The sequence below is a fragment of the Leclercia sp. CFBP8987 genome, assembly GCF_034044995.2.
Lineage (GTDB): Bacteria > Pseudomonadota > Gammaproteobacteria > Enterobacterales > Enterobacteriaceae > Enterobacter > Enterobacter tamurae.
Window position 1 is genome coordinate 4,182,744 of record NZ_CM188255.1, and the last position, 113,320, is coordinate 4,296,063.

A 113,320-nucleotide genomic window follows, 5' to 3' on the forward strand; every position below is an offset into this window, starting at 1 on the left:
CCTGCCAGCTGGTTGATAATCGCCCAGCCGCTGTTCGACGCCTGTTTGTTTTGCGCCGACAGATCCTTGAAATGGATGTCACCGGTGCGCGTTTTATCCTTGAAACGCTGTAAATCATCATAATTTTTCATGGTATTACTCTTGATTCACAAGTCAGTATTTTTGTTTCCTGCATGACTTTGCCAGGGACAACAGTTTGTGGGGTTACGAGCATGTAAAGGGAGTGAAGGGTTAACAACCACCATTGCCCCCGCCATTGCTGGCGCTAATATTTGTTTACCGAATATTCTAATGCATATTACGTAGAGGTAATACTCTCTACAAGCTTATCGACAGATAACGCAATTTCTCCACTTTTCGCCATTAACAACCTACAACTTAAACATAAAATTTTGTTTTGTGTTACTTAAGTGAAACATTTGACCGAAAAAATGATGTAATTGCGGTTAAATACCGGAGAGTAACTATAAGCAGGGTTTATGAAAAAACATTATCCGCCTCGGGTGGGAGCGGACGTTTTAAGGGACACTAAGAAGATCGGGTGATGGGTTGGTAACCGCAAGGAGTGAAAATGATCCCGGCACGCTGGCCGGGATCGGAGGTCATTACAGGGCAGTCTGTCCGTATTTTGGCGAACGAGGCCCGTATAACAAACCACCAGGGCCCGCGCTGAACAGACGAGCGCTGGTCACCTGAGCAACATCATACGCTTTATCCGTGGCCGAATGCGCAATCTGGGTCACCGCCGCGTTTATCAACATCCCCACTATGCCACCGCCATTATTACTCTGGCCCTCATTGCTTGAGGCCGTGGCAACGCCTTTCCACAGCTCTTTCCCGGTGCGTAGATCCACTAAACGCGCCGCTGCGCTCACGCGCGTGTCGCTGCTGATCACCTGGTATGAGGTGCCATAATCGGTGAGGGTGATGTACATCACCGCATCAGCGCCAAAGATATCGTGCAGTTTTTTCAGCGGCACCGCGCTGATATCGTCCGGGTTAGTTACGCCGTTTTGTTTAAACGTCTCTTCCACGACCGCAACCGGGAACACGTAGTAACCGGATTCAGCAAGAGGCAGAGTGACGCTGCTCAGAAAGCCGTGACTGGCGTTCACGTCCGGCGACGTATTTTTCGGCGGCAGCACCAGGATGCTGCGCGGTTTGCTTTCCCGGAAGGCAGAATAATCAGCGGGCGGTGTTTTATTAGTGGTGCAACCCGTAACGATAAGCGTCAATGCCAGAGTCAGGAGGGCTGAAATTCCTTTCATGTTACGTCCCTTTATTTTTTCGTGGTCAGGAAATTAATATATGAAGCCGACTCCGGGTACTGCGTTTTTTCGGCATTAAATTCAGCCATCGCCAGCTCTCTGTTACCCGTATTGCTGTAGAGCATCCCAAGTTGGGCATGCACGCCAGGAGGAACAGGCTTGCTGCTTGCCCGTGACGTTTCAATCAATTTCTGTAGAGAGGCAATTTGCTCCTGCGGGCTGGTTTTATTGGTGTAGTAGTCATAGACCGACTCCTGATAATCCCCCCACGTGTAGATCTTTTGCGGCGTGTTGGTTGCACACCCTGCCAGCAGTAATAGTGCTGCGCCAGTTACGAGCTTATTTACAGTTGCCATCATCAATTCCTTTTAATGTGTATTTGACGGGTTCCAGCCACCGTTCTCAGTCCCGGCCACCAGGTTATTGACCGCTTCGCGAATGGCGAGATCCAGCACTTTGCCATTCAGCGTGGCGTCGTAGCTGGCCGTGCCGCCAAAGCCGAGCACTTCACGATTAGAGAGCGTATATTCACCCGCGCCCTGCGAGGAGTAGACCACTTCAGAGGTGCGGACATTGACCACATTCAGGGCAACTTTCGCATAAGCCACTTGCGATTTTCCGCGTCCCAGAATGCCAAACAGCGCCCTGTCGCCGGTCTCTTTACGACCAAACTCCGTCACGTCGCCGGTGATGACGTAGGTTGCGCCTTTCAGCTGCTGGCGCTGACCACTGATGCCGGACTCGGTTTTGATCTCTTCCATGTTCGCGCGATCCAGCACGTTGAAGCGGCCGGTTTGCTGCAGGTGGGTGATCAAAATGGTCTTGGACTGGTTCCCCAGATGGTCGACGCCATCGGAGAATATTCCATTCATATAGCTGGAGCGGTTATCAAATTTGCCGACCGATATCAGGCTGCGCTGGCCCTGCCAGGCGGTGTTATAGGTAGCGACTTTCGCGACTTCGACGGAACGGGAGGATTCCGTTGCACAACCTGTCAGCAATAACGCGCTAAAGCAGAGCGAACTGACGATTTGTTTATTGACCATGGTATCTGAATTTCCTTATAAAAATAGACGAGACGATGGGTAATTTGATTACCTTTTCTCTCAAGTATTATTATGGAGAGAGCGGCATCCATTATGACAGGAAGTCATTCAATTACTTCATATTTATCGTGTTTTTTGGATTTTCTTTAGATTTGTGGGGATTTTATGCAGCGGTGCGGTGTTTTTACTTTAACGACCTGAACGTGGGCACATGCGGATGCCAGGTACATTCAATCCTGGTCAGGTTAATAACGCATTTTTAACGGGATCGGCTACGCAAAACAATTATGCGCTCCATGAAAATGATGTGATGAGACAAGTCTAAACAACAGACTAATTAATCCCTTTTCAGAAGAAAATGACTTATACAGGTAACGATATGAATTTAGGCAACGGCTTAGACGTATCCAAAAGAGTTTGATAAAAGCGAAAAGCGTTAAAAAGATGAACTACAGATATTATTTGAAGCCACAGGGATCCTTTCACAAGAAGTAAAAGAACACGGCAATTCAGTGTTGAAGCACCGTCCATTTTCTCCAGAGCTTTTAAAGAGCCTGTACTTGCATGACCGTCTGGTATTCCATCAGCCCAACCTGCACATTTTTACGGTAAATGGCTGGAAGAAGCGGAATTCAACACCGACGCGCTGGTTGCGGTCAGCATGGAACAGGGACCACTGGTGATCCAGCCGGTTAAGAACTGACGGGTAAAAAGAAGATGCCGGCGCTAAGGCCGGGATCTATTGCAGTTAATAAAAATCTGGCTCTACCAGACCCTCAGCTTTCACGATTTCAAGGAAGCGTTTATAGGCATCTTCATCTCGTTCTAATATATCATCCAGCAACTTTTCTTTAATCAGTGCCCAATGATGAATGCTCTTAGCATTATTTTCAAAATACATTGCCTTAAAATGTATTTCTGATTCAATTACAGTCACTTGACTCGCTCTATATGCAGTCAAGCCTCCATAGTTTTTGGGAAGCCCATAAAAATATGTTTCTTCACCAAACCAATAAATTGAAAACACATTTATAACTGTTCCATCTTTCTCTCTGACTTTCATTAACTAGCCCTTTAATATTTTCGATGACATCTGCCGGATTAGAGCTAACCCTTTGTGGAGTATAAATTTTAATATCGTAAGCTTTACCAGTAGTAGAGTTGTACTGATAATGAATAGTTATTGATTCTCCTTTGGCATTTTTCTGGACTACCTGCACTTGTTTCCATACAATTTGTTCATTCAAATCCCTGGGCGCTGTAAATTGCTTACCCGGTTTCGCCGTCGATATTTTCTCTGCGGCACTGATCAGAATTTTGTTATCGATGATATCGTCAGGTCGCGCCCGATATCTGCCACCACGTTACCCCGTAGATACGCTACCGCCCTGCCGTGACGTCCCTGTCTGCACAGTGCATTTTAGCAACGCTTTCTCCACTGTCATTAGCGGTTCTCTTTACGATGCTGGCGAGGTAGGAATGGGTAATTCAGCCGGAACCGGACGTTAAGAAGAAGCTGAAAATCTCTTAAGATCTCCGCTCAAAATCAGAGTCAATGCAATGATTTTATTATAATTATCAAAAAAAAAGCCACTTCTAGAAAAATGGATATGTCAAGTTATAGATAAAAAAACCCAACCACCAAGGTTGGGTTTTTTATTCAGGCATCATATTATTTTTAATAACTTCATATCGTAAAGAAGATCTTTACGCTCTTCTTCACCCAACTCTTTCAACAGTTCCTCAAGAGGATGAGCTGATAAGATCTGATTAATTTCTTTTTGGTGATACGCTTCAACATGTTCAGGGCCACGCGCCGCCATTAGTATTAAATTAATAACAGCTAACATTAATTGTTCAATAGGGAGCTGATAGGCACCTTCATATTGATAAGATGCATAACCTCTTCCATCTGCACCCTCTGGCCACTGAGAGTTTCCGCTGGCAATATCATCCAATTTCACGCGACAACCTTCATAACAACACTCTAAAAAATCTCTTTTAATTTCATAATAATCAATACGTTCATCATTCATTATTTCTTCCTCGGGGTTAGTAGCACACCATTGTTATCGAGGACATTGACCCGAATGCCAGGATACTTTTGCTGGAACTGATCAACTACACCTAAGCAACTGCCACATGCCGAACGTTCCGTGAAAATTGTAACTGTGCCTCTTGCTGATGTGTTATTGCCTAGCTGATCGGCCAAGTTATCAAGAATTTTATATTCAGAATCCGTATTTCTTGGAATCAAAGCGCCTTCTTTATTTGGCAACGTTTGGGATTGGAAATTCTGACTTCCTTTACCTACTAACCCTTTGCCTGCTTCATTAAAACTACTATGCGCCGCCATCTGCACTGGCATACCTGGGATATCCACATCGGCAACAGCAACATTACCCGAACGCTTAGAAGCTGCCTCCCGCCGCCACGCTGTTCTGCTTCGACTTATAATCGTTGCTGTCCTACTGACTGCGCATCAGGAGGTCGCGTCCGATATCCGCCACGATGGCGTTACCGCTCACCTGCGCGCCGTCGAGGATGGCATCGCGTCCGCTGGTCATTGAGACCGTGCCGCCGCTGTCGAGGGTGGTCTCCGTCCAGGCAGTACCGCTCCCCTTCTCGTGGCCCTTAGCCGCATTGACGTTGGCAAAGACGCCGATACCGTAGCCGCTGGTACCGCCGCCGATGCTGACCCCGCGCCCGATACGCGGTTTTATGACCCGCGTTCCATTTTTCCCAAAGCTGTTCAAGAGCCTGTATCTGCATGACCATCTGATATTCATTCAGCCCCTGCCTGCGACTGAACAGTAACTGGCTGGCAGACGCGGGATTAAGCACCGAAACGCCGGTCACGGTCATCGTGGAGCAGGGACGACTGGTGATCGAGCCGGTTAAGGGCTGATGGGTAAAAAGAAAATCCCAGAGCAGTGGCCGGGATCTTTTGCGGTTAATAAAAATCTGGACCTATCCGGCCTTCTGCTTTCAGGATTTCAATAAAACGCTTATAAGTTTCAGGATCCCCTTCAACCAGATCATCCAATATTCTTTCTGCTATGAGGGGTTTAAAAAAAACACCATCTTCAAAAAAAATAAAGTCACCTGATATTGTAGGGTCAATTATTTCTACTTTATCCGCGTTGAATACAGACAAGCCATATCCTTTGATTAGACCATAAAAATAAGTTTTCCCCTTCATCCAGTAAATAGCGTAGATTTCTATTAGTGTTCCGTCATTTTCTTTTATTTTCATTTAACAACATCCTTAATAAAATCAATCACCTTAGCCGGATCACTAACATGTCGCTGGGGTGTAGTAATTTTCATATCATAAGCCTTACCAGTATATGAATTATATTGATAATGCACTGTTATTGTTGAGCCATCAGATAGTTTTTGCTTGGCTTCCATTTTCTGGAATCCCGCAGATGTTGGGAAACGAAGATCCTTATTCATTCCCTTAAGCGGCTCTCCAGCAGAAGCCGGATTACTCCGTACTTGATTCCAAACGATTTTCTCATTCAGATCGCGTGGGAAGGGATTCTGTATCCCTTTAGCCGTCGTGATAGTTTCAGCACTTCTGATTAACTGTTGCTGTTCCCTTGTCAGATTCGATATAGGATTATTTGCAGCCGGCTTCTCAACCGTTAATCCAAATATCACCCCCGCCAGTACCGCTTTATTCAGATTATTTTTATGCAGCTCCGTGTTATTCGCCACTGGCTCCAGTTCTGAAATCGAATAAGCAACCAGTCCCTGACATTGGGCATTACACTCCGGCGAGGCTTGTAGAACCTTCATTTTCTCCAGCTCTGCCTTTTGCTCATTAACTGGAATACCTGTCGCCAGCTCGCCCGTGGCCGCGCCTGCGGCACCTGCTGCCGCGCTGTTACCCTGGATGGCCGCCACCGCGCCGCCCAGAATGGCATGGGCAATAGTGTTAACCGCCGTATTACCCTCGGTTGATTTCAGCATATGCGCCAGCTCCGGGGCCGACGCCCCCGCCAGCGCACCGGCGATATCCCCGCCTGCCAGCCCCGACAGCGCGGCCGTGGCCGCCTGGATACCCCGCTGGATCGGGCGATATCCATGGCCTGGCTGCCAATCTCGCTGATAAGGCTCACGGCCTGGAGCCGCTTCTGCTCCTTCTCCTTGTCGAATATCGGGCTGAGGCTGTCGTTCGCATGCGCCGTATCCCGGCTCAGGTCCGCCACGTCCTGCTGCTGGTTCGCTGTGTCACGCACGGTAATAGTGCCGTTTGCGACCGCCGCCTGAGTGGTGCCCTCTGCATGGCCGCTGCTGCCACCCGCGGAGACCATTCCGCCCGGCATATTGCCGGTGAACGTATCTTTGCCGAAGCTGCCGCCCCCGCTCATGCTGACACCGCTGTGGCTGACCTTATAATCGGCTTCGTTATGGATATCGCTGAAGCCCAGGGTGCCCGTATCCAGACGGTTTTTATCCGCCTGTACCGTGGAGGCTATCACCGCCCCGTCCAGCTGCGTGTGGCGGCCCACCGTGATATCGAAGCCACCGTCACCGGCATACAGCCCGCTCTGCTCCTGCACCGAATCAAAGGTGCTGTTCATTTTGTCCTGGCTGGCGCTGACGTAGCCCGAGCCGGTCATACTGCCGAAGGTGACCCCACGCCCGATACGCGGTTTTATGCCCGGCGTTCCATTTTTCCCAAAGCTGTTAAAGAGCCTGTATCTGCATGACCATCTGGTATTCATTCAGCCCCTGCCTGCGACTGAACGGTAACTGGCTGGCAGAAGCGGGATTCAGCACCGACACGCCGGTCATGGTCAGCGTTGAGCAGGGAAAACCGGTGATCGAGCCGGTTAAGGGCTGACGGGTAAAAGATCCCGGCGCAGGGGCCGGAATCTTCTCAAGCCATCATTTTGTCTAAAATATGGCTTACATCATTAAGTAAGGCACAGACATCTTCTTTAGAAGCCCCTATCCTGGTTTCAAATTCAGGAACAGAGATGCCATTACAAATTTCATTCAAAGCTGAGTTCAGGATCAATAACTCATTTTCATCAATGGTTAATTGAGCTTGTTTTCCAGCAACAGATATTACATCCATTCATCACCTCAAATTATCGAAGTATGCCCTACCGTTTACAGGCCTAAAGCTGTTCCACCATCTGCTGCTTTAGGATTGCGGATTACAACATTACCAGTAGATTGATCCCAATAAGCTGAACGACCATTGCTCAACTCTTTAGTAGAGGTCGATTATCACCCCAACCAGGGCAGACCCAACCCGCTACCCCAGCTCACCATCAAGGGCCGCTGGCTGGAAGAACTGTGATTCCGGACCGGGCAGCCGGTGATTGTGACGGCTGAGAAGGGACGGCTGACTATTGAGCTTGAGTTTAAGTTCTGACGGCTAAAAAGAAGATCCCGGCGCAGGGGCCGGGATCTTCTGCAGTTAGTAAAAATCTGGATCTATCCGGCCTTCTGCTTTCAGGATTTCAAGGAAGCGTTTATAGGCTGCTTCATCATTTTCAAGTAAATCATCAAGTAATCTTTCTTTAATAAGTGACGAATGATAAATACCTCTACAGTTATTTTCGAAGTACGTAAAATTCCCCGATAAGTCAGGGTCTATGAGTTCTACATCTTGGGCTTTATATGCTATCAGACCACCATGTTTTCTTGGCATGCCCAAAAATAAAGTTTCTTTCCCCACCCAATATATTGCATAAACATCAATAACATAGGCCGATTTGTTAGGTCTTATTTTCATTATTTATCCTTTAATGATGGGCCTGGCTGCAATGGATTCCGCTGTGGTGTAGTTATCTTCATATCATAAGCCTTACCAGTAAAAGAGTTATATTGGTAATGGATTGTAATGTTAGAACCATCAGGTAACTCATGATTCACCTGCATTTTTTGGAACCCAGCAGTTTTTGGAAAGCGCGAGTCTTTATTCATATTGTCTAATATCTGCCCCTGTGAAGGGCTTTTCTTAACCTGATTCCATAATACTTTCTCATTCAGATCTCGTGGGAAGGGATTCTGTATCCCTTTAGCCGTCGTGATAGTCTCAGCACTCCAGATTAATTGCTGCTGCTCCCTTGTCAGATGCGATATAGGATTATTTGCAGCCGGCTTCTCAACCGTTAATCCAAATATCACACCCGCCAGTACCGCCTTACTCAGATTATTTTTGTGCAGCTCAGTATTATTCGCCACTGGCTCCAGTTCTGAAATCGAATAAGCAACCAGTCCCTGACATTGGGCATTACACTCCGGCGAGGCTTGTAGAACCTTCAGTTTCTCCAGCTCTGCCTTTTGCTCATTAACTGGAATACCTGTCGCCAGCGCCTTCGCCTGTTGCGCTACATCTTGTTTTTTCAGGTCAGACAGAAGCTGCTCTCTCTCGACATCCGTCTTCGCATTTGCGTACTGTTCGGTGAAGGTCGTGATGTCCTTATCACCCAAAAAGTTATTCTCAGCCGCATTCTTCCCGGCCTGTCCCCCCGCAACCGCAGACTCCGTGCTGTCCCCCGCAAGCCCTCCGACCATCCCCGCCGAAATCGTTGCCAGGGCGCTGACCGTCTGCTTCTGCTCTTCCGTCAGCTTCGACAGGTCGGTCACGCCAGGATACAGCACACCCGCTATCGCCTTCGCCGCCAGCTCGCCCGTGGCCGCGCCTGCGGCACCTGCTGCCGCGCTGTTACCCTGGATGGCCGCCACCGCGCCGCCCAGAATGGCATGGGCAATAGTGTTAACCGCCGTATTACCCTCGGTGGCTTTCAGCATATGCGCCAGCTCCGGTGCCGACGCCCCCGCCAGCGCACCGGCGATATCCCCGCCTGCCAGCCCCGACAGCGCCGCCGTCGCCGCCTGGATACCCCGCTGGATGGTGCTGCCCGTGCCGTACTTCTCCATGGCCGTCTTGTATTCGGACGTCTCGCGCAGCGCCTTCTGATACTCAGCTTTGGTATCTTTACTGGCATCCGGCCCCGGCTCATGCTTCCCGTCTTTCGCCAGCTTAGCCCGCGCCGCATTCAGGCCTTCTATCTCGCCCTGGGTGCGGGCAATGTCTGCCGCCTGCGAGCCAATCTCACCAATCAGCTGCACTTCCTGCAGACGTCGCTGCTCCTTCTCCTTGTCAAATATCGGGCTGATGCTGCCGTTCGCATGCTCCGTATCCCGGCTCAGGTCCGCCACATCCTGCTGCTGGTTCGCCGTATCACGGACAGTCAGCGTCCCTTCGCTCACCGCCGCCCGGGTGGTGCCCTCTGCATCACCGCTGTTACCGCCCCCGGCCAGCAGGCCGTTCGCCATGTTCCCGGCAAACTGGCTGCCAATGCTGCCCCCGGAGCTGATCCCCGCCCCCTGATGTTCGGTCTCAAACTCTGCCCGGTTGTGGATATCGCTGAAGCCCAGCGTGCCGGTGTCGAGGCTGTTCCTGTCCGCATCCGCCGTCGAGGCGATCACCCCGCCGTCGAGCTGAGTGTGGTTGCCCACGGTCACGTCAAAGCCGCCCTTCCCGGCAAAAATCCCGCTCTGCTCCTGGACCGAGTCGTAGTCGCTGGACATTTTGTCCCGGCTGGCGCTGATGCTGCCGGAGAAGCCGCCCGCCCCGAAGGTGTAACCCAGGCCGCCGCTGACGCTGTGCTGCCTGCTGTCGTAGTGGTCGCTGTCCTGCAGGCTGGTTATCGTCAGGTTGCGACCGATATCCGCCACCACGGTTTCGCCACTCACCTGGGCGCCGGCCAGCGTGGTATCACGCCCGCTGTTAATCGTGAGCTGATTACCCGCATCCACCGTGGTCTCGTTCTGCCAGACCCCGTTGCCCTTCTCGTGCCCTTTGCTGCTGTTGGCGTTCGCGGAGATACTGAGCCCCGCCCCACCGGAACCCACCCCCAGCCCGACGCCGATGCTGCCCCCGCTGCTGCTGTTTTTACCCGACGTCTGCTGCGTGTCCTGCGAGGCCAGCAGGTTCACGTCCCGGGCCGCATCAAGCGTCACGTTCTGACCGGCCTTGATCTGGCTGCCCGCCACGGTGATGTCGCTCCCGGTGGCCCTGAGGGTGACGTTGCTGCCCGCGTTGAGGGTGCTGCCCGTGGTGGTCTCACTCTGCATATGCGATGAGGATTTAGACGACTGCGAACCCAGCGACGCGCTGATACCTACGGTGTTGGTGTTACCGCTGTCAGAGGTCCCCCTCCCCTGGTCCAGCGCCACCGCCTGCCCGGCCTGCACGCCGGAGAGCGCCGCCTGTGTCCCCTTCAGGGCGGCCAGACGCGAATCGCTGCTCTGCTTCGCGCTTTGCGCCGTCGTGACCGCGCTATTCAGCGCGCTCCCCGCCGTGCCCGACAGCGCCACCGTCAGGCCGCTGCTCTTCTGCTCATACTTCTCATCGCGGGTGCGTTTATCGTGGCCCGGCTCGATCACCACGCTGTCACCGCGAACCGCAATATCCTTCTGCGCGATGATATCCGCCCCACCGATGTGGGCCTGCTTACCTGCCGTGATGCTGACGTCGCCGCCCGTCGACCCGACGGTGCTGAAGCTCCCGCTCTGGGTGGTGCCCTGCTCGCGAAGGCTCTGGGTGGACCTGCTGCTGCCGAGGGTGAAGCCAATCCCGCCGGTGCCCATCAGGCCGGACTTTTTGGTCTCCTTAAAGCGCCAGGAGGTGTCGGTGTTGGTGGCCGCCACGATGTCGACGTTGTTACCTGCGGATAACGCCACGTCGCCGTCACCGGCCACTGCCGAGCCTTTCACCAGCAGGTTGTTTCCGGCCTGCACCGTCACGTTATCGCCGCTCAGCAGGGAGCCTTTCTCCCGCGTGGCGCTGTCCTCATTGATGGTGTGGGTGGTCTTTTTACTCAGGAACCCGCTGCTGGTTTTGGTTTTCTCCCGGTAGCGATAGTCGCTCTCGGTGGCGGTGGTGAGATTGACATCCCGACCCGCCGCCACGCCGATATCGCCCTGCGCCGTCACCTCTGCGGCCTGCGCGTTCATATCGCGCCCGGCGATGAGGGTCGCGTTGCCGCCGCTGGCGATCTCCGTCCCCTGCTGACGCACGGACTCATCGATGGCGGTTTTCTTCTTCGCTTTGCTGCTGGCGCTTTCAGAGGTGGCCTCTGCCAGCAGGTTCAGATCGCGACCGGCCTGGATGCCGACATCCCCTTCGGCGGCAATGGCTGCGGCGCGGGCATTGAGATCGTTCCCCGCCAGCAGGGTGAGATCGTCCCCCGCCGACAGGGTGCTGCGCTGCTGCGTAACGGAAGCCGTCTCTGTTGTTGCGCTGTTGCGCGGCGAACGGTGCTCACTCTGTGTAATCTCGTTGGCGGTGATATTGATATCGTTACCTGCCGCCATGCCGAGGCTACCGCCCGCCGCCACGTTCGCCCCGGTAATGTTGATATCCTGCCCGGCGCGCATCGCCAGCCCGTCCGTTGCGGTGATGGACGAGGTGACGCCCACATCCGTACCGCTTAAGCGCACGCGGCCCGCGTCCACATCCCACGTCTGCGTTTGGGTGACGTTGTTAATGCTGCCCGTAACGCTCTCCAGCCCCACGGTTTTACCGCTGATGGTGGAGCCGATATTGTTGATATCACCCAGCGAGCTCAGATTGAGTCCGCCGCCTGCGCTGAGCAGTCCGGCGTTCAGGTTGCTGATGCTGTTGCTGCTGTCGACAGACAGGCCCTTCTGCGCCAGCAGCGTGCTTCCGCTGTTGGTGACGTTACCGCCCACCAGCTGTACGTTACTCCCGCTAATCACGCTGCCGCTCTGCACGGTGGCGTCTTTCGGAGAGAGGTACACCTTCGGCACCATCACGGTCTGGCCGTTAACGGTGGCGGTCTCCCACCACAGGATACTGTGGTCGAGGGCGGCTATCTGGTCTGCCGTCAGCGCCACCCCGAGCTTCAGCCCCAGCGAGGTCTCTGCGCCAGCGGCACTGTCCATCAGGTAGCGCATCTGGTCGAGGTCGGAGCCCAGACCGTTGATATAGCGTGTTCCGGTCTGGTTCAGCACGTAGTTGCTGACGTACCGCGTATCAAATGCGGCATCGCCGAGGAAGCGGTAATCGCGATCCGGCTTCAGCCCAAGGCGATCGAGCATGTACGATGAGCCCAGGAACTGACTGGTGTCCGTGTATTGAGTGGCCGTTTCACGCGGGGCAGCGCCTGGATTGATACCGAGCAGTTTCCATAGATCGCCAAACAGAGAGGGATCGAGCTGCCCCAGCCCGTCGAGTTTCGGGTTTACGGTGATGAGGTACGGGCTGTCAGGATCGGTAGAAGTGACAAAGTAGCCGTTTTTGCCGGAAGGCAGAGGATAGGTGCCGTCGATGCCGCCAGGTACGAGAGTTGTGCCGTCGGCGATGGTCTGACCTTGAGCGGCGTTCTGCCAGTCTGGCGCGGTGATTGCCATCGTGTCAGCATCACCCAGCGTCTGCTGATTCGCGCCACCCGCGATGCTTTGTGCTGATGGGGTATTCAGGTCCGGCGCAACAAGGGTATTGCTGATGCGCCCGGCATTTGACGTGGTGTTGGTGTTGCTGATGTCTTTGTCGAACCAGGCGGTGACAATACCGCCAGCCTGGATAACAGAACGATAAAGTGAAGAAGGTTCCGTTTCCTTAACTTCTTTTAGTTCTGCCTGGAGTTTATAAACAAAGTTATAATATTGCGCCTCGCTGTTATTGTACTTCGCCATATTTTTTATATCGCGATCGCTCAACCCTGTCGTGATTTCACGATTGCATTGTGAAGTACAGTCGTACTGATAAAGCGCATATTTGGAGGTTCTCGATGTTTCAGCAGAATAGTTATTTAGCAAATCACCATAAAGGCTGATGTTTCCGGATGCCATTATATTGCTGGCCCTGTTATCAAGGATCCCAGCATCAATCTGTAAATCTCGCCCAGAAGCTATGCGGGAAGCGCCTCCGTTAGCAGTTGCGATGGTTGATGATTCTGAAACCAGAACATCTTTTTTATCCGAACCCGGTAAGACTAAATGATAGACTGTGCGGCAATTTCCGCCCTGGCTTCCCTGACACTCTATTGTTGTGTAATAACCAAGGTACTCACGAGGTACATCAAGGATATTAATTTTGAGCGTACTCTCCAGTTCGGCCGAGTTATCAACCAGCTTATCAATAACAGTAAGTCCATCTCGCTCATTCAATAAATGAGCAGTCTTAATCGTGATATTCCCTCTCTGCGTCTCAATATTTCCTGACGTATTCACCACTTCACTATTAACAGCACCCATGGCATCTTTCTGCATGATCAGGTCTTCGCCCGCCAGCATATCGCCCCGCAGGTTCGCAATACGATCCGCAAACAGCGACAGATTATTTCCGGCATACAGCAGCGCGGTATTGATCACCGACCCGGCGGCGGTGAGCGCCATATTGCCCGCGGTGCCGGTAAAGCCATCGAGGGTGATATCCCCCTGGCTGGAGAGGCTGACATCGCCCCCGGCTTGCAGCGAGCCGCTGCTGTTCATGGCAATCTCACTGCCGGAGAGCGAGGTCGTGCCGCCTCCTGCAGTAATCAGGCCATTATTGGTCACCTTGCCCGCGGCGTTCAGCGTGATGCCGTTGCCCTGCAGGGTACTCTGGTTGCTGATGTCGCCCTGGCTGGTAATGGTCAACTGGTCGTTGGCCGCCACCACGCCCTGCGCCGTCCAGCTGTTCGCCAGCTTCAGCGTCAGGTTGCCGAGGGCCACAATCTGGCCGATACCGCTGAGGGACGTCGCTTCGGTCAGCAGGTCGCCCCCGCTGAACAGGTTGCCATTATCGTTGTTGATACTGTCACTGGTCAGCGTCAGGCTGCTGTTCCCCAGCAGGGTGCCGCTGTTGGTCAGCGTCTGCGCGTTCACGGTCAACTGTGTCGCCTGCAGGGTCCCGGCGTTGGTCAGGCTGTTGCCGGTAAAGGTGGCCTCGCGGGCCGCTATCATGGTGCCGCTGTTAGCGAGTTTTGCCGCATTCATTAGCAGGTTCGTCGCCTGCAGCCAGCCTGCCCCGCTGTAGTCCGCGGTGGTCAGCTTCAGCTCATCACCGGAGAGGATGTTGCCGTTATTTTGCACCTGCGTGGCGCCACTGAGCGTGGAGGGACCATTCCCCTGAATCGTGCCGTTATTGTTCAGCACCGGGGCGGTCACAGCGAGTGCATTCTGGCTGAGAATGATGCCGTTGGTCTGGTTGGTCAGGGCCTCCAGCAGCGTGAGCGTCAGGCCGCTGTCGCCCTGCAGACGTCCATCGTTGGTCAGCGTCCGGGCATCAAGCTGGGTGTTATCCCCCTGCATCTGGCCGCTGTTGCTGATGTCTCCCGCCCGGACGGTCAGCCCTGCCCCACTCAGCATTTTCCCCTGTTGCTTCAGGTTGCCCGTCAGGTGCAGGTTAAGTCCGTTGACGCCGCTGATCTCCCCGCCGTTGCTGAGCGAGTCGCCGTCGATAGTGAGGTTTTTCGCGCTCAGCAGCCCCTGGTTGTCGAGGTTTTTCCCGCTAAGTCGGGCATGGCCCAGGGCGGTAATTTTACTGCCGGTGACGGTCGCCAGGTCACCGCTTAACGTCAGGGCCAGATCCAGCGCACTCTGGATGGCGCCGCTGTTGGTCAAATTTTTGCCTGTCAGGGCGATGTTCTGCCCCTGCAGCCGACCGCTGTTGGTGATCTCCCGGGCGTTAACCGTCAGGGTCTGCTGACTCAGCAGGTCGCCCCGGTTGTTCAGGGTGCCGGTCAGGAGCATGTCACCCGCCGCGAGCAGATTACCGTTGTTGGTGAGCTGCGGTACGCTGAAGGTCAGCTTGCCCTGACTCATCAGGTCGCCGTCGTTCCACAGGGAGCCGGTTGCGCGGGCGTCAAAATCGCCCGTAGCAAGCGCAGAGCCAGAATGCCGCCAGTCGCCTGCATCAACGCTGAGATGTTGCCCCTGGATGGTGCCTGCGGTGGTGAGCTGCCCGGCGGTGATATCCAGCTTACCGGCGGTCAGCCAGCGCCCCGCCGCCCCCTGGGCCAGCGTATCGCCGCTAAGGGTCAGCCCGTCGGTGCCCTGCAACAGCCCCGCACCGTTGAGGGTGTTGGCCGCAACCACCAGCGATCCGTCGCTGATAATCCGACCGCTGTTGCCAATCGTCGGAATGGAGAGAGTCAGCCTTGCTGCGCTGTAGAGCGTCCCGTTTTGCTGGTTGTCCAGCTCCCGGGTATCCAGCCGCAGGGACGAATCCCCCTGCAACAGCCCGCTGTTAGTGAGCGTCTGTGACTGCGTATTAAGTGCCGACGCGATCGCCACGCCGCTGTTGTCCAGCTGCGGTGCGCTGAGGGTCATCGTGTTCGCGCTGCTTTTGCCGCTGTGCGCCAGGGTCTCACTGGCGTTGACCATCAGAGCCTCTTTCGCCGCCTGGGTTCCTTTCAGATCTGCCTGTCTGGCGCTTATGCTCAGGTTACGGCCCTGAATCTGCGCGGCCCCGGTGGTGGTAACCTGCTGTCCTGCCACGCTGAGATCGCCGGTCGCATTTATCGCGCCGTTAAGCGTCTGACGGGCAGCATTAAGCGACAGCCCATTTCCTGCCACCAGCTGGCCGTTATGCGTCAGGGCATCGGCGGCCACCGCCAGGTTTTGCCCGGCCGTCATGCGTCCATCGAGCGTGGCGCCGTCCCGGGCATTCACACTGATATGCTGTGCGGCATCCGTTTGGCTGCCAGCATCCTGGGAGATCTGTTGCGCCGTAAGGGAGACATCCCGCCCGGCGGTCAGTTTGGCCTTGCTGTGCGAGAGCGTGCCGCTGGCATTCAACACCAGGTCACGGTCGCTGTTCAGCGAACCCTCCTGCAGCGCCAGATCGCTCTGGCTGTTCAGGGTGATGTTGCCCCCGGCTTTGTGATCCCCGCTCAGGGCCAGGCTTTCACCCTTCGCGGTAATGGCACCGCTGGCCAGGCTGTTTTTCAGCGTCAGTTTTCCGTTGGCATCCAGCGAAATATCCCCGTCGCGGGCATTGAGATTGCCCAGATTGACGCCCACCCCTTTCTCGCTGGAGACCAGGTGAATACGGTTGGCGTACATCCCGCCCAGCGCTCCGGTATCCACCGCCACTTTTGGGGCGTCGCCTTCACCGGGGATCGGGCTGACACTGCCGTCGGCCGCCACCCGGTTGGCCCCCGCCACCACCGTCAGTGATTTGGCATGCAGTTGGGCATTCACGTCGGTGGCGCGGGCGATGATCGACACCGCATCGCTCTGGCTTCCGTCCAGGCCCTGGCCTTCAATCAGGATGCTGCCTTTGCTGACGTCCAGCGACTGTAACCGGCCACTGGCGTCGAGCACCGGCTTGCCGGTGGTCAGCGTCGCGTTGGGGGTATTGATAAACCCGCAGCCGTTACAGGTGATGCCGTAAGGGTTGGCGACGATGACGTTGGCGGCTTTCCCCGCCACTTCGGTATAGCCCTGCAGCTGAGAGCGGTTAGTGCCGGTGACTTCGTTGATAATCCCCGCCGCCTCCCTGCCCGCCGTCAGGTTGGGGTTGTTATGAATAAGCCCGCCGAGCTGGGTCTGATTAGCCTGGCCGGTGGCATTGTTGAGGATCAGCCCCTCTTTGCCGACGTTGTAATCCTGATATTTATTGTGCGAAATGCCCGCGGCATTCGGCGGGGCGATATTAACCACCGGCACGCCGTTGGCGGCTTTATCCAGTTGGGTAGTGCCGGTCGGCGTAAGGGTTTCCGCCACGGCAGGAAGCAGCGGCTGCGTCGCGAGCAGCACGCTCAGTAAGGTGCTCAGTACGCGCCGGGATAAACTTACCTGTTCCTTTTTCATCGTCCCTGTCCCTTAAAATGCCACCGACACGCGGTAATAAATATTCAGATGATCCGGCCCCAGCCAGTCCGGGTAGTCCAGCGGCGTTCCGACGGTGAACTGGCTGGAGAACAGCCGGTTAACGCTGGTCAGCCCGACGGCCGCCCCCCACAGGGTGCCAGAGGCGTAACGGTCGAAACCGTCTTTTTTCAGCCAGCCGCCGTCCAGTGCCGCCAGGGCACCGATCTGCCCGATCCACGGCAAGGTGATGAGCGATGCGTTGATTTCGTTACGCCAGTAGCCGCCGTTATCGCCGGAGAGGTACTGCTCTTTGAAGCCGCGCACCGAAGTTTCGCCCCCAAGGGTTAAGCGTTCGCTGCCGTACAGACGATCGGGTGACCACTGGAAATAGACGCTGGAGAGCCACCACAGCCTGTCGGTAAGCGGTTGCTGATAGCTGCCGTTGACGCTCCACTTGCGAAACTCCGCTTTCGGCACATCGCCGTGCTTGTCGTTATCATCCTCGGCCCCCAGCCACGGCACGCCCTGGGTGAAGGCCGGGTTGAAGGTCGCCACACCGCTCGCGATTTTTTGCGTGTGGTTAATGCCCAGCGAAAAACTGGAGAGCTTCCGGCTGCTGGTGGCGAGCAGGACATCGTCGAGATAGTTATGGTTGATGCGGTGGGTCAGGCCCACCGCGGCGCTGGTCTTGATATCGCCGTTGCGGAACAGCACCCAGGAGCCGTTCAGCCGGTGGGTTTCGTTGTCGCCGGTCGAGCGCCAGTGATAGCCGTTGTTATCGATGGTGCTGAGATAGTTGCTCCAGCTGTAGCTGTAATCGAACAGGCCATAGCCATAAGGCACGCTGACGCCCGCGGCGAAGTTCTGCGCATCCTTGCTGCTGGAAAAATCACTGCTGCGCCCGCCGCTGATAAACCATTTATCGGCGATCCCCAGCAGGTTATTGCCGATCAGAACCCCGCTGAGCTGGCCCGTGCCGGTGCTCTTTTGCCCGCTGTTATCAAAGCTGACGGAGCCGGTCAGCGGGAATTCCGGGGCGGCGGTGAGGTTAACGATGGAGTATCCCTGGCGGTCGCCGGGCAGGATCTCAATCTGAACCGGGGTCTGACGAACCCGGTTCAGCTGCTCCATCCCTTGTTCGATGTCGCGCAGGTTGAGGATCTTGCCCACCCGTCCTGGAAAAGCCATCTTCAGCGTGCGTTCCGGCACCCCCTCCAGCTGAATTTGCTGGAGCTTACCTTCCAGCACCGCGATATGCAGCGTGCCGTGGGTCAGATCCTGCTCGGTCAGAAAGGCGCGGCTGGTAATATACCCCCGGCTGATATACCAGTCGGAGACCGCGTGGGTCAGGTCGTTGAGGGCGGCCATATCGAGGCACTGGTTGCGCCAGGGGGCGGTCAGACGGCTTTGGGCAACATCCGGCATGGCGGTGGCACCCTCAAGCACAATCCGGGAGATCACAAAACAGGGGCCGTCAGAGGCAGAAAGTGCAGGAGAGGAAGGCATCCGGGGAAGAACCGTGCTGCGCTCCAGCTCGTCGCGCTGGCGCTGGTTTTGATCCAGCAGCAGCTGTTGCTGTTGCTGGACGGCACTACGGTCGGCGGGCGACAGGAGCGCTGCGTGGGCACTGCCGATCGGCCATAAAATAATACCGACGAAAAGCCCGATTAACCTGGTCATCCTTACCTTCACAGCATCCCCCTGCCTTTTGTCCGTTTTCGGACCGGCGTACAAAAAAGGGGCAAATTATGTCAAAAAGTAAACTCTGTAAATATGAGTAAACGCCCATCCATGCACTTTTCGGACTTTTCCACTGTTCCAGGAATTTATTGAAATCCCGCAGTCGGATTACCTGGCGCAAAATTAACGCATTCCCCCGTCGCGCCATTCATCAGACATGTGTATTATTCCCTGTTGTTTTCCTGACAACTATCCTTAACTCAAATACTTAAGCGCCAAAGCGAAAAGCATCATGAGCACACCGATCAAACGGCTGGAAATCATTAAAAATGCCATCGAACTGGAAGATGACGACATCATCGAGAACCAGCTGGCACGGTTAAAAAACGAAGCCTTTGACGAGGAGCTGCTGGCGATCGTCGTGGCGCTTGAGCAGAAAAACTACACCGGGGCGATGGCGGCCATTACCCACTGGCTGCAAAGCCAGCGTGCCGTCACCACGTGGCGCGATCCGCAGCTGGCCGCCAGCAAGCTGGAGCTGAAAGCGCTGGAAGAGCGCCTGCGCGATCTCATCGACAGGCGTAACGCCCGCGTGCAGCAGCTGGATGAATTTAACGATATCTACCTCACCCGCCTCGGCCCGCTGATGAGCCAGATCCTCGCCCTGCGCAAAACCCTGGCGGAGCTCAACCTGCGCCGCCAGCAGGCAGAGACGCGCCGTCGGGAGGCGGACTATCGCCGCTGCCAGCAGTATGTTGCCCAGGCGGTGGAGGTGCTGACCACCCTGACCCAGCACTGGCGCGATCTGCCCGCCGACTCGGTGCAGGCCGCCGCGGCGCGTAAGCATCTGCAGCAGCAAAGCAACCTCATCGCCAATCTGCTGGCCGAAGCCCAGGAGCTGGAAACGGGCCTGACCCGCGAAGAGGAGCCCGCTCGCCAGGCGCGGGACGAGGCCAATGAAGAATATAAAAAATACCGCGAGCAGCAGCATGAAGCGGAAATCCGCCTGCGCAAGGGCCAGGACCTCTCCGAAGAGGATCAGAACGAGTTAAAACGGCTCTGGCGTCAGGCAAGCAAGCTCTGTCACCCGGATCTGGTGGCGGACGATCTGAAGGAAGAGGCCAACGCCATGATGGTGCAGCTGAACCAGGCGAAGCAGCGCGGCGACGTGAAGGCGATCCGCTCCCTGGTGGCCCGTCTGCATCAGGGGCTGGAGCCGCTGATGGCCAGCGACAGGCTCAATGACCTGACCCGTATCCGCAAAAAGATGGCCCAGGTCCGGGAGCAGATCGACACCCTGGTGAGCGAGCTGGCGGAGCTGGAGAAAGAGGAGTCCTGGCTGCTGGTCTCCTCGCTGAGCAATATGGAAGCGTACTTTGCCCAGCAGGAGAGAGCCCTGCACGAGGTGCGCGCCTCCCTCGAACATCAGGTCAGCGAAGCGCAGCTCGACGACGTGGCCTGATTATTTGGCGTGCCAGTACGCGCTGGCACGCACCAGCTTCTGATCGATAGCGTCGGTTTCAAACAGGCGACTCAGGTTTTTCACCACCTTCCCTTCCCCGGTCAGCCAGATGAAGTAATCCTCTGCCGGCACGCTGAGCGTCGCCAGACGATCCGCCACCGCCTGCTCGTTATGCCCCACCACCCAGTGGATGTTGAACTCGCTTAAGTGGGCCAGATAGTCCTGACAGGCGGCATCAGCCACGGTGACCACGGCGTGAACCTCCGGGCGCACCGGCAGCGCACGCAGAGCTTCCAGACGGCGACGCAGGGCGGGCATGCCCGACTCATCGCAGACGTACAGCTGCCAGGCGTAATCTTCCGGCACCACCAGCGAACCGCGCGGGCCGCCGATGGAGAGGGTGTCCCCCGGCTTAGCGTCCACCGCCCAGCTGCTTGCCACCCCACCGTCGTGGATAAAGAAATCGAGCGCTAGCTCATGACGGGCCGCGTCATACAGCGGGGTGTAATCCCGCGCCTGCGGACGTACGCCGTCACCCCAGTCCACGCCCTCGTCCGTCACCACCGGCGGCACAAAGGTGGTGCCCTTTTCCGGGAAAAAGACTTTGGCATGGTCGTCGAAGCCGCGGGAGCTGAAGCCCTCCAGCGCCTCGCCGCCTAACACGATGCGCTGAAAACCGGCGCTGACGCGCTCCACGCGGAGCACGTTCAGCTCGCGAAAGCGCAGGTCGTTACGGACACGTTGGGGGTAGCGGGTTGTGGTCATAATTTGCCTTCGTGAAAGTGAAATCGATATATCGAAATTGAAAGTTAAATGATAATGATTGCTAATAAGAAAAAATGCAAGATGTTTTAGATTGCATCTAAAACTGCTTTAGATATAAATTAGATATATCAAATTAAAGGAAAATCCTATGCGACAGGCACACGAAGGCGGCGGACGCCGTCAGCGCTTTTTTGGTCACGGTGAGTTAAGGCTGGTGATTCTGGACCTCCTGACCCGCAATGCCAGCCACGGTTATGAGCTGATTAAAGAGATCGAAAGCATGACCCAGGGAAACTACACGCCGAGCCCCGGAGTGATCTATCCGACGCTGGATTTTTTGCAGGATCAGGCATTTATCACCATCACCGAAGAAGAGAGCGGGCGCAAACAGATTGCCATCACCGTAGCCGGGCAGCGCTGGCTGGATGAGAACCTGGAGCAGCTTGAGAACATTCAGGCGCGCATCAAAGCACGCTGCGTAGGTTTCCAGCTGCGTAAAAACCCGCAGATGAAGCGGGCTATCGACAATTTTAAAGCGGTGCTGGATTTGAAGGTCAATCAGGAAGGATTGAGCGACGCGCAGCTGAAACAGATTATTGCGGTTATTGACCGCGCGTCGCTGGAGATCAATCAGCTGGATTAAGCAGTAACTTCCCCGCGCACGCGGAACACTTTCACCAGATCTTTCAGGTTCAGCGCCTGCTCGTTCAGGGATGAGGCCGCCGCAACAGACTCCTCCACCAGAGCGGAGTTCTGTTGAGTGGTGGAGTCAATCAGGCCAATCGCGCTGTTGATCTGCGAGATCCCCTCCGTCTGCTCATGGCTGGCCTGGCGGATCTCGCGCAGGATCACATCCATCTCCTCGACGTTACCCACCATGCCGTTAATCAGCCCGCTGGCTTTTTCCACCAGCGCCATCCCGTCCTGGGTCTGGCTGGTTGAGCTTTCAATCAGCTGGCGAATTTCACTGGCCGAGGTGGCGCTTTTCTGCGCCAGCTGGCGAACTTCACCGGCCACTACCGCAAAGCCGCGGCCGTGTTCACCCGCGCGTGCCGCCTCTACCGCCGCGTTCAGCGCCAGAATATTGGTCTGGAAGGCGATGGAGTCGATCAGGTTGATGATGTCGGACATCCGGTTGGAGGTCTCGTTAATCAGGCGCATTTTGCTGGTGACCTGCTTCATCATCTCGCCGTTGTTTTTCACCACTTTGGCCGCATCCGCGGAGAGACTGGTGGCTTCACCGGTATGTGACGCGGTGTTTTTTACCGTCGCGGTGATCTGCTCCATCGATGCCGCCGTTTGTTCCACCGAGCTGGCCTGCTCTTCGGTTCGCGCCGCCAGGTCCTGGTTGCCCGCCACAATCTGCGCCGCCGCGGTGGAGATATTTTCCGAACCGAACTGCACCTGCTGCACAATCTCCAGCAGACGGTTTTTCATCTCCATCAGCGCAGTAAGCAGCTGACCGGTTTCGTCTTTACCGTGGGAGGCGATGCTCCCGGTGAGATCGCCATCGGCAATCGACTGAGCAAAATCGACCGCCTGGCCCAGCGGACGGGTAATTGAGCGCACGATAAACCATCCCATCAGGCTGCCCACCACCACGCTGAACAGGGTGATCAGGATCAGCAGCAGACGGTTGCTTCTGAAGTCGCCGTCCACCTCCACGCCTGCGCGTTGCATCTGCTTATTCTGAATGGTAATCAGCTCCTGCACTTTTGCCTTATAGGCCTGCTGCAGGCTGAGGGTGTTGGTCATCATCTCCTGAATCGCACCCGCCCGATCGTTGCTCTGCACCGCCTGCAGGATCCGATAGCGGGAGTCGAGATATTGCTGGCGCACGCCGCGAATATCGGTCAGCACCTGCTGGGACGCCTTGTCCTGCAGGGCGTTGTTCAGATCGCCGAGGATCAGGGTAATGCGCTCGCTGATGGTCTTCAGCTTCTGCTCTGACTGCTCCCGGTATTGGCCCTGGTCATCCAGCAACATCAGCTGCTGGGTGCTAATAAATTCCTGGAAGTTTTCGATTAACTGATTCGCTTTTACCGTTGTCGGATAATCGTTGCTGATAATGGATTGCATCCCGTTATTCGCCCGGTTAAGGCTCAACAGAGATAAACTCGCACTTATCCCCATCAGGACAATAAAGAACCCAAACGCCAGAAATAATTTTGTGCCGATCTTTACATCATGTAAGAACATATTTACTCCATCATTGTGATCATTTATCAGACGATCAGCGTTATCGGTAACTTTCACGCTAACTTTATGAGTTTGATCGCTTTTTTATTAAAGAAATCAGGCAATGGATAGGCGCAGACTATTAATTACGTCTCATCGATCGTTACGTAACCACCGGAGAGGTGTTTGTGACAGAGCATCGGGGAAAACTGACTTAGGCAGGGATAATTAACTGAGGCGGTTTATTTAGTTATTTAATATTACATTAACAGTAACCGATAAAAATAATCACAAATAAAGCCGTTCACCCTGTCAGGAGCAAACGGCCTTTTCGGAACCTTACTGACTCAATGGAGCACGGTAACGGCATCTTCCAGACGTTTAGCCCGGTGCTTCACCATCGCCGAGACCTGGGCGCTGGTTTCGACCAGCGCCGCGTTTTTCTGGGTAATGGAATCCAGTTCGGCTACCGCGCGGGTCAGCTCCGACAGGCCGGAGGCCTGCTCGGACGTAGACTGGCTGATCTCGGCGATCAGCCGGGTAACGTTCTGCACCTTCTCCACAATGTCATCCATCGTGCGTCCGGCGGCATGCACCTGCTCGGAACCGGACATCACCTTGCTGGCGCTGGCGTCGATCAGCTTGCGGATATCGTTGGCGGCACTGGCGCTGCGGCTGGCCAGATGGCGCACTTCCCCGGCCACCACCGCAAAGCCTTTCCCCTGCTCGCCCGCCCTTGCCGCTTCCACTGCCGCGTTCAGCGCCAGGATGTTGGTCTGGAAGGCGATATCGTTAATCAGCTTGGTGATCGAGCCGATACGCTGGGTGCTGTCGGCAATTTCGTCCATGGTGTTGACCACGGTCTGCATCGCGTGTCCGCCCTGCGTGGCGGCGTCGCTGGCGGCGATGGAGAGCTTATCGGCGTCCACGGCGGTGCGGGTGTTGTTCTGCACCGTCATCGCCAGCTGGTTCATGGTCTCCACGGTCTGCTTCACGTTCGACACCGTCTGATGGGTGCGATCGTTGAGGTCGTCATTCCCCTTCGCCAGCTGGTCGCTGCCGTCGCGCACGTTGATGACCTGGCTGGAGACATCATTGATCAGCCAGCGGCACATCAGGCCGAGCTGCCCGACCGCGCGCAGGGTCAGCCCCAGTTCGTCGCTGCGGTTAAGATGCTCAACGCTGTTGCGTTCGCCTGTCGCTACCTTCAGCGCCTGACGGGCCACGTTCTCGACCGGGCGCACAATCTGCTGCTCAAACAGCAGGGTTCCCAGCAGCATCACCAGCGCGCTGACTCCCATTGCTGCCCAGCTCGCCCCGGTGGCGAACAGCGCACCCGCCAGCACCAGGAACAGCGCGGCCATCACGCTGCGTACCCGCCAGCGCAGCGGCATCGCGGGCAGTTTGCCGGTCCAGCCTTTCGCCACCACCAGCCCTTTGTGCACCCGCTTTTTACTGCGGCCTTCGTTGAGTGCTTTATATAAAGGCTCGACGGCGGCAATCTCCTCCGGCGTGGCTTTCACGCGGATGGACATGTACCCGGTGGTCTGGCCGTTGCGCACCATCGGCACGGCGTTAGCGCGTACCCAGTAGTGATCGCCATTTTTACGCAGGTTTTTCACGATGCCGCTCCAGGGCTCACCCTGCTGCAGGGTGTACCACATGTCGGCAAAGGCGGCTTTTGGCATATCAGGGTGGCGAACGAGATTGTGCGGCTGACCCACCAGCTCGCCCAGGGAGTAACCACTCACCTGGACAAAGGTGTCATTGGCCTGGGTAATGTAGCTGTGCAGATCGGTGGTGGACATCAGGGTGGTGTCATCTTTCAGTGGGTATTCACACTGTGTGACACATTGTTGAGGCGACATAGGCATCCCTTGCAGGTTACTTGAATGTTATTTTTTGGGCGTAACGTTTTTTCGGCGTTAACGAATTTATCTTTAGTTGTTAAACATGCTCGAGATCGCAAAACGGGACTAAACCGCATTTTTTGTGTGTTTTTATAATCTATTGATATTAAATGGTTTCGCACCGAAACTACCCCCAAAGGAGGATCGCTCCCTCCGCCCGCCCGGCAACCGATCGCACTAAAACAGGGCGAATGCACTGCAAACGCGCATTCTGCTGTGGGAAAATCCCGATGCGTTGCCGCCGGAATTGCGTTTCGCATGATTAAATATTGTGTAACATTATTTTAACCTGGCGTTTATCCCGATTTTTGCCCCCTCACCGGAAGTGGCGCAAAGCCTGCAATACTTAATCCAGTATCATGTGATACGCCATTCCCGGGAGCACATCTTGAACAGGTTACCCTCCAGCGCATCGGCTCTTGCCTGTACCGCGCACGCACTGAATCTCATTGAGAAGCGAACGCTTGATCATGAGGAGATGAAACAACTTAACCGCGAGGTGATTGATTACTTCAAAGAGCATGTGAATCCCGGGTTTTTGGAATACAGAAAATCGGTAACAGCAGGCGGGGATTACGGAGCCGTAGAGTGGCAGGCGGGAAGTCTTAATACGCTTGTCGACACCCAGGGACAGGAGTTTGTAGATTGCCTGGGTGGATTTGGTATTTTCAACGTGGGGCACCGTAATCCAGTTGTGGTTTCCGCCGTACAAAATCAGCTTGCAAAACAACCCCTTCATAGCCAGGAACTGCTGGATCCCCTGCGGGCGATGCTGGCAAAAACGCTGGCGGCACTGACGCCGGGTAAACTCAAATACAGCTTCTTCTGTAACAGCGGCACGGAATCGGTCGAAGCGGCGATCAAACTCGCCAAAGCGTACCAGTCGCCGCGCGGGAAATTCACCTTTATTGCCACCAGCGGCGCCTTCCACGGCAAGTCGTTAGGTGCCCTCTCTGCCACGGCGAAATCAGCCTTCCGTAAGCCGTTTATGCCGCTGCTGCCGGGCTTCCGCCACGTGCCGTTCGGCGACATCAACGCCATGCGCTCCGCGCTGTCCGAATGCCGTAAAACCGGCGACGACGTGGCGGCGGTGATCCTTGAGCCTATCCAGGGCGAAGGCGGGGTGATCCTGCCGCCAGTGGGCTATCTGCCTGCGGTACGTAAGCTGTGCGATGAGTTTGGCGCACTGCTGATCCTGGATGAAGTGCAGACCGGGATGGGGCGTACCGGCAAGATGTTTGCCTGCGAGCACGAGAACGTGCAGCCGGACATCCTGTGCCTGGCCAAAGCGCTGGGCGGCGGCGTGATGCCGATTGGTGCCACCGTCGCCACCGAGGAGGTGTTCTCGGTGCTGTTCGACAATCCTTTCCTGCATACCACTACCTTTGGGGGTAACCCCCTGGCCTGTGCCGCCGCGCTGGCCACCATCAACGTGCTGCTGGAGCAGAACCTGCCCGCCCAGGCGGAGCAGAAAGGCGACATGCTGCTGGATGGCTTCCGCCAGCTCGGGCGTGAATACCCGGACCTGGTACAGGATGCGCGCGGCAAAGGGATGCTGATGGCGATTGAGTTTGTCGATAACGAAACCGGCTACAGCTTCGCGAGCGAGATGTTCCGCCAGCGGGTGCTGGTAGCGGGAACGCTCAACAACTCGAAGACCATCCGCATTGAACCGCCGCTGACGCTGACCATCGAGCAGTGTGAGCTGGTGCTGAAAGCAGCCCGGATGGCGCTGGCGGCACTGCGGGTGAGTGTGACCGAAGCGTAAAACACGCCGGGCGGCGCGATGCTTGCCCGGCATCTCACATGTTACCGGTGAAACTCCGCCACCGTCATGGTGAACCGCAGCATACTCTCCCCATGGTTTGCATAGCTGTGCGCGGCTTCGGTTTTCGCCACCGCCGATGCCCCGGCCACCACCTGCGTGATGCTCTCATCTACCTTCAGGGTCAACACCCCCGCTTCCACGTGGAGCAGCTCAAAGGTACCTGCCGGATGGCCGGGCGAGCTGAAGCTTTCTCCCGGCTGCATCTCCCAGCGCCAGAGCTCGATCATATCCGGGCCCGCGGTGCCCGCCAGTAGCCGGGCGCTGCCGCCCTTCTCGCCGTGCCACAGCACCGGGATCGCCGCTTCCTCGATAACATGCACCAGCGGCTCGCTGGCGACGTTGACGATGTCCGCCACCGACACACCCAGTGCTGCCGCCAGCTTGCAGAGGATCGCAATGCTGGGATTCGCGGCCCCTTTTTCGATCTCCACCAGCATCCCTTTGCTGACGCTGGCCCGGCGCGACAGCTCATCCAGGGACAACTTTTTCTCTTTCCGCCAGTTGCGGATACGGTTCGCGACCGCCAGGCTTACCTGGGCCACGTCTGCGCCCTGCGCAGTCATTATATTGACTTTATCGGTCACTGGTCATTACCATGGTCTAAAACAGTCGATACAGGATTATTTATGTCCCTCCTCACGCCGTCAATAGATCCGCGCCTGGCCGGGATCGCCCCGGGTTTCCGCGCACTGAGCATAGTGGTCGACGCTGCGCCCATTACCGCTCCCGAAGTGGCCCCTGCTGCGTTAGCCCAAGCCTGCCAGCAGATGTTAAACGATGATTTTGCTTGGGCCGAGGCCCACCTCGCCGCCTGGGATGAGGCGTTTAAAGCCTTCGGCGCTAAACCGAAACGTACCCCCTGCTCCGCCAGCGCCCTGCGCAAGCGGGTGCTGAAAGACGGCACGCTGCCGCCGCTCGATCCGGTGGTGGATATCTACAATGCGATCAGCATCCGCTACGCCATTCCGGTGGGCGGAGAAAACCTCGCCGCCTACACCGGGGCACCGCGGCTGACGCTGGCCGACGGCAGCGAGCCTTTTGATACCTTTAAAGAGGGTCAACCCAGCGTGGAGTATCCCGATGCGGGCGAGGTTATCTGGCGGGATGACGTGGGAGTGACCTGCCGACGCTGGAACTGGCGACAGGGAGTGCGCACCCGGCTGGACAGTCAGGCGCAGACCATGTGGTTTATTCTCGAAAGCCTGCCCGCCATGCCGTTATCGGCGCTGGAAGCGGCCGGGGAGGAGCTGGTCAACAACCTGCAGCGGTTGATGCCGGGGGCCACGGCGCGGGTTCAGCTGCTGGCGCTGGCCTGAAAAACGCCGGGCGGCGCTGCGCTTGCCCGGCCTACAAAACCCAATTCCGCTATATATGCTACGCCGGCATCAACCCGACAAAACAGCGTTTTTTACGCGGCTCCGACATCAGGTCCTCAAGCTTCTCGACGCACGCCAGATAGTGCGGGGTCTGCTTGTGGGCCTGCACCGCCTCCTCATCCTTGTACGCCTCATAGATAAAGAACCGGGTTTTCACCCGCGGGTCCTGCAGCACGTCGAACCGCAGGTTGCCTGGCTCCTGGATCGCCCCTTCGTGGTGTAGTGTACTACCAGCAGGTCAAGAAACTGAGTATCCGTGAAACGGCAGATGCGACAGGGTACAGCCCCTCCCAGATATGCCGCATTCAGGCACTACACCGGCAATCAGAAACGGGTAATTTTGGTTAAGTTGTGATTGTTGTATGATGCCAGTGAGGATAACCGCTTATATATTGAGGGATTAATGATGGCAAGAGCACTGGCCTGTCTTGGTGATAAAACGAGTTACGGAGAAATCATTTCAGCGACTGCGTCCTGGTTTGAAGGAAGTAAAGCAATAGCCCGGACCGGCGACAAGGCATCATGCTGCAAATGCAACGGGTATTTTGAAATCCTTGCCTCCGCACATGACTGGGCAGAAGAAGGCAAAGCGTATGTTGCCACAGGTGACAGGGTGCTGTGCCGTTGCCCCGATCACTATGTTTACGGTTCAGCCACGCAGTCTACCAGCACAGGTACTGGCTCTCTGACCTCCCGCAATACCAGTCAGTCGCCTGTACTGGCGCAGCAGGCACAGGATTCCGGTGCCCGGAACTGTATTCGCTTTCAGTGCGCCGGTGACGATGGCCAGCTAATGGCTGGTTGCCGCTACACTCTGATGTTCCCGGACGGACGTTCTGAAGCTGGTGTTACCGATGAACAAGGGGTTACCGGATGGCATTATGCTGAATCGGCAAACGATATCAGCCTGCATATTCTTACGGACTGAGGAAAGCATGTATGTCTGACAACAGATGGAGCGGTGTACACGGTAAATACTCCGGACTTGATGGCGATAAAACGTCAACAGGAGCAGTCTGCTATGCAGGAAGTCAGGGCTGGTCAGTGAACGGAAGGCGAAAGCTTTACGTGGGTGATAAAACGTCACCCTGCCCGAAATGCGGGCAGCCTGGCGTGATTGCTTCAGGCGATCTCCGGCAGACCAACCCACAGGGGCGGGCCGTTGCCGTCGATGGTTCACCAGTACGCTGCGGGTGTGCGACCGGAACGAACTTCGTTATTGCGGCGGGAAATCCGTCAACGGCCAAAATTGTCAGTGCACAGAGCCAGTCCGGGCAACAACCTTCTTCACGCAACACCCTTCGTTTTCAGTGTGCTGATGATGATGGCCAGCTGATGGTGGATTGCCGGTATGTTCTGATGTTCCCGGACGGGCATACGGAAACGGGGAATACGGATAACCAGGGGATGACAGCGTGGCATTATGCTGAATCCGCTGAAAATATTAACCTGCATATATTAATGGATTAATTATGGCTGTTTACCATCTCAGTACCCGTATTAACTCTAATGTACCGGCTGATTCTTTGCTGTATGACCTGTGTATTTATCGCATGGATTCCAGCAGGAATAAATCCCCCTTGGTGAATGTGAAGCAACAGCCGTTTCTGGGGAATTATGAAACACAGAGTCACATGACCGGAAATATAAATGAGTCACTCTCGATAATTTATATTATGGAAATGAAGCTTTACCGAAAAACCATGTTGCATACGCACTGTGTAACGCCTGTTCCGTTCACTAAAATGTACACGCTGGAAGAACTTGCATCAGGTAAAGCCTGGTCTCCGGTGAAGCGGGAGAACCCCTGCTATTTTGAATCAAGAGGGACAATGAAGCCTGAGAGTCAGGGTGGCGAAACAAAACAAATTAAAATCACCATCCCGGAACGACCATTTATTGCGAAAGAATACCCCATTGGTAACCCCAGAGACCCTTTTGATAAAAATTTAATAGAACGTCAAATAGATGAAAGATTTAACGGATTTGATTTCCCTAATCAAATAGCAGCAAGTGTATGTGGACCTGCTGCATTTTATTACTGTCTGCAAAAGGATCGCCCTGATGTGTATGCGCAAGCTGCCCGTGAACTTTGGAGGTACGGGAAAACTAAAATAGGTGACTTAATCATCTCACCTGGTGAAGGTTGCCGACACCCAACAGGTACATTTTACTTTGATGACGGCAGGCCAAAGATAGCCGGTACTGACTGGATGACGCTGGCCGGGCTAAGGGATTCAAAAAATACTGTGCTGAGCTTTGATGCTCTTGATTCTCCAGTGGCGGGGATCACAATGTGGCAAACACTGACGGAATGGTTTGAAAAGGCCGGTTATGAAATAGTTTTTAGTAATGTAGGGATCACTCAGGCAGGTGTTCAGGGAATCAGAGATTTAAATAAGTATGTAGAGCAAGGTTATAAAGTCGTGACATTAATAAATGATGGACTTCTTGAAGGTAGTACAAATCCCACAACATTACCTACGCACTGGGTTGTATGGGATGGTTCTGTAACGCAAGGTGATAATGGATATGTTAGTTTGAAATTATTTTCTTGGGGGAAAACAAGAAACTGGATAAAGCCTAAAAGAGATCTGCAATTTTTCATTAACAGATTTTTTGGAGGAATGGTATTTAAACCATTGAAATAAAAATGAGAAGAACATTTTTTATTTTATCTTTGCTTTTATTATCCGCCTGTTCGTTACAGGCAGAATTTACTCCAGAAGGAGAAACTCTTCATGACGCAACTGTTGGGGCACCCTATTATAACCAAATAAATATATTTGGTGGAATAGTTCTTTCTTATGATATTTATGGTAAGCAAGTCATTGCAGGAGATATTTATCCAGATAATTTAGGTCTCCACCTACAGTATTGTGATGATAATGAATTCAATAATTGCATTCAGATTAGGGGGACACCAACAAAAGCAGGTATAGCTAAAGTACGAATACATGGCGGCTTAGGTGGCGGAATGCTTTCAAAATCAGGAGATTTCGACAAAACCTATACTATCACGATCAAAGATTAAGAAGGATCTTCTTAAGATCGTTTTAGAGAAGATCTTAGCATCGCTCATCAAGGTACGAGAATCCGCTCAGAGAGCGGTTTTCTCGCACCTGAGTGGTTAAGACGTACAATAATCTTCGATATCCAAACTGACCCCGAATTTTGCGGCCTGGTGCCCGGTGGCGCCACCAGACCGCACCATCCCTACGCCGGCATCAACCCAACAAAACAGCGTTTTTTACGCGGCTCCGACATCAGGTCCTCAAGCTTCTCGACGCACGCCAGATAGTGCGGGGTCTGCTTGTGGGCCTGCACCGCCTCCTCATCCTTGTACGCCTCATAGATAAAGAACCGGGTTTTTACCCGCGGGTCCTGCAGCACGTCGAACCGCAGGTTGCCTGGCTCCTGGATCGCCCCTTCGTGATTGGCGCGAAACACCTCCAGAAACTCGTCCACCCGGTCCGGCTTAATGTTGATCTCCACTAAGGTCACGTTCATTGCACTTCTCCTTGTTTTTCCTCCTGCCAGAACTGGTACGCCTCGCGGGCGCTCATCTTCTCGTGCACCACCTTCTTCACAGCCTTCAGCATCGCCAGCGGCGCGCTGGACTGGAAGATGTTCCGTCCCATATCGACACCCGACGCGCCCTGGTCGATGGCGCGGAAACACATCTCCAGAGCCTCGTGTTCCGGCAGCTTTTTGCCCCCGGCGATAACAATCGGCACCGGGCAGCTGGCGGTCACTTTCTCGAATCCCTCTTCGACAAAATAGGTTTTGACGAACTGGGCCCCCATCTCGGCGGCGATGCGGCTGGCAAGCGAGAAGTAGCGCGCATCCCGGGCCATCTCCTTGCCGACCCCGGTCACCGCCAGGGTCGGGATGCCGTAACGATTGCCCGCATCCACCAGCTTGATGATGTTATTGATCGACTGGTGTTCATACTCGCTGCCGATATAGACCTGCGCCGCCACCGCGCAGACGTTCAGGCGCAGGGCATCTTCCATCGCCACCGCCACGCACTCGTTGGAGAGCTCCCCGAGCATCGAATTCCCCCCGGAGGCGCGTAGCACCACCGGCTTGTTGGTGGCGGGCGGTACGGTGCTGCGCAGAATACCGCGGGTACACATCAGCACGTCGGTTTCAGCGAACAGCGGCGCAATGGAGAGATCGATGCGCTCCAGCCCGGTGGTCGGCCCCTGGAAATAACCATGATCGAAGGCCAGCATCACCGTGCGGTTGCTGGCGGGGTTGAAGATCCGCGCCAGCCGCGACTGCATTCCCCAGTCCAGCGCCCCGCACCCCTTCAGAGTAAAAGGCACGTTCTGCTGCGGTCGGTCGATGCCAAAGTTCTTACCTTCTTTGATGTCGTCTAAATCAGCCATGTTCCCCCCTGTCAGAAGTCGTAGTTGTTGATGTTCTCTTTGGTGAACACCACCCGCTCCGGCAGCAGCACGATGCCATTGCCTTTCGCTTCATACTGATAGCCCTGGACGCTGTTCGGCTCGACCTTCAGCGTGCCGATATCCTTCACTTCCACGCTGTCGCCGACGTTAAGATCGCCTTTTTTCAGCAAACGATCGGCGACATTGACCGCAATTTTGCCCTGTTGCACTACATCCCACAGACCAAAGGCTTTCACCGTGCCGCGCTCCACGTACGGACGCATCACGTTCGGGGTGCTGAAGCCGACGATCGCCACCCCTTCACGCTTCAGGTTTTCTGCCGCCTGGGCCGCCGCAGGCAGGGCGTTGGCGTCCGGGGCGATGATCGCATCCAGATCCGGGTACGCTTTTAAGATCCCTTCGGCGGTCTGCAGGGATTTGGTGGCATCGTTATAGCCAAACTGGGTGGTGACGATCTGCCACTCGGGGTGCTCTTTGGCGATTTTGGCTTTCGCCGCGTTCACCCACTGGTTCTGATCGGTTACGGTGGGGCTGGAGTAGAAGAAGGCCACTTTGGCAGCCGGTTTGGTGACCTGCTTCGAGGCCATATCCACCAGCAGGCCGCCGAGCTGTTCCGGGGTGCCCTGGTTGATGTAGATGCTGCGGCACTCCGGTTTGGTGTCGGAATCCCAGGTCAGGACTTTCACCCCGCGCTGCATGGCGCGCTTCAACGCCGGACAGAGCCCATCCGGCGACACCGCCGAGACGATAATGGCGTTATAGCCCTGGTTGACGAAGTTATTGATCAGCTGCACCTGCCCGGAGACGCTCGGCTCGGTCGGGCCGTCGTAGGTGACCTCCGCCCCCAGCGCTTTACCCGCCTCTTTCGCGCCGTTGCCGCCGCTGGTAAAGAAGCCGACCCCTACCAGTTTCGGGATAAACGCGATGCGATCCGCCGCCTGCGCCGTCGCCACGCTTAACGCCACGGCCAGCACCATCAGTTTTATTTTCATCATACGCTCCGGGTATTTTTTGTGAGAAGAGACCGCACCCATTCACGATGCAGACTCAGCGAACGCCCCATCACCACCACAACCAGCAGCGCCCCTGACAGCGCGCTCGACACCTGATTGGGGATGCCAACCATCTGTAACCCCTGCTGCAGATACCCCACCAGCAATGCCGCCAGCGCCGTACCCAATACCGAACCTGAACCGCCGTAGATATTCGCCCCGCCGAGCACCGCCGCGGTGAGCGCAGGCATCAGCAGGTCACGCCCTAAATCGGAACGCGCCGAACCGAAATAGGAGACCATCACCAGAGCGGCAATCGCCGAGGCGACGCCCACCAGGCCATACAGCGCATAGGGCATGCCGTTCACCGACAGGGCCGCATAGCGTGCCGCGCGCGGGTTCTGCCCAATCAGAAACAGGTGGCGGCCAAAGCGCCCGCGGTGGACGATCAGCCAGAAGAAGAAAGTAATACATGCGAACAGCACCAGCGGGATCGGCAGGCCGAGAACCGTGAGGTTGGCAAAGGCGGTGAAGCTCTCCGGGAAGCCGCCAATGCCTTCGTAGCCGGTCGCCCCGGCCATCCCCGACAGCAGCAGCGCTCCGCCGCCGTACAGGTAGAGCGTGCCGAGGGTGATCACCAGCGGACTGATGCCGGTGTAGTGGATCAGTGCCGCGTTAAACAGGCCGCACAGCAGCCCGAGCAGCAGGGTTAGCGGGACCGCCGCCACCATCGGCACACCGGACTGCATCATCACCCCCAGGGCGATGGCGCACAGGCCGATGGTCGAGCCCAGCGAGATGTCGATCCCGCCGCTGATAATCACCAGAGTCAGCGGCAGGGCCACGATGCCGATGCAGATAAAATCGCTGGTGCTGAACAGCAGCATGTTGATGTCGAGCATCCGCGGATTGAGGGTGCCAAACAGCAGGATCTCCAGCACCAGTAACAGCAGCAGCGCCCACTCCCAGTTAAGCTTCATCTACGCCACCTCTTTGTTGCGTTTGCGAAACGGGGTGACGTGCTTCCCCCCTTTGTTGCCCGGCTGGAAACGGCTGTACTTCAGCGCCCGCTGATGACGCGCCAGCGCCTGGCGCAGCCGTCCATCGAGCACCAGCACCCCCAGCAGCACGAGGCCAGCGATAAAGTCGTTCCACCAGGCCGGGAGACGGAACAGCACCAGCACGGTGTCGATCTGAGTCAGGAAGAAGGCCCCCAGCAGCGCGCCGATTAAGGTCCCGGTGCCGCCGAGCAGGGAGATGCCCCCCAGCACGCAGGCGGCGATGGCTTTCATCTCCAGCCCGCTGCCGGTCTGGTTCGGCACGAAGCCGATCTGCGCGGCGAAGACGATCCCGGCGCAGGCCGCCAGCACGCCGTTAAGGGTGAAGGCCGCCATCCGGGTGCGGTTGACCGCCACGCCCAGCTGACGGGCGGCGGCGAGGTTATCCCCGACGGCGTAAAAATCCCGGCCAAAGGCGGTGCGCGACAGGATCCACGCCCCGAGAGCGGCGATCGCCAGCACCACCATCCCCAGCGGCGAGATGCCGAGCGCCACCGGCTCCGACAGCGCTTTCAGGCTCACCGGCAGGCCCTCGATCCACTTCCCGCCGGTCCAGAGCAGCATCACCCCGCGCCACAGCCCCAGCGTGCCGAGGGTGGCGACAATCGCCGGAATGCGCAGCCCCACCACCAGCAGGCCGTTGAAGGCCCCCGCCAGTGCACCGATCGCCAGCGCAAACAGGATCGCCACCGGCAGGCCGTAGCCGTTGTTCAGCGCTACCCCCACGGCGATGGCGCACAGCCCGACAATCGAGCCGACCGAGACGTCGATATTGCGGGTCAGCATCACCAGCCCGGCGCCGAGCGCCAGCAGGATCAGGATCTGCGAACTGGCAAAGATCATCCCCAGGGTCTGCAGGCTAAGGTAGGCCGGGTTAAGCGCCACCAGCACCACAAACAGGGCCAGGATCGCCAGCAGCGCGCTGAGCTCGCGGTTTTTCAGGAGTGTTTTCATGCCTGTCCTCCAAAGGCCAGGGCCATCATGCGGTCAAGGCTGACGGCGTGGCGCGGCAGTTCCCCGCTGAGCACCCCCTGATGCATCACCAGCACCCGATCCGCCAGACCCGGGAACTCATCCATGTCGCTGGAGATCATCAGCACCGCCACGTTTTGCGCCGCCACGCTTTTGATCAGCTGATAGATATCGGCCCGGGCCGAGACGTCCACCCCGCGGGTCGGCTCATCGACGATCAGCAGCAGCGGATTGGCCTCCAGGCAGCGAGCCAGTAGCACCTTCTGCTGATTGCCCCCCGACAGGGTGCGCACGGTCTGATCCGGACCGTTGAGTTTGATCCCCAGCGCCCGGTGATAACGCTCCACCACCGCCGCCTCGCGTTTGCGCTGCTGCCAGAGCGAGGGTTCATTCAGGGCCACCGTGTTCCAGCGGACCGGCGCATCAAGAAACAGGCCGGATACCTGCCTGTCCTCCGGGAGATAGACCAGCCCCTTCTCCAGCCGGGCACTGACCGGATCGCTGTCGATCTGCTGGTTTTCGAGCCAGATCTTGCCCCCACGTGGCGGGCGCAGGCCGTACAGGGTTTCGGCAAACTCGGTGCGCCCGGAACCCACCAGCCCGGCCAGGCCGACGATCTCCCCGGCGTAGATCTCAAGATCCAGATCGATAAAGCCCTCCCCGGTGAGGCTCTCCACCCGCAGGACCGGGAAATCCTGGGCCTGGGTGCGGCGATTACCCGGCAGCGCCAGCCACAGCTTTTGCGTGTCGCTCAGCCCCTGTTCGCGGCTGACCGGGGTCATGGCGGCGATCAGCGCGTTATCATCAAACTGCGCGGTTTCACCGCTCAGGACGATCGCTCCGTCGCGCATCACCGAGACGTGGCTGGCGAGCTGGCGGATTTCGGGCAGCTTGTGGGAGATAAAGACGATGCCAACCCCCGCGGCCTGTAAGGCGCGGATCTGGCGGAACAGGCGTTCGGTTTCACCCGGCGTCAGCGAGGCGGTGGGCTCATCGAGGATCAGGATCTTCGCCTCGCGCATCAGCCCGCGCAGGATCTCCACCATCTGCTGATCCGCCACTTCAAGCGTGCTGGCGGCAGCCTCTAAATTGAGTTGGCACTGGAGCTGCTCCAGCTTATCGGCCAGCCGTCGGGCGATATCCTGCCCGCGCGGCAGACGGAAGAGAATGTTTTCCCGCACGCTGAGGTTCGGGAACAGCATCGGCTCCTGGGGCACCAGATAGATACCAAGCTGGTGCGCCTGGCCCGGTTTCAGGCGAGCAAAAGGCTGCCCGGCGATAGAAAGTTCACCGCGATCAGGCGTTTCAACTCCGGCGACGATCTTCATCAGGGTCGATTTTCCCGCGCCGTTGCCGCCCATCAGGGCGTGTACCTGTCCCGCAAGCAGAGTGAAATCAATGTTTTTCAGTACAGGAACGCCGGAAAACTGCTTCTGGATCCCGCGCGCCTCGATAAGTGCTGTCATTATCGCTCCGCTATTGAACAAATGATTTTTGAAATTAATAATGTTCAAAAGCGTAGACGGTGAACTATATTTACAACCGTGCAGGGATCACAGTTTGATGGATATGATCCCGATAATGCAGAAACATTCCGGAATATCCGTTTTGCCGTGTGGCTCACACATTCAACCTGCGGCAGAGCGAACATATGATCTAAATTTTTATAAGAGTTCAAATATGGCTGAGAAACGCGTTGCCGAAGAGGGACGATTTGCCGGACTGGCACTAACGGAAGAGGAACTGGTGGCGCGCGTGGCGTGGTGCTACTACCACGACGGCCTGACGCAGAACGATATCGGCGAGCGGCTGGGATTGCCGCGGCTCAAGATTTCGCGGCTGCTGGAGAAGGGTCGGCAGTCCGGGGTGATCCGGGTGCAGATCAACTCCCGCTACGAGGGCTGTCTGGCGCTGGAGACCGCACTCCAGCAGCGCTTCGGCCTGCGGCTGGCCCGCGTGCTGCCAGCCCTGAACACCCCGCCGATGAGCGTGCGTTTAGGCATTGGTGCCGCGCAGTCGTTGATGGGGGTGCTGGAACCCGGCCAACTGCTGGCGGTGGGATTTGGTGAAACCACCATGAGCTGCATTCAGCACTTAAGCGGCTTTATCAGCTCCCAGCAGGTGCGGCTGGTGACGCTTTCCGGCGGTGTCGGGCCCTATATGACCGGCATCGGCCAGCTGGATGCCGCCTGCAGCATCAGCATGATCCCTGCCCCGCTGCGGGTTTCATCTGCGGAAGTGGCCGGGATCTTAAAGCGGGAAACCAGCGTGCGGGATGTGATCCTCGCCGCCACCGCCGCCGATGTGGCAGTGGTCGGGATTGGCTCGGTGAATCAGCGCCGGGACGCCACTATCCTGCGCTCCGGCTATATCAGCGAAGGCGAGCAGCTGATGTTTGCCCGTAAAGGGGCGGTGGGGGATATCCTCGGTTATTTCCTTAACGCCAACGGCGAACGGGTAGAGGAGCTGGAGATCCACCGGGAATTACTTGGCGTCACCCTCGATGAACTGGCGCAGTTGCCGGTCATCGTCGGCGTCGCCGGAGGGGAAGAGAAAGCCGATGCGATTTATGCCGCACTGAACGGTCGCCGTATCAATGGCCTGGTGACGGAAGAGACGACAGCCCGCGCGGTGCTGGCTCTGGCAAAATAAGAGCCTGTCTGCCCTGCGCTTACGATGAGGCAAGCTCATGAGTTACCTTTTAGCGTTAGATGCAGGGACGGGAAGCGTTCGCGCCGTTATTTTCGATTTGCTGGGCAACCAGGTCGCCGTCGGCCAGGCGGAGTGGAAACACCTGAGCGTGGAGAACGTCCCCGGCTCGATGGAGTTTGACCTCGACACCAACTGGCGGCTGGCCTGCCAGTGTATTCACCAGGCGCTGGAGCGGGCGCAGCTGAGCCCGGCGGCTATCCAGTCCGTCGCCTGCTGCTCGATGCGGGAAGGGATCGTCCTCTACGACCGCAACGGCGACGCCATCTGGGCCTGCGCCAACGTTGATGCCCGTGCCAGCCGCGAAGTGGCCGAGCTGAAAGAGATCCACGACTTCCGCTTTGAATCCGAAGTGTATGACGTCTCCGGCCAGACCCTGGCCCTGAGCGCCATGCCGCGCCTGCTGTGGCTGGCGCACCATCGCCCGGATATCTACCGCAACGCGGCCACCATCACCATGATCAGCGACTGGCTGGCGGCGAAGCTCTCCGGCGAGCTGGCGGTGGATCCGTCCAACGCGGGCACCACCGGCATGTTAGATCTCTTCTCCCGCGACTGGCGTCCGGCGCTGCTGGACATGGCCGGACTGCGCGCCGATATTCTCTCCCCGGTAAAAGAGACCGGCACCCTGCTCGGGGCAGTGACCCGGGAGGCGGCGCAGCAGAGCGGCCTGCGGGAAGGCACCCCGGTGGTGATGGGCGGTGGCGACGTGCAGTTGGGCTGCCTGGGGCTGGGGGTGGTGCGCGCCGGGCAGACCGCGGTGCTGGGGGGGACCTTCTGGCAGCAGGTGGTCAACCTGCCGCAGGTGCGCACCGATCCGCAGATGAACATCCGTGTAAACCCGCACGTGATCCCCGGCATGGCCCAGGCGGAGTCGATCAGCTTCTTCACCGGACTGACCATGCGCTGGTTCCGCGACGCCTTCTGCGCGGAAGAAAAACTGATTGCCGGGCGGATGGGGATGGACACCTACGCCCTGATGGAGGAGATGGCCAGCCGGGTGCCGGCGGGCTCCCACGGGGTGATGCCGATCTTCTCCGACGCGATGCACTTTAAGCAGTGGTATCACGCCGCGCCGTCGTTTATTAACCTCTCCATCGACCCGGAAAAATGCAATAAAGCTACCCTGTTCCGGGCACTTGAGGAGAACGCAGCGATCGTCTCCGCCTGTAACCTGGCGCAGATATCGCAATTTTCCGGGGTGAATTTTGACGGTCTGGTGTTTGCCGGCGGCGGCGCGAAAGGGGCGCTGTGGAGCCAGATATTAAGCGACGTCACCGGCCTGCCGGTACGGGTGCCGGAGGTGAAAGAGGCCACCGCCCTGGGCTGCGCCATTGCCGCGGGAACCGGTGCCGGACTGTATAGCGACATGGCCGCGACGGGCGAGAAACTGGTGAAGTGGAGTCGGGAGTTTACGCCGAACCCGGCGCACCGGGAGCTGTACGACGGCATGATGCAGAAGTGGCAGGCGGTGTATGCCGATCAGCTGGGGCTGGTGGACAGCGGGCTGACCACCTCGATGTGGCAGGCTCCGGGGCTGGTGCGGTCATCCCCCTCACCCCGGCCCTCTCCCCAAAGGGGCGAGGGAGAAACCCCGATGGAGCCAATCCTGTAAGACCGCACCTGACTGTTCCCTCTCCCCTATGGGGAGAGGGTTAGGGTGAGGGGTGCCTTTTCTTGAGATCTATCACAATCATTCAATCCCGCTTTTACCTTTCTCCCGCCGCTGGCTAAATTAGTAACTCATCCGACCACATAACAATAATTTTACACTGGAAGCGTTTATGAGCCACTACCCGTCGCTGTTCGCCCCCCTTGATCTGGGGTTCACCACGCTCAAAAACCGTGTGTTAATGGGCTCGATGCATACCGGTCTTGAAGAGCGTCCGGACGGTGCCGAGCGGCTGGCCGCGTTCTACGCCGAACGCGCCCGTCACGGGGTGGCGCTGATTGTCACCGGCGGCGTGGCCCCTGCCCTTTCTGGCGTCGGGATGGAGGGCGGCGCGGTGCTGAACGATGTGGCACAACTGCCCCATCACCGGATCGTGACTGATGCGGTACACAACGAGGGCGGCAAAATTGCCCTGCAGATTCTGCATACCGGGCGCTACAGCTATCAGCCGAACCTCGTGGCACCGTCGGCGATCCAGGCGCCGATCAACCGCTTTACGCCCCACGCCCTCACCCACGATGAAATCCTCACGCTGATTGACGACTTCGCCCGCTGCGCCGCCCTGGCGCGGGAAGCGGGCTACGACGGCGTGGAGGTGATGGGCTCCGAAGGCTATCTGATCAACGAATTCCTCGCCGCGCGCACCAACCAGCGCGAGGACGAATGGGGCGGGGATTATGCCCGCCGGATGCGTTTTGCGGTTGAAGTGGTGCGCGCGGTGCGCGAGCGCGTCGGGAGCGATTTTATCATCGTCTATCGCCTGTCGATGCTCGACCTGGTGGAGGGCGGCGGCACCTTCGAGGAGACCGTCCAGCTGGCGCAGGCCATTGAAGCGGCGGGGGCAACCATCATCAACACCGGGATCGGCTGGCACGAGGCGCGGATCCCAACTATCGCCACCCCGGTGCCGCGCGCGGCGTTCAGCTGGGTGACGCGCCGGCTGAAAGGCAAGGTGTCGATCCCGCTGGTGACCACCAACCGCATTAACGATCCCCAGGTGGCGGACGATCTGCTGGCCAACGGCGACGCGGATATGGTGTCGATGGCGCGGCCATTCCTCGCCGATGCGGAGATCCTCTCCAAAGCGCAAAGCGGACGTGCGGATGAGATCAACACCTGCATCGGCTGTAACCAGGCCTGTCTGGATCAGATCTTCGTCGGCAAAGTGACCTCCTGCCTGGTCAATCCGCGCGCCTGCCATGAAACCAGAATGCCGGTGGTGCCAGCGGTAACGAAAAAACGGCTGGCGGTGGTGGGCGCAGGCCCGGCGGGGCTGGCGTTTGCGGTGAATGCCGCGTCGCGCGGGCACAGCGTGACGCTGTTTGATGCGCTGCCTGAGATCGGCGGGCAGTTTAATATCGCCAAACAGATCCCGGGCAAGGAGGAGTTTTACGAGACGCTGCGCTATTACGCGCGGATGATCGACCTCACCGGGGTCGATCTGCGCCTTAACCAGTGGGTCTCCGCGCAGGATCTGATCGACTTTGACGAGACGATCCTTGCCAGCGGGATCGCCCCGCGCACGCCTGCGATCGACGGCATCGATCATCCGAAGGTAATGAGTTATCTCGAGGTGCTGCGCGACAAAAAACCGGTGGGCGATCGGGTGGCGATTATCGGCTGCGGCGGGATCGGGTTTGATACCGCCATGTACCTGAGCCAGTCGGGGGAACCCACCAGCCAGAACATTACGGAATTCTGCGAGGAGTGGGGCATCGACACCAGCCTGAATCAGGTCGGCGGTTTGCGTCCGGAGGGGCCGCAACTGCCAAAAAGCCCGCGCCAGATCGTGATGCTCCAGCGTAAGGCCAGCAAACCGGGGGAAGGACTGGGGAAAACCACCGGCTGGATCCACCGCGCCACCCTGCTCTCGCGCGGCGTGAAGATGATCCCGGGGGTGAGTTATCAGAAGATCGATGACGAGGGGTTACACGTATTGATCAATGGCGAGCCGCAGCTGCTGCGCGTCGATCATGTGATTTTATGTGCCGGGCAGGAGCCGAAGCGCGATCTGGCGGAGCCACTGCGCGACGCGGGCAAAACGGTGCATCTGATTGGCGGGTGCGACGTGGCGATGGAGCTGGATGCCCGGCGGGCGATTGCCCAGGGGACGAAATTAGCGTTGGAAATTTAACGGCATTGCCGGGCGGCGAGGTAAAAGCAAAACGGCAACCGGGTTGCCGTTTTTGGTGTTTGCACCCTCTCCCCGTGGGAGAGGGCCGGGGTGAGGGCATCAGGCCGCACCTGTTTAAATCTTAACGACGGCGACCCGTCTTAACCGCTTTCAACACCACGAACTTGTTGTTGGTGGCCACCGTGGCACAGTTGCCGAAAATCTTCTTCAGCTTGTGGAAGTAGTCCAGGTGGCGGTTGGCCACGATGTACAGCTCACCGTTGATTTTCAGGCAGCGACGCGCGTGGTGGAACATCTCCCAGGCGACGTTATCGGTCAGGGCATGTTTCTGGTGGAACGGCGGGTTGCACAGCACCGCGTTAAAGCGGAACGGCTCCACGCCCGACAGCGCGTTGTTGATCATAAACTCGCAGCGATCCAGCGCTTCCGGCATGTTGGTTTCCACGTTCAGACGGCTGGACGCCACGGCCATCGGCGACTCATCGCTGAAGATCACGCTGGCCTCCGGGTTCTTCGCCAGCAGCGTCAGACCGATTACCCCGTTACCGCAGCCGAGATCGACGATCTCCCCTTCCAGATTATCCGGCAGATGTTCAAGGAAGAAGCGCGCGCCGATATCCAGCCCGGTGCGGGAAAACACGTTCGCGTGGTTGTGGATGGTCCAGTCGGTGCCTTCCAGCTTCCAGCTCAGGGTCTCTGGCGCGTCAGCCAGGGCTGGCTCGCTGAAGGTACAGTTGATCAAGCGCGCTTTTTTCCACGCCAGGGTGGTGGTGGTTGGCCCCAACACTTTCTCGAACAGTTCAATGGTCGAGGTGTGGATATCACGCGCTTTTGCGCCCGCGATAATGCGCGTCTCGGGTGTGACGACCTTACGCAGCGCACGCAGCTGCTGTTCCAGCAGCGCCATGGTTTTCGGGATCTTAATCAGCACCACGCCCGGCGCCTGCGGATACTCCGCGGTGCTGTCGAGGAACTTCACGCTGCCTTCATCGAGCTCGTTGTGGCGCAGGTTCTCGCGCGTCGCCAGCTCGCTTAAATAGGAGTCACCGATGCTGTAAGGTGTATGTTCGACCAGCGCACAACCCAATGCGCCGAAAGCATCATTCAGGATCAGAACCGGGCCGCTAATTTCTGTCTCATCCAACTGTTGCAGCAGATATTCATCCGCCGCTTCCCACGCCTGAAGCGGGTTAACGTCGTCCGTTTCCGGGAAACGTTTTAAGTCGAGTGAACGGAAACCGTTGTCTAAGTGGCTCATCGGCCCTCCTGAATGGTAAAATTTCGGCGTTATCCCTGAAAAGGGTGCGTGAGTATACCCGTTTTCAAATTATTTTGGGGTTTTGATGAACCAGCTGACTTATCTCCAGGGCTACCCGGAGCATTTGCTTTCTCAGGTCCGCACGTTAATTGCCGAGCAAAAGCTGGGGGCGGTGCTGGAAAAACGCTACCCGGGGACCCACGATTTCGCCACCGATAAAGCCCTCTGGCAGTATACGCAGGATCTGAAAAACCGATATCTGAAGAGCGCCCCGCCAATCAATAAGGTGATGTACGACAACAAGATCCACGTGCTGAAGAATGCCCTGGGTCTGCATACCGCCATCTCCCGCGTGCAGGGCGGCAAGCTGAAAGCCAAAGCCGAGATTCGCGTGGCGACCGTGTTCCGCAACGCGCCGGAGGCCTTCCTGCGGATGATCGTGGTGCACGAGCTGGCGCACCTGAAAGAGAAAGAGCACGACAAGGCCTTCTACTCTCTGTGCTGTCATATGGAGCCGCAGTACCACCAGCTGGAGTTTGATACTCGCCTGTGGCTGACGCATTTATCGTTATAGCGCACAAGATTTGTCATCATCACGTGCTACAGTGGCAACAGGTTCCCAGCTACGGAGTTCGTGAACGTTTATGATACGTTTCGCAGTCATTGGGACGAACTGGATCACGCGCCAGTTCGTCGATGCCGCCCATGAGACCGGCAAATATAAGCTCACCGCAGTCTATTCCCGCAGCCTTGAACAGGCTCAGGCCTTTGCTAACGACTATCTTGTCGAGCATCTGTTTACCTCTCTGGAGGCGATGGCACAAAGTGATGCCATTGATGCGGTCTATATTGCCAGCCCGAATTCACTGCATTTCCCGCAGACGACGCTGTTCCTCAGCCACAAAAAGCATGTGATTTGCGAGAAGCCGCTGGCCTCCAATATTGATGAAGTCGAGGCGGCTATTGCGCTTGCGAGGGAAAACCAGGTGGTGCTGTTCGAAGCGTTCAAAACCGCCAGCCTGCCGAATTTCCTGTTGCTGCAGCAGTCCTTGCCGAAAATCGGCAAAGTGCGCAAAGCCTTTATTAACTACTGCCAGTATTCGTCGCGCTATCAGCGCTATCTCGACGGCGAGAACCCGAACACCTTTAATCCGGCGTTTTCTAACGGCTCGATTATGGATATCGGCTTCTACTGCCTGGCCTCGGCGGTAGCGCTGTGGGGCGAGCCGCACCGGGTGCAGGCCACCGCCAGCTTGCTGGAGAGCGGAGTCGATGCTCACGGTCTGGTGGTACTGGACTACGGTGATTTCAGCGTGACCCTGCAGCACTCCAAGGTGAGTGATTCGGTGCTGCCGAGTGAAATCCAGGGCGAGAACGGCTCGCTGGTTGTCGAGAAGATCTCCGAGTGCCAGAAGCTGAGCCTGGTGCCGCGCGGCGGCAAGGCCCAGGAGCTGACGCAGCCTCAGCATATCAACACTATGCTGTATGAGGCAGAGGTGTTTGCGCGTCTGGTCGAAACCCAGGAAGTGAACCATCCGGGCCTGGCGGTAAGCCGTACCACGGCGAAGCTGCAGACCGAGATCCGTCGTCAGACGGGGGTGGTGTTCCCGGCGGATGGCCTGAACGCAGAAGTTACCGCGTAAAGCTGTGTAATGAATTAGTGCAGGTCATTGACGAAATCAATGACCTGACATATTTTGTTACCTGCAAAGGGGAGTAACTTCCTTGCCGGTGGATCGTCATTACGATGCGTATAAAACCGCATCCGGTCGCCGGGCAACGAAAAAGGAATGCGATTAGCGTATTCCTTTCTTGTTGTAAGTGAGACCTTGCCGGAAGGCGAGGTCTATGCATAAAAAACGCAACGGCTATCGTCTTCTGACCATAGCCGTTTTTGTTTTTTACGCGTAAGGAAAATTGTATGAATACTGTCGGTACTCCGCTGATGTGGGGCGGATTCGCAGTCGTGGTCCTGATCATGCTGGCGATCGATCTCTTTTTACAGGGGCGTCGCGGCGCACATGGTATGACCATGAAACAGGCGGCCGCCTGGTCGCTGGTGTGGGTCACCCTCTCCCTGCTCTTCTGTGCTGCCTTCTGGTGGTATCTCTCTATCACTCAGGGCCGCGCGGTGGCCGATCCTCAGGCGCTGGCGTTCCTGACGGGCTATCTGATTGAAAAAGCTCTGGCAGTGGATAACGTCTTCGTCTGGCTGATGCTGTTTAGCTACTTTGCCGTACCGGCTGCATTGCAGCGTCGGGTGCTGGTGTATGGCGTGCTGGGCGCGATCGTCCTGCGTACCATTATGATCTTCGCCGGTAGCTGGCTGATTACGCAGTTCGAATGGCTGCTGTACGTCTTCGGTGCCTTCCTGCTGTTTACCGGTGTGAAAATGGCGCTGGCAAAAGAGGACGAAACCGGTATTGGCGAGAAGCCGCTGGTGCGCTGGATCCGCGGCCACCTGCGTATGACCGACACCATCGAGAACGAGCACTTCTTCGTGCGCAAGAACGGGCTGCTGTTCGCTACCCCGCTGCTGCTGGTGCTGATCATGGTTGAGCTGAGCGACGTGATTTTCGCGGTGGACAGTATTCCGGCGATCTTTGCGGTAACCACTGACCCGTTCATCGTCCTGACGTCAAACCTGTTTGCGATCCTCGGCCTGCGTGCCATGTACTTCCTGCTGGCGGGCGTGGCGGAGCGCTTCTCAATGCTGAAGTACGGCCTGTCGGTGATCCTGGTGTTTATCGGTATCAAGATGATGATTGTCGATTTCTATCACATCCCGATCGCCATCTCGCTGGGCGTGGTGTTTGGTATTCTGGTTCTGACCCTGGCGATCAACGCCTGGGTGAATCACCAGAACGATAAGAAACAGAAGCGATCTGGCGCACTCTGATGCGCTCACCCTGGCCCTCTCCCACCGGGAGAGGGTACAGACATTAAAAACGGCAACTCAGGTTGCCGTTTTGCTTTTACCTTTGTCACCCGACAAAAAATGTAAATATACAGTTAAAAAATATGACGCAGCACGTAAAACCCAGCATTTTACGCTTCCCAGCATCCGCACTTTCAATATACTCAACCTTGCATAACACACACCTCTAACCGGGATGATAAGTGCCTCAGAGCACCTCCGGGACGGAACGCAATTTCACTGAAGGAATTTTCCATGACCACACAATCTACTGGTCTGCTCGCGCGTCTGACGCAGGGCAGCCTCGTCAAACAAATACTGATAGGCCTGGTGCTGGGTATTTTACTGGCACTGGTTTCTAAACCGGCCGCTATTGCCACTGGCTTACTCGGCACCCTGTTCGTTGGCGCGTTAAAAGCTGTCGCACCGGTGCTGGTCCTGATGCTGGTGATGGCCTCCATTGCCAACCACCAGCATGGCCAGAAAACCAACATCCGTCCGATTTTGTTCCTCTATCTGCTGGGTACTTTCTCTGCTGCCCTGACGGCGGTGGTGTTTAGCTTCCTGTTCCCGTCCACGCTGCAACTTACCTCTGCCGCGGGTGATATTACCCCGCCATCCGGCATTGTCGAGGTGCTTCGCGGCCTGCTGATGAGCATGGTCTCTAACCCGATTGATGCCCTGTTGAATGCTAACTACATCGGCATTCTGGTGTGGGCCATCGGCCTGGGCTTTGCCCTGCGTCACGGTAACGACACCACCAAAAATCTGGTTAACGACATGTCCAACGCGGTGACCTTTATGGTGAAGGTGGTGATCCGCTTTGCGCCAATCGGGATCTTCGGCCTGGTCTCCTCCACCCTGGCCACCACCGGGTTCGAAACCTTGTGGGGCTACGCTCAGCTGCTGCTGGTACTGATCGGCTGCATGCTGCTGGTGGCGCTGGTGATTAACCCGCTGCTGGTGTTCTGGCAGATCCGCCGCAACCCTTATCCACTGGTGCTGATGTGTCTGCGTGAGAGCGGCGTGTACGCCTTCTTCACCCGCAGCTCTGCGGCGAACATTCCGGTGAACATGGCGCTGGCCGAGAAGCTGAATCTGGATCGTGATACCTACTCCGTCTCCATCCCGCTGGGTGCGACCGTCAATATGGCGGGTGCGGCGATCACCATCACCGTGCTGACCTTAGCGGCTGTGCATACTCTGGGTATTCCGGTGGATCTGCCAACCGCGTTGCTGCTGAGCGTTGTGGCGTCGCTGTGCGCCTGTGGCGCATCGGGTGTGGCGGGTGGTTCGCTGCTGCTGATCCCGCTGGCATGTAATATGTTCGGTATCCCGAATGAAGTGGCCATGCAGGTTGTAGCGGTCGGCTTTATCATCGGCGTGCTGCAGGACTCCTGCGAAACCGCACTGAACTCTTCCACTGACGTGCTGTTTACCGCAGCGGCCTGCCAGGCGGAAGATGCGCGTCTGGCGAAAAACGCGCTTCGAGGTTAACAGCAAAACGGCAACCAGAGGTTGCCGTTTTTAGTGTTTGTACCCTCTCCCGGTGGGAGAGGGTCAGGGTGAGGGCATCAGGCCGCACGGTACTACAGCGTTACACCACTCTTAAAGATCGCCAGCTCGCGGAAGTCGTTCTTCTCATTGCAGGTCTGCTTGCCGTTGGCAAATTCCACGATAGTGTCCACAAACTCCGTCAGCAGCTGCGGCATCGCTTTGCCGTGGATCAGTTGACCGGCGTCGAAATCAATCCAGTGCTTTTTCTTCGCTGCCAGCTCGCTGTTGGTGGCGATTTTTACCGTCGGGACAAAACCGCCGTACGGCGTGCCGCGCCCGGTGCTGAACAGCACCATATGGCAGCCCGCACCCGCCAGGGCGCTGGTAGCCACAGCATCGTTACCCGGGGCGCTTAACAGGTTCAGACCGTGGGTTTGCAGCCGCTCGCCGTAACGCAGGACATCCACCACCTGGCTGGCACCCGCTTTCTGGGTACAGCCGAGGGATTTCTCCTCAAGCGTAGTGATCCCGCCCGCCTTGTTGCCCGGGGATGGATTCTCGTAAATCGGCTGGTTATGGGCGATAAAGTACTGTTTGAAGTCGTTGACCATGGTGACGGTCTTTTCAAAGGTCTCTTCATCGCGGCAGTGACTCATCAGAATGCGTTCAGCGCCAAACATCTCCGGCACTTCGGTCAGCACGGTGGTGCCGCCATTGCTGATGACGTAATCAGAGAACTGACCCAGCATCGGGTTGGCGGTAATGCCGGACAGCCCATCAGAGCCGCCGCACTCCAGACCAAACTTCAGCTCGCTCAGCTTGCCCGCTTCACGCTGGTCGTGGCGCATCGCTTCGTACAATTGATGCAGATGCTCCAGCCCGGCTTCCACTTCGTCGTCCTGATGCTGACAGACCATGAAGTGCACGCGGGTCGGATCAAAATCACCCAGCGTTTCGCGGAAGGCATCGACCTGGTTGTTCTCACAGCCAAGGCCGATCACCAGCACCGCCCCGGCGTTCGGGTGGCGGACCATGTTTTGCAGCATGGTGCGGGTATTGATGTGATCGTCGCCCAGCTGGGAGCAGCCATAGGTGTGGCTGAACAGGTGGACGCCGTCAGTGCCTTCTGCGTCGTTCGTCTCTTTCAGGAACCGGGTCTGGATCTGACGGGCGATGCCGTTGACGCAGCCGACGGTCGGCAGGATCCACAGTTCATTGCGGATCCCCACCTCCCCACTGGCACGGCGGTAGATCTGAACCTCACGATCTGCCGCCTGGCTGCCCTCAGCCTGTAACTCAGGTTGATAGCTGTACTCATCCAGATCGCTCAGATTGGTACGCGTATTGTGGGAGTGAATGAACTCCCCCGCCGCGATATCCGCCAGCGCATGGCCGATAGGCAGACCGTATTTGACGACGTTCTCCCCTTTGGCAATGGCCTGCAGGGCAAATTTATGCCCGCGCGCAACGTCCTGGCGCAGCGTGACGGTCTGGTTATCAAACGTCACGTCCAGACCTTCGCTCAGGTCGGCCAGTGCGACCGCTACGTTATCCAGCGAATGGATCTTGATGTATTGCATATCAACCCTCAGAAGGCCTTAGTTCAGTTCAATAGCGAAGTAGTCGCGTGCGTTGTTAAAGCAGATGTTTCTCACCATTTCGCCCAGCAGCTGGATGTCGGCCGGGGCTTCGCCCGCTGCCACCCAGCGGCCAATCATCTGGCACAGAATGCGGCGGAAATATTCATGGCGAGTATAAGAAAGGAAGCTGCGGCTGTCGGTCAGCATACCCACGAAGCGGCTCAGCAGACCGAGCTGCGCCAGCTGCGTCATCTGACGCTCCATGCCATCTTTCTGATCGTTGAACCACCAGCCGGAACCGAACTGCATCTTGCCCGGCATCCCTTCACCCTGGAAGTTGCCGATCATGGTGCCCAGCACTTCGTTATCGCGTGGGTTCAGGCAGTAGAGGATGGTTTTTGGCAGCAGGTTCTCTTCGTTCTGTTTGCTCAGCAGCTTCGACAGCTCTTCCGCCAGCGGACGGTCGTTGATGGAGTCGAAACCGACGTCGGCACCCAGCAGTTTGAACTGGCGCAGGTTGTTATTGCGCAGCGCGCCGATGTGGTACTGCTGCACCCAGCCACGACGGGCATATTCAGCCGCCAGCCAGACCAGTACCGCGGTTTTGAACTGCGCCACTTCGTGTTCGTTGAGGCTTTCACCCGCCAGACGACGCGCCAGAATGCTGTCCAGCTCGGCTTCGTTGGCGTCAGCAAACAGCACCACGTCCAGGGCATGGTCAGAGACTTTACAGCCGTGAGCGGCAAAGTGATCCAGACGTTTCGCCAGCGCAGTCTGCAGATCGCCGAAACGGCGGATCTCGGTATCAGAGACTTCACTCAGCTTCGCCATGTAGTCGGCAAAGGTCGCCTGCTCAATGTTGAAGGCTTTGTCCGGGCGCCAGCTTGGCAGCACTTTGACGTCAAATGAACTGTCTTTGGCGACAACGGCGTGATGCTCCAGGGAGTCGATCGGATCGTCGGTGGTGCCGACCATTTTGACGTTCATCTGCTTCATGATGCCGCGGGCAGAGAATTTGTCCTGGGCCAGCAGCTCGTTACATTCGTTCCAGATCTCATCGGCGGTGGCCGGAGAGAGCAACTTGCCGGTGATGCCAAACGGACGGCGCAGCTCCAGGTGGGTCCAGTGGTACAGCGGGTTACCGATGGTGTGCGGCACGGTCGCCGCCCAGGCGTCGAATTTTTCACGATCGGAAGCATCGCCGGTACAGAGGCGTTCCGCCACCCCGTTGGTGCGCATGGCACGCCACTTGTAGTGGTCGCCTTTCAGCCAGATGTCATACAGGTTTTTGAAACGGTAATCCTCGGCAACCTGCTGCGGCGGAAGGTGGCAGTGGTAGTCAAAAATCGGCTGGTCTTTAGCGTAATCGTGGTACAGGCGGCGGGCGAATTCGGTATCTAACAGAAAATCTTCAGTCATAAACGGGGTCATTATCGTCTTCCTCTTACGAGCTTACGAGTGCGTCAGAAAAGTGATGTTCAGATGCTGCAAAGTTATCACACCAATTTCCAGAGGCCGATGATTTTTTCGTGAGTTAGATCAATAAACGTCGACAAATAATCTACGCCCAAAGTGGTAAATATCGCTTAACACCGCGCCAGCTCTGGCCTGACGGCGCACAGACATTGTCCTTACAAAGATTGACACTTTTGTGATGTCACTCACCTTTTAAAGTTGTATGACAAGTTATCTTCTCGCCGTCGCAAATTATAAGCCGACGGAATGCGTTACCGGTGCCACAGGCATCGGACTCAGCGGTAAGGATACCGACTTATGCACGTTTACTTATGGCAAGGTTCGGGCCGTTCCGGGAGCAATCCCGGTAACGCCCTCCCGTTGATAAACATCTCACGCCTGGCGTAGAGATGCCCGTACTCCGGTGCGGCAATAACATAACGATGAGGTTTTACATGCGTAAAATTAAAGGGTTACGTTGGTACATGATCGCACTGGTGACGCTCGGCACCGTGCTGGGCTACCTGACACGTAACACCATAGCGGCGGCGGCGCCGACGCTGATGGAAGAGCTGCACATCTCCACGCAACAATATTCTTATATTATCGCGGCCTACTCCGCGGCTTATACCATCATGCAGCCGGTAGCCGGCTATGTGCTGGATATCCTGGGAACGAAAGTCGGCTACGCGGTCTTTGCCGTCACATGGGCTATCTTCTGCGGCGCAACCGCGCTGGCAGGCAGCTGGGGCGGCCTGGCGCTGGCCCGTGGCGCAGTCGGTGCGGCAGAAGCGGCGATGATCCCTGCGGGTCTGAAAGCGGCCTCCGAGTGGTTCCCGGCGAAAGAACGTTCTATCGCAGTGGGCTACTTCAACGTCGGTTCGTCTATTGGCGCGATGATCGCACCGCCGCTGGTGGTGTGGGCTATCGTAATGCACAGCTGGCAGCTGGCGTTCATCATCTCTGGCGTGCTGAGCTTTGCCTGGGCAATGGCCTGGCTGATCTTCTACAAACATCCGCGCGATCAGAAGAAACTGTCTGATGAAGAGCGTGACTACATCATCGGTGGCCAGGAGTCTCAGCATCAGACCAACAACGGCAAGAAGATGTCTGTCCTGCAGATCCTCGGCACCCGTCAGTTCTGGGGTATCGCCCTGCCACGTTTCCTGGCAGAACCGGCATGGGGTACATTCAACGCCTGGATCCCGCTGTTCATGTTTAAAGTCTACGGCTTTAACCTGAAAGAGATCGCCATGTTCGCCTGGATGCCAATGCTGTTTGCTGACCTGGGCTGTATCGTCGGCGGCTATCTGCCACCGCTGTTCCAGCGCTGGTTTGGTGTGAACCTGATTGTCTCCCGTAAAATGGTGGTGACCATGGGCGCACTGCTGATGATTGGCCCAGGGATGATCGGCCTGTTCACCAGCCCGTACGTGGCTATCGGCCTGCTGTGTATCGGTGGTTTTGCTCACCAGTCACTGTCCGGTGCGCTGATTACCCTCTCTTCTGACGTCTTTGGGCGTAACGAAGTGGCGACCGCTAACGGCCTGACCGGGATGGCTGCCTGGACTGCCAGCACCATGTTTGCTCTGGTGGTCGGTGCGCTGGCTGACACCATCGGCTTCAGCCCGCTGTTCGCAGTCCTGGCTATCTTCGACCTGATGGGTGCGGTGCTTATCTGGACGGTGCTGAAAAGCAAGTCCGCAGAGGAGCTGCTGCAAGAGTCGGTGGGCAAGCCGGCAACGCAGAGTTAGCGTAATGCCGGGTGGCGCTGCGCTTACCCGGCCTGGAGAACCCGGAGGCCCGCGCCGCCGGGCATAGAAAGGCCGCTCACGAGCGGCTTTTTTACGGGTGGAATCTGGAGACAAACGGGTAAAAGTGGTATAACAAATCATTAGCCATACCCTGCCTGGAGCGCATATGGAAATCAACGAACCCCGTCGCCTTTATCAGCAACTTGCTGCTGAGCTGAAAGCTCGCATCGAGCAAGGCGTTTATCTGGTGGGAGACAAATTACCTGCCGAGCGTTTTATCGCTGATGAAAAGAGCGTAAGCCGCACCGTGGTTCGTGAAGCCATCATCATGCTGGAAGTGGAAGGCTATGTTGAAGTGCGTAAAGGGTCGGGCATTCATGTCATCTCCAGCCAGGCAAAACACTCCCCGGTACCGGACGAGAATCTCGAATTTGCCAACTACGGTCCCTTTGAGCTGCTCCAGGCTCGTCAGCTTATCGAAAGCAATATTGCAGAGTTCGCCGCGACCCAGGTGACCAAGCAGGACATCATGAAGCTGATGGAGATCCAGGATAACGCGCGTAAAGAAAAATGTTTCCGCGACTCCGAGTGGGACCTGCAGTTTCACGTCCAGGTTGCCCTCGCCACGCAAAATACCGCTCTGGCAGCAATCGTGGAAAAAATGTGGACTCAGCGCGTTCATAACCCGTACTGGAAAAAACTGCACGATCACATCGACTCCCGTTCCGTGGATAACTGGTGCGACGACCATGACCAGATCCTCAAAGCCCTGATTCGTAAAGATCCAAACGCGGCGAAACTGGCGATGTGGCAGCACCTTGAGAACACCAAACAGATGCTGTTCAATGAAACCAGTGACGACTTCGAATTCAACGCCGACCGCTATCTTTTTGCAGAAAACCCGGTGGTTCACCTCGATACCGCCGTCAGTCAGGCAAAATAGTTTCCTTTTTCCATGAGCAGGCGCTTCGCTGCGCCTTCCCGCTGAGGTGGGTAAGCAAACCTTTAGAGTGTCAGCGTTTGTAAAAGACCTCGCGTCCCCTGCCTGGGTTAAGCCAAAATCAATCCTGGAATGATGCAAATACTGTGACGGATCCCTTCAGGCTTTGTTACAATTAGATGCATTTAGCCGTTTAGCTTGTTAGTTAGTGCTTGCTTACTTTGCCACTTAACAGGGAACAGTTCTGGCCACACATTGTGTCCGCGAGCGACCATAATGAAATTATAAAAAATGTCGCCGTGCTGTTTGACCCGGTTGACAGGTGTGCCGTTAACCGATTTTCAGGAACACTGAATGGAACTTTTGACCCAACTACTGAATGCCTTATGGGCTCAGGATTTCGAAACGCTGGCCAATCCTTCCATGATTGGCATGCTCTATTTTGTCCTGTTTATGATCCTGTTTCTTGAAAACGGTCTGCTGCCTGCCGCTTTCCTGCCCGGCGATAGCCTGCTGGTGCTGGTGGGCGTGCTCTGCGCAAAAGGGGCAATGCAATTCCCACAAACCGTACTGCTGTTGACCATTGCCGCCAGTCTCGGCTGCTGGCTGAGCTATATCCAGGGACGATGGCTCGGCAACACGCGCATTGTGCAGAACTGGCTTTCCCATCTTCCGGCACACTATCATCAGCGAGCGCATCACCTGTTCCATAAGCACGGGCTTTCCGCGCTGCTGGTCGGGCGCTTCATCGCTTTTGTTCGTACCCTGTTGCCAACGATTGCCGGGCTCTCCGGCCTCAGCAGCGCGCGTTTTCAGTTCTTTAACTGGATGAGCGGCCTGCTGTGGGTACTTATCCTGACCACCCTCGGCTACCTGCTTGGCAAGACCCCGGTATTCCTGAAGTACGAAGACCAGCTGATGTCCTGCCTGATGCTGTTGCCTGTGGTATTACTGGTGTTCGGCCTGGTGGGCTCGCTGGTAGTGCTGTGGAAGAAAAAACATGGAAGTCAGGGCTAAGGTGATGAGCAATTCAACCCCGTCACTGCGCCGTCTCTCTTACGCCATCGTTGCGCTGATGATGTTCAGCGCCTTGCTGCTGGCCTGGGCGGCGCTGCAAAAGCAGGAATCGACGCTGGCTATCCGCTCTGTCAATCAGGGCGTCAGTATGCCCGATGGCTTCTCCGTCTGGCATCATCTGGATGCGAACGGCATTCAGTTTAAAAGCATTACGCCGCAGAACGACGTGCTGCTGATTACCTTCGACTCCAGCGTGCAGAGCGCCGCAGCGAAGAAGGTGCTCGACCGCAGCCTGCCGCACGGATATATCATTGCGCAACAGGATGATAATAATCAGGCGGTGGTCTGGCTGACGCGTCTGCGTGATACCTCGCGTCTGCTGGGCTAAATTTCCACTATTCTGAATCTTTTCACTCACTTTGGTGATATCACCGTTTACTTACTATGCTTAAGTACGCGGAGCACCTCCCACTCGTACTCCGCTCAACTCTGGAAACCGACATTCCGGTAGGTTATGTCGACAAACAATGGAAGGTTTTCATAATGAATTACCGCATCGCCCTGGGCCTCGCCCTTTTTTCTTTAAGTGCAGCATCGTTCGCGTCTTCCCTGTGTCAGGAGAAGGAAAAGGACATTCAACGCGAGATCAGCTACGCTGAAAAGCATAACAATCAGAATCGAATCAACGGGCTGCAGAAGGCCCTTAGCGAAGTTAAAGCTAACTGTTCAGACAGCAAGCTGCGTGCCGATCATCAGCGCAAGATTGCCGATCAGAAAGAGGAGATTGCTGAGCGCCGCCAGGATCTGGTGGAGGCTAAAGAGAAAGGCGATGCGGATAAGATTGCTAAACGTGAGCATAAACTGCTGGAAGCGGAGAACGAGCTGAAAGCGCTGGAGTCTCGCGATTACTGATTTAATGGACATCTTAACAGGAGAGAATCATGTCAAAAGATACTACGTCAGACCATTTACGCGCTGAACTGAAGTCCCTGGCGGATACCCTGGAAGAGGTGCTGAGCTCCTCGAGCAGTAAGTCGAAAGAAGAGCTGAGTAAACTGCGCAATAAAGCGGAGCAGGCCCTGCATGAGAGCCGCTACCGTCTGGGCGAAACCAGCGATGTGCTGGCGAAACAGACCCGTGAAGCCGCTGCGCGCGCCGATGAGTACGTACGCGAAAATCCGTGGGCCGGGGTAGGTATCGGTGCTGCGGTTGGCGTCGTCATCGGCATGCTCCTGACGCGACGTTAATTATGGAAGATTCACGTCAACCACAAGGGCCCGCAAAAAACGTCCTCGGTATCGGACAGCGGATTTTAACCACTCTCGTCGGCATCGCAGAGACGCGCATCCGACTGGCAGTGGTTGAACTGGAAGAAGAGAAAGCGAACCTCTTCCAGCTGCTACTGATGTTGGGGTTGACCATGCTCTTCGCCGCCTTTGGCCTGATGAGCCTTATGGTATTGATTATCTGGGCAGTCGATCCGCAGTACCGCCTGAATGTCATGATTGGCACAACCGTGGTACTGCTGCTTGCCGCCCTGATAGGAGGGATCTGGACGATGCGCAAAGTGCGTCATTCGACCCTGCTACATCATACCCGTAAGGAACTGGCCAACGATCGGTCATTGCTGGAGGATGAGAAAAAGTGAGCAGAAGCGCTGCAGAACGTGAGCGAGAAAAGGCTTTTTTGCTGAGCCAGATCCAGCAACAACGGCTGGATCTGTCAGCGAGCAGCCGTGACTGGCTGGAGGTGACTCACGCTTACGATCGTGGCTGGAATGCCCTTCTCAACCTCCGCGCCTGGGCGCTGGTGGGGAGCAGCATTCTGGCGGTGCGGGCAGTCCGCCATCCGAACAGGCTGGTCCGCTGGGCACGCCGCGGTTTCGGTATCTGGAGCGCCTGGAGGCTGGTGAAATCGACAATTAATCAGCAGCAGCTGCGCAAATACGACGCACGCTGACGTTACTCTCTGCCTCACCCGGTAAAGCGCCTTCTGGCGCTTTACTTTTTTGTGCCGCCTCGCCTTACTCAATATCTTTGAAGAAGATTGACAGTTTTCCTTGCTAACAATCGCCATTCACCCCGTTTATGATTCTCTCCATCGACAGCGAGACCGCGGCATCCGCCCGATTTCGCAAACAAAATAGTGTTTACAGCCTGAATGGCTCCCTGGAGAGTAAGATGAAAAAATTAGAAGATGTTGGTGTACTGGTTGCGCGTATCCTGATGCCAATCCTGTTTATTACCGCAGGTTGGGGCAAAATCGGTGGTTACGCCGGTACGCAGCAGTACATGGAAGCGATGGGCGTCCCGGGGTTCCTGCTGCCGCTGACCATTCTGCTTGAGTTTGGCGGTGGCCTGGCGATCCTGTTCGGTTTCCTGACCCGCACCACGGCGCTGTTCACCGCAGGCTTCACCCTGCTGACCGCGTTCCTGTTCCACAGCAACTTTGCGGAAGGCGTGAACTCGCTGATGTTCATGAAAAACCTGACCATCGCAGGCGGCTTCCTGCTGCTGGCCATCACCGGCCCGGGTGCATACAGCATCGACCGCGTTCTGAATAAGAAGTGGTAAGCAGACTATACTGAATCAAAAAGCGAGGAGATATCTCCTCGCTTTTGCTATCTAAGGAGGAAAAGATGGGACAACTCGTAGACGGCGTCTGGCAGGATACCTGGTATGACACCAAATCCACTGGCGGACGCTTTAAGCGCTCCGTGTCAGCCTTCCGTAACTGGCTCACCGCCGACGGCGCGCCTGGCCCGAGCGGCGAAGGTGGCTTCGCGGCAGAGAAAGATCGTTACCACCTTTATGTCTCGCTTGCCTGCCCATGGGCGCACCGCACGCTGATCGTCCGCGCGCTGAAGGGGCTGGATTCGCTGATCCCCGTCTCGGTGGTGCATCCGTTGATGCTGGAGAACGGCTGGACTTTCGGCAGCGATTTCCCGGCGGCCACCGGCGATTCACTCTATCACCATGATTTTCTCTACCAGCTCTACCTGCGCGCCGATCCGCACTACACCGGCCGGGTCACCGTTCCGGTCCTGTGGGACAAAAAAAATCAGACCATTGTCAGCAATGAATCGGCGGAAATTATCCGCATGTTTAATACCGCGTTTGATGCTCACGGCGCCCGGGCGGGCGACTACTATCCGCCGGCGCTGCGGGATAAAATTGATGACCTGAATAGCTGGATCTACGACAACGTCAATAACGGTGTCTATAAGGCCGGGTTTGCCACCAGCCAGGAAGCCTATGACGAAGCCGTGAACAACGTCTTTGCGTCGCTGGAACGTCTGGAGCAAATTCTCGGTCAGCACCGCTATTTGACCGGCAACCAGCTGACCGAAGCCGATATCCGACTGTGGACCACCCTGGTTCGCTTTGACCCGGTTTATGTGACCCACTTTAAGTGCGACAAACGCCGGATCAGCGATTACCTCAATCTGTACGGTTTCCTGCGCGACATCTATCAGATGCCAGGGATTGCGGAGACGGTGGACTTTGACCACATCCGTAACCACTATTACCGCAGCCATAAAACCATCAATCCGACGGGCATTATCTCCGTTGGCCCGTGGCAGGATCTGACTGAACCGCACGGCCGCGACGCTCGCTTCGACTAAGACTCAGGGGGCGCCTCGCTGGCGCCCTTTACCCCTCTTTTATTCCCGTCTATGCTTTATTTGATCCCTTAGAAAACAAGCGATTAATTGCTACTGAGGCGTAAAAAATGGACTGGTATCTCAAAGTACTGCGAAATTATATTGGCTTTAAAGGGCGCGCCCGGCGCAAAGAATACTGGATGTTTATTCTGGTGAACTTCATTTTGATCTGCGTCCTGGGACTCATAGACAAAATGCTGGGCTGGGAGCGGGCTGGCGGGGAAGGCATTCTCACTACGGTATATGGCCTGCTGGTGTTTCTGCCGGGGTGGGCGGTACTGTTTCGCCGACTGCACGATACCGACAGGTCGGCATGGTGGCTGCTGCTGGTGCTGATCCCGGTGATCGGCTGGATAATTATTCTGATCTTCAACTGCCAGCGCGGCACGGTCGGTGAAAACCGGTTTGGGCCGGATCCACTGCTGAACGGTTAAAACGTTGCCCGGCGGCGTTACGCTTGCCGGGCCAACAGATTACTTCTGGGCAAACAGCTTCTGGATCTCGCGCAGACACCAGGATTTGGCTTCGCCCATGCTGTCACGACGCCATGCCATAATGATATCCACTTCACTGGTGTACTCCGGGCTCACTACCCGCAGCCGCCCTTCGGCAATATCTTTTTCCACAAACGGATACGGCATGGTCGCCACGCCCAGCCCGGCCAGCAGCGCCTGACGTTTATCTTCCAGCGTACTGACGGTGAGACGCGGCTGCTTATCCAGCAGCTGGACGGTTAACACCGGGCGCTCGCGGGCGGTATCCGCCACCGCCACGCCGCGATATTTTACGCGGGTCACTTCCGACAGCGGTTCCGGCTCCTGATGGATCGGATGATCCGGAGCGGCAACGTAGACATTCAACACTTTATACAGCTTGCGGGAGTTGATTTCGGACGAGGAGCGGAAGTGCATGTCCGGGGCGATCACAATATCAGCCCGGCCCTGCTCCAGACGCTCCCACGCGCCGGCGAGCACCTCGGTGATGATCGACAGCTGGGTGTTGGCTTTCTCCGCAAGGCGATCCACCAGCGGATAGAGCGCAGTAGTAGGCACCAGGGCCTCGGTGACCAGCGTCAGGTGTGTTTCCCACCCGCGGGCCAGCGCTTCGGCGTCGGTGGTCAGTTTATCTGCCGCTTCCAGCAGCACGCGGCCGCGCTCCAGCAGCATCCGCCCAACGTTAGTGAATTTTGTTCGATGACCGGAGCGGTCAAACAGCACCACATCCAGCTCTTCTTCCAGCTTCTGCATGGTGTAGCTCAGGGCTGATGGCACGCGCCCCAGTTCATCTGCTGCGGCGGCGAAGCTACCGCGTCGATCGATCGCGTCCATCACCCGCAGTGCTTCAAGGGTCAATGCTCTCTCTTTAGCCATGGCGTTCTCATTCAGGAAATTTGAACATACCGGGCAGAATATCTGGCTAACAATGCAGCGTCCATACCTTTACCATTGTTTTAGTGTAAAGAGAGGTCAAGTTTATGATTACGACAAGAACAGCCAAACAGTGCGGACAAGCCGATTTCGGTTGGCTGCAGGCTCGCTACACCTTTTCCTTTGGACACTACTTTGACCCGAAACTGCTGGGCTATGCCTCTTTGCGTGTACTGAATCAGGAAGTACTCGCCCCCGGGGCCTCGTTCCAGCCGCGTACCTATCCGAAAGTGGATATCCTGAATCTGATTCTTGAAGGCGAAGCAGAGTATCGCGACAGCGAGGGCAACCATGTCCAGGCGAAAGCCGGGGAAGCATTGCTGATAGCCACCCAGCCAGGCATTAGCTATAGCGAGCATAATCTCAGCAAAGATAAGACGCTGACGCGGATCCAGCTGTGGCTGGATGCCTGCCCTGAGCGGGAAAACCCGCCGCTGCAGAAGATCGATCTGCAGGAGGGTAAACAGCAGCTGCTGGCCTCGCCGGACGGCAGCACAGGCAGTCTGCAGTTACGTCAGCAGGTGTGGCTGCACCATATCGAGCTGGATAAAGGGGAGCGCCTGAGTTTTCAGCTCCACGGTCCGCGCGCCTATCTGCAGTCCATTCATGGTACGGTGCATGCGTTAACCCCGGCTGAAGAGCGGGAAGCACTGACCTGCGGGGACGGGGCGTTTATCCGCGATGAGGTGAATATCACCCTGGTGGCTGATACGCCGCTGCGGGCGCTGCTGATCGATTTGCCGGTCTGAGTCGGTATTGCCGGGTTGGCCTACGCCTCCCCGGCAAACCATTAATGACTTACTCGCTCATGGCCTGAGCGATTTGCGAGCGGACCTCGGCACGCTGCTCCGGCGTCAGAACCTGGCTCACATCGAAGTAATATTTCACGCGATAGTAACGCGCCTGCTCTTCAATACGGCTGAACGCCGCCAGCTGCTCTTTGACCGCTTTTTCATCCCACTTGCCTGACTGGATCACGTTAATCAATGTGCCATTTTTCACGTTGTCCGTCGGGATTTTATAGACGTTATCTTCCAGCTGCTGGTGCAGAGCCTTGATCTTCGCGGTCTGCTCGCTGCTGAGTTTCAGCTGTTGAACGATCGGATCCTCGCCTGGTGCGGGTGCGGTGGTCACCTCTGCTGCCTGCGCCACGCCCATAAAGCCCGTCAGGGCGGCCGTCATCAGCGCGATACGGAAAATCTTTTTCATCTCACGATCCTTAATTATCTGTCAGGGAAGCACCCCTGAAGTATTTTTCAATTACGGATGTCGATCTGTGATGAAGTATATAAACACGTGTGCAGGTAAGAGCTGACGGGGGATGCAAAAAGCAAAAACCCCGCCGAAGCGGGGTTGTTGTTTAAAGAAGGTGAAGCTGACCGATAAGCCGGGTTCTGTCGTTGAACAGTCATTCATCTAGGCCAGCAATCGCTCACTGGCTCAAGCAGCCTACCCGGGTTCAGTACGGGCCGTACCATGCGAACCCCTATTTGGCCTTGCTCCGGGTGGAGTTTACCGTGCCACGGACTGTTACCAGCCGCGCGGTGCGCTCTTACCGCACCCTTTCACCCTTACCTGATCCCACTTGCGTGGGCCATCGGCGGTTTGCTCTCTGTTGCACTGGTCGTGGGTTTCCCCCCCAGGCGTTACCTGGCACCCTGCCCTATGGAGCCCGGACTTTCCTCCCCTCCGCCCGTCTCCCCCGAAAGGGACGACGACGAAGCGGCGACTGTCTGGTCAGCTTCGGCGCGCAGTATAGAGGGTTTGCGCCCCGCTGTCACCCTTCGGTGAGCATCCCGACCCGCAGGGTGGCAGCAATATTGCGCGAGGCGCGATAAATATTGTCAAACGCGCCGCGGAACGCCTCTTCAAGAGTGCTGATGCTGGTCAGGACGCTGAACACCGCGTCGATACCGTACTGGTGCACAATGCCGACATCATTAGTCAGGCTGCCGGCAATACCGATCACCGGTTTATGATACTTGCTGGCCACGCGCGCCACGCCCACTGGCACCTTGCCGTGAATACTTTGACTGTCCAGACGCCCTTCACCCGTCACCACCCAGGTGCAGTCGTGAATATGCTCTTCGAGATTCAGCGCCTGGGTGACAATTTCGATGCCGCTTTTCAGCTCCGCACCGAGGAACGCCATCAGCGCAGCACCCATGCCGCCTGCCGCGCCTGCACCGGGCACGCTTTTGACATCAATACGCAGCGCGGTATTAATCACATCTGCATAGTGGGAAAGATTATTGTCGAGTTCGACGATGTTGGCTTCGGTGGCCCCTTTCTGCGGCCCGAAGATGCGGGATGCACCCTGGTCGCCGATCAGTGGATTGCTCACGTCACAGGCCACCCGGATCGCGCAGCTTTTAAGGCGCGGATCGAGGGTCGAAATATCAATATTGTTCAGTGCCATCAGGCTGCCACCGCCGTGGCCAATCTCGGTGCCGTTGGCGTCGGTCAGTTTTGCGCCCAGCGCCTGCACCATGCCCGCGCCGCCGTCGTTGGTGGCGCTGCCGCCAATCCCGATAATGATATTGCGCGCGCCTTTATCGAGTGCGGCGAGGATCAGCTCGCCCGTGCCGCGGGAGGTAGTAATCAACGGGTTGCGCTGGGCCGGAGGCACCAGCACCAGTCCGCTTGCTGCGGCCATCTCAATAAATGCCGTCACGCCATCGCCGGAGATCCCCCAGCAGGCGTTAACGCTTTCGCCCAGTGGCCCTGTCACCACCGCGTGCTGCATCGTGCCGTTGGTGGCGGCAATCATCGCTTCAACCGTTCCTTCCCCGCCATCCGCTACGGGAACCGAAACATACTCTGCATCGGGAAAGATCTCCCGAAAGCCTTTTTCTATCGCCCGCGCTACCTCGGTGGCAGACAGGCTTTCTTTGTAAGAGTCAGGGGCGATTACGATTTTCATAGTTATAGCCTGTTACCGCTTAAGGCAAAAATAGCGGGCGCGTTCCCGCGCCCGTCTTTGTTAGCGAGAGACTTCCACTTTCGCCAGTTTTTCGTAATAGCAGGCAATGGCGCTGTGGTCGTCGTTACCATGACCATCGGCACGCAGCGCCTGCATCATCTCCATTACCGCCGCGGTCAGCGGCAGCTGGGCACCCACGCCATGGGAGGTATCGAGGGCGTTGGCCAGATCTTTGATGTGCAGATCGATGCGGAAGCCCGGCTTGAAGTTACGATCCATTACCATCGGCGCTTTAGCATCCAGCACGGTGCTGCCCGCCAGGCCGCCACGAATTGCCTGATAGACCAGATCCGGGTTAACGCCTGCTTTGGTCGCCAGGGTCAGGGCTTCGGACATCGCGGCGATGTTGAGGGCCACAATCACCTGGTTTGCCAGCTTGGTGACGTTACCCGCACCGATTTCACCGGTGTGCACCACGGAGCCGGCCATCGCTTTCAGCAGGTCGTAATATTTGTCGAAAATCGCCTTGTCGCCGCCCACCATCACAGAGAGGGTGCCGTCGATGGCTTTCGGCTCGCCGCCGCTGACCGGCGCATCCAGCATCTCCACGCCTTTCGCTTTTAACGCTTCGCTAATTTCGCGGCTCGCCAGTGGGGCGATGGAGCTCATGTCGATCAGCACGGTGCCTGGTTTGGCGCCTTCAATAATGCCGCCTTCACCCAGCGCCACCTCTTTCACGTGCGGGGAGTTTGGCAGCATGGTGATGATCACATCGCACTGCTCGGCAATCGCCTTTGCCGTGGCGGCGGTTTCTGCGCCTGCGGCAATCACTTCGGCAATGGCTTCCAGGTTACGGTCTGCAACCACCAGTGAGTAACCTGCTTTGATGAGGTTTTTACTCATTGGTTTACCCATGATACCCAGGCCAATAAAACCAACTTTCAGTGTCATAACGTTTCTCTCTCTCAGGGGTGGTTATTTCTTAAAGGAATCGGCTAATTTCTGCGTTGCGGAACGGAACACGCCGAGGTCGCTGCCGACGGCAACAAAGGTCGCGCCCCACTCCAGGTAACGGCGGGCATCAGCCTCAACAGGAGCCAGGATGCCGCACGGCTTACCATGGACTTTGGCGCGAGCAAAGATATGCTGAATAGCGCGCTGCACTTCCGGGTGATTCGCGTTGCCGAGGTGGCCGAAGGCCGCCGCCAGGTCGCTCGGGCCGACGAAGATGCCGTCCACGCCGTCAGTGGCGGCGATGGCATCGACGTTATCCACGCCCTGCTGGCTCTCGATCTGCACCAGGATGGTGATGTTCTTGTTCGACTGGACGAGGTAGTCCGGTACGGTGCCAAACATGTTGGCGCGATGGGAGACCGACACGCCGCGGATGCCTTCAGGCGGATAGCGGGTGGAGGCCACCGCCTGCACCGCCTCTTCGACGTTTTCCACAAACGGGATCAGGAAGTTGTAGAAGCCAATATCCAGCAGACGCTTAATGATCACCGGCTCATTGGTCGGGGCTCGCACCACTGCCGCGCTGGAACTACCTTTCAGCGCCATCAGCTGCGGGATAAACGTGGTGACGTCGTTCGGAGCATGTTCACCGTCCAGTACCAGCCAGTCAAAACCTGCTAACCCCAGCACCTCGGTACTGATTGGGCTTGCCAGCGCGGACCAGCAGCCGATCTGAATCTGATGTGCCGCGAGGGCCGCTTTAAATTTGTTCGGGAAAATATCGTTACTCATCGCTTATACCTTTGCTTATTTCTGCAATTCCATACGTTTGATGTCACCCACTACGAACAGGTAGCAGAACATCGCCATCAGCGCGGAACAGCCTACAAATACCAGTGCCGCGTTGAACGAATGCAGTTCACTGACCAGATAGCCAATCACCAGCGGAGTGACGATTGACGCTACGTTGCCAAAGACGTTAAACACACCCCCGCACAGACCGACAATCTCTTTCGGTGCGGTATCGGAAATCACTGGCCAGCCCAGGGCACCAAATCCTTTACCGAAGAAGGCCAGCGCCATCAGGGCCACCACCAGCGCGGTGTTGTTGGTGTAGTTGCACAGAATAATGGTGGAGGCCAGCAGCATACCCAACACAATCGGCAGCTTACGCGCCAGGGTAATCGACTTCCCTTTCTTAATCAGATGATCCGAGAACACCCCGCCCAGCACGCCACCGGCAAAACCGCACAGTGCCGGAATCGACGCCACCAGTCCCACCTTCAGAATCGACATCCCCTTCTCCTGCACCAGATAAATCGGGAACCAGGTGAGGAAGAACCAGGTGATGGTGTTGATAAAGTATTGCCCGAAAAACACGCCCAGCATCATGCGGTTGGACAATAACTGTTTGATGTAATGCAGCTTCGGACCGCTGGCCGCTTTGTCGCCCGGCTTTTTATGGTCCATGTCGACTACCGCCCCGCCGTCCTTAATGAACTGCAGCTCGTCGGCAGACATGCGTGGATGGTCGGTTGGGTTATGAATCAGCTTTACCCACAGGCCGGTCAATACAAAGCCGATGACACCCATCACGGTAAAGACATGTTCCCAGCCCCAGGCGAAGGTCAGCCAGCCGAGCAGCGGGGAGAACAGCGCCAGCGAGAAATATTGTGCCGAGTTAAAAATGGCCGAGGCCGTACCGCGCTCTTTGGTCGGGAACCAGGCCGCCACGATTCGGGCGTTGGCCGGGAAGGACGGCGCTTCGGAGAAGCCGAGCATAAAGCGCATAAAGAACATCGAGATGCCAGCCCACGCCAGCGGGAAGAGATCGACAAAGCCCTGCAGGAAGGTGAACAGCGACCAGAAGAACAGGCTGTACGTATAAACTTTTTTCGAGCCGAACTTGTCCAGCAGCCAGCCGCCGGGGATCTGCATCAACAGGTAGGCCCAGCCGAAGGCGGAGAAGATGTAGCCCATCGACACGGCGCTTAACTGCAGCTCTTTAGCAACTTCCGTTCCGGCAATAGAGAGCGTGGCGCGGTCAGCGTAATTGACCGCGGTAACAATAAATATAATGAGCAATATTAAATAGCGGGTAGGAGCACCCTTTTTTGTTTCAACAGTAGTATCCAGCAACATTTTTATTTCCTCTGGTACATCAGCGAAATTATTTTTATTATTTAAGAAAGAGGCATTCCTGATTATTTCAGTAATGGCAGGTCAATACGGATAATTAATCCGATACCATGAAATCGTTAATGAGTATAATCAACCATCCCGGTATCGCGCATTGTTGCATTGCTTAATAGTTGAAGGTTTTTTGAATATTATTTTGAGCATATGCACAACCCCCTGGGCGCTGATGCACAGATTTGGCGATTGCCTCCCTTATGCGCAGGCTAACGTCAAAAATGAGTGATCGCCATCACGTTTTTAATTGTCCGCGCCTGACATTCTTTATTCCACTGAGCAGAGTCTTTATTTCCGATAACAAGAAAATACACGTACTCTTTGACCAATTAATTATCCCCCACTCGCTGGAGAATACTGGACAATGGCCGACATCGAAATTCGACAAACGTCGCCGGGCGCGTTTTATATTAAGGTGCACGACACCGATAACGTGGCGATTATTGTTAACGATCAGGGATTAAAAGCCGGAACGCGTTTCCCGGACGGGCTCGAACTGATCGAGCATATTCCTCAGGGTCATAAAGTGGCGCTGGTCGATATCCCGGCGCAGGGCGAAATTGTGCGTTACGGCGAAGTCATCGGCTATGCCGTACGGGCGATCCCGCAGGGTAGCTGGATTGATGAATCGCTGGTGGCTCTGCCAGAAGCGCCGCCGCTGAACACCCTGCCGCTGGCGACCCGCGTACCGGAGCCAATGCCAGCTCTTGAAGGCTATACCTTCGAAGGCTTCCGCAATCCGGACGGCAGCGTCGGCACCAAAAACCTGCTTGGCATCAGCACCAGCGTCCACTGCGTGGCGGGGGTGGTCGATTACGTGGTGAAAATCATTGAGCGCGACCTGCTGCCAAAATACCCGAACGTCGACGGCGTGGTGGGTCTGAACCACCTGTACGGCTGCGGCGTGGCGATCAACGCCCCGGCGGCGATTGTGCCGATCCGTACCATCCACAATATTGCGCTGAACCCGAACTTCGGCGGTGAAGTGATGGTCGTTGGCCTCGGTTGCGAAAAACTGGTGCCAGAAAAACTGCTGCAGGGCACCGAAGATACCCAGGCCATTCCGGTGGACAGCGCCAGCATCGTGCGTCTGCAGGATGAACAGCACGTCGGTTTCCGTTCCATGGTGGATGATATTCTGCAGGTCGCCGAACGCCATCTGGTGAAGCTGAACCAGCGCAAGCGTGAAACCTGCCCGGCCTCTGAGCTGGTAGTAGGGATGCAGTGCGGCGGCAGCGACGCCTTCTCCGGTGTGACCGCCAACCCGGCGGTAGGCTATGCCTCGGATCTGCTGGTGCGCTGCGGCGCCACGGTGATGTTCTCCGAAGTCACCGAAGTCCGTGATGCGATCCACCTGCTCACGCCGCGCGCCATCAACGAAGAGGTGGGCAAACGCCTGCTGGAAGAGATGGCCTGGTACGATAACTATCTCGACATGGGCAAAACCGACCGCAGCGCCAACCCGTCTCCGGGCAACAAGAAAGGCGGCCTGGCGAACGTGGTGGAAAAAGCCCTCGGCTCTATCGCCAAATCGGGCCAGAGCGCCATCGTCGAGGTACTCTCTCCGGGCCAGCGTCCAACCAAACGCGGCCTGATCTATGCCGCCACGCCAGCCAGCGATTTCGTCTGCGGCACCCAGCAGGTGGCCTCCGGGATCACCGTCCAGGTGTTCACTACCGGGCGCGGCACCCCGTACGGTCTGATGGCGGTACCCGTCATTAAAATGGCGACCCGCACCGAGCTGGCGAACCGTTGGTTTGACCTGATGGATATCAACGCGGGCACTATCGCCACCGGCGAAGAGAGCATTGAGGACGTGGGCTGGAAGCTGTTCCACTTCATTCTCGACGTGGCAAGCGGCCGGAAGAAAACTTTCTCCGATCAATGGGGATTACATAACCAGCTGGCGGTGTTTAACCCGGCACCAGTGACCTGAGTTTGCAGTAAACCTCTTTTAGCATGGCTCCGGCCATGCTTTTTTTTTGCCTTTCGTTCTTTCGCAACCTTCCTTTCACTTTCGCTTCTTTCGTTTTTACGAGTTCAATCACAAAAAAGCATTCCGAAACACTATATCTTCTTTCGAAGAAAACAAACGAAAGGTTTCGGAGGAAGGATGTACATCATTTCGACCAAAGCGATGCTCAGCAAGGCCCAGCGGGAAAGTTACGCGGTTCCGGCATTCAATATTCATAATCTCGAAACGCTGCAGGTGGTCGTCGAGACATCCGCCGAGCTGCGCTCGCCGCTGATCGTCGCCGGGACGCCAGGCACCTTCAGCTATGCCGGGCTCGGCAACATCGTAGCTATCGCGGGCGATCTGGCAAAAACGTACAACCAGCCGCTGGCGATCCATCTCGATCATCACGAAACGTTCGAGGATATCGCGCAGAAAGTGCAGGCGGGGGTGCGCTCGGCGATGATAGATGGCTCGCACCTGCCGTTTGCCGACAACGTGGCGCTGGTGAAAAAGGTTACCGACTACTGCCACCGCTATGACGTCAGCGTCGAGGCAGAACTGGGGCGACTCGGCGGTCAGGAAGATGACCTGGTGGTCGACAGCAACGACGCCCTTTATACCCATCCGCAGCAGGCCCGTGAGTTCGTGGCGCTGACCGGGATCGACTCCCTTGCCGTCGCCATCGGCACCGCCCACGGCCTCTATACCGCCACGCCAGAGCTCGATTTTGAGCGTCTGGCGGAGATCCGCCAGCAGGTCGAGGTGCCGCTGGTGCTGCACGGTGCGTCGGGTCTTTCTGCCGCCGACATTCGCCGGGCGATCGAGCTGGGCATCTGCAAGGTGAATGTCGCTACCGAGCTGAAAATGGCGTTCTCCGACGCCCTGAAGAGCTATCTGGCGGAGCATCCTGACGCCAGCGATCCCCGTCACTACATGATCCCCGCCAAAGCCGCCATGAAAGAGGTGGTCCGCAAAGTCATTCATGACTGCGGCTGCGAAGGCAAACTCTGACCCACAAGACCCGGAGGAAACGGTGAAAAATATTATTGCCCGCCATAAAGCGGGAGAGCATCTCGGTATCTGTTCCGTCTGTTCAGCGCACCCGCTGGTGATTGAAGCCGCCCTGCGCTTTGACCTGACGAGCGGCAACAGCGTACTGATCGAAGCCACGTCCAATCAGGTGAATCAATATGGTGGTTACACCGGCATGAAGCCGGAGGACTTCCGCAATTTTGTACTGAACATCGCCGAAAGGGTCGGCTTCCCGCAGGAACGACTGATCCTCGGCGGCGATCATCTGGGGCCCAACTGCTGGCAGAACGAGCCCGCAGAGACGGCAATGGAGAAAGCCGTCGCCCTGATTCAGGCTTACGTGGCCGCAGGCTTCAGCAAGATCCATCTTGATGCATCGATGTCCTGCGCCGACGATCCCGTGCCCCTGGATCCAGTGGTAGTCGCTCAGCGGGCGGCGCGGCTGTGCCAGGCGGCAGAAGAGACCGCCACCGACGCGCAGAAGGCGGCGCTGACCTATGTGATTGGCACCGAAGTGCCGGTACCGGGCGGCGAGGCCAGCAGCATCGACAGCGTGCATGTCACCCGGGTGGAGGATGCCGCCCGCACCCTTGACACACATCAGGCGGCATTCCACGCACTGGGACTGGATGCGGCGATGAGCCGGGTGATTGCCATCGTGGTGCAGCCCGGCGTGGAGTTCGACCACACCCAGATCATCCACTATCAGCCGCAGGCCGCCGAAGCGCTGTCGGGCTGGATCCGTCAGACGCCGATGGTCTATGAAGCCCACTCCACCGATTACCAGTCCAGACAGGCGTACCGGGCGCTGGTGCGGGATCACTTTGCAATCCTGAAGGTTGGCCCGGCCCTCACCTTCGCCCTGCGCGAGGCGATTTTCGCCCTGGCGCAGATGGAAGCGGCGCTGATCGCCCCCGAAAACCGCAGCCGCGTGCTGGAGGTGATCGACGAGGTGATGCTCAACGAGCCGGATTACTGGAAAAAGTACTATCGCCCGACCTGGAGCCAGGCGATGGTGGATATTCACTTTAGCCTGTCAGACCGCATCCGCTACTACTGGCCGCACCCGCGGATCCGTCAGAGCGTGGACAAGCTGCTCGCCAACCTGGACACCCTGACCCTGCCGCTGGGGCTGATCAGCCAGTACCTGCCGGTGCAATTTGAACGCGTTACCGCCCAGGCCCTCGCCCCAATACCGCAGGCGCTGGTCATCGACAAAATAGAGGACGTGTTACGCGCGTACCGCTACGGCTGCGCCCCTGACGCCGCCTGAACCCCGGAGGAACCATGAGCAAACTGTTTGTCCGTACCGGCATTGATTTTGCCACCTGCCAGCAGGCGCTGGCTCATATCGGCGAGGAGATGCTGGCGAAGGGGGTGGTCCATGCCACTTACCCTGCCGCACTACTGGAAAGGGAGGCGGTGTTCCCCACCGGTATCGCCCTGGAAAAACATGCCGTGGCGATCCCGCACTGTGAGGCGGTCCACGCCAAAGAACCGGCACTTTACCTGATTCGCCCGGACAGACCGGTGCATTTTCAACAGGCGGATGACGATACGGAGATTGCCGTGTCGCTGATTATCGCCCTGATCGTGGAAAACCCTGCGGCGCAGCTCAACCTGCTGCGCCGGTTATTTAGTGAGCTGCAAAACCCGACCCTGCTGGAGGCGCTGCTGACCGCGCCGGACCACCAGCTAAAGGCCCTGTTTGAGGAGGCCATCCTGATGGCCGAACCCTGCAAACGCGCCTCATAACAGACTGATAATAAGAAGGAGTACCCTATGAAACGCAAAGTTATCGTTGCCTGTGGCGGCGCCGTTGCTACCTCCACCATGGCCGCCGAAGAGATCAAAGAGCTGTGTGATGCCCACAACATCACCCTGGATCTGGTCCAGTGTCGGGTGACTGAAATTGAAACCTATATGGATGGCGCAGACCTGATCTGCACCACCGCGAAGGTCGACCGCACCTTTGGCGACATCCCGGTGGTTCACGGCATGCCATTTGTGTCGGGCGTCGGCATTGAAGCCCTGCAGCAAAAAATCCTGACCATCCTCAAGGGGTAAGATCATGTTTACCGAAATCATGCGGTATATCCTCGATCTGGGGCCGACGGTCATGCTGCCCATCGTCATCATCATCTTCTCGAAGCTGCTGGGGATGAAGCTGGGCGACTGCTTTAAATCCGGTCTGCATATCGGGATTGGCTTTGTCGGAATTGGGCTGGTGATCGGCCTGATGCTCGACTCCATCGGCCCGGCGGCCAAAGCGATGGCGGAACAGTTCCAGATTAACCTCCACGTGGTGGACGTCGGCTGGCCGGGCTCATCGCCCATGACCTGGGCCTCACAGATTGCGCTAGTGGCGATCCCGGTGGCGATTGGCGTCAACGTGCTGATGCTGGTCACTCGCATGACCCGCGTGGTTAATGTCGATATCTGGAACATCTGGCACATGACCTTTACCGGCGCGATGCTGCACCTGGCGACCGGCTCGTACTGGCTCGGGATCCTCGGCGTGGTGCTCCACGCGGCCTTTGTCTACAAGCTGGGGGACTGGTTTGCCAGAGACACGCGTGAGTTCTTCGGCCTCGAAGGGATTGCTATCCCGCACGGCTCCTCCGCCTACCTTGGCCCGATTGCGGTGCTGGTCGACACGCTCATTGAGAAGGTCCCGGGACTAAAGCGCATCCACTTCAGCGCCGACGACGTGCAGAAACGCTTTGGTCCGTTTGGCGAACCCGTCACCGTCGGTTTCGTGATGGGGCTGGTCATCGGTCTGCTGGCCGGTTATGACGCCAAAAATGTCCTGCAACTGGCGGTGAAAACCGCCGCGGTGATGCTGCTGATGCCGCGCGTCATCAAGCCGATCATGGATGGCCTGACCCCGATTGCCAAACATGCGCGTAAGCGTCTGCAGGCGAAGTTTGGCGGGCAGGAGTTCTTAATCGGCCTCGATCCAGCGCTGCTGCTGGGCCACACCTCGGTGGTCTCCGCCAGCCTGATCTTTATCCCGCTGACCATCCTGATTGCGGTGCTGGTGCCTGGTAACCAGGTCCTGCCGTTTGGCGACCTCGCCACCATCGGCTTCTTCGTCGCCATGGCGGTGGCGGTGCATCAGGGCAACCTGTTCCGCACCCTGATCTCTGGCGTCATTATCATGGGCATCACCCTGTGGATCGCCACCCAGACCATCGGCCTGCACACCCGGCTGGCTGAGAATGCCGGCGCGCTGAAAGCGGGCGGGATGGTGGCGTCGATGGACCAGGGCGGATCGCCCGTCACCTGGCTGCTGATCCAGCTCTTTACCTGGCAAAACGTGGTGGGATTCGTGGTGATTGGTGCCATCTATATCACCGGCGTGCTGCTCACCTGGCGTCGTGCCCGGGCCTTTAGCGCAGCAGAAAAACGCGCTGAGGCTCCACAGAGCCAGACGGTTTCTTAATATCCGGGGAGCGCTGCTCCCCTCTTTTTTCTGGAGTGAATCATGAAATCAGTGGTAATTCATGCTGAGGGCCAGGTGCGTGTTGAAGAGCGCCCTGTTCCGGACATTCAGGCTGCGGATGAGGTGCGTGTGCGCGTGGTCTGCTCGGGATTATGCGGTTCGGATATCCCGCGTATTTTCGCCAACGGAGCCCACTACTACCCCATCACCCTGGGGCACGAATTCAGCGGCTACGTTGATGCCTGCGGCTCTGGCATCGACGACCTGAAGGCGGGCGATGCGGTGGCCTGCGTGCCGCTGCTGCCCTGCTTCTCCTGCCCCGAGTGTGAAAAAGGTTACTTCTCACTGTGTAAGCAGTACCAGTTCGTTGGTTCCCGCAGCGAAGGGGGTAACGCGGAGTATATCGTAGTGAAGCGCGCCAACCTGTTCCGCCTGCCTGCAGCGATGTCCATTGAAGACGGGGCCTTTATCGAGCCGATTACCGTGGGGCTGCACGCGTTCCATCTTGCCCGGGGCTGTGAGGGCAAAAATGTGATCATCGTGGGGGCGGGCACCATCGGTCTGCTGGCCATGCAGTGCGCGCTGGCGCTGGGTGCGGCCAGCGTCACCGCCATTGATATCAATGACGATAAGCTGGCGCTGGCGACCTCGCTGGGAGCAACCCGGGTATTCAACAGCAAAACGCTGAGCGCAGAGGCGATGCTGGCCGCCCTGCACGAAACACGTTTCGATCAGCTGGTACTGGAGACGGCTGGCACGCCGCAAACTGTCGCCCTCGCCATCGACATCGCCGGGCCCCGCGCCCAGCTGGCGCTGGTGGGGACCCTGCATCACGACCTGAATTTGTCCGCCGCGACCTTTGGCAAGATCCTGCGTAAAGAGCTGACCCTGCTGGGCAGCTGGATGAACTACTCTGCGCCCTGGCCAGGCGAAGAGTGGGAGACCGCCGCCCGGCTTCTCAAAGAGAAAAAATTGCAGCTGGCGCCGCTGATCGCTCATACCTGCGACTGCGAGAGTTTCGCCCGTGCCATTCAGGCACTCAATGGCTCACCGATGCAGGGCAAAATCCTGCTGCGTCTGGACTAAGCAAAGGAGCCAGCAACCGGAGCTGGCTCACAGTTACTTTCGAACGTTAGCGTTCACCTTTCGCATCCCTTCGATTAAACTGGAGTAAGTTAATTATCAGGCAAAACAAAATGAACTCATTTGAGCGAAGGAACAAAATCGTCGATCTGGTGAATGCCAACGGCAGCGTGTTAGTGCTCGACCTTTCGAATTCTTTTGGCATCTCCGAAGTGACCATTCGCGCCGATCTGCGGCTACTGGAAGAGAAAGGGCTGGTAACCCGTTTTCACGGCGGGGCCGCCAGGCCGGGCAGCAATCTGAGCGAAAACGAAAGCCAGGAAGTGCTGCTGGAAGATCGCTACAGCCTCGCCAGCGATCCGAAAAAACGCATCGCCCTGGCGGCGGTGGCGATGATCGAGGAAGGGATGACGGTGATTCTGGACAGCGGCAGCACCACCATGCTGATCGCTGAAGCGCTGGCAAAGAAAGCCAATATCACGGTGATTACCAACAGCCTGCCTGCGGCGTTCGCCTTGTCGGACAACAAAGACATCACCCTGGTGGTCTGCGGCGGTACGGTGCGCCATAAGACCCACTCCATGCATGGCACCATCGCCGAGCGCTCGCTGGCGGGTATCAGCGCGGATTTAATGTTTGTCGGGGCCGACGGGATCGACACCACCAATGGCATCACCACCTTCAACGAAGGCTACTCCATCAGCAGCGTGATGGCGGCGGCAGCGCATAAGGTGATTGCCGTGCTGGACGCGAGCAAGTTCAACCGTCGTGGGTTCAACCAGGTGCTGCCGATGGCGGAGATTGACTGTGTGATTACTGACCAGGGGATCAGCCGACAGGATAAAGATTCGCTCAGCAAATGCGACGTAGAAGTGATTACCGTCTGATACAACCTGGGCAGGTTATCTCAAGACTTGCCCGGTATTTTTTTCCGACATTTTTCCGACATTTCTTCCGACACATTGCATGTAATCAGCATTTTTTCAGTCAGTTATGTAGGCCGGGTAAGCGCAGCGCCACCCGGCAGAAGCCCAGGTCTTACTCCCCCTGCTGCTCCAGGGCATACTTATACAGCGCGTTCTTTTTCACGCCGTGGATCTCCGCCGCCAGTGCGGCCGCTTTCTTCAGCGGCAGTTCGGCCTGCAGCAGGGCGAGGGTACGCAGCGCTTCCGCAGGCAGCGCGTCCTCTTCCGCTTTGTGCCCTTCGACAATCAGCACCATCTCACCCTTGCGGCGGTTTTCGTCCTCTTTCACCCATGCCAGCAGCTCGCCAACCGGCAGGCCGTGAATGGTCTCCCAGGTTTTGGTCAGCTCGCGCGCCAGCACCACGTAACGGGCTTCGCCCCAGACGGTCACCATATCCTCCAGACTCTCCAGCAGACGGTGGGTGGATTCGTAGAAGATCAGGGTGCGGGGTTCGGCTTCCAGCGCCTTCAGCACGTCGCGACGGCCTTTGGATTTGGCGGGCAGGAAACCCTCATAGCAGAAACGATCTGACGGCAGGCCCGCCGCGCTCAGCGCGGCAATAGCAGCGCACGGCCCCGGCAGCGGTACCACGCGAATACCCGCCTCGCGGCAGGTACGGACCAGGTGATAGCCCGGGTCGTTGATCAGCGGCGTACCGGCATCGGACACCAGGGCAATGTTCTGCCCCTCTTTCAGTTTGGCCACCAGCATGGCCGCTTTTTGCTGCTCGTTATGATCGTGCAGGGCAAACAGGCGGGCATTAATCGCAAAATGCTGCAGCAGCAGGCCGGTGTGGCGGGTATCTTCAGCCGCAATAAGATCAACGCTTTGCAACACGGTGAGCGCACGTTGGGTAATATCAGATAAATTCCCGATAGGAGTAGGTACAATATAAAGCTGACCCTGAGAATTATCTGCCGTTTCGTGTTGTTTCATTGTTTCATCCGTATTGCCGATTTAATATTGAGCATTGCGTAAAAAATATCACTGGATACAGTATGGTACCCTTAACGTTTCTTCATAATAAAGTCACGCGCAGCCTTCCGCTGGTGCTGGCAGCCCTGATCTTTGCTGGCTGTGGCACACAGGCGCCCGATCAAAGTGCGGCCCATATGGAGGGTACAGCCCAGGCTGACTCCGGCTTCTATCTGCACCAGATGGAGCAGAGCTCCGATGATACCCGGATCAACTGGCAATTACTCGCCATTCGTGCACTGCTGAAAGAGGGTAAAACCCAGCGTGCCGCCGAACTGTTTAAGCAACTTCCGCAAACCTTAAGTGACAGCCAGCGCTATGAGCAGTTCCTGCTGGCCGCTGAACTGAAAATTGCACAGAACGACGTTGCCGGGGCGAAGAAGATCCTCGGGAATATCGACATCAGCGTGCTGGATAAAAACCAGCAGGCCCGTTTCTGGCAGGCCGCTATTGCCGCTGAGCAGGGTCGCCCTTCGCTGACGCTGCTGCGGGCGCTGATTGCCCAGGAGCCGTTGCTCCCTGCCGCTGGAAAACAGAAAAATATCGATGCCACCTGGCAAACGCTCTCCGCCATGAACCCGGATCAAGCCAATGCACTGGTGATTAACGCCGACGAAAATGTCCTGCAGGGCTGGCTAGATCTGCAGCGTGTCTGGTTCGATAACCGCAACGATCCGGATATGCTGAAAGCCGGGATTAAAGACTGGCAAACCCGCTACCCGAACAACCCGGGGGCAACCATGCTGCCAACGCAGCTGGTTAATGTGCAGAACTTCAAGCCTGCCTCCACCAGCAAAATCGCCCTGCTGCTGCCGCTGGGTGGCCAGGCCGCGGTGTTTGGTCGCACGATCCAGCAGGGTTTTGACGCGGCGAGAAATGGCACCGCTGCCGTCGCGGGTAACGCCGTTCCTGCCCAGGTCGCCCAGGCGGCCAATGCCGGTGATGTGGTGAGCCCGTCCAGTGCCGAAACCAATGACCTGACCACGGCCCAACCTGTCGTCGTGCAGGAAGGGTCGATGCAGGACCCGGTCCAGGCCCCTGAGACTACCCAACCCGCCACCGCGCCGGATAACAGCGTGCAGGACCCGATGCAGGCGCCTGCCACCGCACAAGCCCCTCAGGCCACGGCTATCGCCAACCCGGCCGCCGAGGTGAAGGTGTATGACACCAGCACCCAGCCGCTCGACCAGATACTGAATCAGGTCCAGCAGGATGGTGCCAGCATCGTGGTCGGCCCGCTGCTGAAAAACAACGTCGAAGAGCTGATGAAGAGCAACACCCCGCTGAACGTGCTGGCCCTTAACCAGCCGGAGCAGGTGCAGAATCGCCCGAACGTCTGCTATTTCGCTCTGTCGCCAGAAGACGAAGCCCGTGATGCCGCGCGTCATATCCACGAACAAGGTAAGCAGGCTCCCCTGCTGCTGATCCCGCGCAGCCAGCTGGGTGACCGCGTCGCCACCGCCTTTGCCCAGGAGTGGCAACAGCTCGGCGGCGGCATTGTTCTGCAGCAGAAGTTTGGCTCAAGCTCCGAACTGCGCGCGGGCGTTAACGGCGGCTCAGGCATTGCTCTGACCGGCAGCCCGGTCACCTCCAGCCTGCCGCAGCAGCAGGGCGTGACCATTGGCGGCCTGACTATCCCGGCCCCGCCTACGGACGCGCAGATTAGCGGCGGCGGCAGCGTCGATGCGGCTTACATCGTCGCCACCCCGGAAGAGATCGCCTTTATCAAGCCGATGATCGCCATGCGTAACGGCAGCCAGGCTGGCGTGTCGCTGTATGCCAGCTCGCGCAGCGCGCAGGGCACCGCTGGCCCGGACTTCCGTCTCGAGATGGATGGCCTGCAGTACAGCGAGATCCCGATGCTGGCAGGCAGCAACCCGGCGCTGATGCAGCAGGCGCTGAGCAGCGTACGCAACGACTACTCCCTGGCGCGTCTGTATGCCATGGGTGTGGACGCCTGGACGCTGGCAAACCATTTCACCCAGATGCGCCAGGTGCCAGGCTTTGAAATTAGCGGCAATACCGGCGATCTCACCGCCACTCAGGACTGCGTGATTAACAGGAAGTTATCATGGCTCAAATACCAGCAAGGACAGATCGTTCCGGCCAGCTAACCCGCAAACAGACCGGCGACGCGCGCGAGCTTCAGGCGCGTCGCTGGCTTGAGCGCAACGGACTGCGCTTTATCGCCGCCAACGTTCGCGCACGCGGCGGTGAAATTGACCTTATCATGCAGGACGGCCCGACCATTGTGTTCGTCGAGGTGCGCTACCGCCAGTCATCCCGCTATGGCGGGGCCGCCGCCAGCGTGACCCGGGCCAAGCAACAAAAATTATTACTCACCGCCCAGTTGTGGCTTGTCCGGCATAATGGCAGCTTTGATACTGTGGATTGCCGGTTCGATGTGGTAGCCTTCACCGGAAACGCCATCGAATGGTTCAAAAACGCCTTCGGCGCAGACGCGTAAATCAGATCGTTAAGGGATACCGTGCTCGAAAGAATTAAGGTGTGCTTCACCGAAAGCATTCAGACTCAGATCGCAGCGGCAGAAGCGCTGCCGGACGCCATCTCCCGCGCGGCGATGACGCTGGTACAGTCCCTGCTCAACGGCAACAAAATCCTCTGTTGTGGCAACGGCACATCGGCCGCCAACGCACAGCATTTTGCTGCCAGTATGATTAATCGTTTTGAGACAGAGCGCCCCAGCTTACCTGCCATTGCACTTAATACCGATAACGTGGTCTTAACGGCGATTGCTAACGATCGTCTTCATGATGAGATCTACGCCAAACAGGTGCGTGCGTTAGGGCATGCCGGTGATGTGCTGCTGGCTATCTCTACGCGCGGCAACAGCCGCGACATCGTCAAAGCCGTTGAAGCTGCCGTCACACGCGACATGACCATCGTCGCGCTGACCGGCTACGATGGCGGCGAGCTGGCGGGGCTGTTAGGTCCTCATGATGTTGAGATCCGTATTCCTTCCCACCGCAGCGCGCGCATTCAGGAGATGCACATGCTGACGGTGAACTGTTTATGCGATCTGATTGATAACACGCTTTTCCCTCACCAGGATGATTAAGGAGTTTACATGAAGGCACTTTCGCCCCTTGCAGTCCTTATTTCTGCGCTGCTGCTTCAGGGATGTGTCGCTGCAGCGGTAGTGGGTACCGCGGCAGTGAGCACCAAAGCCGCAACTGACCCGCGTTCCGTGGGCACACAGGTGGATGACAGCACTCTGGAGCTGCGCGTGAACAGCGCCCTGTCCAAAGACCAACAGATTAAGAAAGAAGCGCGCATCAACGTGACGGCATACCAGGGCAAAGTTCTGCTGGCAGGCCAGGCACCCAATACCGAACTCGCCGCCCGCGCCAAGCAGATCGCTATGGGTGTAGAAGGCACCACCGAAGTGTTTAACGAAGTGCGCCAGGGTCAGCCGATTGGCCTGGGCGACGCCTCCAACGACACCTGGATCACCACCAAAGTGCGCTCCCAGCTGTTGGGCAGCGATCAGGTGAAATCTTCTAACGTGAAGGTGACCACCGAGAACGGCGAAGTGTTCCTGCTCGGCCTGGTGACTGACCGTGAAGGCAAAGCGGCGGCGGATATCGCCAGCCGGGTGAGCGGCGTGAAGCACGTCACCACCGCCTTTACCTACATCAAGTAACCTTCCCTGCCCTCTGCCATCGGCAGAGGGCCATTAGCCCTCCCCCTGCGCCATCTCCCTGATCTTCGCTGACGGAATGATATTGACGCCCGTCGTGGACGCGCTCAGCGCCTCCTGCAGCATCACCTGCGCTACATCGCGCGCGTCTATCGACTTGAGATTGCCAGGCAACAGGCTAAATAGCGGTGCAAACAGTGATTCGCTGAAGCGGTGTTTTTCCCGATCGCCCAGCAGCATTGACGGTCGCACGATGGTCAGCCGCTCCCACTTCTGGGCAATCAGTGCCTCTTCCATTTTGCCTTTCACCTTGTTGTAGAAGAACGGCGAGTGCGCGTTGGCCCCCATCGAACTGACCACCAGCAGATGCTTCGCCCCGAGCCGTTTGCCGGTCAGGGCCGTATCCACCACCAGGGTGTAGTCGGCATGGATAAAGGCCTCTTTGCTACCCGCCTCACGCCGCGTGGTACCCAGACAGCAAAAGACGGTGTCCACCGGATCCTGAACCTGCGCCAGCGCGTCGGTCAGCTGCGGATCGTGCGGGTTAAACACGCCCTCGATATCGCCCAGCGGGCGACGTGTTGGGGCGGCAATATAGTTGACCTTCCGCTCCTGAATCAGCATACGCAGCAGATGCCCACCCACAAGGCCGGTCGCGCCGGTAATTAAAACCTGACTCATTATTCCTCCTTTGCAGATTAGTCCGTATGCGATTTCATGCTCCTCAACCACACTTAGTAGTCTCATTGCTAAGTATTTACCACAAGCGAAGAAAAAGCTGTCTGAAGCCAAAACAACGGAGGAAGCATGAGCAAGAAAATTGCAGTCTTGATCACCGACGAGTTTGAAGATTCAGAATTTACCTCGCCTGCTGAGGCGTTTCGCAAAGCGGGACATGAGGTGATTACAATCGAAAAACAGGCGGGAAAAACGGTGAAAGGCCATAAGGGTGAAGCCAGCGTTTCCATTGATAAGGCTATCGACGAGGTGCGGCCTGCGGACTTTGATGCCCTGCTGCTGCCCGGCGGCCACTCCCCGGACTCACTGCGCAGCGACTCGCGCTTCGTGACCTTTACCCGTGATTTTGTCGCCGCCGGTAAACCGGTGTTTGCCATCTGCCACGGCCCGCAGCTGCTGATCAGCGCTGAAGTGGTGCGTGGCCGCAAACTGACAGGCGTGAAATCGATCGCCATCGATCTGAAAAACGCCGGAGCGGATTTTTACGATCAAGAGGTGGTCGTCGATAAAGATCAGCTGGTCACCAGCCGGACACCAGAGGATCTGATCGCCTTTAACCGTGAGGCGCTACGCTTACTCGGCGCGTAGCCAGTGATGTTTTTTGCCAAAGCCTAACGTGTTGTCAGTGAACTTGAGTTCATCCACGCGGATCTCCCACACGGGAGCTGGCATGGCGGCGGCAACCGGAAAGCGACGAAGATAGTGCTTACGCATCGCGTCGCTTTCCTCCCCCTCCAGACGTCGAATTTCCCCTTTAAACTGCACCCCGCGGATCAACGCCACCGTTTTCGGCTGCCCGTTGACGGTGCCCGCCACGTTGGCCTGCCTGCCACTCATTTGCGCATGACGGGTTTTATCTTCGCTTAACACGTAGAACGCCACGCGCTGCGGGTCGTAATAATAAAAGGCATTTGCGCACCACAGCTCATCATCATGATGAACGCACCAGGTGACGACATGCTGCTTTGCCAGCCAGCGGTTGATGGCGGCCAGAGTTTCCATTTCGCTTCTCTCTCGTGCTAAGGTGCGTTCACCTTAACATACTGAATCTGTCGCCGTGTGCTGGTTTCTCTATCTTGTTCGAACCGCTGATAATGCGCTCTATACGGGCATTACTACCGATGTGCCGCGCCGCTTCCTGCAACATCAGACGGGAAAAGGGGCGAAGGCATTACGCGGCAAAGGGGAGCTGACGCTGGCGTTTTCCGCCGTCGTAGGGGATCGTTCGCTGGCGCTGCGACTGGAGTACCGGATCAAACAGCTGACGAAGCGCCAGAAAGAGCGCCTCGTCAGTGGCGATGGGTCGTTTGAGGCGCTACGCGAGAGCCTGCAAACGCCGCTGATTAAAAGCGATTGAAGTGGTCGTGGTATTCCACCAGGCCGCTGACGCCGTTAAGCGCATCATCCGCCAGCGGGTGCAGCTGGAAAGCCGACTCGGTGCCCGGCCAGCGGCAACGCAGATCGTAATGGGCCGCTTTCTCGAAGCCTAAACGGCTGTAGAACGCCGGATCGCCCAGCGTAACCACCGCGGCATAGCCAAACTCATTGAGCGAATCCAGCCCCTCGTAGACCAGCTGACGCGCCAGACCTTGTCCACGGTAGTTTTCATCTACCGCCAGCGGCGCCATGCCGACCCACTGCAGCTCTTCGCCCTGCACGGTGATCGGGCTAAAGGCGACGTAGCCGACAACCTGCCCCTCATCGTCGGTAGCCACCAGGCCCAGCGTAATCAGGCCATCCTCACGAAGGTCCTGAACCAGTTGCGCTTCACCGTCCCCTTCAAAGGTCCGGCGTAATAAGGCATCGATACCCGGGGCATCGATACCAATCTCTACTCGAATCAACATGGCTCACCTACAGAAGTGTGTTTACTTTCCGGCGGCGTTTTCAAACCCGCCTCGACAAAATCGGCCAGTTGCAGCAGCGCCACGCGCAGCGGCTTTGGCATCTGTTCCAGTTCAATGGCATCCATCAGGTTTTTGACATACAGACCTAACTCGGTATCGCCTTCAATCACCAGACGGCGCTGGAAAAAGAGCGTATCAGGATCCTGTTTACGCGCCGCGATCATCAGCAGATCGCTGGCATCAGCGCTGAAGCTGACATCCGCTTCTGCGGATTCGCGGACCACCAGCTGTTCATTCTCAACGGAGGTGTACCAGCGCAGGCCGATATCCCGCACTTCGATACTTAACCAGCGCCCTTGCAGAAACTCCAACTCGCCCTCCGCCAGCGCCTGACGGAACTGCCAGCTGATTACCTGTTGCAGCACCTGGCGCTTCAGCGCAAAGGGTGCCAGCTTCACCGGCACGCTCAGCAGCGATGGACCAAATTGTACGAGACGTGAACGCAGTTTATCCAGCACGAGCAATACTCCCTGATATCTATAGTCCTGATATTTTGCCATATCCAGTCGTTGGTATAGCGGCGTAAATCAACAAACTGACGTCCGGCGTAATCCATTATTGGTGCCATCAATACGCCATTAGCTGCCTTAAATCAAAATTTGTCGCCTGATGGTTAATTAAAATCGCTGTTCGATAACAATTTTGCATCCCTCTGGGGCTGCGAACGTCAGGATAAATTATGGAGCTGCTCTGCCCTGCTGGAAATCTACCGGCGCTTAAGGCGGCCATCGAAAACGGCGCCGATGCGGTTTATATCGGGCTGAAGGACGATACCAATGCCCGTCACTTCGCTGGTCTCAATTTTACCGAGAAAAAGCTGCAGGAAGCGGTGAGCTTCGTGCACCAGCATCGCCGCAAGCTGCATATCGCCATTAATACCTTTGCCCACCCCGACGGTTATAACCGCTGGCAGCGCGCGGTGGATATGGCGGCGCAACTGGGGGCCGACGCGCTGATCCTTGCCGACCTCGCCATGCTGGAGTATGCCGCCGAACGCTACCCTCATATTGAGCGCCATGTCTCGGTTCAGGCATCGGCCACCAACGAAGAGGCCATTCGCTTTTACCATCGTCACTTCGACGTGGCGCGCGTGGTGCTGCCGCGAGTGCTGTCTATTCATCAGGTTAAGCAACTGGCACGCGTCACGCCAGTGCCGCTGGAAGTTTTTGCCTTTGGCAGTCTGTGCATTATGGCTGAAGGGCGCTGCTATCTCTCCTCCTACCTGACCGGTGAATCCCCTAACACCGTGGGCGCCTGCTCGCCGGCCCGCTTTGTGCGCTGGCAGCAGACTCCGCAGGGGCTGGAGTCGCGTCTGAACGAGGTGCTGATCGACCGCTATCAGGACGATGAAAACGCCGGTTATCCAACGCTGTGCAAAGGCCGCTATCTGGTGGATGGCGAACGCTATCATGCCCTGGAAGAGCCCACCAGCCTCAATACCCTGGAGCTGCTGCCGGAGCTGCTGGCGGCCAATATCGCATCGGTGAAAATCGAAGGCCGTCAGCGCAGCCCGGCGTACGTCAGCCAGGTGGCAAAAGTGTGGCGTCAGGCGATCGATCGCTGCATGGCGGATCCAAAGCAATATGCCCCGCAGCCCGCATGGATGGAGACCCTCGGCGCCATGTCCGAAGGTACCCAGACCACGCTGGGCGCGTATCACCGTAAATGGCAGTGAGATAACGCATGAAATATTCATTAGGACCGGTGCTCTACTACTGGTCAAAAGAGACGCTGGAAGATTTTTATCAGCAGGCGGCAACCAGCCAGGCCGATGTGATTTATCTCGGTGAGGCGGTGTGCAGCAAGCGTCGCGCCACCAAAGTCGGCGACTGGCTGGAGATGGCGAAAAGTCTGGCCGACAGCGGCAAGCAGGTGGTGCTCTCCACCCTGGCGCTGGTGCAGGCCTCGTCGGAACTGAACGAACTGAAACGCTACGTGGATAACGGCGACTTTCTGCTGGAAGCAAGCGATCTTGGCGTGGTGAACCTGTGTGCCGAGCGCAAGCTGCCGTTTGTCGCCGGGCATGCGCTGAACTGCTATAACGCCGTCACCCTGCGTCTGCTGCTTAAACAGGGCATGACCCGCTGGTGTATGCCGGTGGAGCTTTCCCGCGACTGGCTGGTGAACCTGCTGACCCAGTGCGACGATCTGGGGATCCGCGATCAGTTTGAAGTGGAAGTGTTGAGTTACGGCCATCTGCCGCTGGCCTATTCCGCCCGCTGCTTTACCGCGCGCTCAGAGAACCTGCCGAAAGACGAATGCGAAACCTGCTGCATCAAGTACCCGAACGGGCGCAGCGTGCTGTCGCAGGAGAATCAGCAGGTGTTTGTCCTGAACGGTATTCAGACCATGAGCGGCTACGTGTACAACCTCGGCAACGAGCTGGCCTCGATGCACGGCCTGGTGGATATGGTGCGTCTGTCGCCATTAGGCCCGGACACCTTCGCCATGATTGACGCCTTCCGCGCCAACGAGAATGGCGCGGCCCCGCTGTCGTTGACCGCCAACAGCGAGTGCAACGGCTACTGGCGACGTCTGGCCGGGCTGGAGCTGCAGGCCTAAAAAAGGCTCACTTTGTTAACAATGATGAGTAAACTTTAATGCAATATTGAAGATTCACCGTCGACAAAGTGAGCTGTTATGATTGATAAATCCATTCCGTTTTCGGTGCTGGACCTGGCGCCGATCCCTGAAGGCTCCTCAGCAAGAGAAGCCTTTACCCACTCTCTGGATCTCGCCCGCCTGGCTGAACAGCGCGGTTATCGTCGCTACTGGCTGGCGGAGCACCACAATATGGTCGGGATCGCCAGTGCGGCCACCTCGGTGCTGCTCGGCTATCTGGCGGCCAATACCACTACCCTGCATTTAGGCTCGGGCGGCGTGATGCTGCCGAACCACGCCCCGCTGGTGATTGCCGAACAGTTTGGCACGTTGAATACCCTCTACCCTGGCCGCATCGATCTGGGGCTGGGCCGTGCGCCGGGCAGCGATCAGCCAACCATGCGCGCGCTGCGCCGTCATATGAGTGGCGATATCGACAACTTCCCGCGCGACGTGGCGGAGCTGGTGGACTGGTTCGACGCGCAGGACCCGAACCCGCATGTCCGCCCGGTGCCGGGCTACGGCGAGCAGATCCCGGTCTGGCTGCTGGGTTCGAGCCTGTACAGCGCCCAACTGGCTGCCCAGCTGGGCCTGCCGTTTGCCTTCGCCTCACACTTTGCGCCGGATATGCTGCACCAGGCGCTGCATCTCTATCGCACGAACTTTAAACCCTCGGCGCGACTGGAAAAACCGTACGCGATGGTCTGTATCAACATCATTGCCGCCGACAGTAACCGCGATGCAGAATTCCTGTTTACCTCTATGCAGCAGGCGTTTATGAAGCTGCGCCGCGGCGAAACAGGCCAACTCCCGCCGCCGGTAGAAAATATGCATCAGCTGTGGTCGGCGTCAGAACAGTATGGTGTGCAGCAGGCGTTGAGCATGTCGCTGGTGGGTGATAAAGCGAAAGTGCGCCACGGGCTGGAAGCGGTGCTGCGCGAAACCCAGGCCGACGAGATCATGGTGAACGGGCAGATTTTCGATCACCAGGCGCGGCTGCATTCGTTCGATCTGGCGATGCAGGTGAAAGAAGAGTTGGTGGGGTAGTTTGTTGCCTTTGCCCGGTGGCGCTTCGCTTACCGGGCCTACGGTTTTCTCCCTCTCCCTTTGGGTGTACGGTCCGGGGACATCATGAACACTTGTTCGGGGACATGGTAGACACTTACAACTGAGGCATAAGAACCCGTTTATGGAGTCGCTTATGCCCTGGGATGCGAGAGATACCATGTCATTACGTACCGAGTTTGTATTGTTCGCCTCGCAGGACGGGGCGAACATCCGCGCACTGTGCCGTCACTACGGCATCTCACCTGCCACCGGCTACAAGTGGCTTCATCGCTGGACTGAGGACGGTTTATCCGGCCTTCAGGATCGTCCCCGTACGCCCCGTCATTCCCCCAACCGTTCATCAGACGACATCGCTGACCTGCTGCGGATGGCCCATGCCCGTCATGAACGCTGGGGCGCCCGCAAGATCAAGCGCTGGCTGGAAGACCAGGGCCACCGCATGCCCGCCTTCAGCACCGTCCATAACCTGATGGCCCGCCACGGCCTGCTGCCGGGTGTGGCACCGGGCGTTCCGGCCACAGGCCGGTTCGAACATGAGGCCCCGAACCGGCTCTGGCAGATGGATTTCAAGGGCCACTTTCCCTTCGGCGGCGGGCGCTGCCATCCGCTCACCCTGCTGGACGACCACTCCCGTTTTTCCCTGTGCCTGATGCACTGCCCCGATGAACGGCGTGAGACCGTGCAGCAGCAACTGGTCGGGGTGTTTGAACGCTACGGCCTGCCGGACCGGATGACGATGGACAACGGCGCACCCTGGGGCGACACCACCGGCACCTGGACGGCGCTTGAGCTGTGGCTGATGCGCCAGGGGATACGGGTGGGCCACTCCCGGCCCTACCATCCGCAGACCCAGGGCAAGCTGGAGCGTTTTCACCGCAGCCTGAAGGCGGAAGTCCTGCAGGGTAAGTGGTTCGCGGACAGCAGCGAGCTGCAGCGCGCCTTCGACCACTGGCGGACGGTGTATAACCTCGAACGGCCCCATGAGGGGCTGGATATGGCGGTTCCGGCCTCACGCTACCAGCCGTCCGTGCGGCAGTACCGCAGCCACACCACACCGCCGGAATACGACGGGGGCGTGATGGTCAGGAAGGTGGATATCAGCGGGAAGCTGAGCGTGAAGGGTGTCAGTCTGAGCGCGGGCAAGGCGTTCAGGGGCGAGCAGGTGGGGCTGAGGGAGACACAGGAGGACGGTTGTTACGAGGTGTGGTGGTACAGCACGAAAGTGGGGGTGATCGACCTGAAGAAAAAGTCGATCACCATGGGTAAAGGATGTTAAAAAGTGTTCACCATGTCCCCGAACACCTGTCTACCATGTCCCCGGACCGTACATGGGAGAGGGCCGGGGTGAGGGGCTAAGGCCGCACGATTTACTGATACACCGGCAGCAGATTAAAACTCGACAGCAGGTGCACCAGCGCGTTGCCAACCCCGAACACCAGAATCAGCGCAATCATCGGCTTGCCGCCCCAGACGCGGAATTTTGGGCTACCGAAGCGTTTACGTGATTTGCGCGCCAGCAGCGCCGGCACAATCGCTGCCCAGATGGTTGCCGCCAGCCCGGCATAGCCAATGGCATACAGGAAACCGTTCGGCCACAGCAGGCCACCGATCACCGGCGGCAGGAAGGTCAGCAGCGCGGTTTTCAGACGGCCCATCGCCGAATCATCAAAGCCACAAAGATCGGCCAGATAGTCAAACAGGCCCAGGGTCACGCCGAGGAACGAACTTGCCACGGCAAAGTTAGAGAAAATCACCAGCAGCAGATCCAGGCTGCGGCTGTTCAACACCCCGCTCAACGCCTGCACCAGCACATCAATGTTACCGCCCTTCTGCGCGATGCCGATAAATTCCGGACGCGGGATATTACCCATCGTCCCCAGCAACCAGATGGCATATAACCCCAGCGCCAGCAGCGTGCCGTAGACCAGACAGCGGGTGATGGTACGCGGATCTTTACCGTAATACTTCATCAGGCTCGGGACGTTGCCGTGATAGCCAAACGATGCCAGACAGAACGGCAGGGTCATCAGCAGATACGGCGAGTACGAGGTATTGCTCTCGGCCACATTAAACAACGTGGCCGGGGTGACGTGCCCCAGCAGGCTGCCGAAGGTCAGGAAAAAGGTGATGACCTTTGCGCCCAGCACAATGGCCGTCATCCGACTTACCGCTTTGGTGCTCATCCAGACGATAAATGCCACAGCCAGAGCAAAGCAGAGACCCGCCAGCCGCGCCGGAACATCCAGCGACATCTCCGAGAAGGTGTGGTGCAGAATCGAACCACTCGCCGAGATATAGGCGTAAGTCAGGATATAGAGCACAAAGGCAATGGAGATGCCGTTGACGATATTCCAGCGTTTGCCGAGCAGGTCGCGGGTGATGGTGTCGAAGCTCGATCCAATGCGGTAGTTCAGGTTAGCTTCGAGGATCATCAGGCCGGAGTGCAACATACAGAACCAGGTGAAGACCAGTGCTGCCAGCGACCAGAAGAACCACGCCCCGGACATCACCACCGGCAGAGAGAACATCCCTGCGCCAATGATGGTACCGCCGATGATCACCACACCGCCGAGCAGTGAGGGTGACGTTTGGGTGGTGGTTAGTGTCGCCATACAGCCTATTCTCCAGTCAAAAATTTGGGACCTGCATCTTAATGTGCTGCACTGTACCAGTACAATAGTACAAAGGGAATAAAAAAAGCCCCGATATCGCTATCGGGGCTGTATATATTACTTTACGACTGAAGCGTAAGGCTTACGCGTCACGACGACGGGTAGGTGCACCGCCATCTTCACGACGTGGGCCGCGGTTTTCACGACGCTCACCGCTGAAACGACCTGCACCAGCTGGTGCAGCGCCTTCACGACGAGGACCACGACCGCCTTCACGACGCTCACCGCCACCGAAGCCACGGCCAGCAGGACGATCGCCTTCACGACGCGGACCACGGTCCGGACGCGGCTGGGCATCACCCATCAGCTGCATGTTCATCGGCTTGTTCAGAATGCGGGTACGAGTGAAGTGCTGCAGCACGTCGCCCGGCATACCTTTTGGCAGCTCGATGGTGGAGTGGGTACCGAACAGCTTGATGTTACCGATGTAACGGCTGCTGATGTCGCCTTCGTTAGCGATCGCGCCAACGATATGACGAACTTCAACGCCATCATCACGGCCTACTTCAATGCGGTACAGTTCCATCTCACCAGCGTCACGACGTTCGCGACGTGGACGGTCTTCACCACCACGCTCTGGACGGTCGCCACGTGGGCCACGATCGTTGCGGTCATTACGGTCGCCACGACGTTCGAAACGCTCGTCACGGTCACGGAATTCACGCTTAGGACGCATCGGCGCATCTGGTGGCACGATCAGGGAACGTTCACCCTGCGCCATCTTCAGCAGAGCGGCAGCCAGCGTTTCCATATCCAGCTCTTCGCCTTCAGCGGTTGGCTGGATCTGCGCCAGCAGCGCACGGTACTGATCCAGATCGCTGCTTTCCAGCTGCTGCTGTACTTTCGCGGCGAATTTTTCCAGGCGGCGTTTGCCCAGCAGATCTGCGTTAGGCAGGTCAGCTTCTGGAATGGTCAGCTTCATGGTGCGTTCGATGTTACGCAGCAGACGACGCTCGCGGTTCTCAACGAACAGCAGCGCACGGCCCGCACGACCTGCACGACCGGTACGGCCGATACGGTGAACGTAAGACTCGGAGTCCATCGGGATGTCATAGTTAACAACCAGACTGATACGCTCAACGTCCAGACCACGTGCTGCCACGTCGGTTGCAATCAGGATATCCAGACGACCGTCTTTCAGACGCTCCAGAGTCTGCTCACGCAGGGCCTGGTTCATGTCGCCGTTCAGCGCGGCGCTGTTGTAGCCGCTACGCTCCAGGGCTTCAGCCACTTCCAGGGTCGCATTTTTGGTACGAACGAAGATGATCGCCGCATCAAAATCTTCTGCTTCCAGGAAACGCACCAGCGCTTCGTTTTTACGCATACCGTATACAGACCAGTAGCTCTGGCTGATGTCCGGGCGAGTGGTGACGCTGGACTGGATACGCACTTCCTGCGGATCCTTCATGAAGCGACGGGTAATGCGACGGATCGCTTCCGGCATAGTTGCAGAGAACAGAGCGGTCTGATGACCTTCCGGGATCTGCGCCATGATAGTTTCTACGTCTTCGATGAAGCCCATGCGGAGCATTTCGTCAGCTTCATCCAGTACCAGACCGCTCAGTTTAGAGAGATCCAGCGTACCGCGTTTCAGGTGATCCAGCAGACGACCCGGGGTACCGACGACGATCTGTGGACCCTGACGCAGGGCGCGTAACTGCACGTCATAACGCTGGCCGCCGTACAGGGCAACCACGTTTACGCCGCGCATATGTTTAGAGAATTCAGTCATCGCTTCCGCTACCTGAACAGCCAGTTCACGGGTCGGAGCGAGCACGAGGATCTGCGGTGCACGCAGGTCCGGATCGATGTTGTTCAGCAGCGGCAGCGAGAACGCTGCGGTTTTACCGCTACCAGTCTGGGCCATGCCCAGCACGTCACGACCGGCGAGTAAATGCGGGATGCATTCTGCCTGGATCGGAGATGGTTTTTCGTAACCCAGATCGTTAAGGGATTCAAGGATAGGAGCCTTCAGGCCCAGATCTGCAAAAGTGGTTTCGAATTCAGCCATGTAGTACAAGTGCCTCGATATTAATGGCGGCCAGTCTACATAACTCATCGTGAAAATTTTCGGTAATTTTCATTGAAAGTGTGAACCGGCTCAAAGTAGGTGTATTGACGAACAACAACGCCCTCACCCGTTAAGATGATGACAATCAAAAAATGATTATGGGCTGATGTGTTGACGTCAGCTATTGCTGGTCCGATTCTGCCAGGTCGTCGTGCTCCTGGCCCAAGAGCGATAATTCCAACAATGCATAACGGTGCTCAACATAGTTGTGTACGTTGTTAGCAACCGCTAATTTGAACAGTGCCGTGGCGCTGTCCATATCCCCCAGACTTAGGTAGTACTTACCTAAATAGAAGTTGGTTTCACTGAGATGCTCAGCGAGCGAGGTGTTATCCGTTGCGTCTGCCTTGAGCTTTTCCATCAGCGTTGCTTCGCTGATGTTGCCCAGGTAGAACTCGACAATATTCCATCCCCACTGTTCCTTGTCCGATTTTTCGAAGCGTTGGTTTAACGCGTCTTTGGCCTGCTTTGCATCGAGCTTCTGCTCAACAATGTAAAGCCACAGGCTACGGAAAGGGTCGTTAGGATCGTCTTGATAAAACGCTAGCAGATCATCTTGCGCTAACTTGTCACGACCGCCGTAATACAGGGCGATCCCGCGATTCAAGTGCGCGTAGTTGTAAGTTGGATCAAGCTCAAGTACAGAATCAAACGCTTCATAGGCAGCATCAAAATTGCCTGCCTGCGTTAAATAAATGCCTAAGTAATTGAATACTTCAGGCATATCCGGTCGGATCGCCAACGCTTGTGAAAAATCATTTCGCGCTAGTGCCCTCAGACCGAGACTATCATACAACACTCCGCGCTCATATAAAAGCTGTGCGCGTTCGTCATCGGTTAAAGCCCGACTGGCAAGAATTTGTTCCATGCGTGCCAGAATCACTTCCTGCTGCAAAGTCGGTTGCAGTGGCACTGCGAGGACTTCACTTTTACGCCAGGCAGAGTTGCTGCATCCTGCCAGCGTCAAAGCTGTCGCAACGAAACACCAGCGCAGAAAAGGCTTCATTTCCCACTCCCGAAGACAACTATTGGATGAACGTCCTGTCCCCCGGCGGCTCAACAAGGCGTCCTGCCTGATAACAAGCCCCCCGCTTGCGCGGAGGGCAAACAGCAACCTTACTCGCCCTGTTCTGCTGCCGGAGCTTCCGGTGCAGCGGCAGATGACTGCTCAGTCGCTTCTTTAATGCTCAGACGGATACGGCCCTGACGGTCAACTTCCAGAACTTTAACCGGAACTTCCTGACCCATCTGCAGGTAATCGGTCACTTTCTCAACGCGCTTGTCAGCGATCTGAGAGATGTGAACCAGACCTTCTTTACCGCCACCGATGGCAACGAATGCGCCAAAGTCAACGATACGGGTCACTTTACCGCTGTAGATACGGCCCACTTCGATCTCTGCAGTGATCTCTTCGATACGACGAATAGCGAATTTCGCTTTCTCGCCGTCGGTCGCTGCGATCTTCACAGTACCGTCATCTTCGATTTCGATGGTGGTGCCGGTCTCTTCGGTCAGAGCACGGATAACAGAACCGCCTTTACCGATAACGTCTTTGATCTTGTCCGGGCTGATCTTGATGGTATGGATACGCGGTGCGAACTGAGAAATGTCGCCACGTGGCGCGTTAATCGCCTGTTCCATCACGCTCAGGATGTGCAGACGTGCACCTTTCGCCTGGTTCAGCGCAGCATGCATGATCTCTTTGGTGATGCCTTCAATTTTGATATCCATCTGCAGAGCAGAGATACCTTCGCGGGAACCCGCAACTTTGAAGTCCATATCACCCAGGTGATCTTCGTCGCCCAGGATGTCAGACAGAACAACGTAGTTGTCGCCTTCTTTCACCAGACCCATTGCGATACCCGCAACGGCCGCTTTCACCGGAACACCTGCGTCCATCAGTGCCAGAGAAGCACCACACACGGAAGCCATAGAAGAAGAACCGTTAGATTCGGTGATTTCAGAAACCACGCGAACGGTGTACGGGAATTTGTCAGCATCTGGCATCACTGCCAGCACGCCGCGCTTCGCCAGACGACCGTGACCAATTTCACGACGCTTAGGTGAACCCACCATACCGGTCTCACCGACGGAGTACGGAGGGAAGTTGTAGTGGAACAGGAAGCTGTCAGTGCGCTCGCCCATCAGTTCGTCGATGTTCTGTGCGTCACGGGCAGTACCCAGGGTCGCAGTTACCAGCGCCTGAGTTTCACCACGGGTGAAGAGTGCGGAACCGTGAGTACGTGGCAGCACGCCAGTACGCACATCCAGACCACGGATCATGTCTTTTTCACGGCCATCGATACGCGGCTCGCCAGCCAGAACGCGGCTACGAACAACGTTTTTCTCGATCGCGTGCAGAATTTCGCTCAGCTCGTTCGCATCCAGGGACTCATCTTCTGCAACCAGCGTAGCGATGGTTTCAGATTTGATGACGTCAACCTGAGCATAACGCTCCTGCTTGTCGGTGATGCGGTAAGCATCGCTCAGACGGGCTTCAGCCTGCGCAGCAACGCGCGCGTTCAGCGCTTCGTTCACTGCTTCTGGCTGCCAGTCCCAACGTGGTTTACCGGCTTCTTTCACCAGGTCGTTGATGTTCTGGATAACGATCTGCTGCTGCTCGTGGCCAAAGACCACCGCGCCCAGCATCTGGTCTTCGCTCAGCAGTTCTGCTTCGGATTCAACCATCAGTACTGCCGCTTCGGTACCGGCAACAACCAGGTCCAGCTTGCTCTCTTTCAGCTCGTCCTGAGTTGGGTTCAGAACGTACTGGTCGTTGATGTAACCCACGCGAGCAGAACCGATTGGACCGTTGAATGGAATACCAGACAGGGACAGGGCTGCAGATGCGCCGATCATCGCCACGATGTCCGGGTTAACCTGTGGGTTAACGGAAACAACGGTCGCGATAACCTGAACTTCGTTTACGAAGCCTTCCGGGAACAGCGGGCGAACCGGGCGGTCAATCAGACGCGCGATCAGGGTTTCGCCTTCGCTTGGACGGCCTTCACGACGGAAGAAACCACCCGGGATTTTACCGGCAGCGTAGGTACGCTCCTGGTAGTTAACGGTCAGCGGGAAGAAGTCCTGACCTGGTTTTGCTTTTTTCTGGCCAACCACGGTTACGAATACCGCGGTGTCATCCATGCTTACCATAACAGCAGCAGTGGCCTGACGCGCCATCATGCCGGTTTCCAGCGTGACGGTGTGTTGACCATACTGGAATTTACGAACGATCGGATTCAGCAAGATTCTGTCCTTTCTTAAATGAATGACAGCACACCAGAGGCGTGCTGACGTTTAACCGGACCTTCTTCGCATCCTCGCGACTAATGACAACCGACACCCCCATGGGTGAAGCCTCTCATTAGCCGCGCGAACCTCTGCAATGAAGATCATTTATAGCAACAATACATTAGTTTCCAGTGAATTGCTGCGGTCTGGTTGAAAAAAGGGGCCATAAGGCCCCCTTTTCTGAAACTCGCAAGACTTAGCGACGCAGACCCAGACGCTCGATCAGCGAGGTGTAGCGTGCAACATCTTTACGTTTCAGGTAGTCGAGCAGTTTACGACGCTGAGAAACCATACGCAGCAGACCACGACGGCTGTGGTGATCTTTTTTGTGCTCTGCAAAGTGACCCTGCAGGTGGTTAATCTGTGCAGTCAGCAGTGCAACCTGAACTTCAGTAGAACCGCTGTCGTTAGCATCACGACCAAACTCAGAAACGATTTTAGCTTTAGCTTCAACGCTTAGAGACATTTTAAAACTCCAAAGTATAAAGAATGAAAGGATGCCGATCTCTAATTCAGCTATCCCATGTATAACGCTTGCCAATTGTTAAACAATTCAACAGACGTTAAGCGGCAATATTCTACCCGCCTCCCCTGGTTATCGCAAGGTAAGGCGTCAGCTTATGCCGGATATTCGACCACCAGACGGCGCGGTGCAACACGACCTTCGTCGTCAATTTCACCCATACCGATAAAGGTGTTGTCGTCGCCTTCCGTAACGCGAACCAGCCCTTGATAAGGGACGTCGGTGGTGCGCACCGGGTTACCGTTTTTGAAGTAAACGGACGAGGTCAGCGGCAGATTGACGACCGGGTAGTCCGAAGCTGGACTGTCCATCGGCATTAACAGTGGGTCCAGCAACTCGGCAGCATCAATACCCTGCTCATGAGCCTGCTCAACCAGCGCCTGCAGCTGCTCCAGCGTCACCATCCGTTCTGCAGGATACTTACTGACGGCCAGACGGCGCAGATAGATCACGTGCGCGCCACAGCCCAGCTTTTCACCCAGATCGTCAATGATGGTTCGGATGTACGTGCCTTTTGAGCAGTGGACTTCCAGCTCCAGCTCATCGCCTTCATGACGAATGAACAGCAGTTCATACACCGTAATCGGACGGGCTTCGCGCGGCACCTCGATACCCTGGCGTGCATACTCATAGAGTTTTTTGCCCTGGTATTTCAGTGCGGAATACATCGACGGCACCTGCTCGGTGTCGCCGCGGAAACTTTCCAGCGCCGCCTCAAGCTGATCGCCGCTGAACGTCACCGGACGCTCTTCGACCACCTGGCCGTCCGCATCGGAGGTATCCGTGCGCTGACCCAGCTTCGCAATCACGCGGTAACGTTTATCGGAATCCAGCAGATACTGGGAAAACTTCGTCGCTTCGCCCAGGCAAACCGGCAGCATGCCGGTCGCCAGCGGATCCAGCGCACCGGTATGACCGGCGCGGTTGGCATTATAGAGACGCTTTACTTTTTGCAGCACGTCATTGCTGGAGGCACCCTGGTGCTTATCCAGCAGCAGCACGCCGTGCACGTCGCGACCGCGACGACGAGGACGACTCATTAGTCCTCCTTGTTATCGTCCGGGTTCACACGACGCTCATCATCCTGCTTCACCACGCTGGTGACCAGGTTGGACATGCGCATCCCTTCAACCAATGAGTTATCATAGAAGAAGGTCAGTTCCGGCACGATACGCAGGCGCATAGCTTTGCCCAGCAGAGAGCGGATAAAACCAGAGGCATCCTGCAGGGCTTTGATACCCAGCTTAACTGCCGCTTCATCCTGGTCATTCAGGAAAGTCACAAACACTTTGGCATAGGCCAGATCGCGGGATACTTCAACCCCGGATACCGTTGTCATCATGCCCAGGCGTGGGTCTTTAATTTCGCGCTGCAGGATGATTGCGATCTCTTTTTGCATCTCTTGAGCAACGCGCTGCGGGCGACCAAATTCTTTCGCCATAATAAATTCTCCAGACAAAAAAGGGGCTCTAAGCCCCTTTTGTTAATTCTTGCCGGGTGGCGCGAGGCGATCCCGGCCTACATTCTACGCAGATTAAGCGATGGTACGCTGGATCTCGATGATCTCGAACACTTCGATCATGTCGCCAACGCGAACGTCGTTGTAGTTCTTCACGCCGATACCACATTCCATGCCGTTACGGACTTCGTTAACGTCATCTTTGAAGCGGCGCAGGGATTCCAGCTCGCCTTCATAGATAACCACGTTGTCACGCAGAACGCGGATTGGGTTGTGACGCTTGATGTTACCTTCGGTAACCATACAGCCCGCGATCGCACCAAATTTCGGTGATTTGAACACGTCACGTACTTCAGCCAGACCGATGATCTGCTGTTTCAGTTCCGGAGACAGCATACCGCTCATTGCCGCTTTCACTTCGTCGATCAGGTGATAGATGACGGAGTAGTAACGCAGATCCAGGCTTTCCGCTTCGATCACGCGACGCGCAGAAGCATCGGCACGGACGTTGAAGCCAACCAGAATTGCGTTGGACGCTGCAGCCAGGGTTGCGTCGGTTTCGGTGATACCACCTACGCCAGAACCGATGATCTTCACTTTCACTTCGTCGGTAGACAGTTTCAGTAAAGAGTCGGAGATCGCTTCCACAGAACCCTGAACGTCGGCCTTCAGAACGACGTTCACTTCGTGAACTTCGCCTTCGGTCATGTTGGCAAACATGTTCTCGAGTTTAGATTTCTGCTGGCGAGCCAGTTTAACTTCACGGAATTTGCCCTGACGATACAGCGCAACTTCACGCGCTTTCTTCTCGTCACGTACAACGGTCACTTCATCACCGGCAGCCGGAACACCGGACAGACCGAGGATTTCCACCGGAATGGACGGACCTGCTTCCAGCACTTCACGACCCAGTTCGTCACGCATTGCACGAACACGGCCATATTCGAAGCCACACAGCACGATGTCGCCTTTGTTCAGGGTACCTTCACGTACCAGAACGGTAGCAACCGGGCCACGACCTTTATCCAGGAAGGATTCGATCACCGCACCGCTCGCCATACCATTGCGAACCGCTTTCAGCTCCAGAACTTCAGCCTGCAGCAGGATAGCGTTCAGCAGGTCATCGATACCGGTACCCACTTTTGCAGAAACCGGGATGAACTGAGACTCACCGCCCCACTCTTCCGGCATAACACCGTACTGGGACAGTTCGTTTTTAACGCGATCCATGTCCGCTTCTGGCTTATCGATTTTGTTCACTGCAACGACCAGAGGCACCTGCGCCGCTTTCGCGTGCTGGATTGCTTCGATAGTCTGCGGCATCACGCCATCGTCTGCTGCAACCACCAGAACAACAATATCCGTCGCCTGAGCACCACGAGCACGCATGGAGGTAAACGCGGCGTGGCCCGGGGTATCCAGGAAGGTGATCATCCCGTTGTCGGTTTCTACGTGGTAGGCACCGATGTGCTGGGTAATGCCGCCTGCTTCGCCGGAGGCCACTTTCGTAGAACGAATGTAGTCCAGCAGAGAGGTTTTACCGTGGTCAACGTGACCCATGATGGTTACAACCGGTGCACGCGGTTCAGCCGCTGCGCCAGTGTCACGGTCGCTCATTACCGCTTCTTCCAGCTCGTTTTCACGACGCAGGATAACTTTGTGGCCCATCTCTTCGGCAACCAGCTGTGCGGTTTCCTGGTCGATAACCTGGTTGATGGTCGCCATTGCACCCAGCTTCATCATCGCTTTGATGACCTGAGAGCCTTTAACGGCCATCTTGTTCGCCAGCTCGCCAACGGTGATGGTTTCGCCGATGATAACGTCACGGTTAACAGCCTGAGCTGGCTTCTGGAAGCCTTGCTGCAGAGCGGAACCTTTACGCTTACCACCTTTACCACCGCGACCCGCTGCACGCGCTTCTTCGCGATCGGCTTTGGATTCAGCGTGCTTGTTGCCCTTCTTCTGAGGACGGGCAGTTTTTGATGCGGTACGGGTACGGCTACGACCACCTTCAACTTCACGGTCGTTTTCGTCTTCTGCCTGGCGCGCATGCTGAGAAGTAGTCACGTGATAATCACTGGTGTCTTCTGTCTGCTCAACAGGATTCACACCGTTCTTCTCGTTCTCTTCTGCCATACGGCGCGCTTCTTCAGCAACACGACGTGCGTCTTCTTCCAGCTTACGGCGAGCTTCTTCTTCCGCTTTACGCTTCAGCTCGGCAGCTTCATTTTCACGACGGGCTTTTTCCGTCTGGGCAGTTTTGGTCATTTCGTCAGTCTGTTGATTGCTCACTTTGTCTTTTTCCGCCGCGTCACGCTTCGCTTTATCACTGGCATCGCGCTTCGCTTTTTCTGCGGCCTCACGTTCAGCTTTTAATTCTGCCTCACGTTTGGCGGTTGCTTCCGCCTCACGCTGAGCTTGTTCTTCCGCTTCACGCTGCGCCTGCTCTTCCGCGGCAAGGCGTTCAGCCTCTTGCGGATCACGTTTTACAAAGGTGCGTGTCTTGCGGACTTCGATTTGTACCGATTTGCTTTTTCCACCGGTACCTGGAACATTTAACGTACTGCGTGTTTTACGCTGTAACGTCAGTTTATCAGGCGCCGAGCCGTGTTCACGGTTCAGGTGCGATAATAAGGTTTGTTTCTCTTGCGCGGTCACTGAGTCATCAGCAGACTTCGGGATCCCTGCATCAGCAAATTGCTGTACCAGGCGGTCCACGGAAGTCTGAATCTCAGCAGCCAGCGTTTTTACAGTTACATCAGTCATGCTGTTCCTTCCTGCTACAGTTTATTACGCTTCGTCGCCGAACCAGCAAATATTACGTGCGGCCATGATGAGCTCGCCGGCTTTCTCGTCGGTTAAACCTTCGATATCAGCCAGGTCATCAACGCCTTGTTCAGCGAGATCTTCCAGCGTACAAACACCACGGGCAGCCAGCTTGAACGCAATCGCACGATCAAGACCTTCCAGATTCAGCAGGTCATCAGCCGGCTTGTTATCACCAAGGCTTTCTTCCTGAGCCAGTGCCAGGGTGGTCAGTGCGTTTTTAGCGCGGTCACGCAGGGCTTCAACGGTGGCTTCATCCAGGCCGTCAATTTCCAGCAGTTCTTTCATTGGCACATAGGCCAGTTCTTCCAGCGTGGAGAAACCTTCTTCAACCAGAACGGTGGCGAAATCTTCGTCAATGTCCAGGTACTTGGTAAAGGTATCAATAGCTGCATGGGCTTCAGCCTGATGCTTAGCCTGCAGGTCATCAACGGTCATCACGTTGAGTTCCCAGCCGCTCAGCTGTGAAGCCAGACGCACGTTCTGACCGTTACGGCCGATCGCCTGCGCCAGATTGCCAGCTTCAACGGCGATATCCATGGTGTGCTTATCTTCGTCTACCACGATAGACGCAACATCAGCCGGTGCCATCGCGTTAATCACGAACTGCGCCGGGTTGTCGTCCCACAGGACGATATCTATACGCTCGCCACCCAGTTCAGTCGAAACAGCCTGAACACGTGCGCCACGCATACCGACGCAAGCCCCTACCGGGTCAATACGCTTGTCGTTGGTTTTCACCGCGATTTTCGCACGGGAACCCGGATCGCGGGCAGCGGCTTTAATCTCGATCACTTCTTCGCCAATTTCTGGCACTTCAATGCGGAACAGTTCGATCAGCATTTCAGGTTTAGAACGGGTCACGAACAGCTGTGCGCCACGCGCTTCTGGACGCACGGAATAGAGTACGCCGCGAATACGGTCACCCGGACGGAAGTTTTCACGTGGCAGCATATCTTCACGCAGAATGACAGCTTCAGCGTTGCTACCCAGATCCAGGGAGATATTGTCGCGGTTAACTTTCTTCACTACGCCGGTGATGATCTCACCTTCGTGTTCGCGGAACTGGTCAACGACCATGGCGCGCTCAGCTTCACGAACTTTCTGTACGATAACCTGTTTAGCAGTCTGGGTGGTGATACGGTCGAAGGTGACGGATTCGATCTGATCTTCAACGTAATCGTCAACGTTCAGACTTTCATCTTCATAACGCGCCGCTTCCAGAGTGATCTCTTTCGTTGGCTGGGTCACTTCTTCAACGATAACCCAACGACGGAAGGTATCGAAGTCGCCGCTCTTACGATCGATTTCTACGCGAACATCGATCTCTTGTTCGTATTTTTTCTTGGTTGCCGTAGCCAGTGCACTTTCCAGCGCTTCAAAAATCTTCTCGCGCGGCAGTGATTTTTCGTTGGAGACGGCTTCAACAACAGCCAAAATTTCTTTGTTCATCGCGGGCTTTTCACCTCATCCAGACTGTTAAAAGTGGGGAACCAGGTTCGCCTTCTGGATATTACTCAGCGCGAACACTTCATCTTTGCCTTCGACTGTTACTGTGATCATCTCACCGTCAACGGCCTTAATAACGCCCTGCCATTTACGGCGGTTTTGTACAGCCATTCGCAGGACGAGAGCCGCTTCTTCACCAATGTAGTGCGTGTAGTGTTCAGCAGTAAACAGCGGGCGATGCAGACCAGGCGAGGAAACTTCCAGGTTATAGGCGACGGTAATAGGATCTTCAACATCAAGAACCGCACTCACCTGGTGGCTAACATCAGCACAATCATCAACATTGATGCCATCTTCACTATCAATATAGATGCGCAGCGTGGATGTACGGCTGCGAATAAATTCGATGCCGACCAGTTCGTAGCCCAGTGCTTCGACTGGTGCCTTAATCATCTCTGTTAATTTTTGGTCTAATGTGGACAAGCCCACCCCCAAGACGTAAAAAAAGGGCATAAAGCCCAGTTATTCTGTAGTCAGATAACAAAAAACCCCGATAAATCGGGGCTTTAGATAACTGAACCCTATAGCCACAACAGTGGCCTGGAGCACTTTCAAAAAGAATTTTTTCAAATCCAGCTACGAAGGCGCTAAGTCTTCACAGTATATTTGAAAAAGGACTTTATAGGAAAGTGGTTGCGGGGGCCGGATTTGAACCGACGACCTTCGGGTTATGAGCCCGACGAGCTACCAGGCTGCTCCACCCCGCGCCTGAAACGTGGCAAATTCTACTCTTTGTGGGTAAAAAATGCAAATAATGCTGGGATTTGGTACCGAGGACGGGACGTAAAATCGGCGTTCAGTATATTGATAGTGGACGCCCTCTGTCAACCCTGCCAACTGCAGCGATTCCGGCGGGAAATTTTTACAAAAAATACACGAATTGCTTTCGGTGCTTGCCAAAAGATGATTAAATGAAAACTCACTTATTCTGCATAAAAATGCATTCAGGGTGAAAGCGATCACTCATCAGTCAATCAAGCAGGGTTTTATTTTATGACGACGATTCTCAAGCATCTTCCGCAAGGACAACGTATTGGCATCGCTTTTTCAGGCGGCCTGGATACCAGCGCTGCACTGCTGTGGATGCGCCAGAAGGGAGCGGTTCCTTATGCATATACTGCGAACCTGGGTCAGCCAGATGAGGACGATTATGATGCGATCCCTCGTCGTGCCATGGAGTACGGTGCAGAGAACGCACGCCTGATTGACTGCCGTAAGCAGCTGGTTGCCGAAGGTATCGCTGCCATCCAGTGTGGCGCTTTCCATAATACCACCGGTGGCCTGACCTATTTTAACACCACCCCGCTGGGCCGTGCCGTTACCGGCACCATGCTGGTTGCCGCGATGAAAGACGATGGCGTCAACATCTGGGGTGATGGCAGCACCTATAAAGGCAACGACATTGAGCGTTTCTACCGTTATGGCCTGCTGACCAACGCCGAACTGCAGATCTACAAGCCGTGGCTGGATACTGACTTCATCGACGAACTCGGTGGCCGTCACGAAATGTCCGAATTTATGATCGCCTGTGGCTTTGACTACAAAATGTCAGTGGAGAAAGCTTACTCCACCGACTCCAACATGCTGGGTGCGACACACGAAGCAAAAGACCTGGAATTCCTGAACTCCAGCGTGAAGATCGTTAACCCGATCATGGGCGTGAAGTTCTGGGACGAAAACGTCAAAATCCAGGTAGAAGAAGTGACCGTACGTTTCGAACGCGGCCACCCGGTTGCCCTGAACGGCCAGACCTTCTCTGATGATGTAGAACTGATGCTGGAAGCTAACCGCATCGGCGGCCGTCACGGTCTGGGGATGAGCGATCAGATCGAAAACCGTATCATCGAAGCGAAAAGCCGTGGCATTTATGAAGCCCCGGGGATGGCGCTGCTGCACATCGCTTATGAGCGTCTGCTGACCGGTATTCACAACGAAGATACCATTGAGCAGTATCACTCTCATGGTCGCCAGCTGGGCAAACTGCTGTATCAGGGTCGCTGGTTCGATCCGCAGGCGCTGATGCTGCGTGATGCTCTGCAGCGTTGGGTGGCAAGCGCAATTACCGGTGAAGTGACCCTGGAACTGCGTCGTGGCAATGATTATTCCATTCTGAACACCGTGTCTGACAACCTGACCTATCAGGCAGAGCGTCTGACCATGGAGAAAGGTGACTCGGTCTTCTCGCCGGACGATCGTATTGGCCAGTTGACCATGCGCAATCTGGATATCACCGATACCCGTGCCAAGCTGTTCACCTATACCGAGAACGGTCTGCTCTCCGTATCAACGGGGAATGGCCTGCCGCAGGTAGAGAATCTGGAAAACAGCGATAAGAAGTAATCATCACTGTACCGAATGCAAAAGGCGCCTGAAGGCGCCTTTTTTATGCTCTTTTGTAGGGCGGGCAAGCGCAGCGCCCCCGCCGTCTTTTCGCCCGGCGGCGCTGAGCTTGCCGGGCCTACGAAAAGATAAGACTACAGACGAAAAAAAAGACGTCTTGCGACGTCTTTTCTTCGGAATATTGGTACTGAGGATGGGACTCGAACCCACAAGCCCGTTAGGGCACTACCACCTCAAGGTAGCGTGTCTACCAATTCCACCACCTCAGCACAGATACTACTCTTACTGCGGGATATCGCTGGTCGGCTTAGCCGGTGCAGCTGGCTGAGTCTGCTCGGATTTCGCCGGCGCGCTCAGATTTTCCCACTCGCTTCCTTTACTGGTCTTGTTGCTGTTGATATTGCCAAGCGCCAGACTGATGATGAAAAACAGCGTTGCCAGAATCGCCGTTGCGCGGGTCATGAAGTTACCAGAACCACTTGAACCGAACAGCGTACCAGAAGCGCCTGCTCCAAAAGAGGCCCCCATATCAGCGCCTTTACCTTGTTGCAGCATGATCAACGCTACCAGAGCGATGGCTACAATAAGGAAAACTACTAAAAGAGCTTCGTACATAATCAACCTGTTCCTTGCGGATTTGCCGCATACCAATGCTTCGACCAATAAGCAGGAATTTGCTTTCCCACTGAAGCGGGTGTGAATACTAACCAAAGCGAATGACCTTCGCAAGGGCAATTTCAGCGCATTGTATCAAGTGCGGAAAAAAACAGCAAAAGACCCGCAACTGTACAAAACAAAGGCGGCAGACGCCGCCTTTTTAAACACTTACCAAAAATGTTACGCCGCTTTCACGGCATCCGCGATGCGATGGGCAAACTCAGTCACCTGCGCTTCGTCTTCACCTTCCACCATCACCCGGATCAGTGGTTCGGTGCCTGACTTACGCAGCAGAACGCGGCCACGGGAGCCCAGCGCCGCTTCAACCTCAGCCATCACCGCTTTCACATTGTCGTTTTCCAGCGGATCGCCTTTCCCGGCGGTAAAGCGGACGTTAACCAGGATCTGCGGGAACATTTTCATGCCGCTGCACAGATCGTGCAGGGACATATGGTTACGCACCATCGCCGCAACCACCTGCAGACTCGCCACAATGCCGTCACCGGTGGTGGTTTTGTCGAGCAGGATCACGTGGCCGGAGTTTTCCGCGCCAATGCGCCAGCCTTTCTCCTGCAGTTTTTCCAGAACGTAGCGATCGCCCACTTTTGCGCGCACAAACGGGATCCCCAGCTGCTTAAGTGCCAGCTCCAGACCCATGTTGCTCATCAGCGTACCGACGGCACCGCCGCGCAGCTGGCCCTGACGCAGGCCTTCACGGGCAATGATATAGAGGATCTGATCCCCATCGACCTTATTGCCTTCATGATCAACCATGATGACGCGGTCGCCGTCGCCGTCATAGGCGATACCCAGATCGGCCTTCTCTGCCAGCACGCGCGCCTGCAGAGCGCGAACGTCCGTCGCCCCCACTTCAGCGTTAATGTTCAGCCCGTTAGGTTCACAGCCAATGGCCACCACCTGCGCACCCAGTTCGCGGAACACGTTTGGGGCGATGTGGTAGGTTGCCCCGTTCGCGCAGTCCACCACGATTTTAAGATGGCTGAGGCTCAACTCGTTCGGGAAGGTACCTTTACAGAATTCAATGTAGCGCCCAGCCGCATCGACGATACGGCTGGCTTTACCCAGCTCAGCGGAGTCCACGCAGGTGAGCTCTTTTTCCATTTCCGCTTCGATGGCTTCTTCAACTTCATCCGGCAGCTTGGTGCCATCGATAGAGAAGAATTTGATGCCGTTATCGTAGAACGGGTTATGCGAGGCGGAGATCACAATCCCCGCTTCCGCACGGAAGGTCCGGGTGAGATAGGCGACAGCAGGCGTCGGCATTGGGCCGGTAAAGGAGGCAGAAAGCCCGGCGGCAGAAAGACCAGCTTCCAGCGCCGATTCAAGCATATAGCCGGAGATGCGCGTATCTTTACCAATGATGATTTTGCGCGAGCCGTGACTGGCCAGCACCTTGCCTGCAGCCCAGCCTAACTTCAGTACAAACTCAGGAGTGATTGGCGCATCGCCCACGCGTCCACGAATGCCGTCGGTACCAAAATATTTACGATTACTCATAGCGGTTGTTTTCCTTAGCTGCCAGTGTGGCTTCCACCACTCGCATGGCTTCTGCTGTCTCTTTTACGTCATGGACGCGAATAATATGCGCTCCCTGCATCGCTGCAATAACCGCGCAGGCCAGGCTTCCGTTCAGGCGGTCTGATGGCCCGACGTTAAGCAACTGGCCTATCATAGATTTTCGTGACATCCCGACCAGCAGCGGCAGGCCAAAATGGTGAAATTCAGATAAGCGCGCAAGAAGCTCGAAGTTATGAGAAAGATTTTTACCGAAACCGAATCCCGGGTCGAGCAGCAATTTCTCTTTTGCGATACCGGCACGCTCACAACGCGCAATATGCTCAACAAAGTAGCGGTTCACATCAGCAAACACGTCATCATACTTCGGGGCATCCTGCATGGTTTTCGGCTGGCCCTGCATGTGCATCAGACAAACCGGCAACCCGGTCTCTGCCGCGGCCTCAAGCGCTCCCGGTTCGGTGAGGGAGCGAATGTCATTAATAATGTGAGCGCCCACTCTCGCTGACTCGCGAATCACCTCTGGCTTAGAGGTATCTACCGAAATCCACACTTCGAAACGCTGCGCAAGGGCTTCGACCACCGGGATCACCCGGGACAACTCTTCGTCAACGCTGACATCTGCCGCGCCCGGTCGCGTCGATTCTCCACCAACGTCAATGATGGTCGCCCCGGCATTGATCATCAGATTCGCATGCCTGACCGCCTCGATCAGCGTGTTATGCGTCCCGCCATCGGAGAACGAGTCTGGCGTAACGTTCAGGATCCCCATCACATGCGGATGAGTCAGATCGAGATAAGAATCCTGGGCGAAGAGTTTCATGGCAATTCCCTGATTTTTTAGTTAAGCAGACAAGAAAAACCCCGGGGCAAGCCCCAGGGTTTCAGGTAAAGCGAACATCTACAGCGGTGACTTATTTATCGCCCAACTGTTCTGACATGGTGTTGCCCGGGTTTGGCGTACGCGGTTCATCGACCGGACGCGGCGCACGCGGGGTGCCATTGTTGTCAGAATTATTGGAAGCGCCTGGGTCTTCCCAGCCTGCTGGCGGACGCACTTCGCGGCGCGCCATCAGGTCGTCGATCTGCGGTGCATCGATGGTCTCATATTTCATGAGCGCATCTTTCATCGAATGCAGGATGTCCATATTGTCGTTCAGGATCTGGCGAGCACGTGCATAGTTACGCTCAACCAGAGATTTTACTTCCTGATCGATGATACGTGCTGTCTCATCGGACATATGCTTCGCTTTCGCCACAGAACGGCCCAGGAACACTTCGCCCTCTTCTTCCGCATACAGCAGCGGACCGAGTTTGTCGGAGAAGCCCCATTGGGTCACCATGTTACGTGCCAGGTTGGTCGCGACTTTAATGTCGTTAGACGCACCGGTCGAAACATGTTCCACACCGTAGATAATCTCTTCCGCCAGACGACCGCCGTACAGGGTTGAAATCTGGCTTTCCAGTTTCTGGCGGCTGGCGCTGATGGCATCGCCTTCCGGCAGGAAGAATGTTACGCCAAGCGCACGACCGCGCGGAATAATCGTCACTTTATGCACCGGATCGTGTTCCGGTACCAGGCGACCGATAATCGCATGACCAGCTTCGTGGTAAGCCGTGGACTCTTTCTGCGCTTCCGTCATCACCATGGAGCGGCGTTCCGCACCCATCATGATTTTGTCTTTCGCTTTCTCGAACTCCACCATCGAGACCACACGCTTGTTGCCGCGAGCAGCAAACAGTGCAGCTTCGTTCACGAGGTTAGCCAGATCCGCACCGGAGAAGCCTGGGGTACCGCGCGCAATGATTGCCGCATCGATGTCCGGAGACAGCGGTACGCGACGCATATGCACTTTCAGGATCTGCTCACGACCACGAACGTCTGGCAGACCGACCACAACCTGACGGTCAAAACGGCCTGGACGCAGCAGCGCAGGGTCAAGAACGTCCGGACGGTTAGTTGCCGCGATAACGATGATACCTTCGTTACCTTCGAAACCGTCCATCTCAACTAGCATCTGGTTCAGCGTCTGCTCACGTTCATCGTGACCACCGCCCAGACCTGCGCCACGCTGGCGGCCTACGGCGTCGATTTCATCGATGAAGATGATGCACGGTGCCGCTTTCTTGGCCTGTTCGAACATGTCACGCACACGGGATGCACCGACACCAACGAACATTTCCACGAAGTCAGAACCGGAAATGGTAAAGAACGGGACCTTCGCTTCACCGGCGATGGCTTTCGCCAGCAGGGTTTTACCGGTACCCGGAGGGCCGACCATCAGGACGCCTTTCGGGATCTTACCGCCCAGTTTCTGGAAGCGGCTCGGTTCACGCAGGTATTCAACCAGCTCACCCACCTCTTCTTTTGCTTCGTCGCAACCAGCTACGTCAGCAAAAGTGGTTTTGATCTGGTCTTCCGTCAACATACGCGCCTTACTCTTGCCGAACGACATGGCACCTTTGCCACCGCCGCCCTGCATTTGACGCATAAAGAAGATCCAGACGCCGATAAGCAGCAGCATCGGGAACCAGGAGATGAAGATAGAAGCCAGCAGGCTTGGCTCTTCCGGCGGCTCACCTACCACCTTAACGTTTTTAGTCAGAAGGTTATCAAGCAGCTTAGGATCGTTCACCGGAATGTAAGTCGTGTAACGGTTACTATCTTTCTTGGTAACGTTGATCTCACGTCCGTTGATACGCGCTTCGCGAACCTGATCCTGGTTGACCTCTTGCAGGAAGGTAGAGTAGTCCACCTTACGGCCATTAGACTCGCTGGGCCCAAAGCTCTGGAATACTGACATCAGCACAACGGCAATGACCAGCCAGAGTATTAGGTTTTTCGCCATGTCACTCAAGGGATTAACCTCTTATTACAACTGTGTTAAAAACAGCGTCAGGATACTCAGTATCCGATTCATTTCAAACTTTCGCCTGAAACTTACCGGCTATCATTTTCGCCCGGTCGCTACAATATACACTTCACGTGAACGAGCACGAGAAGAGTCCGGCTTACGAACTTTGACCTTCGCAAACAGGGAGCGAATTTCCTTCAGATACTCCTCGAAACCTTCGCCCTGGAACACCTTCACTAAAAAACTACCACCCGGCGCTAAGACATCACGGGACATCTCTAACGCCAGTTCTACCAGATACATGGAGCGAGGGATATCCACCGCCGGTGTTCCGCACATATTTGGCGCCATATCGGACATGACAACCTGAACTTTACTGTCACCTACACGTTCAAGTAACGCTTTCAGTACTAATTCATCACGAAAATCGCCCTGAAGGAAGTCCACACCAACGATGGGATCCATAGGCAAAAGATCGCAGGCGATGATTCGGCCAGTTCCGCCGATTTGTGTCACCGCATATTGCGACCATCCGCCGGGCGCTGCACCGAGGTCGACTACCGTCATCCCCGGCTTAAAGAGTTTGTCACTTTGCTGTATTTCATCAAGTTTAAACCAGGCACGGGAACGTAACCCCTTTTTCTGTGCCTGTAGAACATATTTATCGCTAAAGTGTTCCTGGAGCCAGCGGCTCGAGCTTGCAGAACGCTTTTTACCTGTCATTTAACTTTCCGTCCTGGTTCATCGTAGCCTGTGGTGTAAATTTCCACTCAGCAATTTGGCGATATTAGGGAGATGGCGGTAGAATGAACCGTTTTCAATCCCAACGTAAGCAAAAATATACGATGAATCTGAGTACTAAACAAAAACAGCACCTTAAAGGTCTGGCACATCCGCTCAAGCCTGTAGTTATGCTTGGCAACAATGGTTTGACCGAAGGGGTACTGGCCGAGATTGAACAAGCGCTGGAGCACCACGAATTAATCAAAGTGAAAATCGCCTCTGAAGACAGAGAGACCAAGACTTTGATCGTGGAAGCAATCGTGCGCGAAACCGGCGCCTGTAATGTACAGGTCATCGGTAAAACGCTGGTGCTCTACCGTCCATCTAAAGAGCGTAAAATCTCGCTGCCACGCTAAGATTATCCTGAATTGAACACATTTACTGTGTAAAACGAGGGGTTTTTCTTAAGCAGGTGAGCAAAATGCCATGCTCCTTGAGTTGATAAAAGGCCGCTATGCGGCCTTTTTCCTATCTTTACAATGTATCAACATCTGACAGGAGATGCGAATTACAGGTAATCAACCTTGATAATTTCGAACTCCACTTCCCCACCCGGGGTACGGATGGTGACCACATCGTCCTGCTCTTTGCCAATCAGGCCGCGGGCAATCGGTGAGTTTACCGAGATCAGATTCTGCTTAAAATCGGCCTCGTCATCACCCACGATGCGGTAAGAGACTTCTTCATCGTTATCCAGATTGATCACGGTAACGGTGCAACCAAAAATGACTCGCCCGTTGTTTGGCATCTTGGTGATATCAATCACCTGCGCATTCGAGAGCTTGGCTTCGATATCTTTAATACGCCCTTCGCAGAAACCCTGCTGCTCACGCGCAGCGTGGTACTCGGCGTTCTCTTTCAAATCGCCATGCTCACGCGCATCGGCGATGGCTGCAATGATCTCAGGGCGGCGAACAGATTTCAGAAAATCCAGCTCTTCGCGTAGTTTTTCAGCCCCACGTAAGGTCATCGGAATAGCTTGCATTTGTTATACCTCTTTGACATTCCTGTTAGGTACGGGTAACTGACCCGACGACTGGCCCCGCAGGCATCACAGCCTGGCTCAGGTCAGAAGCAAAAGAAAACTGACCCGGAAGCAAAGTTCCAGGACAGCAGCAATTTTTCAATTTGATACGCATTTTAACGCGAAGTTCAGTATGGGTCATCGTTTACTTTACAGGGCGTTGGGCCGTAGTATGGCGGTTTGTTTCCGGGTTGTTAGCGCGAGATTATGCGATTTTCCAGATTTATCATCGGATTGACCACCACATTTGCGTTCACTGTCCAGGCAGCGAACGTTGACGAGTATATTAATCAGCTGCCCGATGGTGCCAATCTTGCCCTGATGGTGCAAAAGATAGGTGCCCAGGCCCCTGAGATTGATTACCACAGCCAGCAGATGGCCCTGCCCGCCAGTACGCAAAAGGTGATCACGGGGCTGGCCGCCCTGCTGCAGCTGGGGCCCGACTTTCGCTTCACCACTACGCTGGAGAGCAAAGGCAACGTTGAGGGCGGTGTGCTGAAAGGCGATCTTATCGCCCGTTTTGGCGGGGATCCGACCTTTAAGCGTCAGGATATTCGCAATATGGTCGCCGTGCTAAAGAAGTCGGGCGTGCAGCGCATTGAAGGCAATGTGCTTATCGACACCTCTATCTTCGCCAGCCATGATAAAGCCCCGGGCTGGCCGTGGAACGACATGACCCAGTGCTTTAGCGCGCCGCCTGCGGCCGCGATTGTCGATCGAAACTGCTTCTCCGTCTCGCTGTACAGTGCACCAAAACCCAATGATTTAGCTTTTATCCGGGTGGCGTCCTACTATCCGGTCACTATGTTCAGTCAGGTACGTACCCTGGCGAAAGGGTCGCCGGAAGCGCAGTACTGCGAACTGGACGTGGTACCGGGAGATCTTAACCGCTTTACGTTGACCGGATGCCTGACGCAGCGCGCCGATCCGCTGCCACTGGCCTTCGCCATTCAGGATGGCGCAGGCTATGCCGGGGCGATCCTCAAAGACGAACTGAAGCAGGCCAACATCACCTATAGCGGCACGCTGTTACGTCAGACCCAGAGCAACGAGCCGGGCACCGTGATTGCCAGTAAGCAATCGGCGCCGCTGCACGACCTGCTGAAGATCATGCTGAAAAAATCGGACAACATGATTGCCGACACCGTGTTTCGCATGATCGGCCACGCCCGCTTTGGCGTTCCTGGCACCTGGCGTGCCGGGTCGGACGCGGTCCGGCAGATCCTGCGTCAGCAGGCCGGTATTGAGCTCGGGAATACCATCGCGGTTGATGGCTCAGGTCTGTCGCGCCATAACCTGATCTCCCCTGCCACCATGATGCAGGTCCTTCAGTACATTGCTCAGCACGACACTGAACTAAACTTTATCTCGATGCTGCCGCTCGCCGGTTATGACGGCTCCCTGCAGTATCGGGCTGGCCTGCACGCCGCGGGCGTGGATGGCAAAGTCTCCGCGAAGACGGGCTCACTCCAGGGCGTCTATAACCTGGCCGGGTTTATCACTACCGCCAGCGGGCAACGGATGGCTTTTGTGCAGTATCTTTCTGGCTACGCAGTTGAACCTGCAGACCAACGCAATCGCCGTATCCCGCTGGTGCGCTTTGAGAGCCGGCTTTACAAGGATATTTATCAGAATAACTAGCGATGAAATTACTCATTGTCGAAGACGATCTGCTGCTGCAGGAAGGACTGGCTCTCGCGCTCTCTGCCGAGGGCTATACGCTCGATTGCGCTGGCACTGCCGCCGAGGCTGATGGCCTTATCCAGAGCGGCGAGTACAGCCTGGTGATCCTCGATCTTGGCCTGCCGGATAAAGACGGAGCTACCCTGCTCAGCCAGTGGCGTCGTCGTGGGGTGGATAATCCGGTGCTGATCCTGACGGCGCGCGATGCGCTGGAAGACAGGATCAACGGCCTCGACTCCGGCGCCGACGACTATCTGGTGAAACCTTTTGCCCTGGCGGAACTACAGGCGCGGGCAAGGGCCTTAATCCGGCGTTATCAGGGGCACAGTGATAACCTGCTCAGCGACGGCGATCTAACGCTAAACCTGCAAACGCAGCAGGTATTACAGCAGTCCCAGCCGGTTGAGGTCACCCCGAAAGAGTTCGCCCTGCTAACGCGGCTGATCATGCGCACCGGGCAGACCGTCCATCGTGAGACCTTACAGCAGGATATCTACTCCTGGCAGGACGATCCCGGCTCGAACACCCTTGAGGTTCATATCCATAACCTGCGGCGCAAGCTGGGTAAAGACCGCATCAAAACCGTGCGCGGCGTGGGCTATCGTCTGGAGAGCCAAAAATGAACAGCATGCGCCGTCGTCTGATGGTGCTGTTAGCAGTCATTCTGCTGTTCTTTCAACTGATCAGCGTTATCTGGCTCTGGCATGAAAGCCGGGAGCAAATCGGCTTCCTTGTCAGCGAGACGCTTTCTGCCAAATCGCGCAACCAGCATGTTGAGAAAGAGATCCGGGAGGCGATCGCCTCGTTGCTGGTGCCTTCCCTTGTGATGGTCGGTTTTACGCTGCTGTTCTCCTTCTGGGCCGTCAGCTGGATCACCCGCCCCCTCAATCAGCTCCGCTCCAGCCTGGCAAACCGCTCTGCCGACAATCTCACCCCGCTACCGATGTATTCCGATATGGAAGAAGTTGGCGCCGTGACCACCTCTCTGAATCAACTCCTTGCCCGGCTGGATCAAACCATTCAGCAGGAGCGTCTGTTCACTGCTGACGCCGCACACGAGCTGCGTACGCCCCTGGCGGGCATCCGCCTGCATCTGGAGCTTATGGCACAGTCAGGCTCACCGCAGGCCTCTACGCTGATTGCCCGTATCGATCAACTGATGCATACCGTGGAGCAACTTCTGATGCTGGCCCGGGCGGGCCAGGCTCTGGCCAGCGGTCATTACGATACGGTTAACTGGAGCGAATCCATCTTTGCGCCGCTGGCGCTGGAGAATGAGACCAGAGACCATACTCTGATCTGGCCGCAGACGGGCTCCCTGAGCGTACAGGGAGACGCCATCCTGTTGCGGCTGATGCTGCGCAATTTGCTGGAGAACGCGGTACGTTACAGTCCGGCGGGAACCACCATTGAAGTCAGCATGCAGGATGTCGACGATGGTACGCTGGTGAGTGTCTGCGATCAGGGGCCTGGCATTGATGAGGCACATCGCCAGTCCATTACCGAGCCGTTTCGCCGTATCGATCAACGCTACGGCGGCAGCGGGCTGGGGTTAAGTATCGTCCAGCGTATCGTGCAGCTGCATCGTGGCAAGCTGACGCTGGAAAACCGTCCCGAAGGTGGGCTGACGGTCGGCTGCTGGCTACCGGCAAAACTAAACTAAAAAAAAGCCCCCTTGATAAGGGGGCCATTGACGGTCTTAACGCTTGTAGATGAATTCGACGCCTTCTTCGTCGTCTTCGTCCCAGTCGTCATCCCAGTCTTCGTCGTCTTCTTCTTCCGTCTGCTCTTCAAGCTGCTGACGGTGGTAGTCATCCCACATGAATTCGACTTTCTCAGGCTGCTTCGCTTCTTCTGCCTGCGTTACCGGGTTCTCGATGATGAAGGTCATCACGTCCCAGCACAGATCTTTCACGCCCATCTGGCTTGCCGCGGAGATAAGGTAGTACTTATCTTCCCAGCCCATCGCTTCAGCAATGGCTTTCGCCTTCGCTTCGGCTTCTGCTTTGTCCATCAGGTCGATCTTGTTGAAGACCAGCCAGCGCGGCTTAGCAGCCAGCTTATCGCTGTACTTTTCCAGCTCGCCAATAATGATGCGGGCGTTCTCTACCGGATCGGAACCGTCGATCGGATCGATATCGATGAGGTGCAGCAGAACGCGGCAGCGCTCAAGGTGTTTCAGGAAGCGGATCCCTAAACCAGCACCTTCCGCGGCGCCTTCGATCAGGCCCGGAATATCCGCAACCACGAAGCTCTTCTCGGTGTCCATACGCACCACGCCGAGGCTTGGCACCAGGGTGGTAAACGGATAGTCCGCCACTTTCGGCTTGGCCGCAGAAACTGCACGGATGAAGGTAGATTTACCGGCATTCGGCATCCCCAGCATCCCGACGTCTGCCAGCAGCATCAGCTCGAGCTGCAGATCGCGCTTATCGCCCGGCGTACCCATCGTTTTTTGACGTGGGGAACGGTTCACGGAGGATTTGAAACGGGTGTTACCCAGACCGTGCCAGCCGCCTTTCGCTACCATCAGGCGCTGACCGTGTTTGGTCATATCACCCATGGTTTCGCCCGTGCCCTGATCGATAACGCGCGTCCCGACCGGCACTTTCACGCTGACATCTTTCCCGCGCTTGCCGGTACAGTCACGGCTCTGCCCGTTCTGGCCACGCTCTGCGCGGAAAGCTTTCTCGAAACGGTAGTCGATCAGGGTGTTAAGGTTCTCGTCGGCTTCAAGCCATACGTCCCCGCCGTCACCGCCATCGCCGCCGTCAGGGCCGCCACGCGGAATGTATTTTTCACGGCGGAAGCT

The 113,320-nt window shown here is 56.5% G+C and carries 106 protein-coding genes, 2 tRNA genes, 1 other RNA gene and 6 pseudogenes (2 of these 115 only partly in view); 55 read left to right on the plus strand and 60 right to left on the minus strand.

The features are described from left to right. From bcsO to SOM40_RS20080, 4 genes are all read right to left on the minus strand, one after another. Window positions 1-131, minus strand: the 5' end (the start) of a protein-coding gene (gene bcsO / locus SOM40_RS20065; RefSeq protein ID WP_320531020.1) for a cellulose biosynthesis protein BcsO. It extends 475 nt beyond the left edge of the window; 131 of the gene's 606 nt are visible here — the first part of the coding sequence; the start codon lies at window positions 129-131; its stop codon lies beyond the left edge, outside the window. Window positions 132-605: 474 nt separating this feature from the next. Beyond that, window positions 606-1,268 (minus strand): DUF799 domain-containing protein, encoded by a 663-nt coding sequence (locus SOM40_RS20070; RefSeq protein WP_225758042.1) that lies wholly within the window; start codon window positions 1,266-1,268, stop codon window positions 606-608. Between the two features lie 11 nt (window positions 1,269-1,279). Next, window positions 1,280-1,627 carry a DUF4810 domain-containing protein gene (locus tag SOM40_RS20075; RefSeq protein WP_414672299.1) on the minus strand — a complete coding sequence of 116 codons (348 nt, stop codon included), beginning with the start codon at window positions 1,625-1,627 and terminating at the stop codon, window positions 1,280-1,282. A gap of 9 nt (window positions 1,628-1,636) precedes the next feature. Then, a complete protein-coding gene (locus SOM40_RS20080; protein WP_312078017.1) occupies window positions 1,637-2,314 on the minus strand; it encodes a CsgG/HfaB family protein in 678 nt (225 codons plus the stop codon). A 616-nt stretch (window positions 2,315-2,930) separates the two neighbouring features. Between SOM40_RS20080 and SOM40_RS20085 the strand changes: the two genes are divergently transcribed. Then, a complete protein-coding gene (locus SOM40_RS20085; RefSeq protein ID WP_501050886.1) occupies window positions 2,931-3,017 on the plus strand; it encodes a SymE family type I addiction module toxin in 87 nt (28 codons plus the stop codon). Between the two features lie 45 nt (window positions 3,018-3,062). On the opposite strand, the gene SOM40_RS20090 is transcribed toward SOM40_RS20085, so the two are convergent. The 4 genes and pseudogenes from SOM40_RS20090 to SOM40_RS20105 all read right to left on the minus strand — a co-directional run. Next, entirely contained in the window at window positions 3,063-3,377 is a 315-nt protein-coding gene (locus SOM40_RS20090; RefSeq protein ID WP_225758039.1) for a hypothetical protein, read from the minus strand. Between the two features lie 604 nt (window positions 3,378-3,981). Continuing rightward, window positions 3,982-4,350 carry a hypothetical protein gene (locus SOM40_RS20095; RefSeq protein WP_225758038.1) on the minus strand — a complete coding sequence of 123 codons (369 nt, stop codon included), beginning with the start codon at window positions 4,348-4,350 and terminating at the stop codon, window positions 3,982-3,984. Beyond that, complete coding sequence (locus SOM40_RS20100) at window positions 4,350-4,682, minus strand: deaminase domain-containing protein (RefSeq protein WP_255639574.1); 333 nt, start codon at window positions 4,680-4,682, stop codon at window positions 4,350-4,352. The genes SOM40_RS20095 and SOM40_RS20100 overlap by 1 nt, the downstream gene beginning before the upstream one ends. A gap of 103 nt (window positions 4,683-4,785) precedes the next feature. Continuing rightward, window positions 4,786-5,022 (minus strand): annotated as a pseudogene (locus tag SOM40_RS20105) (hemagglutinin repeat-containing protein); the annotation flags it as partial. 113 nt (window positions 5,023-5,135) lie between these two features. Here SOM40_RS20105 and SOM40_RS20110 point away from each other — a divergent pair. Beyond that, window positions 5,136-5,222: a SymE family type I addiction module toxin gene (locus tag SOM40_RS20110; RefSeq protein ID WP_501050887.1), complete on the plus strand. Its 87-nt coding sequence runs from the start codon at window positions 5,136-5,138 to the stop codon at window positions 5,220-5,222. A gap of 45 nt (window positions 5,223-5,267) precedes the next feature. Here the strand turns inward: SOM40_RS20110 and SOM40_RS20115 are convergent, their stop codons facing one another. Both SOM40_RS20115 and SOM40_RS20120 read right to left on the minus strand, forming a co-directional pair. After that, window positions 5,268-5,570, minus strand: a complete 303-nt coding sequence (locus SOM40_RS20115; RefSeq protein WP_225758036.1) for a hypothetical protein — start codon at window positions 5,568-5,570, stop codon at window positions 5,268-5,270. Window positions 5,571-6,160: 590 nt separating this feature from the next. Further along, window positions 6,161-6,969, minus strand: a pseudogene (locus SOM40_RS20120) (hemagglutinin); the annotation flags it as partial. Window positions 6,970-7,031: 62 nt separating this feature from the next. Between SOM40_RS20120 and SOM40_RS20125 the strand changes: the two are divergent. Then, window positions 7,032-7,169 carry a SymE family type I addiction module toxin gene (locus SOM40_RS20125; RefSeq protein ID WP_225758035.1) on the plus strand — a complete coding sequence of 46 codons (138 nt, stop codon included), beginning with the start codon at window positions 7,032-7,034 and terminating at the stop codon, window positions 7,167-7,169. Between the two features lie 36 nt (window positions 7,170-7,205). Here SOM40_RS20125 and SOM40_RS20130 read toward each other — a convergent pair whose 3' ends face one another. Next, window positions 7,206-7,406, minus strand: coding sequence for a hypothetical protein (locus SOM40_RS20130; RefSeq protein ID WP_225758034.1), 201 nt, complete (start codon window positions 7,404-7,406; stop codon window positions 7,206-7,208). Between the two features lie 126 nt (window positions 7,407-7,532). On the opposite strand from SOM40_RS20130, the pseudogene SOM40_RS20135 reads away from it, so the two are divergent. Further along, window positions 7,533-7,709: pseudogene (locus SOM40_RS20135) on the plus strand (SymE family type I addiction module toxin). 45 nt (window positions 7,710-7,754) lie between these two features. Here the strand turns inward: SOM40_RS20135 and SOM40_RS20140 are convergent. The 3 genes from SOM40_RS20140 to SOM40_RS20150 are packed head-to-tail and all read right to left on the minus strand — an operon-like array spanning window position 7,755 to window position 18,793. Then, window positions 7,755-8,072 carry a hypothetical protein gene (locus SOM40_RS20140; RefSeq protein ID WP_225758033.1) on the minus strand — a complete coding sequence of 106 codons (318 nt, stop codon included), beginning with the start codon at window positions 8,070-8,072 and terminating at the stop codon, window positions 7,755-7,757. Next, entirely contained in the window at window positions 8,072-17,113 is a 9,042-nt protein-coding gene (locus SOM40_RS20145) for a hemagglutinin repeat-containing protein (protein WP_320531017.1), read from the minus strand. The genes SOM40_RS20140 and SOM40_RS20145 overlap by 1 nt, the downstream gene beginning before the upstream one ends. Window positions 17,114-17,125: 12 nt before the next feature. Next, complete coding sequence (locus SOM40_RS20150) at window positions 17,126-18,793, minus strand: ShlB/FhaC/HecB family hemolysin secretion/activation protein (protein ID WP_320531016.1); 1,668 nt, start codon at window positions 18,791-18,793, stop codon at window positions 17,126-17,128. Between the two features lie 292 nt (window positions 18,794-19,085). Between SOM40_RS20150 and SOM40_RS20155 the strand changes: the two genes are divergently transcribed. Further along, on the plus strand, window positions 19,086-20,255 hold the full coding sequence (locus SOM40_RS20155; protein WP_320531015.1) for a coiled-coil domain-containing protein: 1,170 nt from the start codon (window positions 19,086-19,088) through the stop codon (window positions 20,253-20,255). Here SOM40_RS20155 and SOM40_RS20160 read toward each other — a convergent pair whose 3' ends face one another. Beyond that, window positions 20,256-21,020 carry a siderophore-interacting protein gene (locus tag SOM40_RS20160; RefSeq protein ID WP_320531014.1) on the minus strand — a complete coding sequence of 255 codons (765 nt, stop codon included), beginning with the start codon at window positions 21,018-21,020 and terminating at the stop codon, window positions 20,256-20,258. A 148-nt stretch (window positions 21,021-21,168) separates the two neighbouring features. Here SOM40_RS20160 and SOM40_RS20165 point away from each other — a divergent pair, with 148 nt between their 5' ends. After that, a complete protein-coding gene (locus tag SOM40_RS20165) occupies window positions 21,169-21,663 on the plus strand; it encodes a PadR family transcriptional regulator (RefSeq protein ID WP_313824271.1) in 495 nt (164 codons plus the stop codon). On the opposite strand, the gene SOM40_RS20170 is transcribed toward SOM40_RS20165, so the two are convergent. Together SOM40_RS20170 and SOM40_RS20175 are read right to left on the minus strand one after the other, a co-directional pair. Next, a complete protein-coding gene (locus tag SOM40_RS20170) occupies window positions 21,660-23,219 on the minus strand; it encodes a methyl-accepting chemotaxis protein (RefSeq protein ID WP_320531013.1) in 1,560 nt (519 codons plus the stop codon). The genes SOM40_RS20165 and SOM40_RS20170 overlap by 4 nt on opposite strands. Window positions 23,220-23,545: 326 nt before the next feature. Further along, the gene (locus SOM40_RS20175) at window positions 23,546-25,066 is read right to left on the minus strand and encodes a methyl-accepting chemotaxis protein (protein ID WP_106994746.1); all 1,521 of its coding nucleotides are present in this window, start codon (window positions 25,064-25,066) and stop codon (window positions 23,546-23,548) included. Between the two features lie 430 nt (window positions 25,067-25,496). Here SOM40_RS20175 and ygjG point away from each other — a divergent pair, with 430 nt between their 5' ends. Then, complete coding sequence (ygjG, locus tag SOM40_RS20180) at window positions 25,497-26,876, plus strand: putrescine aminotransferase (protein WP_181247302.1); 1,380 nt, start codon at window positions 25,497-25,499, stop codon at window positions 26,874-26,876. A 41-nt stretch (window positions 26,877-26,917) separates the two neighbouring features. Here ygjG and SOM40_RS20185 read toward each other — a convergent pair whose 3' ends face one another. Continuing rightward, window positions 26,918-27,499, minus strand: a complete 582-nt coding sequence (locus tag SOM40_RS20185; RefSeq protein WP_370635204.1) for a helix-turn-helix domain-containing protein — start codon at window positions 27,497-27,499, stop codon at window positions 26,918-26,920. 63 nt (window positions 27,500-27,562) lie between these two features. Between SOM40_RS20185 and SOM40_RS20190 the strand changes: the two genes are divergently transcribed. Next, entirely contained in the window at window positions 27,563-28,252 is a 690-nt protein-coding gene (locus SOM40_RS20190; RefSeq protein ID WP_320531012.1) for a B3/B4 domain-containing protein, read from the plus strand. Between the two features lie 58 nt (window positions 28,253-28,310). Here SOM40_RS20190 and SOM40_RS20195 read toward each other — a convergent pair. Continuing rightward, window positions 28,311-28,532, minus strand: a pseudogene (locus tag SOM40_RS20195) (antibiotic biosynthesis monooxygenase); the annotation flags it as partial. Between SOM40_RS20195 and SOM40_RS20200 the strand changes: the two are divergent. The 5 genes and pseudogenes from SOM40_RS20200 to SOM40_RS20220 all read left to right on the plus strand — a co-directional run. Next, window positions 28,532-28,660 (plus strand): annotated as a pseudogene (locus tag SOM40_RS20200) (recombinase family protein); the annotation flags it as partial. The pseudogenes SOM40_RS20195 and SOM40_RS20200 overlap by 1 nt on opposite strands. A 58-nt stretch (window positions 28,661-28,718) precedes the next feature. Beyond that, window positions 28,719-29,240 (plus strand): PAAR domain-containing protein, encoded by a 522-nt coding sequence (locus SOM40_RS20205; protein ID WP_320531160.1) that lies wholly within the window; start codon window positions 28,719-28,721, stop codon window positions 29,238-29,240. Between the two features lie 11 nt (window positions 29,241-29,251). After that, on the plus strand, window positions 29,252-29,782 hold the full coding sequence (locus SOM40_RS20210) for a PAAR domain-containing protein (protein WP_320531159.1): 531 nt from the start codon (window positions 29,252-29,254) through the stop codon (window positions 29,780-29,782). 2 nt (window positions 29,783-29,784) lie between these two features. Then, the gene (locus SOM40_RS20215) at window positions 29,785-30,963 is read left to right on the plus strand and encodes a hypothetical protein (protein ID WP_320531158.1); all 1,179 of its coding nucleotides are present in this window, start codon (window positions 29,785-29,787) and stop codon (window positions 30,961-30,963) included. A 2-nt stretch (window positions 30,964-30,965) separates the two neighbouring features. Next, window positions 30,966-31,346, plus strand: coding sequence for a hypothetical protein (locus tag SOM40_RS20220; RefSeq protein WP_320531157.1), 381 nt, complete (start codon window positions 30,966-30,968; stop codon window positions 31,344-31,346). A gap of 182 nt (window positions 31,347-31,528) precedes the next feature. Here SOM40_RS20220 and lsrG read toward each other — a convergent pair whose 3' ends face one another. The 6 genes from lsrG to lsrA are packed head-to-tail and all read right to left on the minus strand — an operon-like array spanning window position 31,529 to window position 37,215. After that, complete coding sequence (gene lsrG, locus SOM40_RS20225) at window positions 31,529-31,822, minus strand: (4S)-4-hydroxy-5-phosphonooxypentane-2,3-dione isomerase (protein WP_166184135.1); 294 nt, start codon at window positions 31,820-31,822, stop codon at window positions 31,529-31,531. Next, on the minus strand, window positions 31,819-32,706 hold the full coding sequence (gene lsrF, locus SOM40_RS20230; RefSeq protein WP_261644849.1) for a 3-hydroxy-5-phosphonooxypentane-2,4-dione thiolase: 888 nt from the start codon (window positions 32,704-32,706) through the stop codon (window positions 31,819-31,821). The genes lsrG and lsrF overlap by 4 nt, the downstream gene beginning before the upstream one ends. An 11-nt stretch (window positions 32,707-32,717) precedes the next feature. Further along, window positions 32,718-33,719, minus strand: a complete 1,002-nt coding sequence (lsrB, locus tag SOM40_RS20235; protein WP_106994752.1) for an autoinducer 2 ABC transporter substrate-binding protein LsrB — start codon at window positions 33,717-33,719, stop codon at window positions 32,718-32,720. Next, on the minus strand, window positions 33,719-34,699 hold the full coding sequence (gene lsrD / locus SOM40_RS20240; RefSeq protein ID WP_313824269.1) for an autoinducer 2 ABC transporter permease LsrD: 981 nt from the start codon (window positions 34,697-34,699) through the stop codon (window positions 33,719-33,721). The genes lsrB and lsrD overlap by 1 nt, the downstream gene beginning before the upstream one ends. Continuing rightward, window positions 34,700-35,731, minus strand: coding sequence for an autoinducer 2 ABC transporter permease LsrC (lsrC, locus tag SOM40_RS20245; protein ID WP_106994754.1), 1,032 nt, complete (start codon window positions 35,729-35,731; stop codon window positions 34,700-34,702). It abuts the gene before it with no gap. Beyond that, on the minus strand, window positions 35,728-37,215 hold the full coding sequence (lsrA, locus tag SOM40_RS20250; RefSeq protein ID WP_262672151.1) for an autoinducer 2 ABC transporter ATP-binding protein LsrA: 1,488 nt from the start codon (window positions 37,213-37,215) through the stop codon (window positions 35,728-35,730). Before lsrA ends, lsrC begins: the two co-directional genes overlap by 4 nt. 214 nt (window positions 37,216-37,429) lie before the next feature. Between lsrA and lsrR the strand changes: the two genes are divergently transcribed. The 3 genes from lsrR to SOM40_RS20265 all read left to right on the plus strand — a co-directional run bounded on the left by lsrR (window position 37,430) and on the right by SOM40_RS20265 (window position 42,264). Next, window positions 37,430-38,401, plus strand: a complete 972-nt coding sequence (gene lsrR / locus SOM40_RS20255) for a transcriptional regulator LsrR (protein WP_320531156.1) — start codon at window positions 37,430-37,432, stop codon at window positions 38,399-38,401. Window positions 38,402-38,438: 37 nt separating this feature from the next. Then, entirely contained in the window at window positions 38,439-40,073 is a 1,635-nt protein-coding gene (gene lsrK, locus SOM40_RS20260) for an autoinducer-2 kinase (protein ID WP_320531155.1), read from the plus strand. Window positions 40,074-40,242: 169 nt separating this feature from the next. Further along, window positions 40,243-42,264, plus strand: coding sequence for an oxidoreductase (locus SOM40_RS20265; RefSeq protein WP_312189095.1), 2,022 nt, complete (start codon window positions 40,243-40,245; stop codon window positions 42,262-42,264). Between the two features lie 121 nt (window positions 42,265-42,385). Here the strand turns inward: SOM40_RS20265 and rlmG are convergent, their stop codons facing one another. Then, a complete protein-coding gene (gene rlmG, locus SOM40_RS20270) occupies window positions 42,386-43,522 on the minus strand; it encodes a 23S rRNA (guanine(1835)-N(2))-methyltransferase RlmG (RefSeq protein WP_106994759.1) in 1,137 nt (378 codons plus the stop codon). An 85-nt stretch (window positions 43,523-43,607) separates the two neighbouring features. On the opposite strand from rlmG, the gene SOM40_RS20275 reads away from it, so the two are divergent. The 4 genes from SOM40_RS20275 (at window position 43,608) to sstT (ending at window position 47,936) form a co-directional block, all read left to right on the plus strand. After that, window positions 43,608-44,096: a YgjP-like metallopeptidase domain-containing protein gene (locus SOM40_RS20275; protein WP_032614308.1), complete on the plus strand. Its 489-nt coding sequence runs from the start codon at window positions 43,608-43,610 to the stop codon at window positions 44,094-44,096. Window positions 44,097-44,166: 70 nt separating this feature from the next. Next, a complete protein-coding gene (locus SOM40_RS20280; RefSeq protein WP_106994760.1) occupies window positions 44,167-45,165 on the plus strand; it encodes a Gfo/Idh/MocA family protein in 999 nt (332 codons plus the stop codon). A 278-nt stretch (window positions 45,166-45,443) separates the two neighbouring features. Beyond that, on the plus strand, window positions 45,444-46,421 hold the full coding sequence (locus SOM40_RS20285; RefSeq protein ID WP_106994761.1) for a TerC family protein: 978 nt from the start codon (window positions 45,444-45,446) through the stop codon (window positions 46,419-46,421). Window positions 46,422-46,694: 273 nt separating this feature from the next. Continuing rightward, window positions 46,695-47,936, plus strand: coding sequence for a serine/threonine transporter SstT (gene sstT, locus SOM40_RS20290; RefSeq protein WP_320531154.1), 1,242 nt, complete (start codon window positions 46,695-46,697; stop codon window positions 47,934-47,936). 92 nt (window positions 47,937-48,028) lie between these two features. Here sstT and SOM40_RS20295 read toward each other — a convergent pair whose 3' ends face one another. Further along, the gene (locus SOM40_RS20295; protein WP_166184155.1) at window positions 48,029-49,516 is read right to left on the minus strand and encodes a UxaA family hydrolase; all 1,488 of its coding nucleotides are present in this window, start codon (window positions 49,514-49,516) and stop codon (window positions 48,029-48,031) included. 18 nt (window positions 49,517-49,534) lie between these two features. Further along, window positions 49,535-50,947 (minus strand): glucuronate isomerase, encoded by a 1,413-nt coding sequence (gene uxaC / locus SOM40_RS20300; RefSeq protein ID WP_106994764.1) that lies wholly within the window; start codon window positions 50,945-50,947, stop codon window positions 49,535-49,537. 479 nt (window positions 50,948-51,426) lie between these two features. Here uxaC and SOM40_RS20305 point away from each other — a divergent pair, with 479 nt between their 5' ends. From SOM40_RS20305 to SOM40_RS20355, 11 genes are all read left to right on the plus strand, one after another. After that, window positions 51,427-52,725, plus strand: a complete 1,299-nt coding sequence (locus SOM40_RS20305; RefSeq protein WP_106994765.1) for an MFS transporter — start codon at window positions 51,427-51,429, stop codon at window positions 52,723-52,725. A gap of 166 nt (window positions 52,726-52,891) precedes the next feature. Next, window positions 52,892-53,668 (plus strand): transcriptional regulator ExuR, encoded by a 777-nt coding sequence (gene exuR / locus SOM40_RS20310; RefSeq protein WP_106994766.1) that lies wholly within the window; start codon window positions 52,892-52,894, stop codon window positions 53,666-53,668. A 351-nt stretch (window positions 53,669-54,019) separates the two neighbouring features. Next, entirely contained in the window at window positions 54,020-54,682 is a 663-nt protein-coding gene (gene yqjA, locus SOM40_RS20315) for a DedA family general envelope maintenance protein YqjA (protein WP_106994767.1), read from the plus strand. Between the two features lie 4 nt (window positions 54,683-54,686). Beyond that, complete coding sequence (mzrA, locus tag SOM40_RS20320) at window positions 54,687-55,070, plus strand: EnvZ/OmpR regulon moderator MzrA (protein ID WP_166184162.1); 384 nt, start codon at window positions 54,687-54,689, stop codon at window positions 55,068-55,070. Between the two features lie 155 nt (window positions 55,071-55,225). Continuing rightward, window positions 55,226-55,594, plus strand: a complete 369-nt coding sequence (locus SOM40_RS20325) for a DUF1090 domain-containing protein (protein WP_106994769.1) — start codon at window positions 55,226-55,228, stop codon at window positions 55,592-55,594. Between the two features lie 29 nt (window positions 55,595-55,623). Next, window positions 55,624-55,929 (plus strand): ElaB/YgaM/YqjD family protein, encoded by a 306-nt coding sequence (locus SOM40_RS20330; RefSeq protein ID WP_032614327.1) that lies wholly within the window; start codon window positions 55,624-55,626, stop codon window positions 55,927-55,929. Window positions 55,930-55,931: 2 nt separating this feature from the next. Continuing rightward, window positions 55,932-56,330 (plus strand): phage holin family protein, encoded by a 399-nt coding sequence (locus SOM40_RS20335; protein ID WP_032614329.1) that lies wholly within the window; start codon window positions 55,932-55,934, stop codon window positions 56,328-56,330. Further along, a complete protein-coding gene (locus SOM40_RS20340; RefSeq protein ID WP_106994770.1) occupies window positions 56,327-56,641 on the plus strand; it encodes a YqjK-like family protein in 315 nt (104 codons plus the stop codon). The genes SOM40_RS20335 and SOM40_RS20340 overlap by 4 nt, the downstream gene beginning before the upstream one ends. A 221-nt stretch (window positions 56,642-56,862) precedes the next feature. Beyond that, window positions 56,863-57,255 (plus strand): DoxX family protein, encoded by a 393-nt coding sequence (locus tag SOM40_RS20345; protein WP_181247303.1) that lies wholly within the window; start codon window positions 56,863-56,865, stop codon window positions 57,253-57,255. A gap of 65 nt (window positions 57,256-57,320) precedes the next feature. Next, a complete protein-coding gene (locus SOM40_RS20350) occupies window positions 57,321-58,307 on the plus strand; it encodes a glutathione S-transferase family protein (protein WP_166184164.1) in 987 nt (328 codons plus the stop codon). Between the two features lie 107 nt (window positions 58,308-58,414). Then, window positions 58,415-58,780 (plus strand): DUF805 domain-containing protein, encoded by a 366-nt coding sequence (locus tag SOM40_RS20355; protein ID WP_106994773.1) that lies wholly within the window; start codon window positions 58,415-58,417, stop codon window positions 58,778-58,780. A 39-nt stretch (window positions 58,781-58,819) separates the two neighbouring features. Here SOM40_RS20355 and SOM40_RS20360 read toward each other — a convergent pair whose 3' ends face one another. Continuing rightward, the gene (locus tag SOM40_RS20360; protein WP_320531153.1) at window positions 58,820-59,716 is read right to left on the minus strand and encodes a LysR family transcriptional regulator; all 897 of its coding nucleotides are present in this window, start codon (window positions 59,714-59,716) and stop codon (window positions 58,820-58,822) included. 104 nt (window positions 59,717-59,820) lie between these two features. On the opposite strand from SOM40_RS20360, the gene SOM40_RS20365 reads away from it, so the two are divergent. Beyond that, complete coding sequence (locus tag SOM40_RS20365) at window positions 59,821-60,522, plus strand: pirin family protein (RefSeq protein ID WP_261644857.1); 702 nt, start codon at window positions 59,821-59,823, stop codon at window positions 60,520-60,522. Window positions 60,523-60,571: 49 nt separating this feature from the next. On the opposite strand, the gene SOM40_RS20370 is transcribed toward SOM40_RS20365, so the two are convergent. The 6 genes from SOM40_RS20370 to garP all read right to left on the minus strand — a co-directional run bounded on the left by SOM40_RS20370 (window position 60,572) and on the right by garP (window position 65,792). Further along, window positions 60,572-60,982 (minus strand): Spy/CpxP family protein refolding chaperone, encoded by a 411-nt coding sequence (locus SOM40_RS20370; protein WP_261644858.1) that lies wholly within the window; start codon window positions 60,980-60,982, stop codon window positions 60,572-60,574. Between the two features lie 158 nt (window positions 60,983-61,140). Beyond that, window positions 61,141-61,518, minus strand: an RNA gene (gene rnpB / locus SOM40_RS20375) — RNase P RNA component class A. Window positions 61,519-61,550: 32 nt separating this feature from the next. Beyond that, a complete protein-coding gene (gene garK / locus SOM40_RS20380) occupies window positions 61,551-62,696 on the minus strand; it encodes a glycerate 2-kinase (RefSeq protein ID WP_225760132.1) in 1,146 nt (381 codons plus the stop codon). A 60-nt stretch (window positions 62,697-62,756) separates the two neighbouring features. Further along, window positions 62,757-63,647, minus strand: a complete 891-nt coding sequence (gene garR, locus SOM40_RS20385; protein ID WP_320531152.1) for a 2-hydroxy-3-oxopropionate reductase — start codon at window positions 63,645-63,647, stop codon at window positions 62,757-62,759. A 24-nt stretch (window positions 63,648-63,671) separates the two neighbouring features. Further along, complete coding sequence (garL, locus tag SOM40_RS20390) at window positions 63,672-64,442, minus strand: 2-dehydro-3-deoxyglucarate aldolase (RefSeq protein ID WP_320531151.1); 771 nt, start codon at window positions 64,440-64,442, stop codon at window positions 63,672-63,674. A gap of 15 nt (window positions 64,443-64,457) precedes the next feature. Further along, window positions 64,458-65,792: a galactarate/glucarate/glycerate transporter GarP gene (garP, locus tag SOM40_RS20395; protein ID WP_262661979.1), complete on the minus strand. Its 1,335-nt coding sequence runs from the start codon at window positions 65,790-65,792 to the stop codon at window positions 64,458-64,460. A gap of 415 nt (window positions 65,793-66,207) precedes the next feature. On the opposite strand from garP, the gene garD reads away from it, so the two are divergent. The 8 genes from garD to SOM40_RS20435 all read left to right on the plus strand — a co-directional run bounded on the left by garD (window position 66,208) and on the right by SOM40_RS20435 (window position 74,247). Continuing rightward, window positions 66,208-67,779, plus strand: coding sequence for a galactarate dehydratase (gene garD / locus SOM40_RS20400; protein WP_106994784.1), 1,572 nt, complete (start codon window positions 66,208-66,210; stop codon window positions 67,777-67,779). Window positions 67,780-67,956: 177 nt separating this feature from the next. Continuing rightward, entirely contained in the window at window positions 67,957-68,811 is an 855-nt protein-coding gene (locus tag SOM40_RS20405; RefSeq protein WP_320531150.1) for a tagatose bisphosphate family class II aldolase, read from the plus strand. A gap of 22 nt (window positions 68,812-68,833) precedes the next feature. Beyond that, window positions 68,834-70,105: a tagatose-bisphosphate aldolase subunit GatZ gene (gene gatZ, locus SOM40_RS20410; protein WP_320531149.1), complete on the plus strand. Its 1,272-nt coding sequence runs from the start codon at window positions 68,834-68,836 to the stop codon at window positions 70,103-70,105. 14 nt (window positions 70,106-70,119) lie between these two features. After that, window positions 70,120-70,587, plus strand: coding sequence for a PTS galactitol transporter subunit IIA (gatA, locus tag SOM40_RS20415; RefSeq protein ID WP_320531148.1), 468 nt, complete (start codon window positions 70,120-70,122; stop codon window positions 70,585-70,587). 27 nt (window positions 70,588-70,614) lie between these two features. Continuing rightward, window positions 70,615-70,899: a PTS galactitol transporter subunit IIB gene (gatB, locus tag SOM40_RS20420; RefSeq protein WP_106994788.1), complete on the plus strand. Its 285-nt coding sequence runs from the start codon at window positions 70,615-70,617 to the stop codon at window positions 70,897-70,899. Between the two features lie 4 nt (window positions 70,900-70,903). After that, window positions 70,904-72,277, plus strand: a complete 1,374-nt coding sequence (locus SOM40_RS20425) for a galactitol-specific PTS transporter subunit IIC (RefSeq protein WP_225760125.1) — start codon at window positions 70,904-70,906, stop codon at window positions 72,275-72,277. A 42-nt stretch (window positions 72,278-72,319) separates the two neighbouring features. After that, window positions 72,320-73,363: a galactitol-1-phosphate 5-dehydrogenase gene (gatD, locus tag SOM40_RS20430; RefSeq protein WP_225760124.1), complete on the plus strand. Its 1,044-nt coding sequence runs from the start codon at window positions 72,320-72,322 to the stop codon at window positions 73,361-73,363. Between the two features lie 110 nt (window positions 73,364-73,473). Next, window positions 73,474-74,247, plus strand: coding sequence for a DeoR/GlpR family DNA-binding transcription regulator (locus SOM40_RS20435; RefSeq protein ID WP_320531147.1), 774 nt, complete (start codon window positions 73,474-73,476; stop codon window positions 74,245-74,247). 151 nt (window positions 74,248-74,398) lie between these two features. Here SOM40_RS20435 and rsmI read toward each other — a convergent pair whose 3' ends face one another. After that, window positions 74,399-75,262 (minus strand): 16S rRNA (cytidine(1402)-2'-O)-methyltransferase, encoded by an 864-nt coding sequence (gene rsmI, locus SOM40_RS20440; RefSeq protein WP_106994792.1) that lies wholly within the window; start codon window positions 75,260-75,262, stop codon window positions 74,399-74,401. Window positions 75,263-75,324: 62 nt separating this feature from the next. Here rsmI and SOM40_RS20445 point away from each other — a divergent pair, with 62 nt between their 5' ends. The 4 genes from SOM40_RS20445 to dolP are packed head-to-tail and all read left to right on the plus strand — an operon-like array spanning window position 75,325 to window position 78,965. Further along, window positions 75,325-77,415 carry a penicillin-binding protein activator gene (locus tag SOM40_RS20445; RefSeq protein WP_320531146.1) on the plus strand — a complete coding sequence of 697 codons (2,091 nt, stop codon included), beginning with the start codon at window positions 75,325-75,327 and terminating at the stop codon, window positions 77,413-77,415. Beyond that, window positions 77,373-77,768 carry a YraN family protein gene (locus SOM40_RS20450; RefSeq protein ID WP_166184197.1) on the plus strand — a complete coding sequence of 132 codons (396 nt, stop codon included), beginning with the start codon at window positions 77,373-77,375 and terminating at the stop codon, window positions 77,766-77,768. The genes SOM40_RS20445 and SOM40_RS20450 overlap by 43 nt, the downstream gene beginning before the upstream one ends. Before the next feature lie 21 nt (window positions 77,769-77,789). After that, window positions 77,790-78,380, plus strand: coding sequence for a DnaA initiator-associating protein DiaA (gene diaA / locus SOM40_RS20455; RefSeq protein ID WP_032614385.1), 591 nt, complete (start codon window positions 77,790-77,792; stop codon window positions 78,378-78,380). 9 nt (window positions 78,381-78,389) lie between these two features. Next, window positions 78,390-78,965 (plus strand): division/outer membrane stress-associated lipid-binding lipoprotein, encoded by a 576-nt coding sequence (gene dolP / locus SOM40_RS20460; RefSeq protein ID WP_106994795.1) that lies wholly within the window; start codon window positions 78,390-78,392, stop codon window positions 78,963-78,965. A gap of 33 nt (window positions 78,966-78,998) precedes the next feature. Here dolP and SOM40_RS20465 read toward each other — a convergent pair whose 3' ends face one another. Then, on the minus strand, window positions 78,999-79,643 hold the full coding sequence (locus SOM40_RS20465; RefSeq protein ID WP_106994796.1) for an NAD(P)H-binding protein: 645 nt from the start codon (window positions 79,641-79,643) through the stop codon (window positions 78,999-79,001). Between the two features lie 126 nt (window positions 79,644-79,769). Between SOM40_RS20465 and SOM40_RS20470 the strand changes: the two genes are divergently transcribed. Beyond that, entirely contained in the window at window positions 79,770-80,288 is a 519-nt protein-coding gene (locus SOM40_RS20470) for a type 1 glutamine amidotransferase domain-containing protein (RefSeq protein ID WP_106994797.1), read from the plus strand. On the opposite strand, the gene SOM40_RS20475 is transcribed toward SOM40_RS20470, so the two are convergent. Beyond that, window positions 80,274-80,702, minus strand: coding sequence for a YhbP family protein (locus SOM40_RS20475; RefSeq protein ID WP_262672168.1), 429 nt, complete (start codon window positions 80,700-80,702; stop codon window positions 80,274-80,276). The two genes, SOM40_RS20470 and SOM40_RS20475, sit on opposite strands and share 15 nt — an antisense overlap. Window positions 80,703-80,716: 14 nt before the next feature. On the opposite strand from SOM40_RS20475, the pseudogene SOM40_RS20480 reads away from it, so the two are divergent. Continuing rightward, window positions 80,717-81,057, plus strand: a pseudogene (locus SOM40_RS20480) (GIY-YIG nuclease family protein). Here SOM40_RS20480 and SOM40_RS20485 read toward each other — a convergent pair. Together SOM40_RS20485 and ubiT are read right to left on the minus strand one after the other, a co-directional pair. Then, on the minus strand, window positions 81,044-81,547 hold the full coding sequence (locus tag SOM40_RS20485) for a GNAT family N-acetyltransferase (protein ID WP_320531145.1): 504 nt from the start codon (window positions 81,545-81,547) through the stop codon (window positions 81,044-81,046). The pseudogene SOM40_RS20480 and the gene SOM40_RS20485 overlap by 14 nt on opposite strands. Further along, window positions 81,541-82,065: a ubiquinone anaerobic biosynthesis accessory factor UbiT gene (gene ubiT / locus SOM40_RS20490; RefSeq protein WP_320531144.1), complete on the minus strand. Its 525-nt coding sequence runs from the start codon at window positions 82,063-82,065 to the stop codon at window positions 81,541-81,543. The genes SOM40_RS20485 and ubiT overlap by 7 nt, the downstream gene beginning before the upstream one ends. A 221-nt stretch (window positions 82,066-82,286) precedes the next feature. On the opposite strand from ubiT, the gene ubiU reads away from it, so the two are divergent. From ubiU to SOM40_RS20510, 4 genes are all read left to right on the plus strand, one after another. Further along, complete coding sequence (gene ubiU, locus SOM40_RS20495; RefSeq protein WP_106994802.1) at window positions 82,287-83,282, plus strand: ubiquinone anaerobic biosynthesis protein UbiU; 996 nt, start codon at window positions 82,287-82,289, stop codon at window positions 83,280-83,282. An 8-nt stretch (window positions 83,283-83,290) separates the two neighbouring features. Continuing rightward, complete coding sequence (locus tag SOM40_RS20500) at window positions 83,291-84,169, plus strand: U32 family peptidase (protein WP_320531143.1); 879 nt, start codon at window positions 83,291-83,293, stop codon at window positions 84,167-84,169. A 78-nt stretch (window positions 84,170-84,247) separates the two neighbouring features. After that, window positions 84,248-85,255 carry a luciferase-like monooxygenase gene (locus SOM40_RS20505; RefSeq protein ID WP_320531142.1) on the plus strand — a complete coding sequence of 336 codons (1,008 nt, stop codon included), beginning with the start codon at window positions 84,248-84,250 and terminating at the stop codon, window positions 85,253-85,255. Between the two features lie 154 nt (window positions 85,256-85,409). Then, entirely contained in the window at window positions 85,410-86,552 is a 1,143-nt protein-coding gene (locus SOM40_RS20510) for an IS481 family transposase (RefSeq protein WP_422655540.1), read from the plus strand. A gap of 91 nt (window positions 86,553-86,643) precedes the next feature. Here the strand turns inward: SOM40_RS20510 and mtr are convergent, their stop codons facing one another. The 12 genes from mtr to SOM40_RS20570 all read right to left on the minus strand — a co-directional run bounded on the left by mtr (window position 86,644) and on the right by SOM40_RS20570 (window position 100,337). Next, window positions 86,644-87,888, minus strand: coding sequence for a tryptophan permease (gene mtr, locus SOM40_RS20515; protein WP_225760119.1), 1,245 nt, complete (start codon window positions 87,886-87,888; stop codon window positions 86,644-86,646). A gap of 142 nt (window positions 87,889-88,030) precedes the next feature. After that, window positions 88,031-89,959, minus strand: a complete 1,929-nt coding sequence (locus SOM40_RS20520) for a DEAD/DEAH family ATP-dependent RNA helicase (RefSeq protein ID WP_320531076.1) — start codon at window positions 89,957-89,959, stop codon at window positions 88,031-88,033. Next, on the minus strand, window positions 89,952-90,032 hold the full coding sequence (gene yrbN, locus SOM40_RS20525) for a protein YrbN (protein ID WP_098946273.1): 81 nt from the start codon (window positions 90,030-90,032) through the stop codon (window positions 89,952-89,954). Before yrbN ends, SOM40_RS20520 begins: the two co-directional genes overlap by 8 nt. Before the next feature lie 108 nt (window positions 90,033-90,140). Continuing rightward, window positions 90,141-91,025, minus strand: a complete 885-nt coding sequence (gene nlpI, locus SOM40_RS20530) for a lipoprotein NlpI (protein WP_059307114.1) — start codon at window positions 91,023-91,025, stop codon at window positions 90,141-90,143. Between the two features lie 110 nt (window positions 91,026-91,135). Continuing rightward, the gene (pnp, locus tag SOM40_RS20535) at window positions 91,136-93,268 is read right to left on the minus strand and encodes a polyribonucleotide nucleotidyltransferase (RefSeq protein WP_106994807.1); all 2,133 of its coding nucleotides are present in this window, start codon (window positions 93,266-93,268) and stop codon (window positions 91,136-91,138) included. Window positions 93,269-93,509: 241 nt separating this feature from the next. Further along, window positions 93,510-93,779, minus strand: coding sequence for a 30S ribosomal protein S15 (rpsO, locus tag SOM40_RS20540; protein ID WP_106994808.1), 270 nt, complete (start codon window positions 93,777-93,779; stop codon window positions 93,510-93,512). 152 nt (window positions 93,780-93,931) lie between these two features. Continuing rightward, complete coding sequence (truB, locus tag SOM40_RS20545) at window positions 93,932-94,876, minus strand: tRNA pseudouridine(55) synthase TruB (protein ID WP_320531075.1); 945 nt, start codon at window positions 94,874-94,876, stop codon at window positions 93,932-93,934. Continuing rightward, window positions 94,876-95,277 (minus strand): 30S ribosome-binding factor RbfA, encoded by a 402-nt coding sequence (gene rbfA / locus SOM40_RS20550; RefSeq protein ID WP_059307112.1) that lies wholly within the window; start codon window positions 95,275-95,277, stop codon window positions 94,876-94,878. Before rbfA ends, truB begins: the two co-directional genes overlap by 1 nt. Before the next feature lie 93 nt (window positions 95,278-95,370). Continuing rightward, complete coding sequence (gene infB, locus SOM40_RS20555; protein ID WP_106994810.1) at window positions 95,371-98,061, minus strand: translation initiation factor IF-2; 2,691 nt, start codon at window positions 98,059-98,061, stop codon at window positions 95,371-95,373. A 24-nt stretch (window positions 98,062-98,085) separates the two neighbouring features. Beyond that, window positions 98,086-99,573 (minus strand): transcription termination factor NusA, encoded by a 1,488-nt coding sequence (gene nusA, locus SOM40_RS20560; protein WP_106994811.1) that lies wholly within the window; start codon window positions 99,571-99,573, stop codon window positions 98,086-98,088. A gap of 27 nt (window positions 99,574-99,600) precedes the next feature. Continuing rightward, on the minus strand, window positions 99,601-100,053 hold the full coding sequence (gene rimP / locus SOM40_RS20565; protein WP_142487237.1) for a ribosome maturation factor RimP: 453 nt from the start codon (window positions 100,051-100,053) through the stop codon (window positions 99,601-99,603). A gap of 207 nt (window positions 100,054-100,260) precedes the next feature. Beyond that, window positions 100,261-100,337, minus strand: a tRNA-Met gene (locus SOM40_RS20570). A 286-nt stretch (window positions 100,338-100,623) separates the two neighbouring features. On the opposite strand from SOM40_RS20570, the gene argG reads away from it, so the two are divergent. Beyond that, window positions 100,624-101,970 (plus strand): argininosuccinate synthase, encoded by a 1,347-nt coding sequence (argG, locus tag SOM40_RS20575; protein ID WP_225760117.1) that lies wholly within the window; start codon window positions 100,624-100,626, stop codon window positions 101,968-101,970. Between the two features lie 182 nt (window positions 101,971-102,152). Here argG and SOM40_RS20580 read toward each other — a convergent pair. From SOM40_RS20580 to rlmE, 6 genes are all read right to left on the minus strand, one after another. Next, window positions 102,153-102,239: transfer RNA gene (locus SOM40_RS20580), tRNA-Leu, on the minus strand. A 13-nt stretch (window positions 102,240-102,252) separates the two neighbouring features. Further along, complete coding sequence (gene secG / locus SOM40_RS20585; protein WP_032614427.1) at window positions 102,253-102,585, minus strand: preprotein translocase subunit SecG; 333 nt, start codon at window positions 102,583-102,585, stop codon at window positions 102,253-102,255. Between the two features lie 222 nt (window positions 102,586-102,807). Continuing rightward, window positions 102,808-104,145, minus strand: a complete 1,338-nt coding sequence (gene glmM / locus SOM40_RS20590; protein WP_106994814.1) for a phosphoglucosamine mutase — start codon at window positions 104,143-104,145, stop codon at window positions 102,808-102,810. After that, a complete protein-coding gene (gene folP / locus SOM40_RS20595) occupies window positions 104,138-104,986 on the minus strand; it encodes a dihydropteroate synthase (protein WP_262662011.1) in 849 nt (282 codons plus the stop codon). The genes glmM and folP overlap by 8 nt, the downstream gene beginning before the upstream one ends. 91 nt (window positions 104,987-105,077) lie before the next feature. Further along, window positions 105,078-107,012, minus strand: coding sequence for an ATP-dependent zinc metalloprotease FtsH (gene ftsH / locus SOM40_RS20600; RefSeq protein ID WP_106994816.1), 1,935 nt, complete (start codon window positions 107,010-107,012; stop codon window positions 105,078-105,080). 102 nt (window positions 107,013-107,114) lie between these two features. Then, complete coding sequence (rlmE, locus tag SOM40_RS20605; RefSeq protein ID WP_106994817.1) at window positions 107,115-107,741, minus strand: 23S rRNA (uridine(2552)-2'-O)-methyltransferase RlmE; 627 nt, start codon at window positions 107,739-107,741, stop codon at window positions 107,115-107,117. 122 nt (window positions 107,742-107,863) lie between these two features. Between rlmE and yhbY the strand changes: the two genes are divergently transcribed. Continuing rightward, complete coding sequence (gene yhbY / locus SOM40_RS20610) at window positions 107,864-108,157, plus strand: ribosome assembly RNA-binding protein YhbY (RefSeq protein WP_095099897.1); 294 nt, start codon at window positions 107,864-107,866, stop codon at window positions 108,155-108,157. 152 nt (window positions 108,158-108,309) lie between these two features. Here the strand turns inward: yhbY and greA are convergent, their stop codons facing one another. Next, on the minus strand, window positions 108,310-108,786 hold the full coding sequence (gene greA, locus SOM40_RS20615) for a transcription elongation factor GreA (protein WP_142487242.1): 477 nt from the start codon (window positions 108,784-108,786) through the stop codon (window positions 108,310-108,312). A 246-nt stretch (window positions 108,787-109,032) separates the two neighbouring features. On the opposite strand from greA, the gene dacB reads away from it, so the two are divergent. Genes dacB through pmrB form a run of 3 tightly spaced genes read left to right on the plus strand, consistent with a single transcriptional unit; the run spans window position 109,033 to window position 112,171 of the window. Next, complete coding sequence (gene dacB / locus SOM40_RS20620) at window positions 109,033-110,466, plus strand: serine-type D-Ala-D-Ala carboxypeptidase (RefSeq protein WP_166184223.1); 1,434 nt, start codon at window positions 109,033-109,035, stop codon at window positions 110,464-110,466. Between the two features lie 2 nt (window positions 110,467-110,468). Further along, window positions 110,469-111,131, plus strand: a complete 663-nt coding sequence (gene pmrA, locus SOM40_RS20625; protein WP_106994820.1) for a two-component system response regulator PmrA — start codon at window positions 110,469-110,471, stop codon at window positions 111,129-111,131. Then, a complete protein-coding gene (gene pmrB, locus SOM40_RS20630; protein WP_320531074.1) occupies window positions 111,128-112,171 on the plus strand; it encodes a two-component system sensor histidine kinase PmrB in 1,044 nt (347 codons plus the stop codon). Before pmrA ends, pmrB begins: the two co-directional genes overlap by 4 nt. A gap of 36 nt (window positions 112,172-112,207) precedes the next feature. On the opposite strand, the gene cgtA is transcribed toward pmrB, so the two are convergent. Next, window positions 112,208-113,320, minus strand: the 3' portion of a protein-coding gene (gene cgtA, locus SOM40_RS20635; protein WP_106994822.1) for an Obg family GTPase CgtA. It continues 63 nt past the right edge of the window; only the last 1,113 of its 1,176 coding nucleotides appear in the window; its start codon lies off the right edge, out of view — the gene reads right to left on this strand; its stop codon occupies window positions 112,208-112,210.

Bases quoted from the DNA above. Each gene is read 5' to 3' on its own strand.
- SOM40_RS20070 (WP_225758042.1), bottom strand. From the start codon at position 1,268: ATGAAAGGAATTTCAGCCCTCCTGACTCTGGCATTGACGCTTATCGTT.
- SOM40_RS20075 (WP_414672299.1), bottom strand. From the start codon at position 1,627: ATGATGGCAACTGTAAATAAGCTCGTAACTGGCGCAGCACTATTACTG.
- SOM40_RS20080 (WP_312078017.1), bottom strand. From the start codon at position 2,314: ATGGTCAATAAACAAATCGTCAGTTCGCTCTGCTTTAGCGCGTTATTG.
- SOM40_RS20090 (WP_225758039.1), bottom strand. From the start codon at position 3,377: ATGAAAGTCAGAGAGAAAGATGGAACAGTTATAAATGTGTTTTCAATT.
- SOM40_RS20095 (WP_225758038.1), bottom strand. From the start codon at position 4,350: ATGAATGATGAACGTATTGATTATTATGAAATTAAAAGAGATTTTTTA.
- SOM40_RS20100 (WP_255639574.1), bottom strand. From the start codon at position 4,682: ATGCCAGTGCAGATGGCGGCGCATAGTAGTTTTAATGAAGCAGGCAAA.
- SOM40_RS20115 (WP_225758036.1), bottom strand. From the start codon at position 5,570: ATGAAAATAAAAGAAAATGACGGAACACTAATAGAAATCTACGCTATT.
- SOM40_RS20125 (WP_225758035.1), top strand. From the start codon at position 7,032: ATGACCATCTGGTATTCATTCAGCCCCTGCCTGCGACTGAACGGTAAC.
- SOM40_RS20130 (WP_225758034.1), bottom strand. From the start codon at position 7,406: ATGGATGTAATATCTGTTGCTGGAAAACAAGCTCAATTAACCATTGAT.
- SOM40_RS20140 (WP_225758033.1), bottom strand. From the start codon at position 8,072: ATGAAAATAAGACCTAACAAATCGGCCTATGTTATTGATGTTTATGCA.
- SOM40_RS20145 (WP_320531017.1), bottom strand. From the start codon at position 17,113: ATGAAAAAGGAACAGGTAAGTTTATCCCGGCGCGTACTGAGCACCTTA.
- SOM40_RS20150 (WP_320531016.1), bottom strand. From the start codon at position 18,793: ATGACCAGGTTAATCGGGCTTTTCGTCGGTATTATTTTATGGCCGATC.
- SOM40_RS20155 (WP_320531015.1), top strand. From the start codon at position 19,086: ATGAGCACACCGATCAAACGGCTGGAAATCATTAAAAATGCCATCGAA.
- SOM40_RS20160 (WP_320531014.1), bottom strand. From the start codon at position 21,020: ATGACCACAACCCGCTACCCCCAACGTGTCCGTAACGACCTGCGCTTT.
- SOM40_RS20165 (WP_313824271.1), top strand. From the start codon at position 21,169: ATGCGACAGGCACACGAAGGCGGCGGACGCCGTCAGCGCTTTTTTGGT.
- SOM40_RS20170 (WP_320531013.1), bottom strand. From the start codon at position 23,219: ATGTTCTTACATGATGTAAAGATCGGCACAAAATTATTTCTGGCGTTT.
- SOM40_RS20175 (WP_106994746.1), bottom strand. From the start codon at position 25,066: ATGTCGCCTCAACAATGTGTCACACAGTGTGAATACCCACTGAAAGAT.
- SOM40_RS20185 (WP_370635204.1), bottom strand. From the start codon at position 27,499: ATGACTGCGCAGGGCGCAGACGTGGCCCAGGTAAGCCTGGCGGTCGCG.
- SOM40_RS20190 (WP_320531012.1), top strand. From the start codon at position 27,563: ATGTCCCTCCTCACGCCGTCAATAGATCCGCGCCTGGCCGGGATCGCC.
- SOM40_RS20205 (WP_320531160.1), top strand. From the start codon at position 28,719: ATGGCAAGAGCACTGGCCTGTCTTGGTGATAAAACGAGTTACGGAGAA.
- SOM40_RS20210 (WP_320531159.1), top strand. From the start codon at position 29,252: ATGTCTGACAACAGATGGAGCGGTGTACACGGTAAATACTCCGGACTT.
- SOM40_RS20215 (WP_320531158.1), top strand. From the start codon at position 29,785: ATGGCTGTTTACCATCTCAGTACCCGTATTAACTCTAATGTACCGGCT.
- SOM40_RS20220 (WP_320531157.1), top strand. From the start codon at position 30,966: ATGAGAAGAACATTTTTTATTTTATCTTTGCTTTTATTATCCGCCTGT.
- lsrG (WP_166184135.1), bottom strand. From the start codon at position 31,822: ATGAACGTGACCTTAGTGGAGATCAACATTAAGCCGGACCGGGTGGAC.
- lsrF (WP_261644849.1), bottom strand. From the start codon at position 32,706: ATGGCTGATTTAGACGACATCAAAGAAGGTAAGAACTTTGGCATCGAC.
- lsrB (WP_106994752.1), bottom strand. From the start codon at position 33,719: ATGAAAATAAAACTGATGGTGCTGGCCGTGGCGTTAAGCGTGGCGACG.
- lsrD (WP_313824269.1), bottom strand. From the start codon at position 34,699: ATGAAGCTTAACTGGGAGTGGGCGCTGCTGCTGTTACTGGTGCTGGAG.
- lsrC (WP_106994754.1), bottom strand. From the start codon at position 35,731: ATGAAAACACTCCTGAAAAACCGCGAGCTCAGCGCGCTGCTGGCGATC.
- lsrA (WP_262672151.1), bottom strand. From the start codon at position 37,215: ATGACAGCACTTATCGAGGCGCGCGGGATCCAGAAGCAGTTTTCCGGC.
- lsrR (WP_320531156.1), top strand. From the start codon at position 37,430: ATGGCTGAGAAACGCGTTGCCGAAGAGGGACGATTTGCCGGACTGGCA.
- lsrK (WP_320531155.1), top strand. From the start codon at position 38,439: ATGAGTTACCTTTTAGCGTTAGATGCAGGGACGGGAAGCGTTCGCGCC.
- SOM40_RS20265 (WP_312189095.1), top strand. From the start codon at position 40,243: ATGAGCCACTACCCGTCGCTGTTCGCCCCCCTTGATCTGGGGTTCACC.
- rlmG (WP_106994759.1), bottom strand. From the start codon at position 43,522: ATGAGCCACTTAGACAACGGTTTCCGTTCACTCGACTTAAAACGTTTC.
- SOM40_RS20275 (WP_032614308.1), top strand. From the start codon at position 43,608: ATGAACCAGCTGACTTATCTCCAGGGCTACCCGGAGCATTTGCTTTCT.
- SOM40_RS20280 (WP_106994760.1), top strand. From the start codon at position 44,167: ATGATACGTTTCGCAGTCATTGGGACGAACTGGATCACGCGCCAGTTC.
- SOM40_RS20285 (WP_106994761.1), top strand. From the start codon at position 45,444: ATGAATACTGTCGGTACTCCGCTGATGTGGGGCGGATTCGCAGTCGTG.
- sstT (WP_320531154.1), top strand. From the start codon at position 46,695: ATGACCACACAATCTACTGGTCTGCTCGCGCGTCTGACGCAGGGCAGC.
- SOM40_RS20295 (WP_166184155.1), bottom strand. From the start codon at position 49,516: ATGCAATACATCAAGATCCATTCGCTGGATAACGTAGCGGTCGCACTG.
- uxaC (WP_106994764.1), bottom strand. From the start codon at position 50,947: ATGACCCCGTTTATGACTGAAGATTTTCTGTTAGATACCGAATTCGCC.
- SOM40_RS20305 (WP_106994765.1), top strand. From the start codon at position 51,427: ATGCGTAAAATTAAAGGGTTACGTTGGTACATGATCGCACTGGTGACG.
- exuR (WP_106994766.1), top strand. From the start codon at position 52,892: ATGGAAATCAACGAACCCCGTCGCCTTTATCAGCAACTTGCTGCTGAG.
- yqjA (WP_106994767.1), top strand. From the start codon at position 54,020: ATGGAACTTTTGACCCAACTACTGAATGCCTTATGGGCTCAGGATTTC.
- mzrA (WP_166184162.1), top strand. From the start codon at position 54,687: ATGAGCAATTCAACCCCGTCACTGCGCCGTCTCTCTTACGCCATCGTT.
- SOM40_RS20325 (WP_106994769.1), top strand. From the start codon at position 55,226: ATGAATTACCGCATCGCCCTGGGCCTCGCCCTTTTTTCTTTAAGTGCA.
- SOM40_RS20330 (WP_032614327.1), top strand. From the start codon at position 55,624: ATGTCAAAAGATACTACGTCAGACCATTTACGCGCTGAACTGAAGTCC.
- SOM40_RS20335 (WP_032614329.1), top strand. From the start codon at position 55,932: ATGGAAGATTCACGTCAACCACAAGGGCCCGCAAAAAACGTCCTCGGT.
- SOM40_RS20345 (WP_181247303.1), top strand. From the start codon at position 56,863: ATGAAAAAATTAGAAGATGTTGGTGTACTGGTTGCGCGTATCCTGATG.
- SOM40_RS20350 (WP_166184164.1), top strand. From the start codon at position 57,321: ATGGGACAACTCGTAGACGGCGTCTGGCAGGATACCTGGTATGACACC.
- SOM40_RS20355 (WP_106994773.1), top strand. From the start codon at position 58,415: ATGGACTGGTATCTCAAAGTACTGCGAAATTATATTGGCTTTAAAGGG.
- SOM40_RS20360 (WP_320531153.1), bottom strand. From the start codon at position 59,716: ATGGCTAAAGAGAGAGCATTGACCCTTGAAGCACTGCGGGTGATGGAC.
- SOM40_RS20365 (WP_261644857.1), top strand. From the start codon at position 59,821: ATGATTACGACAAGAACAGCCAAACAGTGCGGACAAGCCGATTTCGGT.
- SOM40_RS20370 (WP_261644858.1), bottom strand. From the start codon at position 60,982: ATGAAAAAGATTTTCCGTATCGCGCTGATGACGGCCGCCCTGACGGGC.
- garK (WP_225760132.1), bottom strand. From the start codon at position 62,696: ATGAAAATCGTAATCGCCCCTGACTCTTACAAAGAAAGCCTGTCTGCC.
- garR (WP_320531152.1), bottom strand. From the start codon at position 63,647: ATGACACTGAAAGTTGGTTTTATTGGCCTGGGTATCATGGGTAAACCA.
- garL (WP_320531151.1), bottom strand. From the start codon at position 64,442: ATGAGTAACGATATTTTCCCGAACAAATTTAAAGCGGCCCTCGCGGCA.
- garP (WP_262661979.1), bottom strand. From the start codon at position 65,792: ATGTTGCTGGATACTACTGTTGAAACAAAAAAGGGTGCTCCTACCCGC.
- garD (WP_106994784.1), top strand. From the start codon at position 66,208: ATGGCCGACATCGAAATTCGACAAACGTCGCCGGGCGCGTTTTATATT.
- SOM40_RS20405 (WP_320531150.1), top strand. From the start codon at position 67,957: ATGTACATCATTTCGACCAAAGCGATGCTCAGCAAGGCCCAGCGGGAA.
- gatA (WP_320531148.1), top strand. From the start codon at position 70,120: ATGAGCAAACTGTTTGTCCGTACCGGCATTGATTTTGCCACCTGCCAG.
- gatB (WP_106994788.1), top strand. From the start codon at position 70,615: ATGAAACGCAAAGTTATCGTTGCCTGTGGCGGCGCCGTTGCTACCTCC.
- SOM40_RS20425 (WP_225760125.1), top strand. From the start codon at position 70,904: ATGTTTACCGAAATCATGCGGTATATCCTCGATCTGGGGCCGACGGTC.
- gatD (WP_225760124.1), top strand. From the start codon at position 72,320: ATGAAATCAGTGGTAATTCATGCTGAGGGCCAGGTGCGTGTTGAAGAG.
- SOM40_RS20435 (WP_320531147.1), top strand. From the start codon at position 73,474: ATGAACTCATTTGAGCGAAGGAACAAAATCGTCGATCTGGTGAATGCC.
- rsmI (WP_106994792.1), bottom strand. From the start codon at position 75,262: ATGAAACAACACGAAACGGCAGATAATTCTCAGGGTCAGCTTTATATT.
- SOM40_RS20445 (WP_320531146.1), top strand. From the start codon at position 75,325: ATGGTACCCTTAACGTTTCTTCATAATAAAGTCACGCGCAGCCTTCCG.
- SOM40_RS20450 (WP_166184197.1), top strand. From the start codon at position 77,373: ATGGCTCAAATACCAGCAAGGACAGATCGTTCCGGCCAGCTAACCCGC.
- dolP (WP_106994795.1), top strand. From the start codon at position 78,390: ATGAAGGCACTTTCGCCCCTTGCAGTCCTTATTTCTGCGCTGCTGCTT.
- SOM40_RS20465 (WP_106994796.1), bottom strand. From the start codon at position 79,643: ATGAGTCAGGTTTTAATTACCGGCGCGACCGGCCTTGTGGGTGGGCAT.
- SOM40_RS20470 (WP_106994797.1), top strand. From the start codon at position 79,770: ATGAGCAAGAAAATTGCAGTCTTGATCACCGACGAGTTTGAAGATTCA.
- SOM40_RS20475 (WP_262672168.1), bottom strand. From the start codon at position 80,702: ATGGAAACTCTGGCCGCCATCAACCGCTGGCTGGCAAAGCAGCATGTC.
- SOM40_RS20485 (WP_320531145.1), bottom strand. From the start codon at position 81,547: ATGTTGATTCGAGTAGAGATTGGTATCGATGCCCCGGGTATCGATGCC.
- ubiU (WP_106994802.1), top strand. From the start codon at position 82,287: ATGGAGCTGCTCTGCCCTGCTGGAAATCTACCGGCGCTTAAGGCGGCC.
- SOM40_RS20500 (WP_320531143.1), top strand. From the start codon at position 83,291: ATGAAATATTCATTAGGACCGGTGCTCTACTACTGGTCAAAAGAGACG.
- SOM40_RS20505 (WP_320531142.1), top strand. From the start codon at position 84,248: ATGATTGATAAATCCATTCCGTTTTCGGTGCTGGACCTGGCGCCGATC.
- SOM40_RS20510 (WP_422655540.1), top strand. From the start codon at position 85,410: ATGCCCTGGGATGCGAGAGATACCATGTCATTACGTACCGAGTTTGTA.
- mtr (WP_225760119.1), bottom strand. From the start codon at position 87,888: ATGGCGACACTAACCACCACCCAAACGTCACCCTCACTGCTCGGCGGT.
- SOM40_RS20520 (WP_320531076.1), bottom strand. From the start codon at position 89,959: ATGGCTGAATTCGAAACCACTTTTGCAGATCTGGGCCTGAAGGCTCCT.
- yrbN (WP_098946273.1), bottom strand. From the start codon at position 90,032: ATGAAAATTACCGAAAATTTTCACGATGAGTTATGTAGACTGGCCGCC.
- nlpI (WP_059307114.1), bottom strand. From the start codon at position 91,025: ATGAAGCCTTTTCTGCGCTGGTGTTTCGTTGCGACAGCTTTGACGCTG.
- rpsO (WP_106994808.1), bottom strand. From the start codon at position 93,779: ATGTCTCTAAGCGTTGAAGCTAAAGCTAAAATCGTTTCTGAGTTTGGT.
- truB (WP_320531075.1), bottom strand. From the start codon at position 94,876: ATGAGTCGTCCTCGTCGTCGCGGTCGCGACGTGCACGGCGTGCTGCTG.
- rbfA (WP_059307112.1), bottom strand. From the start codon at position 95,277: ATGGCGAAAGAATTTGGTCGCCCGCAGCGCGTTGCTCAAGAGATGCAA.
- infB (WP_106994810.1), bottom strand. From the start codon at position 98,061: ATGACTGATGTAACTGTAAAAACGCTGGCTGCTGAGATTCAGACTTCC.
- nusA (WP_106994811.1), bottom strand. From the start codon at position 99,573: ATGAACAAAGAAATTTTGGCTGTTGTTGAAGCCGTCTCCAACGAAAAA.
- argG (WP_225760117.1), top strand. From the start codon at position 100,624: ATGACGACGATTCTCAAGCATCTTCCGCAAGGACAACGTATTGGCATC.
- secG (WP_032614427.1), bottom strand. From the start codon at position 102,585: ATGTACGAAGCTCTTTTAGTAGTTTTCCTTATTGTAGCCATCGCTCTG.
- glmM (WP_106994814.1), bottom strand. From the start codon at position 104,145: ATGAGTAATCGTAAATATTTTGGTACCGACGGCATTCGTGGACGCGTG.
- folP (WP_262662011.1), bottom strand. From the start codon at position 104,986: ATGAAACTCTTCGCCCAGGATTCTTATCTCGATCTGACTCATCCGCAT.
- ftsH (WP_106994816.1), bottom strand. From the start codon at position 107,012: ATGGCGAAAAACCTAATACTCTGGCTGGTCATTGCCGTTGTGCTGATG.
- rlmE (WP_106994817.1), bottom strand. From the start codon at position 107,741: ATGACAGGTAAAAAGCGTTCTGCAAGCTCGAGCCGCTGGCTCCAGGAA.
- yhbY (WP_095099897.1), top strand. From the start codon at position 107,864: ATGAATCTGAGTACTAAACAAAAACAGCACCTTAAAGGTCTGGCACAT.
- greA (WP_142487242.1), bottom strand. From the start codon at position 108,786: ATGCAAGCTATTCCGATGACCTTACGTGGGGCTGAAAAACTACGCGAA.
- dacB (WP_166184223.1), top strand. From the start codon at position 109,033: ATGCGATTTTCCAGATTTATCATCGGATTGACCACCACATTTGCGTTC.
- pmrA (WP_106994820.1), top strand. From the start codon at position 110,469: ATGAAATTACTCATTGTCGAAGACGATCTGCTGCTGCAGGAAGGACTG.
- pmrB (WP_320531074.1), top strand. From the start codon at position 111,128: ATGAACAGCATGCGCCGTCGTCTGATGGTGCTGTTAGCAGTCATTCTG.